Source organism: Gordonia sp. C13, assembly GCF_023218005.1.
GTDB classification, from domain to species: domain Bacteria; phylum Actinomycetota; class Actinomycetes; order Mycobacteriales; family Mycobacteriaceae; genus Gordonia; species Gordonia namibiensis.
Genome location: NZ_JALPSY010000026.1, coordinates 1 through 81,389 on the forward strand (window position 1 = coordinate 1; position 81,389 = coordinate 81,389).

Sequence of the window (81,389 nt, forward strand, 5' to 3'; positions counted from 1 at the left end):
ACCCGCCAGAATGTAGAAACACTGCGGCTATAGCGCGCATATCTTCTACGAAACCCCGAGCCCGTCGGCACACCACAGACAAAGAGAATGCCCCGCGACCTTCTGGTCACGGGGCATTCGTCGTCTGCACGTACTCAGCTGAGGTGATGGACCTCGGCCAGTCCGTAGACCGGGGTGTCGAGGCCCTCATAACGAGCCTTCAGCTGGAGAGCCAGGTACAGCGAATAGTGGCGGGACTGATGCAGATTGCCGCCGTGGAACCAGAGGCCCGGCTGCTGCGTCGGCTTCCACATGTTGCGCTGCTCGCCCTCCCACGGGCCGGGGTCCTTCGTGGTGTCGGAGCCCAGACCCCAGACCTTGCCGACGCGATCCGCGACGTCCTGTCCCATCAGGTCGGCAGCCCAGCCGTTCATCGATCCGAATCCCGTTGCGTAGACGACGACGTCGGCCTCGAGCTCGGTGCCGTCGGCCAGGACGACCGAGTTCTCGGTGAGGTGGTCGAGCTGCCCCTGGACGAGCTTGATGGTGCCGTTGGCGATGAGCTCGCTGGCGCCGACGTCGATGTAGTAGCCCGAGCCGCGTCGTAGGTACTTCATGAACAGGCCCGAGTCGTCGTCGCCGAAGTCGAGTTTGAAGCCGGCGGCCTCGAGGCGGTCGTAGAACTCCTTGTCCTGCTCGCGGATCTGGTTGTACACCGGCACCTGGAACTCGTGCATGATCCGGTAGGGCAGCGAGGCGAAGGTGAGATCGGCCTTCTTGGTCGTCATACCCGAGGCGACAGCCTCCTCGCTGTAGAGCCCACCCAGAGCGATCGACCGGAGCGAATCGGACTTCACGATGTGTGTAGACGAGCGCTGCACCATCGTGGCGTCGACGCCGTTGTCGACGAGCGCCTTGCAGATGTCGTGGGCGGAGTTGTTCGATCCGATCACGACGACCTTCTTGCCGGCGTAGGAGTCCGGGCCCGGGTGCTGACTGGAGTGGTGCTGCTCGCCGGCGAAGATGTCCTGCCCCGGAACCGTGGGGATCGAGGGCTTGCCGGACATACCCGTAGCGAGCACGAGCTGCGTCGGGTGGAGTGTCAGTCGTTCGCCGTCGCGGTCGAGCTCAACCGTCCAGCGTTCTTTCTCCTCGTCGTAGTTCGCCGAGAGACAGGTGGTCTTGCTCCAGTAGGGGACCTCCATGACCTTGGTATAGAACTCGAGCCAGTCACCGATCTTGTCCTTGGGAGCGAACACCGGCCAGTTCTCCGGGAAGGGGAGGTAAGGGAGGTGGTCGTACCAGACCGGATCGTGCAGGCACAGCGACTTGTATCGCTTGCGCCACTGGTCGCCGGGGCGCTCATGGCGGTCCACGACGATCGACGGCACCCCGAGCTGACGGAGGCGCGCTCCGAGCGCGATGCCACCCTGTCCGCCGCCGATGACGAGGACGTAGGGCTGTGCAGTCCGACCGAGTTCACGTTCTTCGTCGGCCTTCTTCTCGGCCCACGAGCGGGTGTCCGGATCGGAGCCGTGCACGGCCCCGAGCACGCGGGTGGGGCCGCGGTTCTCCTCGTATCCCTTCAGCTCCTGCATCGTGGTGAGGAGCGTCCAGGCGCGGTCGATGCCGTCGGCGTCCGGGCGGATGCGCACATGGCCCTCGCAGCGCCCGACTGCGGTCTCGAAGGAGAGGAAGGCCGACGCCACGCCGTCCCCGTCGTCGGTGGCGTCCTCGGTCGTCGCGAAGCCGGCGGGACGGGTGTCGGCCAGACGTGCGGTCAGCATGTCGCTGATCTGTTCGTGTCCCTCAACGGTCTTGATGTTCCAGGTGAAGGCCGTGAGATCCCGCCAGTAGCTGTCAGTGAGGAACGCACTTGTCGCACGCCCTACATCCAGTGCGGCCAGCGCGGCTTCGAACTCCTCCAGCCACGCGTCGACGCGCTGCTGCGGGGTGCGGCCGGTGCTGACAACCGGCTCCATCGTCTGGGTCATGGTCTCTCCTCGTGCAGTTCGGGGTGGCCGCCGATAGTGACGCGGGCCACAGTGTTGCTGAGGACAGCAGACGCCCCGGGTGCCCACCGCGGCAAGGGTTGCAGCCCGTTGCGACCTACCCCCTCGTTGCACCGGTACTGTGACGTGGCGCACAATCGTCGTGATGACGATTTCCGACCATGTCTCCGATCTGGAGCCTGCCGTCCAGGCCGGCGACGATCCGCGGGAGTTCGCCCACGTCCTGAGCGCCGTCCATGACGCGGCGATGTCGGGTGGGCGGATGCCGGCTCGTCCGCGGGCCGTCATCGACGACTCGTGGCAGCGGCTCCGCAGGGCAGGTCTGTCGCCGGACGCCGACACTGCGGTCGAGCGGGGCCTCGATGTCGAGGAACTCGAAGAGCGGCGGCGTCAATCGGGACTGCACGAGGTCGTCGACGAACTCGCTCGCAATCTGGACTCGCTCATCGCCGACGGGGACAACATTCTGGTCATCGCCGATGCGCGGGGTCACGTGCTGTGGCGAAGCGGGTCGTCGAGAGTGCTGCATCGTGCTGATCAGCTGGGGTTCATCGAGGGCGCCGACTGGGCTGAGGGCTCGGTGGGCACCAATGCGATCGGCACCGCCCTGATGTCCGGCAGGTCCATCCAGGTGTTCTCCGCCGAGCATTTCGTCCGAAGTCATCACTCGTGGACGTGCACCGGCGCGCCGATCAAGGACCCGCGTACCGGGGAGATGCTGGGCGTCGTCGACGTCAGCGGTCCGGCTGCGACGATCCACCCGACCACGCTGGCTCTCGTGCATGCAGTGGCCCGACTGGCGGAGTCGCAGTTGCGGGAACAGCATCACCGACGGCTCGACTGTCTCCGGGCGGTGGCTGCACCGATTCTCGCCCGCTCGCCGGGGCCGGCGCTGGCCGTCGACGTGGACGGGTGGGTGGCAGCCGTGGATGCGGTGTCCCCGCGTTCGCGGCTGGTGTTGCCGCGTGGCGTCGGACCGGGCCGGTCCTTCTTCGGTGCACTCGGCGAATGTGACGTCGAGGCGCTACCGGGCGGCTGGCTCGTGCGCGTGGCCGACGCCGCGGATAGGTCGACGACGCGGGTTTCCATGCGCACGGTGATGACCGCCGCCGGGGGAGAGTCCGTCGAGGTCTCGGTCGAGGGAGCCAGCGGCGGGTGGACCCACCGGTGTTCGCCCCGCCACGGCGACATCCTCACCTATCTCGCGCGACACCGCAGCGGGGTCACCGCGGCACAGATGTCGACCCACCTCTTCGGCGTCGACGACCGGACGGTGACCGTCCGCGCCGAGATGTCGAGGCTGCGCAAGCGTTTCGGTGGTCTGTTGATGGCGGGACCGTACCGTTTCGCCGACGGCGTCGAGGTCCGCCTGGTCGGCTGAAGACCACCTCCGCAAAGACCTTCTGTGACGGTACGGCGGACACATCGTCGTCGACGACCCTGCTGAGGGCGCAGCTCACGGGCCCAGCTCAGGCGCGGATCCCAGCGGCCCGCTCAGTCGTATTCGGCCAGGACGAGTCCCCGGTCGTAGGCGTAGACGATCGCCGCGGCGCGGTCCCGTAGGTCGAGCTTGGTGAAGATGTGGTTCACGTGGCTCTTCACCGTCACCTGCGAAATACCCAGTGCTGAAACGATTTCTCCGTTCGTCAGACCGCGAGCGATCAGGCGCAGGACGTCGGTCTCGCGTTCGGTCAGGTCCGGTGCGGTCGAGGTCTGTTCGCGTCCGGCCCGTCGGAAACCGTTCAGCACGCGTTCGGTGACGGCGGGATCGAGGAAAGCGCCGTCGCGAACGACGGCTCTTACTGCCCAGATCAGCGCCTCAGCAGGCGAGTCCTTGAGGATGAAACCCGCAGCACCCGCTCGCAGTGCACCGGACAGCAGATCGTCGTCGTCGAAGGTGGTCAGCACCAGCACCGGCGGCGGTTCGCGAAGTGTTCGTAGCATCGTCGTGGCGGTGATGCCATCGATGTTGCGCATGCGCAGGTCCATCACCACGATGTCGGGCCGGTGTTCGGTCACGGCCGCGAGAACCTCTGAGCCGTCGGCACATTCGCCGACGATGTCGAACCCGTCGCGGAGCCGGAGGATGCGTCGCAATCCGGTGCGGATCAGTTCCTGGTCGTCGACCAGCAGTACACGGATCGGATCGGCGTCGATGTCGGTGGGACCGATGGTGGTCATACGCCGAGCCCGTCGGTCATGACCCGGGTCGGCAGCGAGGCCCGTACTTCCCAGGTCCCGTCGTCGTGGCAGGTCTCGAGGGTACCGCCGAGCAGAGCGGCCCGTTGCGTCATGCCGTCGATCCCGGCGCCGTCGCGGTCTCTCGCCGGTCCACCGAGATGTGGATTCTCGACGGCGATCTCGACCGAGTCACCCACGGTGACACTCACCGTGGCCCGGTTGGCGGTCGAGTGTTTGACGACGTTGGCGAGGGATTCCTGGGTGATCCGGTACAGCGCCGCGGCGACCGGATCGGGGAGTGAGGCGAGGTCGCCGTCCACGCGGTAGGAGACGTGGATGCCCGCCTTCCGGTAGTCGTCGATCAGTGCGGCGAGATCGCGGTCGCCGGCCGGCGTCGTGGGCGGTTGCTCCTCGTTTGCGCCGAGCACGTGCACGATGTTCCGGATCTCGGACATGGCCTGGCGGCCCTGGCGTTCGGCGTCGGTCAGGGCGTCGATCGCCTCGTCGACGTCGCGATCCTGTTCCAGGGCTCGCCGCGCGCCGGTGACGTTGAGCATGGTGATCGACAACGAGTGCGCGATGACGTCGTGGATCTCCCGGGCGATGCGGCGCCGTTCATCGCTGGCGGCGCGATCGGCGCGCTCACGTAGAACGCGGGCGCGGTTGTCGGACAGGCGTTTCTGGATCGGGACCATATAGCCGATCAGCCACCCGCAGGCGACGCCCAGCGCGTACAACGCGGGGGACCCGAGGTCACCGAGGATGCCGAACGCGACGACCAACGCGACGCACAGCACCGCGACGCGGATTCCGGTGCGCAGCGAGTACATCGCGGCGCCGATTGCCGCCGTGAGGATCAGCTGAAGGGGCGCGGCATCGTTGGGTACCGGGACCATCAGGAAGCACAGAGTGCTCGCGAGGACCGTGAAGCAGACGTAGGTCGACGGCGGCACGCTGAGATCGAGTACGAGAGTGGCGCATGCGAGCACGAGTCCCGCGATCACCCAGCCGGGATGCTCGAACGGGTATCGCTGGGCCGCCGAGACCACCGTGACGGCCACGCTCGCCGACAGTATGACCGCCGGGTACAGCGGCGGGTAGTCCCCGCCGGCCCGTTCGACCCGGCGGCGTAACTCGGCGCCGAGAGCTGCTGTGAAGCTCGTCACCGTTCCAGGATAGGTCCGCAGCCGGTCCCCACCTCCGCCCGTCGATGGATTCTGTTCTCCACCCACGGGTGGAGAGCGGTTCATCCCGCGGCATGGCGATTCGGCGCCGACGTCTCCATAGCGTTGTGAGCAGCACGTTTCCACCATCAGAGAGAGGACGAGATGATGATGCTCCCAGGAGGCAACGGCTCGCGATGGGTCGCGTCGCCCGCTGTATCGGAACCACCCGGGCTGTCCACGCGACGGCCTGTGCTCGTCGGGGTGTCCGGTAGCGAGGCGTCGCGCCGGGCCCTGAAGGCCGCGGTGAAGGCAACCGGCGGAACAGCTGACCTCATCCTGGTCTGCGCCACACGACGTAGCCGGCGCGAGCAGGCCCCGACCGCACTCCACGATGCACTCAAGGATGAGTCGTACCTGCTCACCGGACAGGCCGCGGTCGCCGAGCAAATGCGGACCGCACGTGAACTGGCCATCTGGCTCGGTGCCCGGTCGGTGGTGACCCACACCGGCTACGGAGATCCGGTGACCGTGGTGGAACACGCCGCGGACCGCTTCGACGTCGGGACGGTAGTGCTCGGCACGGCGAGTGGCCGTCCGGGCTCGACCGCGCGTGCACTTGCGCGACGCCTCGGCGACGGGGTTGATCTCGTTGTCACTAACGGGGTCACCCATCATCGTCGCCAGACCACCACGCGCGCGGCGTCGTTGCGGACCGTCCGCCGAGTACCGGGCTGGGTTGTGCCGCAACGAGGCCTCGCCGTTCACTGATCGCGTGACAGGATGTGCTCATGCACATCACCGACGAGGCACGTCTTCGGGAGATCGTCGGGCATCCGGTCGATCTGGTCCGCAACAAGGTGAAGCCGACCCTGTCGGAGATCCACCGAGAGTGGCTCGCCGAATCTCCCATGGTCTTCCTGGCGACCTCGGACGAACACGGTCGGATCGATGTGTCCCCCAAGGGCGACCCGCGGGGAAAGGTCGTCCACGTCGTCGACGACTCCCGCATCGCCATCCCCGAGCGGCCGGGTAACAAGCGGGTCGACGGGTACCTCAACATCCTTCGAAATCCCCACGCGGGCACGGTCTTCCTGATCCCCGGGCGCGGAGACACGCTGCGGGTCAACGGCCGGGCCCGCATCGTCGACGATGGCGACTACTTCGACGACCTGGCGGTCAAGGGCGTGCGGCCGATCCTCGCGGTGGAGATCGACGTCGAAGAGGTCTTCTTCCACTGCGCCAAGGCGTTCCTGCGGTCGGATCTGTGGAAACCGGAGAGTTGGACCCCCGACGTGCTGCCGTCGCCCGCCGCGATCACGAAACAGGTGATGCCGGAGGTCGACGAGGCGGCGCTGGAGAGGCGGTACTCGGAGGAGAACTTCCGCAAGATCCTGTACTAGCCCTTCGACGACCGTTCGTCGCGCGTGGGCGACCGGTCGGCGCAGGTCACGCGACCCGATTTGGTGTCGGACGTCACACCGATACGCTCTAGGGGCGGCGCGACACGTGAGGGTGTCCCGCCATGAGCGCGCGGACGAAAGGATGGCCATGGGCCAGTACAGCGAAGCATTCACCCAGGCCGTCGACGATCGGGAAGGCTTCTGGCTCGAGGCCGCGAAGGCCGTCGACTGGACCACCGAGCCCACCCGCGCCCTCGACGACTCGGCCGCGCCGTTCTACCGCTGGTTCCCCGACGGCGAGCTGAACACCTCCTACAACGCCCTCGACCGCCACGTCGCGGCCGGACAGGGTGACCGTACGGCCCTCATCTGGGACTCGGCGATGGTCGGCGAGGTCCGCCGTTACACCTACGCCGAACTGCTGGACGAGGTGTCCCGGTTCGCGGGCGTCCTCGCCGCCCGCGGCATCACCTCCGGCGATCGCGTCGTCATCTACATGCCGATGATCCCGGAGGCCGCCATCGCGATGCTGGCCTGCGCGCGGATCGGTGCCGTGCACTCGGTGGTCTTCGGCGGCTTCGCCGCACCCGAGCTCGCCACCCGAATCGACGACGCCGAGCCGGTCGCGATCGTGACCGCCTCCGGTGGTCTCGAACCCGGACGCGCGGTCGAGTACCTGCCGATGGTGGCCAAGGCGATCGAACTGTCGGCCGACGCGCCGCAGACCGTCATCGTCAAGGACCGTCCCGAGATCGCCGGTTCCGCTGCCGATCACGACGGGTGGCTGGACTGGGACACGGCGATGGCCGACGCGCAGGCCGCCGATCCGGTACCGGTTGCCGCGACCGATCCGCTCTACATCCTCTACACCTCCGGCACCACCGGAAGGCCCAAGGGTGTGGTCCGCGACAACGGAGGCCACGCCGTCGCGCTGACCTGGTCGATGAAGAACATCTACGACATCTCCGCGGGCGACGTCTGGTGGACGGCCTCCGACGTCGGCTGGGTCGTCGGCCACTCCTACATCGTCTATGCGCCGCTGCTCGTCGGTGCGACGACCGTGATGTACGAGGGCAAGCCGGTCGGAACCCCGGACGCAGGCGCCTTCTGGCGGGTCATCTCCGACCACGGCGTCAAGGCGCTCTTCACCGCACCGACCGCGATCCGCGCCGTCCGCAAAGCCGACCCGAACGCCGAAGAGCTGGCGAAGTACGACGTGTCGTCCCTGCAGACGTTGTTCGCCGCAGGCGAGCGACTCGACCCCGACACCTTCACCTGGGCGTCGAACACCCTCGGCGTCCCGGTCGTCGACCACTGGTGGCAGACCGAGACCGGCTGGGCGATCGCGGCGAATCTCCGTGGCCTGGAACCGATGCCGATCAAGGCGGGTTCGCCCACCGTGCCGGTACCGGGTTATGCCGTGGGCGTCGTCGATGCCGAGGGCAAGCCGGTGTCGGCCGGGGAAGAGGGCAGCATCGTCATCGAGTTGCCGCTGCCGCCGGGGACGCTCGCCGGTCTGTGGCGCGACGAGGACCGCTACCGCAAGTCCTACCTGGCCGCCTTCGACGGTTACTACCTCACCGGCGACTCCGGTTACGTCGACGAAGACGGCTACGTGTTCGTCCTCGGCCGCTCCGACGACGTGATCAACGTTGCCGGGCACCGCCTTTCGACCGGAAGTATCGAAGCTGTGGTGGCGTCGCACCCGGCCGTCGCCGAGTGCGCGGTCATCGGCATCCACGACGACCTCAAGGGGCAGCGGCCGAGCGGGTATGTTGTGCTCAAGTCCGGCGTCGACATCGAGGCCGACACGCTGCGCAGTGAACTCGTGGCCAAGGTGCGCGAGGAGATCGGCGCGGTCGCAACCTTCCGCGACGTGACCGTGGTGCCCGCCTTGCCGAAGACGCGGTCGGGCAAGATCCTGCGCAAGACGATGCGCCAGATAGCCGATCACGAGGAGTACACGGTTCCGTCGACCATCGAGGACCCGGACGTGCTGACCGCGCTCGCCGAACAGCTGAAGGGCTGAGAAGGTCCGACGCCGTGCGCGACCGCATCCTCCGTATCGCGATAGCCGTCGTCCCCTTCGTCGGACTCGTCGGCACGGTCGTCATGACCGTGATCGATGCGCTGTCACCGGGAGGTGACCTCGGCCGGGATCTGCTCGAGAACTCGGTGCTGTGGATGATCGGCGTGCAGGGCTGGATGACCGGTTGTGGACACATGTTCTTCGGTGAGCCGATCGCGGACTCGATCGGCTGGCCGTCGAAGACGCCCTGGCAGTGGGAGGTCGGGCTCGCGAGTCTCGCCACCGGTGTCCTGGGTGTGATCGCGTCGGGGTTCGGCGACGAGTTCACCCTGGCCACGATCATCGCGTTCTCCGTGTTCTACCTGGGCGCCGCAGTCGGGCACGTGCGAGAGATGGTGACCAGGCGAAACTTCAAGCCGGGCAACGCCGGACCGATCTTCTTCTTCGACGTCCTGGTGCCGGTCTACCTGATCGTGTTGTACACCGTCGTCACCTAGCGCAGACTGGGTCGCGTGCAGGTGGACAAGCACGACGAACTCCCCGTCGACCCCGACGAACGTCCGCTGCACCTGCGCGTGCACGCTCTGGCGTGGGTGTTCGCGGGCGGGCTGATCGGTACGGGCGTGCGGTACTGGGCGGAGGAGACGTTTCCCTCCGCCGAGGGGCACTGGCCGTGGGCGACTTTCGCGGTCAACGTCATCGGTGCGTTGGTCCTCGGTGCGCTCCTCGAACTGCTGGCCCGCCTCGGGCACGACGAGGGGTGGCGTCAGCGGGTGAGGCTCTTCGGCGGTACCGGCATCTGCGGGGCGCTGACGACCTACAGCACCTTCGCACTGGAGATCTCGGAACTGACACGAGCCTCGGCGGTCGTGACCGCACTCGCGTATGCGGTGGTCAGCGTCGTCCTCGGTCTGCTGGCGGCAGCCAGTGGCATCGCGCTCGCCTCGGGGTTCGCGACTCGATGGGCACGACGTTGATCGCCCTGGCCGTGATGGTTGCGGGAGCGCTGGGCGCGGTGACGCGCTTCGTCGTCGACGGCGCGGTCAAGTGGAAGTGGCCGACCATCACCCCGTGGGGCACCTTCGTCATCAACGTGAGCGGTTCGGCGCTGCTCGGTGTACTCGCCGGTCTGGTGCTGTTCCACGGTGCACCGCATGAACTGCAGGCGATCATCGGGACCGGATTCTGCGGTGGCTACACGACTTTCAGCACCGCCAGCTTCGAGGTCGTCCGCCTGGCGGAGAACAAACAGCGACTGGTCGCCGGTGCGTACGCAGTCCTCACCCTGCTCGTGTCGGCGGCGGCGTGCGCAGCGGGTTTGGCTGTGGTCTGGGCGGTCTGAGGCGAGCCGTCTCTCGACAGCGAATCGGCCCCGCCACCTCGATGAGGTGGCGGGGCCGAATGCTGTTGCGTCAGGCGCTCACTTGAGCTCGGCGCTGCTCTTGTTGAGCACGCGGCGGGCGATGATGAGGTTCTGGATCTGCTGGGTGCCCTCGAAGATGTCCAGGATCTTCGAGTCACGCGCCCACTTCTCCACCAGCAGGCGCTCGGAGTAGCCGAGCGTGCCGGTCAGCTCGACCACCTTGTTGGTGATGTCGGTGACGGTGCGTCCGGCCTTGGCCTTCGACATCGACGCCTCGGTCGAGTTGGGCTGCTTGTTGTCGGCCATCCACGCAGCACGCATGGTGTGCAGGTAGGCGGCCTCGAAATCGGCTTCCATGCGCAGGAACTCGGCGGCCGCGGCGTGCTGGTCGGCGGCCGGGCGGTCGTAGTCGACCTCGATGCCGGCCTCGTCGAGGATGCGACGCAGCTCCTCGAGCGCCGCACGCGCGACACCCACGGCCATACCCGCGACGAGGGGACGCGTGTTGTCGAAGGTCTGCATGACCCCGCCGAAGCCCTTCTTGGTGTCGACCTCGGGGGAGCCGAGCAGGTTCTCCTTGGGGATGCGGCAGTTCTCGAAGCGGATGACCGCGGTGTCGGAGACGCGAATGCCCAGCTTGTGTTCCAGGCGAACGACTTCCACACCGGGATGCTCACGCGGAACCACGAAGCTCTTGATGGCGGCACGGCCGAGGCTCTTGTCGACGGTCGCCCACACGACGATGTGGGTGGCGCGCGAGCCGGCGGTCACGAAGATCTTCTCGCCGTTGATGACGTACTCGTCGCCGTCGAGGGTCGCGGTGGTGCTCACCGCGGCCGAGTCGGAGCCGAAGCTGGGTTCGGTGATCGCCATTGCGGCCCACACCTTGCCGAACTGTTCGAGCTGCTCGTCGGTGGCGACCGCGGCGATCGCCGAGTTGCCCAGGCCCTGATAGGGGATGGAGAGCATGAGGCCGACGTCGCCCCACGAGGTCTCCATGACGTTCACGACGGACTGCATGTTGCCGCCGTTGACGACCTGGCCCTCAGCCTTGGGTTTGGCCTTCTTCTGCTGGCTGCGACCGCCGTCGGCGCCCGCACCGGCCTGGCCGGTCTCCGAGAGGCCGTCGTAGAGGCTGGCCAGGGTGTCGAGCTCGACCGGGTAATCGTGTTCGCGCAAATCGTATTTGCGCGAGATGGGTCGGAAGATCTCCGCCGCCGCCTGATGTGCCTGATCGATGGTGACGTGCAGCTTCTTCGGGAGTTCGAGATTGATGCTCATGTCAGATTCCTTGGGTCAGGAGGCGGTCTAGAGGACGACGATGCCTTCGCCGATACCTGCGCCGCGCAGGTCGCGGTACCAGCGCTCGACCGGGTGCTCCTTGGTGAAGCCGTGACCGCCGAGGAGCTGGACCCCGTCGAGGCCGATCTGCAGGCCCTTGTCGCTCGTCAGCTTGCGGGCGAGGGCGGCTTCGCGGGCGAAGCTCAGGCCCTGCTCGGCGCGAGCGGCGCCGCGCAGCGTGACCAACCGGATCGAGTCGACCTCGGTCGCCATGTTGGCGACCATGAACGCCACCGCCTGGCGGTTGGAGATCGGCTCGCCGAAGGCCTCGCGCTCGTTGACGTAGGGGATGACGTAGTCGAGGACGGCCCGCGCGGTGCCGGCGGCCAACGCCGACCAGCCCAGACGCGAGAGGCGCACGACGTCGCGGTAGGCGGCGCCGGTGGCGTCGCCCTCGCCGGCGATCAGTGCCGATTCCGGAACGGCGACATCTTGCAGGAGCAGGCGGCCCATGCCGGCGGCGCGGACGCCCATGCCCGGGTCGGCCTCGACGATCAGTCCCTTGGAGTCGGATTCGACGATGAACAGTGCGGGCTTGCCGTCGAGCTGGGCGCCGACGATGAACAGCTCCGACGAGCCGGCGGCCGGGACGAACGACTTCACGCCGTTGAGGCGATAGCCGCTCGGCACACGGGTTGCCTTGGTGTTCAACGAGAATGCGTCGAACAGCGGCCTCGGCTCGGCGATGACGACGGCCGACTGCGGCACGTTCTCGCCGGCGAAGTCGGGCAGGTAGGTGCGCTGCTGGGAGTCGGTGCCGAAGTTGGTGAGGGTGGTGGCCACGCCACTGGGTGCGAGCAGCGGGAGCGCAAGTCCCATGTCGCCGTAGGCCATCGCCTCGGCGACGAGTGCGTTGGTGACCACGCCGCGCTCGGTGGCCGCGCCGTCGAAGTCCTCTGGCACGTTGATCATGGTGATGCCCAGCTCGGCCGAGCGCTTGACGATGTCCTCGGGCGCGGTGGCCGCGGCATCGGCGTCGTACGCGGCGGGGCGCAGGATCTCGGTGGCGAAGTCCTTCACCGTCTCCGCGATCATCTGCTGCTCGTCGTCAGGTGTGAGGTTGAAGTAGTCCTTGGGTGCGGTGGTCAGACGCTTGGCGTCGCCCGAACCGCCCTGGACAGCCTTGAACGCGCGGTTCGCCGCACCGAGGGTCTGGAACCCGGTCTTGGTGGCCTGGTAGGCGACGCGGTTGATGGGCTCGCGGATCTTGTACTTGTCGGCGAACTCCGAACCCGTCACCGTCGACAGCACACGCATCGCGGTGCCGATGAAGTTGCGGGGATGCGGGTTTCGGCCGACTGCGGAGGTGTCGCGCGGTTCGGTGTGAGTTGTCATGATCACCAGCCGTTTCTTCCAGTAGCCCCGATCAGGGTCCTCTGCACGAGTTTTTACGGACCGATCTTACTCGGTAGTAAGTCCAAACCTTACTCCGTAGTAAGAAGTTTGTCACCTACTTGTCCGACGCCGTCGTACGGCCTGCGCGCTAGGCTGGCCGGGTGTCCGTGGAAGCCCGCTCCGACCTGCGCTTATCGCCGACCGGTGCACTCGGCGCGGCGGTCGTGGGACTGTCCGGTGCCGCGGCGGTCGGAGCCGCCTGCGCGTTCACTCCCGCCGGCATCGCCGAGGGACCGGGAATCTGCCCGTTCGCGTTCATGACGGGCCTGCCCTGCCCGGGGTGTGGGCTCACCCGCAGCTGGGTGGCGTTCATGCACGGCGACATCGGGGCGTCGTTCCGGTTCAATGTCTTCGGTCCGATCCTGCTCATCCTGACGATCGTCACCGTCAGCCTCGCGGTCGCAACCCTGGTGCGGCGGAGGCGTTCTCCGCTCGAGGGCTGGCGCGACGTGGTGCTTGGTCGTGCCGGCGCCATCCTCCTGGGGGCGTGGCTGACCTACGGACTGGTGCGCATCGTCGATGCCGCGGCGGGTTGGGGGATCTTCCCGATCGTGGTGTGAAGAAGGCAGAGTGGATGCATGCAGATCACCCACTTCGGCCATTCCTGTCTGCTCGTCGAGATCGACGGGACCAAGGTGCTCTTCGATCCGGGCAACTTCTCGCACGGCTTCGAGGGCATCAGCGGTCTCGACGCCATCCTGATCACCCATCAGCACCCCGACCATTGCGACGTCGCCAAGCTGCCCGACCTCGTCGCGGCCAACCCCGACGCCGTCCTCTACGCCGACCCGCAGACCACGGCACAGCTCAACGGCGACGACGTGGCCGGCGCCTGGACCGCGGCACAGGGAGGTGACCAGATCGAGATCGGTTCGCTCACCGCACGATTCACCGGCGGGCGGCATGCGGTCATCCACCCGGAGATCCCGGTCATCGACAATGTCGCCTACATCCTGGGCACCGCCGAGAAGCCGGGACAGTTCATGCATCCGGGCGACTCGTTCTACATCCCCTTCGAGCACGTCGATGTCCTCGCGCTGCCCTCGGCGGCGCCGTGGATGAAACTGAGCGAATCCGTCGACTACCTCCGCGCGATGGCGCCGCGGGTCGCGGTCCCGATCCACCAGGCGGTCTTGTCCGACGCGGGTTCAGCCGTCCATTACGCCCGGCTGTCGGACATGAAGGACGACGCGACCGAGTTCAAGGTGCTCGACGAGGAGACCGGTACGGAGGTCTAGGGCCGCAGCGCGGCGAGCACCTCGTCGTGCAGGAGTCCGTTGGTGGCGACGGCACTGCCGCCGGCCGGGCCGGGGGTTCCGTCGAGTGCGGTGAACCGACCGCCGGCCTCGCGGACGAGGATGTCGAGGGGTGCGAGGTCCCAGAGGGAGACCTCGGGTTCGGCGGCGATGTCGACCGCGCCCTCGGCGACGAGGCAGTAGTTGAAGAAGTCGCCGTAGCCGCGGACGCGCCAGACCCGGTCGGTGAGGTCGACGAAGCGGTCGCGGATGCCGCGGTCGGCCCAGCCCGACAGGCTCGAGAAGGCCAGGCTCGACGAGGAGAGGTCGCCGACCCCGGACACCGAGAGTTCGCGGGCGTCCTCGCCGTCGAAGCAGGTGTGGGCTCCGCGCCCGGTGGCCGCCCACCAGCGACGACGCAGGGCCGGCGCGGACACCACGCCGACCGTCGGCACACCGTCGACGAGCAGGGCGATCAGGGTGGCCCAGACCGGGACGCCGCGCACGAAGTTCTTGGTGCCGTCGATGGGGTCGATGACCCACTGACGACCGGACAGGGTGGCGTCGCCGCCGAACTCCTCACCGAGAACCATGTCGGCGGGCCGGCGGGCGGCAAGCCGTTCGCGGATGAGCGTCTCGCAGGCGAGGTCGGCGTCGGAGACGGGCGTGAGGTCGGGTTTGTCGTCGACGCGGAGGTCGACCGCTCCGAACCGGTCCATGGTCAGCGCATCGGCGGAATCGGCGAGCGACAGTGCGAGTTCGAGGTCGTCGTCGTAGCTCTGTGAGGTGCTGGGGTTCTTCGGACCGGAGTCGGCGGACATGCCCGGTAGGGTAGCCCTCATGCTGCTCACCGTGACGTTCACCCTGTTGCTCGCCGCGCTGGTGGTGGTGCTGGTCATGCAGTGGCAGCGGGGACGCAACCCGCGGGCCATGTCCGCCGGGAAGGCCTCGCAATATGTGCAGGGCACGCTGACGATCGTCGGTGTCTCCGACGACCAGTCCGATCCGCAGAGCGCCACGGACAAGAACGGTCAGCGCTTCTACACCATCACCGGGACCATCGTCGGACCCGAGACCAACCCGTCCGAGGTGTACGGAACCCTCGTGCTCGGGCCGGATGATCCGTGGCCGCAGGTGGGCGACGACCTGCCGGTGATCTACAAGCCGCACAAGGCCGTCACGTCCTGGCAGTTCGGCGTCCTGCCCGATCCGCAGCCGCCCACGGGGCCTGACGCTGTCTGACCCGGCCCGCGGTCGGTACTCTGGATGATTGTGCATCCCGACGTAGCCGCAGACCTCGAATCCCTCGACGCCACCCTGACCACCGTGGAAAAGGTGCTCGACCTCGAGGAGCTCCGTCGTCGAATCGACGAGCTGGAGATGCAGGCCTCGGATCCCGACCTGTGGAACGACCAGGACCACGCGCAGAAGGTCACCAGCGAGCTGTCGCACGCGCAGTCCGAACTCCGCAAGGTCTCCGAGCTGCGTCAGCGCCTCGAGGACCTGCCCGTGCACTACGAGCTCGCCGACGCCGAGGAGGGCGAGGACAAGACCGCGGCCCTGGCCGACGCCGACGAGGAGCGGGCCAGCCTGCGTGCCAACATCGAGGCCATGGAGGTCAAGACGATGCTCGCGGGTGAGTACGACTCCCGCGAGGCCGTGGTCAACATCCGTTCCGGCGCCGGTGGCGTCGACGCCGCCGACTGGGCGCAGATGCTGATGCGCATGTACATCCGCTGGGCCGAGCGGAAGGGCTACGGCGTCGAGGTCTACGACACCTCCTATGCAGAAGAGGCCGGCCTCAAGTCCGCGACCTTCGCCGTCAAGGCGCCCTACATGTACGGCACCCTCTCGGTGGAGCAGGGCACCCACCGACTTGTGCGGATCAGCCCGTTCGACAACCAGAGCCGTCGTCAGACCTCGTTCGCCGAGGTCGAGGTGCTGCCGGTGGTCGAGACCACCGACCACATCGACGTCGACGAGAACGACATCAAGGTCGACGTCTACCGCTCGTCGGGCCCCGGCGGCCAGTCGGTCAACACCACCGACTCCGCCGTGCGCCTGACCCACATCCCGACCGGCATCGTCGTGACCTGTCAGAACGAGAAGAGCCAGCTGCAGAACAAGGCGTCGGCCATGCGCGTGCTGCAGGCCAAGCTCCTCGAGCGCAAGCGCCAGGAGGAGCGCGCCGAACTCGACGCGCTCAAGGGCGACGGCGGCTCGAGCTGGGGCAACCAGATGCGGTCCTACGTGCTGCACCCGTACCAGATGGTCAAGGACCTCCGGACCGGCGTGGAGGACAACAACCCCACCGCGGTGCTCGACGGCGAGCTCGACAAGTTCATCGAGGCCGGCATCCGCTGGCGGATGGCGTCTGCCGAAGCGTGACCGTGACCTCGGGAGCCGAGTTGCTGGCCGCTGCGCCGTCCCCGACCGAGATCCTCATCGGTCGGGTCTATGTCTGGCTGGCCACGAACGGCCTCGAGATCGTCATCTGGATCCTGGGTGCGGTGCTGCTGGCCCGCGTCATCCGGTGGTTCGCCGGCAAGTACGCCAATCGGGTCGAATCGCGGTTCTCCACCAGTGATCTGATCGTCCAGACCGAGGACGCCAAACATCGACGGGCGCTGGTCGACGTGGTGGCGTGGTCGCTGATCGTCGGCATCGCCATCGTCGTCATCGTCCACATCCTCGGGGTGTTCGGGATACCGCTCAGCGGGCTCACCGGACCGACCGCAGTGATCGGTGCCGCCCTCGGTTTCGGTGCGCAGCGCATCGTGCAGGACATCCTGGCCGGCTTCTTCGTCGTCGCCGAGAAGCAATACGGCTACGGCGACGTGGTGAACCTGACCGTGACGGGCAACGCGCCGGCGGAGGGCACCGTCGAGGACGTGACCCTGCGGGTGACCAAGCTCCGCACCACCGAGGGCGAGGTCATCACCGTTCCCAACGGCCAGATCATCAAGGCCACCAACCTGTCGAAGGACTGGGCGCGCGCCGTCGTCGACGTGCCGGTGCCCTCCGAGGCCGACATCGGTCTCGTCAACGACACGCTCGACCGGGTCGGCCGCCAGTTCTACGAGCTGCCGCGCTGGCACGACCTGCTGCTCGACGCGCCGTCGTCGCTGGGCGTGATCAGCCTCGAACTCGACTCGATCACCGTGCGCATGGTGACGCGGACCCTGCCGGGTAAGCAGTTCGAGGTGGGTCGAGCACTGCGCGTCCACATCATCCGGGCCCTCGCCCGCGAGGGGATCACGGTGCCCGCTGGGCGCGAGGTCCAGGCCGCGGGCGGACCGCCGGCGACCCTGGCCGATCAGACCGGTCGCGATCGGGACGAGGACGAGTGATGGCCGGATCCCAGGAACACCAGTCCGGCCAGTCGGGGTCGGACGGCCCGGACGACGGTCGTCGCCGGCGCAACTTCCGGTGGAATCAGCACATCGGGGGGACGTCGATCCGCATCAGCACGGCGATCCTCTTCGTCATCTTCATCCTCTTGTGCGTCCTCTACGGCTACACCTCGCAGCGCTACGGTGTCGTCTCGCCGGAACCCCCGCGCCCCGCACCGAGAACGTCGCAGGTCGTCGAGGAACCCGACTACACCGAGCCGCTGCCGTCGACGACCTTCGAGGAGACCACCTCGGAGACGCCGTCGGAGTCGTCGACCGACGAGCCGGGATCCGACGGCAGGACCGAGGGTGGGACCGACGCGCCACTGCCGCCGGGGGAGACCCGGTCGCCGTCGCAGCAGTCCGCGCCGCGCAACACCATTCCGGGGCTGCCGGGCATCGAGATCCCGAATTTCGGCGCCCCGACGCCGACCACCCCGGTTCCGACACGCTGACTTCCGCGCAACAGCAGGTCGGCGCCTTCTTCGACCCGGCGTGTTGCGCCTGAACGGACTCTCAGGCGTCGTCGTTACACTGGCTCATCGTGATCAAGCTGGAGAACGTCACGATGCAGTACAAGGCATCCTCTCGGCCGGCTCTGAAGGATTTGAGCTTCGAGGTCGACAAGGGGGAGTTCGCGTTCCTGATCGGTCCGTCCGGATCGGGCAAGTCGACGTTCTTCCGGTTGCTGCTCAAAGAGGACCGGCCGACGAGCGGCGACGTGTACCTCGGTGAGTTCCACGTCAACAAGATGCGAGCCCGCTCGGTTCCGAAGCTCCGCCAGTCGATCGGTTGTGTCTTCCAGGACTTCCGGTTGCTGCAGAAGAAGACCGTCGCCGAGAACGTCGCCTTCGCGCTCGAGGTGATCGGCCGACCGAAGTCGACGATCCAGCGCGTGGTGCCCGAGGTGCTCGAGTATGTCGGTCTCGAGGGCAAGCACGACCGCATGCCCAATGAGCTGTCCGGTGGTGAGATGCAACGCGTGGCCATCGCCCGCGCGATCGTCAACCGCCCGCTCGTGCTGCTGGCCGACGAGCCGACCGGAAACCTCGATCCGGAGACCAGCGAGGAGATCGTCGACGTCCTCGACCGCGTCAACCGTCGGGGCACCACGGTGGTCATGGCCACCCACGACCGGCACATCGTCGACGCGATGCGCCGTCGCGTCCTCGAATTCGACAACGGGCAGCTCGTGCGCAACGACCCGCAGGGTGTGTACGGAATCGGCTGACGCCTCAGCCCACTCCCGACATCCAACAACGACCCCCAAGGACGTCTGAGCAAGCATGCGAGCGAATTTCATCATCAGTGAGGTTCTCAACGGACTGCGCCGCAACGCGACCATGACCATCGCGATGATCATCACCACGGCGATCACGCTGGGAATGTTCGGCGGCGGTCTGTTGGTGATTCAGATGGCAGACAAGAGCCAGAAGATCTTCCTCGACCGGGTGGAGATGGAGTTCTACCTCAATCCCGAAGTCACCGAACGCGATCCGCAGTGTCAGGCCGATCCCTGCGCGCAGTTGCGACGAGGACTCGAGAACGAGCCCGGCGTCACCTCGGTGACCTACCTCGACAAGGACGAGGCCTACAAGCGCGCGAAGGAGATCTTCGCGAACAACCCCGACCTCGCCGAGAACATCGTCGAGGGCACGCTGCCGGCGTCGTTGCGGGTGCGGGTGTCCGACCCGGCCCAGTTCGACGCGGTGCTCACCGAGTACGCGGGCCGAAAAGACCTGGGTGTGGACGCATTCAAGGACGACCGCAAGCTGGTGCAACGCATCTTCAGCGTGCTCGACGGGGTGCGCAACGCGACGTTCGCGATCGCCTCGGTGCTGGCGGTCGCGGCGATCCTGTTGATCATCAACACCGTTCAGATCGCGGCCTTCACAAGACGTACCGAAGTGTCGATCATGCGCCTGGTGGGCGCGACGCGGTGGTACACACAGCTGCCGTTCCTCCTGGAGGCGGTGGTGTCCGCCCTTGTCGGTGCGTTGCTCGCGATCGGTGGTCTGCTGCTGGCGAAGAAGTTCTTCTTCGACACGGCGCTGAAGGAGCTCTACGGCGTGAGCTTCTTCGCCCGCATCGAACTGACGGATGTCTTGTTCGTGGCGCCCTGGCTGATCCTCGGCGGAATCGTGTTGGCGGGCGCGACGGCATATGTCACCCTTCGTGTGTACGTCCGGGAATGAGCGGACCCGCCGCCGGCGTTCCACACACGCTTGACTACGGTCTATTCGACCCTGCCAACCGTCGATCCACGAGGAGGTGAGTGCGCGATGCCCAAGGAAAAGGGACGCAACGTGATTGCCCAGAACCGCAAGGCGCGCCACAACTACGCCATCCTCGACGTCTATGAGGCAGGCATCGCCCTCGTCGGTACCGAGGTGAAGAGCCTGCGCGCCGGCAAGGCGTCACTCGTGGACGCGTTCGCCACGATCGACGATGGCGAGGTGTGGCTGCACGCCCTGCACATCGCCGAGTACGGCCACGGTTCCTGGACCAACCACGCGGTCCGACGCAAGCGCAAGCTGCTGATGCATCGTCGGGAGATCGACAATCTGATCGGCAAGATCCGCGACGGAAACCTCACGCTCGTGCCGCTGTCGCTGTACTTCAACGACGGTCGGGTGAAGGTCGAGCTGGCGCTGGCCCGCGGTAAGCAGGCCCACGACAAGCGTCACGACATCGCCAAGCGAACCGCGCAGCGTGAGGTCGAGCGTGAGGTCGGCCGTCGCGTGAAGGGGATGGGCTGACCGACCGGTTCGGTCGGGTCAGGCTGCCTTGTAGAGGCGCGTGCCCTCGGTTGCCGGTGTGATCTCGGTGGTCGTCGCGCGTGCGCGCCGGTAGGTCCGTTCGTACTGTTCGACGTCGGTACGCCGCAGCGGGGGAGTGAGCGGGTCCGACGACACGTACACATCGCTGTCGCGGGTGGCCTCGCTGAGTCGGATCTGCATGCGGAACGCGGTGAGGGCACCTGCGAACAGGGCGGCCATGGCGAGTCCGAACATCCACGACGGTGCATCGACGCCACCGGCGAGGGACATCACGAACAGTCCCAGGAACAGGAATCCGAGCAGCATCACCAGGTAACCGGCGAAGGCAAACGATCTTGGACGGGGTGCGGAGCGCACGACGAACAACCTCCTCAGGTAACAGTTTCGATACATAGTGTGTATCGATACAGCGACTGTAGCGAAACACTCTGTGTAGCGGCTGAGTGCGTCGTGATATTCCTGAAGCACCGGTACTCGACAGCGCCGGTTCCGACAGCGAAGGGTTCCGCGTGCCTGCTGACAGTGGTCCGAAGATCGTCACGGCTGCGCTGGAACTGTTGCGCACGAAGGGGCCGTCGGGCGTGACGATCGAGGCCGTCGCCGCCCACTCCGGCGTCGCCCGCACCACCATCTACCGTCGATACCGCAACCGCGACGAGATGCTCACCGCGGCGCTCGTCGCCGTGGGGACGCCCCCGGGTCTCGACGACGAACTGTCGGGGGAGCAACGCCTTCGATGGGTGGTCCGGCACGCGGCGTCGATGGTGTCCGACGGCATCGGCTTCGGTGGGATGGCGGCGCTGATCACCGACGCCGATCCCGCGTTCACCGAGATCTTTCGCACGGTGCTGTCGACGCACCGCGCCGACCTCGCGAGAGTCATCGACGACGGCAAGAGTCGCGGGGTCGTGGCTACGACCGTGGACCCGGACACGCTCGTAGACAGCATCGTCGGAACCCTCGTCGCGGAAAGGGCCAGGTCGGGGAGCGTCGGCGACGACTGGGAGGACCGCGTCGTCGCCATGTTCGCGCCGATCGTGCTTGCCGGTGGTTGAGCTCGGTTCTTCCCGCTGGTCGTGCGCCGTTCTTCCTGCTGGTTGAGCTGGCGTTCTTCCCGTTGGTTGAGCTGGCGTTCTTCCCGCTGGTTGAGCTGGCGTTCCTCCCGCTGGTTGAGCTGGCGTTCTTCCCGCTGGTTGAGCTCCGTCGAAACCGGGAATGAAGTCCGCTGTCGGACTTGTTAGACTGAATTACTCGCTGACTTCGGTCGGCGGGTACCTGTCTCGGGGCTGATCGGTTTCGACTACGTGCGTCGAGGTAGGGGAAGCGTGTCGGTGCAGGCTGGAGACCACCGTATAAGCGTCGCAGCAACCAATTAAGCGCCGATTCCAATCAGCGCGACTACGCCCTCGCTGCCTGATCAGCGACGGCTAGTCTGTCGGCCCGGATTGTGCTCCCGAATCCGGATGCCGGCATCATCTCAGGGAGCTCACCGTCCTCGCCGGTCGCGGGCGAGGTCGGAACATCAAACAGCGACTGGGATCGTCATCTCGGCTTGTTCGCGTGACCGAGAGATCCAAGTAGAGACATAGCGGACTGCACACGGAGAAGCCCTACCAACACGACGGAGGACCCGGGTTCAATTCCCGGCAGCTCCACGGCCAGAGCGCCCCACCTGTTCGCAGGTGGGGCGCTTTGCGTACAGCGGTTGTGCAGGTGCCGGTCAGGAGCCGAGCTGACCCCGAACTCAGAGCCCGGTGCTGATACTCCGAATGCCTGTCTCAGTAGTAGTGGGCTCGACCGCCCACCGCGCGCCCGGTGGCTCCGAGGATCGCGAGGATCACGCCGATCACGGCGACGATGATGCCCAGGGTCCACAGGATCGGGATGCCGAAGATGAATCCGAGAACTAGAAGAATGATTCCGAGGATGATCACCGCGCACACTCCGGAGTTCGCAGTTACAGGACGCTCGACGCTGCTGCAAGCGCTTCTAACGTTACCCCCGTCACATCCGGCGGTGCGCAAAACGGCGACCGGTGGCGGACGCCGCTCGCTGTCACCGGGACTCAGGCCGCAGACGCATCGGCGAGGGCGTGCTCGCGGTGACGACGTCGCTTGCTGATGACGCCGTGGGTCGGACTGAACAGGAAGACGAGCAGGAACAGGATTCCCTGCACCAGCACGACCATGCCGCCGGGTGAGGTGTCCTGGTAGTAGGACACGTACAGGCCGATGACGCCGCACAGTGCGGAGGTGGCGGGAGCGATGATCAGCATGCGGTTGAAGCGGTTGGTGAGCAGTTGCGCTGTCGCGCCGGGGATGATCAGCATCGCCACCACCAGCACGATGCCGACCACCTGCAGCGCGGTCACCGCGGTGAGAGCCAGCAGGGCGAGAAGTACCGCGCCCAACAGCCTCGGGCTGAGGCCGATGGCGAAGGCGTGGGTGGGGTCGAACGCGTAGAGCGTGAAGTCGCTGCGCTTGAGCAGCAGGATCACCGCGACGATGGCACCGAGGATCGCGATCTGGATCAGATCCGAGGTCGAGACACCGAGCAGGTTGCCGAAGATGATGTGGTTCAGGTCGGTCTGGCTCGGTGTCACCGAGATCAGGACCAGGCCGAGGGCGAACAACGACGTGAAGACGATGCCGATCGCGGCGTCCTCCTTCACCCGGCCGCCGTCGCGGACCGCGCCGATCATCGCCACCGCGAGGAACCCGAAGACCACCGCGCCGATGGCGAAGGGGAATCCGACGATGTAGGCGAGTACGACTCCCGGCAGTACGGCATGGGAAACGGCGTCGCCCATCAGCGACCATCCGATCAGCACCAGCCAGCACGACAACAGCGCGCAGACGACCGATGCGATCAGCGTCGCCCACAGCGCCCGGGTCATGAAGGCGTAGGCGAAGGGGTCGAGGAGGTAGTCGACGATGCTCATGACGTTTCCTCCTGGCGGTCGCCGGGAGTCTGTACGGTCCGGTCCAGCGGGTCGAGTCCGAAGGCCCGCACCAGATTGTCGGTGGTGATGACCTCGGCCGGCTCGCCCTGCGCGACGACCCGGCGCATCAGCAGGATCGCCTCGTCGGCGAGCGTCGGCAGGACCTGGAGGTCGTGGGTGGAGACCAAGATCGTCACGCCGGAATCGGCGAGTTCGCGGAGCAACGCGGTGATGGCGGCCTCGGTACGTTTGTCGACGCCGGCGAACGGCTCGTCGAGCAACAGGATCGAGGCCTCCTGCGCGATGCCGCGGGCCACGAAGGCGCGCTTGCGCTGGCCGCCGGACAGCTGACCGATCTGACGGTCGGCGTAGTCGGTGAGTTCGACGCGCGCGAGTGCTTCGTCGACGGCGTCGTGGTCGGCGCGCTTGGGTCGGCGGGTGAAGCCGAGATGGCCGTAGCGGCCGGTCATCACGACGTCGCGCACGGAGAGCGGGAACGACCAGTCGATGTCCTCGGACTGCGGGACGTACCCGACGAGGCCGGATTTGCGTGCGGCGGCAGGGGATCTGCCGGCGAGCGTGACCGAGCCGGTGGTCGGGGTGACCGACCCGACGATCGTCTTGAACAGCGTCGACTTTCCCGATCCGTTCATGCCGACGAGCGCGCAGATGCGGCCGGTCGGCACGCGCACCGAGGCGTGGTCGAGCGCGAGGATGCGGCCGTAGCGCACCGTCACGTCGTCGACCTCGATGGCATGCGAGGTGATCATCGGTTGTCTCCCGTCAGTCCCGACACGATGGTCCGGGCGTCGTGGCGGATCAGGTCGAGGTAGGTGGGCACCGGGCCGTCGGCCTCGGAGAGGGAGTCGACGTACAGCGTGCCGCCGAAGCGGGCGTCGGTCGCGCCGACGACCTGCTGCATCGCCGCGTCGGAGACCGTTGACTCACAGAAGACCGCCGGCACCCGGTTCGTGCGGACGAAGTCGATGGCCGCGGCGACCTGCTGCGGGGTGGCCTGTTGTTCGGCGTTGACCGGCCAGATGTAGCGCTCGGCGAGTCCGGCATCGCGCGCGAGGTAGGAGAAGGCGCCCTCGCAGGTGACCAGCGCCCGTTCGTTGGGCGGCAGGTCGTCGAGTGCCGAGACCAGTTCGGTTTGTACCTGCTGCAGCTGCTCCTTGTACGACGCCCCGTTGGCCGCGAAGATCTCGGCGCCCTCGGGGTCGAGGTCGGTGAACGCCTCGACCAGATTGTCGACATAGATGCCGACGTTGACCGGGGACATCCACGCATGCGGATTCGGTTTGCCCGCATAGGCATCCGAGGCGATGTCGATCGGGTCGATGCCGTTGCTGGCCACCACGTGCCGAACGTCGAGCCCGTCGACGAACTGGCCGAACCACGCCTCGAGATTGAGTCCGTTGTCGACGACGAGCGAGGCCGTCGCGGTGCGTCGTACGTCGCCAGGAGTGGGTTCGTAACCGTGGATCTCCGCGCCCGGCTTGGTGATCGACTCGACCCGCAGGCGATCTCCCGCGACATTAGACGCGATGTCGGCGAGCACGGTGAACGTCGTGAGCACGACCTTCTCGTCGGGGAGCCGGCTGGACAGGGTGCAGCCGGAGATGGCCGTGCACAGGGCAAGGATCAGCGCCCCGACGGACAGCAGTCGACGCGCGTGCACCTTGGGCATGCCGACACTATAGTTTCGGTTATCCGAACTTTCTACCTCGGGGAAGCCGCAAGCGGTATTCGTACGAAATCCGCCCCTGATAGACACCCATCTGAGCGCGTCCGACGACGTATCGTCGCCGCCTCGGCTGTGGAGGGCGCATCGCAGGGGCGGACTTCAACGGCGGCCGGTCAGATGACGCCCGACTCCCGGAGTTCGGTCAGGTCCTCGGCCGACAGTCCCAGCATCTCGCCGTAGACGGTCTCGTTGTCGTACCCCGGCGTGGGCGGGCCGGCGTTGCGGATGCCGCCGGGCGTCTCGCTGAACTGGGGGACGACGCCGGGTCCGAGGACGGTTCGCTGGGCGCCCTCGTCGTAGTGCTCGGCGATCATGCCGCGCGCCCGCAGGTGAGGGTCGGCGACCACCTCGGCGACCGTGTTGACCGGTCCCACAACGACTCCCGCGGCGCTCAGTGCCTCGGTGAGTTTCTCGGCGGAGTACTGCGCCGACCATTCGCCGATCATCGCGTCGAGCTCGTCCTGGTTGCGACCGCGCGCGGTGTGGTCGGCGAACCGCTCGTCGGTGGCGAGTTCGGGCCGGCCCATCGCCTGGCAGAGGCGGGCGAACACCGAGTCCTGGTTGGCAGCGATGATGACGTGCGTCCCGTCGCTGGTGGGGTAGAGGTTCGACGGCGCGATCCCTTCGAGTCGGGTGCCCGACGGTCCACGCACCACGCCGCCCGCGTCGTAGTCGGCGATCGCCGATTCCTGCACGGCGACGCAGGATTCGATAAGTGAGGTGTCGACGACCTGGCCCCTGCCGGTCACCGTCCGGCGATACAGCGCTGCCAGTGCGCCTTGCGCGGCGAACATGCCGGCGAGGGTGTCGCCGATCGAAAGTGCCAGTCGCGGAGGCAATTGCCCGGGGTAGCCGTTGAGATACCGTAGGCCGCTTGCCGCTTCGGCGACGGATGCATAACCGGCGCGCGTCGCATCCGGACCTGTCTGGCCGTAACCGGACACCCGCACGATGACGAGGCCGGGGTTGCGCTCCGACAGCACGTCCGGGCCGATGCCGAGACGTTCGAGCGTGCCGGGGCGGAAGTTCTCGACGACGACGTCGGCGCGATCGGCGAGCTGGAGGAAGATCTCTCGCCCGCGGTCGGAGCGCAGGTCGAGGGTGATCGCTTTTTTGTTGCGGGCGTGGACCGTCCAGTAGAAGCGGTGGCCGTCGACCTCGGCCTGACCCCAGGTGCGGATCGGATCGGGTTTGCCCGGCGGCTCGATCTTGATGATGTCGGCGCCCATGTCGCCGAGGAGTCGGGCGGCGTGCGGGCCCGCGATCAGGGTGCCCAGCTCGAGCACGGTGACGCCCTCGAGCGGTCCTGCCGGGAATTGTTCTCGGTTCGGCGCGGCAGCGGTGTCGTCGGTCATGGGTAGACAGTGTGGCCGGTCACAGGGGCAACGCCAAGACGAAGGGTCGACTCACAGTTGGAACGAAATGATTCTCGCGTTCCATTGTCGCGGATCTCCCGCTATGGTGTGTGTCGTCGAACACATACTGGGGAGGCTTTGAATGGTGGATCACGCATCGGGGACCGGGCTCCTGCCCGACATCCGTCTTGCCGACATGGCGGCGGGCGTCGCGTCGCTACGCAAGGACATCGGGACCGTTCTGCGTGTGCTGCCGGAGATGCTGCCCAAGCCGCCGACGACCAAGATGTCGATCGGAAAGCGCTTCCAGCAGTCCGTCGACAAGTACCCCGATCGCGACTTCCTGCGCTTCGAGGGCTCGTCGATCACCTACCGCGAGGCCAACGCCCGAGCCAACCGTCTCGCCGACTTCCTGACGCGTGAGGGTGTCGGCAAGGGCGATGTGGTGGCGGTGCTGTCGAAGAACCACCCCGACGTCGTGATCGCCATGCTCGGCATCGTCAAGATCGGCGCGATCTGCGGCATGATCAACTTCCACCAGCGCGGCGCGGTGCTCGAGCACAGCCTGGGGCTCCTCGACGCCAAGGTCGTTCTGTATCAGGAGGATCTGGTCGAGGCCCTGGATTCGGTGCCGCAGAGTGCGCGTCCGGCAAAGGAATTCACCTTCGAGAAGCTGCCGTCGCTGGTCGCGCCGTGCTCGCCGGTCAATCCGAAGGCCACCGAATCCGTCGAGGTCGGCTCGACGGCGATCCTGATCTTCACCTCCGGCACCACCGGATACCCCAAGGCCAGCAAGCTGAGTCACTACCGCTGGTTGGTCGCCATGAACGGCATCGGCGGCCTCGGGATCCGCCTGCGCAGCGACGACGTGATGTACACGGCGCTGCCCTTCTACCACAACAACGCGCTCACGATCTCGCTGTCGTCGGTGCTCAACTCCGGGGCCTGCCTCGCGATCGGCAAACAGTTCTCGTCGTCACGCTTCTTCGACGAGCTCATCGAGAACGACGCCACCGCGTTCAGCTACATCGGCGAGCTGTGCCGGTATCTCCTTGCCCAGCCGCCGAAGCCGACCGACCGCGCGCACCGCGTCCGGCTGGCCGTCGGCAACGGCTTGCGCCCCGACATCTGGGACGACTTCACCGGACGGTTCGGCATCGACCGCATCGTCGAGTTGTATGCGGCCAGCGAGGCGAACATCGGTTTCGTCAACGTCTTCGGGCTGTCGAAGACCGCGGGCTTCTCACCGTTGCCGTACATCGTCGTCGAGTACGACGAGGAGACCGGCGAACCGTTGCGCGGACCCGACGGCCGGGTGAAGAAGGTCGGCAAGGGCGGCACGGGACTGCTTCTCGCGCAGATCAACTCGCGGGTCCCCTTCGACGGTTACACCGATCCGAAGGCCACCGAGAAGAAGATCGTCCGCGACGCCCGCAAGAAGGGCGACCAGTGGTTCAACAGCGGCGACGTCGTCCGCGATCAGGGCTTCCACCACATCGGCTTCGTCGACCGCATCGGTGACACCTTCCGCTGGAAGGGCGAGAACGTCGCCACCACCGAGGTCGAGGCCGTCGTCGACGCACACGACTCCGTCGAGGAGGCCGTCGTCTTCGGTGTGCCGGTGCCCGGCGTCGACGGCAAGGCCGGCATGGCGGCGGTGAGTCTCCACGACGGTCAGGAGTTCGACGCCGCGGGCTTCGCCGCACATGTCCGCAAGGGACTTCCGAGTTACGCGGTGCCGCTGTTCGTCCGGATCGTCGACCAGCTCGAACACACGTCGACCTTCAAGAACATGCGCACCGAACTGCGCAAGCAGGCCTACTCCGAGACCGGCGACGATCCGATGTACGTGCTCTCGGGCGACACCTACGTCGAGTTCTACCCGGAGTACGTCGAGGAACTGTCCGGAGCCCGGCGACGGGGATAGGCGGTGGGCCGACGTGGTGGCGGTGTCAGCCGTTCACCACGTCGTAGACCGCCTCGGCCGGCGCGGCCAGGAGCCGATCCGCCATCTCCTGCTTGAGGTAGGTCAGGCGCGCCTCCTCTTCGGCGGTGCGCTCCGGTTGCCGGGCCAGCGCGATGAACTCGTCGGTCACGAACCCCTCGCGGATCTCCAGCCGGACCTTCCGATCGCGGTAGGACAGTTCGAAGACGTAGCGCTCGAGCGTCGCGCCACGATCGTTGCGCTCGAGTGCGGAGTCGACGGTGAAGCGGTTCTCGGTCACCGCGCGGGTGACCATCTCGAAGGTGTCCCGTACGCCGGGGCCGGTATGTGCCGTGGCCACGACGATGTCACGACGCTCGACCGAGCCGGGTTCGCCGAGTTGGGGCAGAGCTCGCTCGAGGACCTTGAACGCGTGCGCGACGTCGCCCGGGAAGCCGGGGCCGTGGTACCGGGTCACGTCATCGATGCTGTAGGAGATCTGGGTTCCCTGATCGGTGACGGTTATCGCGTGCATGCGATGGACTCCTTCATGGTGCGGGCCGTCGGGGGCCCGGTGATGTCAGCCTGCGGAGTCTACTTACGGTGCACAGCGGTCAAGCGCTCGTCCACGAAGTCGAGTGCGCTGCGCTGCCACAGGCCGATGTGGTCGAGCATCGCGTGGCCGCCGTCGGGGACGTTGACGAACTGGGCGTCGACGCCCTGCGCCGACAATTCGTCGATGCCCTTCCGCGTGCGCTTGGCGAAGGTGCGTTCGTCCGCGTCGCCGTGGACCGCCACCACGCGGGCGCCGGGGTGGATGTGTCGCCAATCGGCGTACTGCCACCAGGGGGCGAGGGCGAGAACACCGATGACCCGGCGGTCGGCGGCCAGCTGCGCGGCGACCCGGCCGCCCATCGAGTGGCCGATCGCGACGACGGGGACGCCGGGGTGGCGACGGCACAACTCGTCGAGCGCTGCGCGCGCCGGGAGCATGGGGCTGCTCTCGTCGCCGTTCCAGCCGTAGACGCGGTACCGCACCTGGTGCACGCGCACGGCCCGTCCGTAGCGCAGTCGAAGCGACCACGTGAACGGGTACATGCGCAATGCCGAACCCTGCCATGGACTGAACGGTTTGCGACTGTCGTCGGTGCCGCCGGGCAGCACCAGGACGAGAAGGCCCGCCGGGTCGCGCCGTGTCGAGAACAGGCCGGGGGAGAGCAGTCGCAGGGGACCGGGGTTCAACATGGTTCGGCAGGCCTCCAACGGCACGTCGACGATCGTCTCACCCTAGCGATTCGATTCCGGGACGAATTCGGACCGGTCTGCTGAGCCTCCCCAATTGGTGTCGTCGGACGGGCGAATTCCGATCTTGATGGCAGAATCGCGATATGGCACATTCCCGCGCTGGAACATTGGCCCTGCCCGAAGACCTCGTCGACGTGGAGGCACTCGAGCGTGCCTATTACGACAACGTCCCCGATCCGTCGGACCCGTTGCAGCAGGTCGTGTTCGGGACCTCCGGCCACCGGGGCTCGAGTTTCGACACCGCATTCAACGAGGCGCATATTCTTGCGACGACGCAGGCCATCGTCGAATACCGGAGCAGTGCGGGAATCACGGGTCCGCTGTTCATCGGTTTCGATACGCACGCTTTGTCCATTCCGGCGTGGCGGACCGCGCTCGAGGTTCTCGCGGCCAACGAGGTGTCGGTGTTGACCGCCGAGGACGACTCGTACACCCCGACCCCTGCGGTCAGTCGCGCGATCCTGACGTTCAACAAGAAGAACCCCGGTGTGCTCTCCGACGGCATCGTGGTGACGCCGTCGCACAACCCACCTCGCGACGGCGGGTTCAAGTACAACCCGCCGACCGGTGGTCCGGCCGACACCACCATCACCTCGGTCATCGCCGCCCGCGCCAACGAACTGCTCGCGGCGAAGCTCGACGGCGTGAAGCGGATTCCGTTCGAACGGGCCCGAGCCAGTGAGTTCGTCCGGGACTACTCGTTCCTGCTCGATTACATCGAGGGCCTCGGCGACGTCGTCGACATGACTGCCATCCGCGACGCCGGCATCCACATCGGCGCCGACCCGCTCGGCGGTGCGTCGGTCGGGTACTGGGCCCACCTCGGGCTGCGCTACAACCTCGAACACCTCACCGTCGTCAACCCGACCGTCGACCCGACGTTCTCGTTCATGACGCTCGACACCGACGGCAAGATCCGGATGGACTGCTCGTCGTCGAACGCGATGGCGTCGCTGATCTCCGCGCGCGACTCCTTCGACATCGCGACCGGAAACGACGCCGACTCCGACCGCCACGGGATCGTCACGCCCGACGCCGGCCTGATGAATCCGAACCACTACCTCGCGGTGGCCATCGACTACCTGTTCACCCATCGTCCGCAGTGGTCGGAGCAGGCGGCGGTCGGCAAGACGCTGGTGTCGTCGTCACTGATCGACCGGGTGGTCGCCGGGATCGGCCGGCCGCTGCTCGAGGTCCCCGTCGGTTTCAAATGGTTCGTCGACGGACTGCTCTCCGGACGTGTCGCCTTCGGCGGCGAGGAGAGCGCCGGCGCGTCGTTCCTGATGTTCGACGGCACGCCGTGGTCGACCGACAAGGACGGCATCATCATGGCGCTGCTCGCCTCGGAAATCCTGGCCGTCACCGGCAAGACGCCGTCGCAGCGGTACGCCGAACTCGCCGAGCAATACGGGGAAACCTCTTACGCCCGGATCGACGCGCCCGCGTCACGCGAGCAGAAGGCGGTGCTGTCGAAGCTGTCGCCGGAGCAGGTGAAGGCCACCGAACTCGCCGGTGAACCGATCTCCGCGATCATGACGACCGCCCCCGGCAACGGGGCGGCGATCGGCGGTCTGAAGGTCACCACCGAGAATGCGTGGTTCGCCGCGAGGCCGTCGGGAACCGAGGACGTCTACAAGATCTACGCCGAATCCTTCAAGGGCCCTGAGCATCTCGCGCAGGTTCAGAAGGAGGCGCAGCAGGTCGTCGACACCGCGCTCGGGAGCTGATCAGCCGCCCGCGGGGATGCCGATCGCCAGGCCCACCAGATAGGTGGCGCCGGCGGCGATCACGCCGAAGCACAGCTGACGTAGCGCGCCCCGGGCAATCGGATGACGGGTGACGTAGGCGGCGACGCCGCCGGCGATGAGGAGTCCGACGGCGCCCACCGACAGGCCGAGGAGCAGCGAAGAGAAGCCGAGCAGGTACGGGATCAGTGGGACGACGCCGCCGATGCCGAACATCACGAACGACGAGATCGCCGCCACCCACGGAGACGGCTTGTCCGACGGGGCGACTCCGAGTTCCTGGGTGATGTGGACGTCGACCGCACCTTCGGGGTCCTGGTGGATCTCGTGCGCCGCGGTGGTCGCGGTCTCCTCGGTCATGCCCATCTCGGTGAACATCTCGATGAGTTCGTGGATCTCCCCGCCGGGGTTCTTCTCGATCTCGGAGCGTTCGACCTCCACCTCGGCATCGAGCTGCTCGTTCTGCGTCGACACCGAGGTGAACTCGCCGAGCGCCATCGAGAACGCGCCGGCGATCAGTCCGGCGACGCCCGACAGGATGATCGTGTGTGCACTGGCACCTGCGCCACCGACGCCGGCGACGAGACTGATGTTGGTGACCAAGCCGTCCATCGCGCCGAAGGTCGCGGCGCGGACCTGGCCGCCCGAGACGTCCGGGTGCTCGTGGCTGATCGGGTTCATTTCCTCGTCGACCTCGCTGTTGGTCACCCGGTGAGCGTAACGACGTATGTGGCGGGTCGCCGGACGAGCCGTCCCTTCACCGATCGACCGTCCCTTCGCCGATCGACCGTCCCCTCGCCGATCGAGCCGGGTCGAGATCATTTACGAAAGCGGCACGTATTCGGTGCGCTTCGGGCGCATCTACTCAGCCGATTATCAGTGCGGCGCGGATAAAGTCGTTACGTGAGCGAAAAGCGTAAGTCGGGAGCCTCCGTGCCCCGCGCCACCACATCGAAGTATCAGCCGAGCGCACCGTCGAGCACGATGACCTACGTCCTCGGAGGTATCGCGATCCTGGTGATCGCGGGCCTGGTCATCGGCGGGATCTGGTGGAGCGGTCGCGACAAGGGGACCGCGGACCAGTCTGCGCTCGCGGCGAGTTCGACGATGATCGTCGGACCGGAGAACGCGCCGCTGATCGACGTCTTCGAGGACCCGCTGTGCCCGGTGTGCAAGATGTTCGAGCAGCAGTCGGGTCCCGCGATCACCGCCGCGGTCACCGAGGGCAAACTGCGGGTTCGCTATCACACGCTCAACTTCCTGAACTCGCGGTCGGCGACCGGTGACTACAGTTCCCGTGCCGCGGGCGCGCTGACCTGTGTGGCGCAGGAGCAGAACACCGACCTGTTCCTCCGGTTCCACAGCGCGCTGTTCGGCGCCCAGCCGGCGGAGGACGGCACCGGCAACATCACCAGCCCCGAATTGGCGCGCCTGGCGACCTCGCAGGGTGCGACACCCGCGACCGCCAAGTGCATCACCGACAACGAGAAGGTCGCGCAGGCGGAAGCGAACGCCGCCACGTCGAGCGACGAACTCAAGAAGGCCGCCGGCCAGGTGGGCACCCCGAGCGTGCTCCACGACGGCAAGCCCGTCGACGGACTGCTCGACGGCACCGGCTGGCTCGACGGGATTCTGGGCGCCGGCAAGTCGTGATCCGAGGGGGGCCGGGCCCGACAAAGGGCCCGGTTCCTGCGGATTTGGTCGCCGTCGAGGCAGTGGTGTAACTTTCACAGTGCCCTTGAACAGGGCGGAACAAAAAAACACGGGGCTATGGCGCAGCTGGTAGCGCACCACACTGGCAGTGTGGGGGTCAGGGGTTCGAGTCCCCTTAGCTCCACAACCACGAGACCCCCTCTCACCTGTGTCGGAGCAGGAGCGAGGGGGTCTCGTCGTATCGGCCTCAGGAGCCGGAGGGCGCAGCGAGGGCACGTCCGTCCAGCGCCTCGCGACGACTTTCAGGTCGTTCGGGAGATTGGCGAAAATATCCAGGGCCATCGCGGTCGCAGCCCATTTGTCCGGTGTCCTTGGACTCACTCTGCACACCCTTGGAGGTCCGGTAGGGCGCGACCGGCCGTTGAAGGGGCGACATGTGCCAGCGCCTCTACGACGCCTGGAAGACCTCACCGCAGGCTGTCGGCACGTGGCCAGTGTTCACCCGCGTTGTCACCAACCGAGCCGCTCCGTGACCTGTGCGATGACTACTACCGGCAGTGGCGACGCGCGAACGCATCACGTCCATTCAGATGCAGGCTGATCGTCTTTCCGGTACTTCCCAACTGCCGGTAGGGGACACCAGTCAGACTCACCAACGACCGCGACGCCCTTTGAGTCGACGGTTATGCCGCCCCATCCGGTTGTTCCGAATGCGCAGCGCTCAGCGTGCGCTCTTGCGCGGTTCCGGCGAAGAGTGCCGGGCATCGGGTTACCTCCGTACTGCTGTTGGAAGTCGGGTTTCGCCTGCTCCTCCGAGAGCCAGTGATCGAACTCCGATCGTTTCCGGTAGTACTCCTCGACTTCCAGTCGTACCGCTTCTTGGATCTGCTCCCAGAACCACTGGAAGAACTCGCGTGCGCGCTTCGAGTACTCCTCAAGTAGTGGAAGGAAGTCCACGTCGCCGTGCTGAGATTTCAAGAATCGCTTTGATGCGCTGGTCCATTTCGTGTACTTATCAAGCTCGCTTCGTTTGAGTGCCACGTTGTTGGCGTGGACGAATGGCTGGTTCTGCCCCCAACTCCAGTTGGTGCCGATTGACACCATCGGGACGGAGTGATGGACCGTGCAGTTCCTCAGATCGAAGAGGAACTGAATGTCGTCGTTCCCGAACATCTCCACGACTTTCGGCGAGTAGACCTCCATCTCCCAGTACGTTCGCGGATCGTCCGGTTTAGGGCGCTCGTCCTTTGGAGGCTTGTCCGGCCAGATCTTGCGGTGCGTAGCCCGCTGAATGTCTCTCAGGGTTGCAACGGACGCGATGTAATTGTGAAACAACCGAACGGTCTCATGTTCAAACTCGTCCGGGAGGTTGTTTGCGTGCTGCAGCGTGCCGACGAATTTCGCGATGTGGTTAGTCAGCTCCACACCGTTCGTTGAGAACAATCGGGAGGCACGGTTCAGTGCCTCGAACCGTTCGTGGTGAAGCTTCCCGGGGAGCCGGCCGAGATGTTCCAGGCGTTGTTCTCGCTCCACTGCCCAACTCATCTTTCGACTGTGGTCCGCCACCGGTTGCGCCTCCCATTCTTGTCGTCAATGTGCACGGTACGTCGTGGATCTCCGACCCTCCCGGTACTTTCGTCCGGCCGTAGAGACCTTCGTGCTTTCGACATTGTCAAGATGTCTGTGTAGGACGTGACTCCTGGCTTCATGTGGTTCTGTTGCGGACTACATGAGGTGGGGTTCGATGCGGTCGGGGGCGGCCAGGGCGATTTGCCCGGGGCCTGTTTCCAGTTCGTCACGACTCGCCCCTCGACGAGTCGTCAGGGGGGGCTTTGCGGGTGGCGGGGGGCGCCGCGCGCTCCCTCTCGCGTCGCCGGGCGCGTCTGTCCTAGATGTCTCAGATGGCCAGCCACAGCAGTATGGGGACTGCGACGTCGTCAGGGGCGCGGTGGCGGGTCTTCGGGACCTGATGTCCTATCCGGGTCTGGTCGTTCCGCTGCGACCAGATCTTCCTCGAACGCCGTCGCGACATGCTCACCGACTTCGTCACCGCGGGGGGCCGGGTCGCGATCATGGGGCATCCCCTGACCGATTTCCTGCCCGGTCTGGGCAAATGGCGAAAGCTGCAGTACTTCGGCCCCAAGGACCTCGCGATCGTCTCCGGTGAGGCCCATCCGGTGTGGGAGGGGGTCGATCCGGCCGACGTCAGCTTCCGGAGCGGGGTATCCGGTTTCTACGCCCGCGGTTACAGTGACAAGCTGCCGGAGGGCGCGGTCGTGGCAAATCGCATCGGCCGCAACGCGCTTCCGGTCGACTACGTGTATCCGCTCGGCGCCGGCCAGGTGCTTGTTCATGGCGGTCTCGATGTCGGTGTCTACCAGGAGGACCCGAACACCTCCGCCCGAATCTTCCCCCAGCTGCTCACGTGGCTCGCCCAGCAGGAGGCCCAGGTATGACCATGACCACGACCACCGATCCCGTCGCCGAACCCTTCGCGCGTACCGACCGCGCTCCGCGCTCGCGTCGGCGCCTCGCCTTCGTTCACGGCGGTTCGCACTTCCACCTGCAGACGCTTAAGGACCCGGCGGTGATCGCCCATCAGCCCGAGTTCGTCTACCTCGGTGACCTCGCCGACGGCGATCTCGACGCGTTCGACACCGTCGTGCTCGCCGACCGGCTCCATCCCGAACTGGTCCGCAAGCACACTGCGCAGCTCCTCGCGGTACCGCAACGTGGGGGGACGCTCGTCGTGCTCGGTGAGAACGCCGCGCACACCTGGCTTCCGGGCGTCTCCTGGAGTCCGCGTCCCACCAACTTCTGGTGGTGGCTCGAGGGTTCGGATCCGTTGATCCGTACGCGCAACCCCGAGCACGAGGCGTGGGAATACCTGTCCACCAAGTCCGTGATCTGGCATCACCACGGGTTGCTGCACACCGAGGCCGACGTCGTGCCGCTCGTGGTCGCGGAAGAACCCGACGAGACCGGTGCCCGCGCGGACGCCGGCGCAATCCTCTACGAGGACACCGTCAGCACGCCGGGCCGGATCATCGTCACCACCCTGGACCCCACCTACCACCACGGCAACAACTTCATGCCCGGCTCGACGCGGTTCCTGTACTCGCTCCTGCGGTGGCTGGACAACACCGGTAGCTGATCGGCCCCATGTGTCAGGAAGGCCGGCCAGGCCTTGTGACAGAGGTTGATTCGCGATGCGTGAGGCGACGGTCTGCGACCGACGCATGGTTCCACCGACAACATCCCCTCCTCGCAGGGGGTGTTGTCGTTGTGGGCTGCCACTACGCCGTAGCGCTGCGTCGGGTGCGAACCAACTGGCTACCGTCGATCCCGCCGAATGCCTCAGGCATCCGACGGTCGACCAGGTAGTGGTGGAGCACGGTTTGGTAGATGCCCTTGAGGGCGGATGCGATGACGGCGCCCGCGGCGATGAACAGAATCCCGATGAGCGCCACGACGACGATCATCGCGCCGTCGAGCTCGGTGAGGGCCAACCAGATCAGGACCGCGCCGGGCACAGCCGGTACAAGCGAGATCAGCCCGGTGCTCGCGACGCCGAGAATGTTGCGGCCCCAGACCTCCCGGAACGCTTCTCTGGCGCGCCGCACGGCGCCGGGCACGGACTCGTCCTCGAGGACCATCATCGGCAAGACCTGGAAGGAGGTCACGTTCCAGGCCATGTCGAGCACGATGTTGAGTTGCGGCAGACGACGTTCGGCGACGTCCAGCAGGTACGACACGGTTGCGACGATCGCCGTCCACGGGGCCAGACGCACCCCGGCTCGCGTGGCCCGAGCGATACCGCTTGCGACGCTCGGGTCGCCGCCGTCGAGAGTGACGTCCGCCTGTGAGATGAGCGCCGCCTGCCAGAAGGTGAGCACGTACGCCCCGAGGAAGTAGAAGACCGCGACCACGATGATCAACCCTGCGGTGGAGTCCCGCAGTGCCGGAATGCTGACGACCAAGACGCCCAACGCGATGGTGAGAATGCCCAGGGTGCAACCGGACAGCACCGGGAACATCGTCAGTTCCTTGCGGGATCGCAAGATACGCGCCGATGCCTTAAGGATCTCCCACGAGGATGCCACGCCGTTCCTTTCGGTAGCCGATGGCCGGTGTGACGGCCCAGAGCACAGTAACAATCGCTTCGGGCAAATCGGGCATGGCGAGTGGTGGGCGCGTCAGGCGATCGTCGGGCACCGGCGCCGCGATCGATCTCATGCGCCACGACGGACGGGTCCCGTGGTAGTCGCCCGATCTCTCGCACTCACAAAGCCACTGCGGCGATCGCGACGAGGGTGAAGGCCGCCACGATGACCGCGACCCGGATGTAGTGGAGGTTGTCCCAGCGCCGCGTCTGCTCTCGCCAGTCCTCCGGGTACGAGTCGGCGGTCCAGTTCTTGGACCGGTTGTTGATCGGAACGAGCAGTGTGATCGACATGACCACGCTGACCGCGAGCAGCGCCGCTGCCACGAGGGCCGCGGTCGACGTCGTCGTGCCCCACGTCGTCGCGGCGAGGACCCCGGCGAGGATCAGTGAGCCGAAGTACCAGAACGGCATCGCCCGACCCATCATGCGCGCTCCGTGCGATCTGGCGGCCATCGAGGCGGGCGCAGGCAGTGCCAGGGTGATCGGGTTGATCACAAAGGCGACCGAGAGTTCCACACCGACCATCAGTCCGACGACGACGGTGGTGATCACGGACAGAACAGGGGACATGACGGCTCCGTTTCTAGCAACACTAGAATTTATAGTAATGCTAGACTATGCCGGGTTGCGAGCGAGTGCAATGGAGGAGATCCGATGGCCGAACAGACCGCGCGGCAGAAGCGCTATGAGGAACGGCGTCGTGCGATTCTCGAGGCCGCGCGGCGTCGTGCTGACGACGAGGGTTGGTCGTCGGTCACCACGAGGCATCTCGCCGAGGCCATCGGATACTCGCAGCCGGTGCTCTACGGTCACTTCCCGGGAGGCAAGTCGGAGATCATGCTGGCCGTCGCGCTCGAGGGTTTCGTCGAGCTGACGCGGCAGTGTCGTGCGGCGGCGAGCGATGGTGGCGCAGGGGGTCGCGTCGAGTCGGTTGCCAACGCCTATCTCGACTTCGCGCGTTCCCACCCCGCCGTGTACGAAGCGATGTTCCAGCAGGCCATCGACGCCGAGTTCGCCAGCGACGAGACGCCCGCGGATCTACGGGCGGGGTTCGATGTTCTCGCCGAGACCATCGGGGACGACGACCGCGGCAGTGCGACGGAGACCTTCTGGGCTGCCCTGCACGGCATTCATCTGCTCGAACGTGCCGGGCGGATGCGTCCAGAGAACCGGGCAGCCCGTGTGGCAGAACTGAATTCGCGGTTCTCGAAACGGTAGTCCAGGCGGACGTGCGCGTCGGCTGTGTTCACATCGCGTCGCTGCCGCGGTTGATCTCCTTCACGGCACCGGACGGGTCCCACTGCAGGCGCCCGTTCTCGAAGTCCTGCGCGAGACCGCCGGTGCCGTTGTCGTACTCGTCGGAGATCGGCCAGCCGAGAGGGCCGGTCTCATAACCCTCCGCCGCCCAGCGTTTGCCGATGACACCCCGCACCGGGAAGCCGTCGTATCCATAGCGGCGGTAGAGGGTGCCGCCCTCGAACGCCTGGATGTCGCCGACGCCGGGAACGACGGTGTGGCGCAGGGTCGGGTAGCCGAGAAAGCCGGACTCGAATCCGTACTGCGCGTAGGTCTCCATCAGATGCGCCGGAACGGCCGTCGCTTCGCCGTTGCGCACATACGGGTGCCAGTAGATCGTGCCGTTGGCGAACCGGGCGAAGCGTCCGACGCCGTCCGCGGTCGGCAGTTCGCCGGGTGTGAGCCTGGCACCGATCCAGGCCCGGGCCACCAGGGCTTCGGCGTCGATCTCGTTCTCCACGGGTGCCGGCGGGCCACCGGCGATGAGGCGGGCGACCTCCGCACGGAACGACACCATGTCGAAATTCGGGTCGATCTTGCCCTCCGACGACCACTCCTTGTGACCGACGCAATCCGACGCGGGTCGGCCGAGTCGACGGAGGATCGCTGCACAGCCACGCCGGTAGGCATTCATCTGCGCCGCGGGCCAGACCTGACCCACGCCGTTGTTCACGCCCTCGATCCCGATCACGTGCCAGTTCGCGTTGTCGGTCGGCCATCCGGGATGGGAGCCGGCCCCGGCATGCCACGCCACCCCGGCCGCGATCACCCGGTAGGTCCCGTCGCGTTCGAGGACGAGCTGCGCGAGTGGCCCCGGCAGGCCGGGCCGACCGTCCTGCACGACCCGCCAGTCGTTGGGGCCACCACCGGCGGTGTGGTGGCACATCACCCCGCGCAGGTCGCGGAAATCCCCGTGGCCGCGGCCACGCCACCCGGCGTGTTCGATGACGGCCAGGCCCTCGGCGCGCAGTACGTCGGCCAGCCAGATCGGGTCGCCGGTCCATGCCACCGTGGTCGCCTCCCTCGTGTGCCTACTCTGCGTCACTGCTCCGAAAGTCCACCCTGTCAAAGAGTTTCGATGATTCGAGCCTACGCCCGACGTCGCCGGTAACTCGGCCCTCGAGCGTGACCGCCGATTCGCCCGGTAGGTGCGGACACTAAGGTGGGTTGCGTGGTCGATTCAGCTGTCATCCGGGTGAGTGCGGTGGTCCTGCGGGATTCCGCCGGCGCGGTCCTGACCGTGCGGAAGCGCGGCACCGCGCGATTCATGTTCCCCGGAGGCAAGCCCGAGCCCGGCGAGACCGCGCTGCAGACGGCGATCCGCGAATGCCGAGAGGAACTGCACCTCGAACTCGACCCGTCGGAGCTGCAGTCGCGTGGCGTCTACCGGGCGGTCGCCGCGAACGAAGACGGGTTCGACGTGGAGGCAGAGGTCTTCGTTTCCACGACGGTGCTCGACCGGGACGCGCGGACGCTGAGCCCCGCCGCCGAGATTGCCGAACTGCGCTGGCAACCACTCGACGGTTCGGCGTTCCCGCCGGACCTCGCGCCGCTTACCGAATGCGTACTGCCCGAGTTGGTCTGAGGCCTACGGACAGGATTGCCGGCTGTCGGAAGACGCGCTGCTCACGGCCAGCGGTTCTGCGGTTGAACCCGCGATTCTGCGGCGTCACGGGCCGTCGACCCAGAACTGGCCGCCGCACATGATCGCCTTGCCGGACGGGTCCTGGGCGACCTTGTCGACAGCAGGGTCGCAGGGTTCCCCGAGGTTGTGGACTGACCCGTCGTTGTCGGCGTGCTGCACCCACCTGAAGCCCCCGTCCGCGCCCATATAGTTGCACACGAGGCTCGTTCCGTCGGCTGCGGTACCAAACGAACGTGCCTCCGATTCGAAACACGGACCACCCTCGTAGGGCGTCGACCCGGTCGGCTCCGGCTGGGTGGTGACCGGGGGAGGCGTCACCGGCGCGGGTTGAGGCGCCGGTACTTCGGCCGGGCTGCTCGTGACGGTCACGGTGACCGGAGCGGCGTCGGCGCCTCTGTCGCGGTCACGGGTGAAGGTGTACGTGGCGAGCACGACGAACACGGCCACGAGGAGCGTCGCGATTCCGGCGAGAACCCAGATGATCTGCCGGCTGCGGTCTTGTTGCATGCCGCAGACGTTAGTCGCAGGACGGCGCCGAGTGTCCCGCGGAACGTTCGACGCCGCCTTCGACTGACGTCATCCGCGGCGCTTGCGGCCCCACAGCAGGTAGATCGCCGGTCCGATACCGGCGGTCGAACCGATCGACAGGCCGATCGCCCAGGCACGCTTGGGCCCGTTGATCTCCTCGGGGCGGCGTCCGGCGAGATCTCGCAGGGCCCACACCCGGGTGCCCGCGTCGACGGCCGCGACCGCCACGATGGCGGCTTTTGCGGTGGGGGATAGCTCTTTCCAGCTCTTCTTCGGCTTGCTCATGGACGAGGATATTAGCGGCGGCACCCTCTGGTCCCGCCGGATCTCACGTCAGACACGCCCTCGCAGAATCAGATTCCAGTACAGGCGGGGCAGGACGTAACGGTCGAACGCCCAGGCGCTGCGGCGCGGTTTGAGGGGGTCTAGGAAGGACGGGATCGACGACATCGATGTTCCGCCCCGGTCGAACTCGGCCGCGATGAGACGGTGAGACGCGGTCGCGATGGGTGCCACCGTATAGCCGTCGAAATCGCGTAAGGGGTCGCCGGTGCGTGCTGCGAGGATGTTGTCGACCAGGATCTCCACCTGCTTACGGAGTCCTCCGCCCGACGGGTCGGTGGCGATCGCGGCCCCGTCGCCGATCGCCCACACCTCGGGGTGCGAGCGATGTCGCAACGTGTGCGGATCGATGTCGACGAGTCCGTGTTCGTGGCCCCCGGCGAGTCCGGACTCCTCGACCATCGACGGGCCGCGGAAGGGTGGCACCACGTGCAGCAGGTCGAACTCCAGGTCCTCGGTGCGGGCGGCCGACGTTGCGGTGACCCGCCTGTCACCGGGATGCAACTGCACTCCGGAGTCGAGGAGGACACGGATGCCGAGCTCCTCGAGACGGGCGGACAGGCGGGCGTCGAGGTCGTCGACGCCGAGCAGGTGAGGACGGTCCACGACCAAAGTGATGTCGAGTGTCGGCAGGATTCCGGTGCGTTCCCAGTGCGCGGCGGCGAGGAACAGCGGCTTGAGGGTGGTGCCGGTGCAGCTGACCGGGGGTCGTGGCACCGTGAACACCGCTCGACCGCCGCGCGGCATCGAGGTCACCAGTTCCCAGGTCTTCGCCGCTCGGTCGAGGTAGTTGCTGGTCACCGACGGCTCGTCGATCGCCTCTTCGATGCCGGGCATTGCTTCCGAGTCGGGTACGAGACCGACCCCCAGGACAAGGTCCCGGTACTCCACAACGGTGCCCGACCGGCACCGGATCGTCCGCCGGCCGGCGTCGATGGATGTCACCGAATCCCGGAGCCAGGTCGCCGATTCCGGGGTCACCGACCGCTGGGTGCGTTCGGCTTCGCGGAGTGTCGCCTGTCCGCCGCCGACATAGGACAGCAACGGCCGGTAGGTGTGTACGGCTTGGGGCTCGATGATCGCGATGTCCGAGACGCCGCGTCGGGTCAGGCGTGCGGCGGCACTGATGCCGGCGTTGCCGCCACCTACGACGACGACGTCGAACCGGCGGGACTCGCTGGATGTGGTCATGGCGACGGGTACCCGGTGTTCCCGCCGGGAAACGGGGCGGGTCTGCCGCGGTCACCGCACGTAGCGAAGGAAGACGTCGTCGTGGTGCGGGACCGCGTGTGCGAGCCGAAAGCGACGCGGGGCATCGAGTGGGCTGAGAACCGCGGCGGCGGGGTCGGTGACCGGGCTGCCCTCGCCGGTCACCTGAGGTGCCATCGTCACGCAGAATTCGTCGACGAGGTCGGCCTCGACGAGTTTGTCGAGCAGGCTCGGACCGCCCTCGCAATGGATGCGGCGCAGCCCGCGGGCCCGCAGCTCGTCGATCGCCGCGGGAAGGTCGACGGTCTCGTCGCCCACGGCGATGACCTCGGCGTGGTCGCTCACCGCGGAGGTGTCGGCCAGCGCGGAGGTGATGACGATCGGGCGCTGCTCGGGTGGGACGTCGAGCGACCTCTCGGGCAGTGAGCAGGACTGCGAGACGATCGCCAGGCGCGGGATGTCCGACGCCCCCGGCCACCGAAGGCGAGACCGCAACGCGATCAGCTGGTCGGGCAGCGCCGGGGGACCGTACTTCTCGACGCGCGCGGTGGCGGCTCCGACCAGCACGACGTCGGACAGCGCACGCAAAGCATGGAAGAGGGCGCGGTCGGCGGGTGAGGAGAGCGGACCGACCCGACCGCGAAAACTCACCGAGCCGTCGATGCTCATCACCATGTTGGTGCGCACACCCTCAGGGAAGTCGGCGTAATGGCGTTCGGCGAAGGTCGGGGCGTCGAAATCCGGATGGTCCTGCAGCGTCTTGTCGCTCATGCGTCGTGCCCCGGGTCGATGTGGCGGACATCGGCGAAACTGACCCACGAATCGCGCGACGGATCGTCGACGACCACCGCGCCGTCGACCGGTTCGACGATGTGCGCCGTATGGTCGCCGACATCGATGCGATCGAGAATCCTTGCGGCGAACCACATCTCCGAGTCGTCGAGAATGAGCAGCCCGTACGGTCCTTCTGACCAGCGACACACCTCGCGAACTTGTCGACCTCGTCGCCGGTCTGCCCTCCGAACAGTTCGGCGAGCTCGCGGTGAGCGCTCGGGATGAGGTGAACGGCAAGGTGTTCGGCGGAGGTCGCGATGCCGTGCGTGTGGTTGGCCTGCGAGATGCCGATGAGGAAACGGCGGGGGTCGATGCTGGTCTGGGTGGCGAAACCCACGAGACATCCCGACCGGCGACCGTCGGCGACGGTGGTCACGACGAACACCGGGTAGTCGATGATCTCGACCATCTTGTCGAACGCGTCCGTTCCGGCCACACCCACCTCTTCCGCTTGCCGGCCATCTGACGTGCGAGCGATACCCGATCTGTGCCGTTCTCAATCCCCGGGAGGTGCCAGAACGCGAGGTCGCCGCCTCCGGTACCGGAACATCGGCCGAAGCCGATGAACCGGTCTCGGAGGCGGCGGGTTCGTAGCGCGTCGAAACTAGGCGGCGTCGGTGATCTGTTGACGCTGCGCGGTGTACATCTCGGCGAGGTTGCTCGTGACCTCCGAGCTGACCGACGGAGCGCTGTCGCTGAAGGTGTTGTGGGACACCGAGAACGACACGCCGCGCTCCTCGCCGACGACGAGGGTGCCCACCATGTGGACCTCGATGTCGGAGATGGAGAACTGACCGGTCATCCGGACGGCCTTGTAGTCGCCGCTGATGGGCAGGGTCTGCTTGTCGAGTTTCATTGCGACGGGGATGGTCTCGCCGTCCTCCTCGAGGTTCAGTGTGAAGGTCTCGCAGGCGGAGAGGATCTCGTCGAAGTCGTCGTAGCCGCCATCGGCGGGCTTGGTCACGTCGGCGCTGTACTGGTCGAGACCGAAGAAGACCTCGCCGCCGTCGACGGTCTCGGAGAGTTCGCGTTGCGCGAAGTCGGCGCTGGTGTCCGGGGTCTTCACCAGTCGAGCACACTTCTCGTTGTCGACGGTGGTGCCGTCGTCGTCGGACTGCTCGGTCTCCAGCGTGAATTCGCCGGTGATGTCCGGGAACTCGGACTCCGGTAGCAGGAGGGCGACGGCCGACGCCGTCGGGACCTTCGGCTCGTCGGAGCTGTCGCCGCCGCCCAGCGTGAACGCGAGGACGACCGCCACCACGACGATCAGCACAAGCAGGAGGCCACCGCCGCCGATGAACCACCACTTCTTGCCGCCACCCGACGACGCCGGAGGTGGGGGAGGCTGCTGACCATAAGGCTGCTGTCCATACGGCTGCTGACCACCGGGCTGTGGGCTGTACGGCTGCTGTCCGTAACCCGGGTGTGGGTAGGGCTGCTGACCGTACGGTTGCTGCCCGTACGGTTCCTGACCGTACGGCTGCTGCCCATCCTGCGGGCCGAGCCGAGTGGGCTGGTTGGGATCGTAGGGACTACCCACGATGGGCTCCTTCTCTGAGGCGATTACGCGAGATTCGACCGGAGGCGGTCATCGACTACGCGACAGTACCGCGCCCAAACGCGCCCAACAGGGCGTTCGAGAAAGGTCGACCGGTAGCATTCAAGCGAATGTTTTGGCAGCTCAGGACGGGTGCTCCAAGTCGCGAAGATTGCGTTCCCGGCCTATTTCGTGAACGCACGGAATGCCGTTTTTCATGCAGTCGAATGAGCATCGAAGGACACGCGAGCGTCAATTCTGAGCATGAGATTCGTAAACAGGCAGACATTTCTCGGGGACTGCGGTCCACTCGGGACACGGTGGCGGGGACATACCGGCTCGGCGTCGCCGTGCCGCGAGTCGACGAGCCGGGCGAAGGAGACACGGTCTCATGACAGCAAGTACTCCACGCCGGTTGCTGGCCGAGCTGTTCGGCACGTTCTGGCTGGTCTTCGGCGGCTGCGGCAGCGCCATCTTCGCGGCCAAGTACGTCGCGAACGCCAGCGAGGACAACGACACCCTGATCCAGCTGGGCATCGGTCTGCTCGGCGTCTCACTGGCGTTCGGCCTGACGGTCGTCACGATGGCCTACGCCGTCGGGCACGTCTCGGGCGCCCACTTCAACCCGGCGATCACCCTCGGGGCGGTTGTCAGCGGCCGACTGCCGGTGAAAGACCTGCCGGGGTATTGGATCGCCCAGGTCGTCGGCGGCCTGCTCGCCGGCACCCTCCTGTACGCGATCGCCAGCGGCCGACCGGGCTTCGAGGCGACCGGCAACATGGCCGCCAACGGCTACGGAGACCATTCGCCGAACAACTACACCCTCGTGGCGGTCCTGATCGCCGAGGTGGTCCTGACGGCGTTCTTCCTGCTGGTCGTGCTCGGCGCCACCGACGGCCGGGCACCCGCCGGATTCGGGCCGCTGGCAATCGGTCTGACCCTGACGCTGATCCATCTGATCTCCATCCCGATCAGCAACACCTCGGTCAATCCGGCGCGTTCGACGGCGGTCGCGTTCTTCAACGGCAACGGAGCCCCCGGACAGTTGTGGTTGTTCTGGCTCGCGCCGCTGCTGGGCGGCCTCATCGGTGGCATCCTCTACCCGCTGATGTTCCAGGACGGAAAGTTCGCGCTGGGCAAGGCGCCCGACGAACCGGCCACCGCGCCGACGCAGGGGAAGACCAGGGCCTGACCGGGCACGGCCGGCGTCGCCGGTGGTGCGACCATTGACCGATGACCGCAACTCTCGTCGCCAAGGATGTCGCGGGCGGATACGCCCACCGCGTCCTGTTCGATCACCTCGACCTCACCGTCGCTCCCGGCGACGTGGTCGGGGTGGTCGGCGCGAACGGGGCGGGTAAGACGACGCTGCTACGCGTCCTGGCCGGTGATCTCGCGCCGCTGGCGGGGTCGGTGTCGCGGGCACCGTCGGACGCCTTCGTCGGCTGGCTACCTCAGGAACACGAGCGGATTCCGGGTGAGACGGTCCGTGAATACGTGGGGCGTCGCACCGGTTGCACGGCTGCCACGCAGGCGATGGACGCTGCGGCCGAGGCGCTTGCGGACGAGTCCGCCGCGGCCGGTGCCGACGACCCCGCCGACGTCTATGCGGCGGCACTCGATCACTGGCTCACCACCGGCGCTGCCGATCTCGACGAACGCCTCCCGGCGGTCCTCGCCGACCTCGGTCTCGCCACCGATGTCATCGACCCCGACACCACGCCGATGACCGCCCTGTCCGGTGGACAGGCCGCGCGGGTCGGCCTCGCTGCACTCCTGTGCTCCCGATTCGACATCGTGCTGCTCGACGAGCCGACCAACGATCTCGATCTCGACGGCATCGCCCGACTGGAGGAGGTCGTCGCAGGCCTCCGCGGCGGGGTCGTGCTCGTGAGTCATGATCGAGAGTTCCTCGCACGCAGCGTCACCCGGGTTCTCGAACTCGACCTGGCCCAGCACACCAACACTGTCTTCGGCGGCGGTTACGAGAGCTACCTCGAAGAACGCGAGGTGGCGCGCCGGCACAAGCGCGAGGAGTACGAGGAGTTCGCCGCGAAGAAAGCCGATCTCGTGGCACGGGCGCGTACCCAACGGGAGTGGTCGAGTCAGGGAGTGCGCAACGCGATGCGCAAGGCGCCCGACAACGACAAGATCCGACGCCGCGCCGCCACCGAATCGAGTGAGAAACAGGCGCAGAAGGTGCGGCAGATGGAGAGTCGGATCGCGCGCCTGGACGAGGTCGCCGAACCGCGCAAGGAATGGGTCCTCGAATTCACCATCGGCTCCGCACCACGATCGAGCTCGGTCGTCTCGACGTTGAACAACGCCGTTGTGCGACAGGGGGACTTCGTGATGGGGCCGGTCTCGATCCAGGTGAACGCGGAAGAGCGTATCGGCATCACCGGGCCGAACGGTGCCGGCAAATCGACATTGCTGCGACTCCTCCTCGGTCACCTCGAACCCGATTCGGGGACAGCGCAACTCGGCGCCAACGTCGCGATCGGTGAGATCGACCAGGCGCGTGGGCAGTTCACCGGTACGACGCCGTTGGCCGATCGCTTTGCCGAACTGGTACCCGACCACACCATGGCCGACGTGAGGACGCTGCTGGCCAAGTTCGGTCTACGCGCCGACCATGTCGACCGGGCGGTCGGCGAGCTGTCGCCGGGGGAGCGCACCCGCGCCGGACTGGCGTTGCTGCAGGCCCGCGGAGTGAACGTCCTGGTGCTCGACGAGCCCACCAACCATCTGGACCTCCCCGCGATCGAGCAGTTGGAATCGGCACTCGACTCCTACGACGGGGCGCTGCTCCTGGTCACCCACGATCGGCGGATGCTCGCCAACGTTCGCGTCGACCGGCACTGGCATGTCGAGGGTGGTCACGTCACCGAGCAGTGAGACGTAACCCTCGTACGTCGACCGGTGGCCGGTTGGGAGAGTGGGTCACCAGGCCGTCGTGAGGGTCGAAAGGGTCCGCTCCCTGAGAAGCGCCCGGATCCCGACTGCCGAACCTCAACTCGACCGGCAGACGTCGATCGAAGTCTGTCGGTCGGGTTGACGTCGACCGGTAGTTGGGTGGACGAGGGTGTCTCGCCAGGCCTTCGTGGCTCGTCGCTGGCGCTCCTCGCACCTCAGGCAGCGAGGGGGCCGTGCTTGCGCTCCTCGCATCTCAGGCAGCGAGTGGGCCGTGCTTGCGCTTCTCGCACCTCAGGCAGCAAGGGGGCGTGCGGTCCTGAGTGCGGTGAATGTCGCCGCAGGGGTTGACATACAACCGATCGGTTGTATGTTTGAGATGTGGCCGGAACCACTGGCACATCGCCAGACGAGGAGGACAGGGCCGATGCCCTGTTCCACGCGCTGTCCGATCGCACTCGCCGTGACATCCTGCGGCGCGTGCTCGCCGGTGAACACTCGGTCTCGGTGCTCGCCGCGAAATACGACATGAGCTTCGCGGCAGTGCAGAAGCATGTCGCCGTGCTGGAGAAGGCGGGCCTACTGACGAAACGACGTCAGGGGCGCGAGCAACTTGCCAGCGGCGATGTCGCCGCGGTGCGTTCGGTGGCCTCGATGCTCTCCGAACTCGAACAGGTGTGGCGTGGCCGTATCGCGCGCATCGACGACCTGCTCTCGCTCGAAACCCCACCAACTGCAACATCATCGGAGGAATGAACCATGCCTGTCATCGACATCACCCCGGACCTCGACGCCCGCACGATCACCATCAACGCGGAGTTCGCCGCCCCCGTCGACCGTGTTTGGCAGATCTACGCCGACCCGCGCCAGCTGGAGAAGATCTGGGGCCCGCCGACCTACCCGGCGACCGTCGTCGACCACGAGTTCAAGCCGGGCGGCAAGGTCACCTACTACATGACCAGTCCCGAAGGAGAGAGGTTCGGCGGCTACTGGAAGGTCGAATCCGTGGACGAGCCACACGGTTTCACGTTTCTCGACGGGTTCGCCGATGCGGACCTGAACCCGATCACCGACATGCCCGAGTCGCGTAATTCGTACTCGTTCGTGGAAAAGGACGGCAAGACCGTCGCCACCTACATCAGCACCTTCGAATCCGCCGAAGCACTTCAGAAGGTGCTCGACATGGGTGTCGTCGAGGGTTCCACCGCGGCCATCAACCAGATCGACGAGTTCCTGAAGTCCTGAGACCTCGATACGGCCTTCGGCTGGCGCCTCGGGCCTACTCGGCCGGCGGGGGCGGCTCGGCTGGCGCCTCGGGCCTACTCGGCCGGCGGGGGCGGCTCGGGTCTACTCGGGCGGCGGGAGCGGCTCGGCTGACGCCTCGGGCCTAGTCGGCCGCGGGATTCAGATGTTGGAGTCCAGGGGCGGGAAACCGTCGGGAAGTTCGGCGGCCGGCGCGTCGCCGAACGTTCCCGTCTTCACGTCCAGGCCGTGCGTGTAGGCGGCCATCGAGATCGAACCGGCCGCATGCCCGTCGACGAGCAGATCGAGCGGCGACTCCTGTGCGAGCCCGGCGATGTAGAGCATCGGCAGGTAGTGATCCGGCGTCGGCACCGAGTTGTCGAAGTCGGGGTGCCCGGCGAGACTCAGGACGTCAGAGGGGTTGTCCTGCAGCACTTCACGGGCGGCGTCGTCGAACCGGTGGGCCCAGTCGTAGCCGGAGTCGGCCTTGGCGAAATCGATCGCGTGCAGGTTGTGGACGATGTTGCCGCTGCCGATGATGAGCACACCCCGCTCACGTAGCGGCGCCAGCTTGCGGCCCAACTCGTAGTGGTGCTCGAAGTCCTTGAAGGCGTTGAGCGATAGCTGCAGAACCGGGATCGAGGCGTCGGGGAACGTGTGCACTAGCACCGACCAGGTGCCGTGATCGATGCCCCAACTGTCCAGGTCGTGGCCGCACCACGTGGGTTTGACGACGTCGGAGACCATCTCGGCGACCTCGGGGTCACCGGGCGCGGGGTACTGGACGTCGAAGAGATCCTGCGGGAACCCGTAGAAGTCGTGGATGGTGCGCGGGCGCGGCATCGCCGTCACCGCCGTCGCGTTGGTGTACCAGTGCGCCGAGATCACCAGGATCGCCCGCGGCTTCGGGACCGCCTGCCCCAGTGCTCGCCATGCCTCGGTGTACTTGTTGCGCTCGAGTGCGTTCATCGGGTTGCCGTGTCCGATGAACGCGGCCGGCATGATCGGCTGGGTGGTGGTCATGGTGGCCGCCTCGGGTCGTGCTGGTCGGGTCAGAAGAAGACGGTACGCCGCGTTTGCGTGCCGAATCCGCCGGTTCCGACTCGCGACCACGACCCATGTCGGACGCTGACCGTATGGCAAAGCGCTGGTCGACGATCGTGGTGATGTTGATGGTCGCGGTACTCGCGGCGTGTGGCTCCGGCGGGTCGGGGCCTGCCGAATCCTCCGGCGCCTCGTCGGCCCCGGAGAAAGCTGCGGCGATCGAGCGGATCGTCGAGGAGTTGAAGGCGTCGAAACACCTGAAAGCGGTGATCGTCCGGGTGACCGATGACGGCGACGAGGTGATCACGAAGGCGTACGGCGAATCACAGACCGGTGTCGCGGCCGCCCCCGACATGCACTTCCGCAATGGGGCCGTCGCCATCGCGTACGTGGCCGCGGTCCTGCTACAGCTCGTCGACGAGGACAAGGTGTCCCTCGACGACACCATCGGCAGATGGGTTCCGCAGATTCCGCACGCCGACGAGGTCACGCTGGGTCAGCTCGCGACGATGACCTCCGGGTACCAGGACTATGTCCTCGGCAACGACGCCTTCGAAACGACCGAGCTCACCAACCCGTTCAAGGCGTGGACCACCGACGAGATGCTGTCCTACGCGGTGGACAAGCCCCTGCTGTACAAGCCCGGCACGAACTGGAACTACGCTCACACCAACTACGTCATCCTCGGCCTCGCGCTGGAGAAGATCACCGGCAAGCCTGTCGAAGAGCTGCTCCGCGAACGGATCTCGGAGCCACTGGGACTCGAGAACACCGTGTCGAGTCTGACCGCGGCCATCCCCGAGCCCGCCCTGCACGCATACTCCTCCGAACGCCGCGGATTCCTGAATCTGCCGCCGGACACACCGTTCTACGAGGAGACCACCGGATGGAATCCGTCGTGGAGCATCACCCACGGGGCCATCCAGACCTCGAACATCTACGACGTCGAGGCAACCGGACGCAAGCTCTTCGCCGGTGAGACGCTGTCGAAGGAGTCCTACGAGACGATGACCTCGACCCGGCTCCGAGGTGTCGCCCGCCCGCTGTACGGCTGCGCGACGTGCCTGGAGATGAGCGAGCGCTACACCTACGGCATGGGCGTGGTCCTGACCGGCGACTGGATCGTCCAGAACCCGCTGTTCAACGGGTATGCCGCCGTGGTCGGTTACCTGCCCGAGGAGAAGGTGTCCATCGCGGTCGCGGTGACCTACGAAGCAGAGGCGTTCGGTCCCGACGGTTCCTACGACAACGGAGGCAACCCGATCTTCTCGCGGATCGCGGCGCTCATGGCGCCCGATCACGCGCCGCCGATCCCGCGGGACTAGGTGCGGTCCCCGACACATCGCCGGAAGGTGGACTTGCACTCAAGCTGAATCGAAGGGTGTCGCCGACCCTGCCCCGGTTTTTAGCGTCGGCCTCGTGGCCGACCAGACCCTGAGCATCAGCGCGCCCGGAGCACGAGTTCCCGACGAGTCCGATTCGGCGAATTCGGCATCCGCCCAGACGAAGACGAAGAACCGTCGACTGCACACGGTCATCCGGGCCCTCTCGCCGATCGCCGTCCTCGTGTTGTGGCAGCTGGGCAGTGCGCTCGGCGTCATCCCGCAAGATCGCCTGCCCGCGCCGTCGCTGATCGCCGAGGCGGGCTGGGAGGTACTGTCCAACGGTCATCTCCTCGACGCCGTCGCCGCATCCGCGCAGCGTGTGGCCATCGGTCTCGCGATCGGTGTCTTGGTCGGCGTCGGACTCGGTCTCCTCGTCGGGTTGAGCCGGTACGCCGACTCCATCGTCGACCCCAACATGCAGGCCATCCGGGCGTTGCCGCTGTTCGGCCTGATCCCGCTGTTCATCCTCTGGTTCGGGATCGGGGAGACGCCCAAGGTCCTGCTCGTCGCCCTCGGGGCACTCTTCCCGCTCTACCTCAACACCTCCGCCGCCATCCGGCAGATCGACCCACGGCTCGTGGAAACGGCGCGCGTGCTGGGATTCTCACGGATCACCACCATCCGCGACCTCATCATCCCGGGAGCGATGCCGCAGATCCTGGTCGGCCTCCGTCAGGCGCTCGCAATCGCCTGGCTCAGTCTCATCGTCGCCGAACAGATCGCCGCGACCTCCGGGCTCGGTTACCTGATCAACAACGCCCGCGACTTCCTGCGCACCGACATCATCTTCTTCGGCCTGATCGTCTACGCCGCACTGGGTCTGATCACCGACGCCATCGTTCGCGCCCTCGAGCGCTACACCACCCAGTACCAGAACCGTTGACGTGCAACGCGCTGCCCCCGACAAGAGTCACCCCGAGCAGGAGAGAGTCCCCCATGACCGCCATCGCCACCCGCGACCTCGAGGTCACCGTGCCCACCGCGCGCAACGACGCCCGTGCGTACGCCGCCGAGGTCGAGAACGCCAGTCTCGGCTATGGCGACAATCTGGTCCTCCGTGATGTGACGCTGCGCGTCGGGGCGCACGAGATCGTCGCGCTCATCGGACGCAGCGGCAGCGGCAAATCGACGCTCTTGCGCTTGCTCGCAGGGTTGTCGCAAACCGAATCCGGAACGGTGAGCACTGCGGGATTTCCGGCGGTCTCGTTCCAGGAACCGCGTCTGTTCCCGTGGCGCACGGTGCTGCAGAACGTCGTGTTCGGACTCGTCCGCGAGAAGGTCGGCAAGGCCGAGGCCAGGGAACGCGCCCGCCGAACCCTCGACGAGGTCGGCCTGACCGACAAGACCGGTGCCTGGCCGGCGCAACTGTCCGGTGGCCAGGCGCAGCGTGTGTCGCTCGCCCGCGCCTTGGTCGCACGTCCACAGCTCCTGCTGCTCGACGAACCGTTCGGTGCGCTCGACGCCCTGACCCGCCGCACCATGCACGAACTGCTGATCTCGCTGTGGCGCCACAACCGATTCGGCGCTCTGCTCGTCACCCATGACGTCGACGAGGCGCTCCGACTCGCCGACCGGGTCGTCGTGCTGGCCGACGGCCGGATCGTCGAGGACATCGCGGTCCCCGATCCCCGCGGCGGCGCCACCGGAGACGACTCCGACGACTCCGTCGACCCGCAGATCCCGCGGCTGCGTGCCGAACTCCTCACCGCCCTCGGTGTCGCCGACGCCGCCCGCTGACCACCGCTTGATTCCGGTTCGTCCACGTTCACCCACACCGAAAGCGCCGCAACACCTATGAGAATCATCGACGTTCCCGCTCGCCCGTCCCGCACCCCGTCGTCTCGACGGAGGGTGCTCGCGGCCGTACTGGCCACGGCTGCACTGACACTGGGGCTCGCCGGCTGCGTGCAGCGTGACGACACCGCGGACTCGATCGCCGATGAGACCGTCGAGGTCTCCTCGCTGCAAGACCTGACACTGCACGTCGGTGACCAGAAGGGCGGCACCGCAGCGCTTCTGCGGGCGTCCGGTGAACTCGAGAAGCTGCCGTTCGACGTCGAGTTCTCCACCTTCACCTCGGGTCCGCCGCAGATCGAGGCGGCCACGGCGGGCAAGATCGACTTCGCCGTCACCGGCAACACCCCGCCCATCTTCGGTGCGGCGTCGAACGCGAAGGTCAAGGTGGTGGCCGGCTTCGCGAACAACGCGAGCGGTGACGCCATCCTGATCCCTGGCAGCTCGACCCTCACCTCGGTCGCCGACCTCGCCGGCAAGAAGGTGGCCGTCGCCAAGGGCAGCTCGGCTCACGGGCACCTGTTGCTCCAGCTCAACAAGGCGAATCTGACCCTCGGCCCCGGCAAGGACGTGCAGCCGGTGTTCCTGCAACCAGCAGATGCGTTGTCCGCGTTCACCTCCGGCAACGTCGACGCCTGGGCCATCTGGGATCCCTACACCGCGATCGTGCAGCTCGAGAACAACCCGAAGACGCTGGTGACCGCCGAAGGTGTCTCCAACGGTTACGGATTCGGCATCGCCGGTGACCAGGCGCTCACCGATCCGCGCCGCAACACCGCCGTTCGTGAACTGGTGGCAGGCATCGCGCGTGCCAGCAACTGGGCCAAGGCCAACCCCGATGCGTGGGCCGAGAAGTACTCCGCCGAGATCGGTATCGACCCGCGCGCCGGAAAGATCGCCCAGGGTCGAAGCCTGCGTCCGGCGATCGCGCTGACCGATAACGTCGTCGAGTCGCAGCAGACGCTCGCCGACGCCTTCGCCGCATCGGGTCAGCTACAGGGTGAGGTCACCTTCGCCGACTTCGTCGACAACCGCTACGACGATGCGCTGACGGAGTACTTCTCCACGCCGGCCTCCTGACCGATCCGCCTTGATTCATCCGGCACGACCCACCCGTCTGGAAGGGAAGTCTGATCGATGAGCCATTTCCACTGGTTCCTGCCCACCGCCGGTGACAGCCGCGGGATAGTCGGAGCATCACATGCCTCGGCCACCAAGCGACATCCACCCGGCTACCGTGCCCCGGAGCTGCCGTACCTGATCGACGTCGCGCGTACGGCCGACCGGCTCGGGTACGAGAGCGTGCTGACCCCGACCGGCACCTGGTGCGAGGACGCCTGGCTCACCACCGCGGCGGCGATCACCCACACCGAGAAGTTGTCGTTCCTCGTCGCGTTCCGGCCGGGACTGATCTCGCCGACGCTCGCGGCCCAGCAGACCGCGACCCTGCAGCGCTTCTCCGGTGGTCGAGTGGCGGTGAACATCGTGACCGGTGGCGACGAGGTGGAACAGCGCCGGTTCGGCGACTGGGTCGACCACGACCGCCGTTACTCGCGCACCGACGAGTTCCTGCAGATCGTCGAGCGCCTGTGGGCCGGTGAGACCGTCGATTTCGACGGCGAGTTCTACAAGATCGCGGGGGCGTTCCTGCCCGACCCGCCCGAGACGAAGCCTCAGATCTTCTTCGGCGGGTCGTCGGACCCGGCGCTGAGTGTCGCGGCCGCCCGCGCCGAGGTGTACCTGACGTGGGGTGAACCGCCGGTGGTGGCGGGGGACAAGATCGCCGAGGTCGCACGACGCACCGCCGCCCAGGGCCGGACGCTGGAATACGGTGTGCGCCTGCATGTCATCGCACGAGAGACGTCCGAAGAGGCGTGGCGGGTCGCCGACTCCCTACTGGCAGGCATCAGCGACGAGGAGGTCGCGACCGCGTTCGCACTGCACTCGGGCTCGGATTCGACAGGTCAGCGCCGGATGGCGGAACTCCACGGCGGCCGGCGCGATGCCCTCGAGATCCATCCGGGACTGTGGGCCGGGGTCGGACTGATCCGCGGGGGAGCGGGCACCGCGCTCGTCGGCAGTTACGACGAGGTCGCCGCGCTGATCGGTGAATACGAGGCGCAGGGCTTCGAGCACTTCATCCTGTCGGGTTACCCGCACATCGAGGAGGCCCACTGGTTCGCCGAGGGAGTCCTCCCCGTCCTCCGGGAAAGGGTGAACGCTCTGGCGTGAACTCCGACGTCGTGGCGACGGGATGAATCCGGAGGCGTCGTGCCACGATATTCGTCATGATCCTTGCCGAGTCCGCGACGACCGACACCTCGGTGATCGTGTCGCTGTTCTGGATCGTCCTCATCGCCGCGGTGTGCCCGCTGCTGTCGAGGCTGTCCCGCGGGTACGTTCCCGACGCCGTTCTGCTGCTGGTGTTCGGCATCGTGATCGGTCCGCACGCGCTCGACTGGGCCGACCGCACGGGTATCGACATGCTCAGCCAGCTCGGCCTGGGAATGCTGTTCCTCCTCGCCGGCTACGAACTCGACCCGAAGCTGTTGAGCGGCAGGTCCGGTCGCGTCGCCCAGGCGTCCTGGATGGTGAGCCTGCTCATCGCCTGGGGGTCGGTGGCCCTGGTTGCGACGACCCTCTCGCTGGGGTTGAGCGAGGCCGGCTTCACCGCGCACATCGCGATCGCGATCACCCTCACCTCCACCGCCCTCGGTACGCTGCTGCCCATCATGAAACAGGCGGGTCTGGCCGACACCCGGCTCGGGCGTGCGGTGATGGCGCATGGCGCGGTCGGCGAACTCGGTCCGGTGCTCGCGATGTCGCTGTTGCTGACCAGCCGTAGTTTCGGCGGCGCGGTGATCGTGCTGGTGCTCTTCGTCCTGGCCGCGCTGCTGATAGCCGCTGCCCCACAACGCATCCTCGCGCGTATCCCCGCCATCGGACGGGCCATCGCCGAGATGGCCGGGGGCACTGTGCAACTGCCGGTGCGCGTCGTCGTCCTGTTGCTCGTCTCGCTCATGACGGTGGCCGCCGTCTTCGACCTCGACGTGGTGCTCGGCGCCTTCGCCGCAGGACTGATCCTCCGCCGGCTCATCGGGCCGGAGCACCCGCATGTCGGCAAGTCGCTGGAGGTGATCGGGTTCGGCGTACTCATCCCGATCTTCTTCGTCACCTCCGGCATGAACATCGACGTGTCGGCGGTCGCGTCCAAACCCGGGACGTGGGTGGTCCTGGTGCTGGCCATCGCGATCGCCCGCGGCGTCCCGGTCTGGTTCAGCGCGCGCTACCTCGACGACGGTCATTTCCTGAGTCACCCGCGTGAGCGGACTCAGCTGGCGCTGTTCGCCGCGACCGGTCTGCCGATCATCGTGGCGGTCACCGAGGTCGCGGTGTCCTCCGAGCTCATCTCCGACGCCCTCGCCTCCACCCTGGTGGCCGCCGGCGCGACGACGGTCCTGTTGTTCCCGCTCGCCGCACGGCTCATCGGGAAGTCCACTCCAGCAATCGTTCCGACGACCACGTCGTGACGATCCGGTCCGGGTCGATGTCATGCTCCACGGCACGACGCGCACCCAGGACCTTGAACTCGAGCTGCCCGGGTGCATGCGCATCGGAGTCGATCGCGAACAGGCAGCCGGCCTCGATCGCGATCTCGATCAGCTCGTCGGGCGGGTCCACCCGCTCGGGGCGCGAATTGATTTCTACGATCGTGTCGTTCGCCGCGCACGCCTCGAAGACGGCACGGGCGTCGAAGGTCGACGGAGGCCGGTGGCCGCGCCCGCTCAGCACCCGACGGCCGGTGCAGTGCCCGAGGACGTGGACGCGCGGGTCGGAGACCGCGTTGACCAGACGGGTCGTCATCGCGTCGTGGTCCATCCGCAGCCGTGAGTGCACCGAGGCCGTCACGATGTCGAGGCGCTCGATCATCTCGTCCGACTGATCGAGTGCACCGTCGTCGAGGATGTCGATCTCGATACCACGAAGCAATCGAAAATCGTTCTCGTGCAGACTGTTCCATTCGTCGATCGCCTCGATCTGCGACGCGAGTCGTTCGGCGCTCAATCCGTTGGCGACGGTCAGCCGAGGGGAGTGGTCGGTGATGGCCAGCCACTCATGGCCCATGGCCTGTGCGGCCGCGGCCATCTCGTCGATGGGTGCCCCGCCGTCGCTCCATTCGGTGTGTGCGTGGAGATCGCCGACGACGGCGGTGACCAATTCGTCGGCACCGTTCGGCGGGTAGGCCAGGTCTTCGTCCTGCAACCGGGCGAGATAGTCCGGAACCTGGCCGTCGACGGCCTGTCCGATGACGGCCGCCGTCGTCTTCCCGATCCCTTTCACCGTGGTGAGGGTCCGACCAGACGCCCGGTCCCGCAGGTCGTCGGGAGAGAGTCGTGCGGCGGCCTGGGCGGCGCGTCGGAACGCCTCCACCCGGTAGCTGCTCTCCCGCCGCTGTTCGAGGAGCCAGGAGATGCGGGCGAGCGCCTCCACCGGGTCGACCGGTGCGGCGAGCGGTTCGAGCGGCTTCACGGCTGCACCCCACAGACGACTACCGCCCGGCGCACGAGTGCAGCCGGGCGGTGGTTCGGTACGGGCGAGGAGATCCTCACGCGTGACCGGTCAGTGTGCGGCCTCGAAGGCCTCGATGATGCTCTGCGGGATACGGCCGCGGTCGCTGAGTTCGTAACCCTCACGAATCGCCCATTCGCGGATGGCCTTGGTGGTCTCCTTGTTGCGCCCGCCGCCGGTGGCTGCGGTGGTGGCCGTCGCACGCTTGGCCACCCGGCCGGTCTGGCGCGAGATGTCGAGGTACTTCGAGAGCGAATCACGGAATTGCTGAGCGTGCTTCGACGAAGTGTCGAACTCGTAATTCTTGCCGTCGAGTGACCATCGGACAGTTTCGTACTGATCCAAAACCTTGCCGTCGAGATCGTCGATGACCTGAACGATTTCCTTCTTCGCCATGAAACGCTTTCCCCTCGATTTGTGTCATGCGACCAACTCGGCCGTGGGAGGTCTATTAAACCTTATCCACCCCGTTTTGATCTATTCTTTCGGTGCACAGCTTAGACCCGAACTATGAGTAGCCGCTGAGAACCCCCGCCTAGACCCTAAAGTATCGAAATGGCTCAGGGAAGTCGGGGCGCGAGAATTCTTAGGGAGTGGGCACTGTGCTGCTGTTGGTTGGCCGCGGTCGGGGTGTCCCGGTCCGGGTGGTGGCCCGGGATGTCCGAGTTGGTGAAGTGACCGTCGTCGCGTCTCGGGCTGATTCGTCGGATTCTTCCGGGGAGAGTGCCACCAAAGACTCAGGCGCGCGATCGGCGGCGTAGATGGTCCGGTATCCGCTTTCGGTCACCGAGAATCCCGCTTTCGAGCGCGATTCGAGACAGAACAGGCCGACTGTCTCCACGAGGCAGGAGAATCGGGAAATCGAAATCGTGCGCCCATAGTCGACTATTGATGACCGATAGAGGACCGGATAGCGATTGGAGCAGGCGCCGCGCTGCGGACCGTCCGAACTGAGGATTGCGTAATCGGGCGCCCAGTCGCAGGAGGCCGGCTCCGACGACGGACGGGTGGGTCGCGTCGAGGGCCCGGCGTCGCCGCCCCCGTTGATACGGCAGGCCAGCGACGACCTCCCGTTGGTGCCCGTCGAACAATTGACCGATCGATCGGGAGTGGAGAAATGGAAGCCCGACGAGTCCTGTATCGGTGAATCAGGAGTGACCGAACCCTGATGAAAGCGTGAATTGTCGACGCGGGGAGCCATCGCGACGACTCGGCCAATTGTCCAATCGGGCAGATTCTGTGCGGTGTCCTCACCCGTGGTGGTTGTTGTCGATGCCGACTCGACCTCGGTGAGGGTCGACAGTTCGTCGGTCGGCGGAATGACGATTCGGGAAGGCGCGGTGTCGGTGGGTAACGAACATCCCGCAACGGTGACGATTGTCGCCGTGATCACGATCGCGAACGACCCGCAGATCTTGCGGCCGAAATGAGCCGGGCGACGGCGGGGGACGGGTACGGGCCGCCGTGATCGATTTCCGTACCCTTGCATTGTGTCGACCCCCAAGATCGTTCTGTTCTACGTCTTCGTCCCGCTGCCCGATCCGGAAGCCATTCGGTTGTGGCAGCTGTCGGTCTGCGAGTCGCTCGGGTTGCGGGGCAGGATCATCGTGTCACGACACGGAATCAACAGCACCGTCGGTGGCGACATCGCCGCAGTCAAACGCTACGTCAGGGCGACCCGTTCGTACCCCGGGTTCGCCGACGCGGACATCAAATGGGCGGACGGCACCGGCGACGATTTCCCGCGCCTGAGTGTGAAGGTGCGGCCGGAGATCGTGACGTTCGGAGTTCCGGACGAGATCGTCGTCGACGAGAACGGCGTGGTCGGCGGGGGTGCCCGGTTGACGCCCGAACAGGTGCACCAACTCGTCGACGAGCGCGGAGACGAGGTCGTCTTCTTCGACGGCCGCAACGAGATCGAGGCGCAGGTCGGTCGGTTCGACGGTGCCGTCGTGACCAAGGCGCAGACCACCCGCGACTTCATCCCGCTGATCGAGAGCGGTGCCTACGACCACCTCAAAGACCGTCCGGTGGTCACCTACTGCACCGGTGGCGTCCGGTGCGAGGTTCTCAGCACGGTGATGCGCAACCGCGGATTCAACGAGGTCTACCAGCTCGACGGCGGCATCGTCCGCTACGGCGAGCGCTACCGCGACGACGGACTCTGGCGAGGATCGCTCTACGTCTTCGACAACCGGATGAGCACCGAGTTCTCCGATCACGCCGAAGTGCTCGGGAAGTGCGTCGAATGTGGCGCGTCGACGAACAACGTGGCGAACCATCCCGATCGAGAGGGTCGGGACCTCGCGGTGATCTGCCCGGCATGCCTGGGGTGAGTGCGTCCCGATCGGCTCGGCCGCCGGTTCCGGTGATCGTCGTCGCCGGCTTCCTCGGTTCGGGCAAGACCACGCTGCTCAATCACCTGCTGCGCACCGCGGGTGCCACCGGCACGCGCCTGGGTGTGCTGGTCAACGACTTCGGCTCGGTCAACATCGACGCCCTGCTGGTGTCCGCACAGGTCGACGGCGCGGTGAGCCTCAGCAACGGGTGCATGTGCTGCACGGTCGACGCCGACGGCCTCGCCGACGCGCTGACCTCCCTCGTCCGCCCGGGTGCGAAGATCGACGCGATCGTCATCGAGGCCAGCGGTATCGCCGAACCCAAGTCGCTCATCCGGATGGTCACCGCGGTGGCGGATCCCAGGGTCCGCTACGGCGGTCTGGTCTACGTCGTCGACGCCGCCCACATCCACACGCTGCGCGAGGAACACCCAGAGGTCGACGCGCACATGGCGATTGCCGATCTCATTCTGGTCAACAAGGCCGACCTGATCTCCGATTCGGACCTGAGGGCCGTCGAAGAGGTTGTGGCGCAGATGAATCCCACCGTGGCCGCGCTCGTGACGCGCGAGGCCCGCGTCGACCCCGCCCTGCTGTTCGACATCGACGAGGCGACCGCCGACGACGAACCCCGAAGCGGCCAACTGACTCTCGACGAACTGCTCCTCGAGGAGCACGACCACTGCGACCACCAGCATCTGCACGCCGGGTACGAGGCGGTCACCTTCCGAAGCGACGAACCCCTTGACCCGCGTCGGCTCGCGCGGTTCCTGGAGAGGCCGCCGAGCGGCTGCTTCCGGATCAAGGGCATCGTGCATTTCGACCTGCCGCGGTACCGGCAGAAATTCGTCGTCCACGGGGTGGGCGGTTTCGTCCGGGTCGAGCGCGAATCATGGGAGTCCGAGACGCCGTCGACGGAGCTCGTCGCCATCGGTCGAGGCCTCGACCCCGACGCCGTGCGCGCCGAGTTGCAGGCGGCGATCGCGCGACCGGAGGACGCAGCGGACGAGCACGGCATCCTCAGCGTCCTGCGACACGTGCACGCCTGAGGGCGTCGCCGCGACACGTGTGTCGTGGATCACGCGACACGCCGGTTGCGATGTCACATCTGGCTAACGAAATCCAGAACGTCCAGGTCTCCCATTTCGCAAACTCCGCGAACCCTGTTTCACTGTTAAGTCTGTTACCAGTGTGACCGATGGTGTCTAACGGGAGGAGTGAGGCGAATGATCGGTGCTGAAAAGCGTGGTCGACGCCTCGAAACGCCGATGTTCCAGAAGATGATGAAGAAGCGCATGATGACGACCGCCTTCGCCGTGACTGCGGTGGCGTCGACCGTGATGGCGACCAACCTGGTGGTGGCACCGGCGCAGGCCGCGCCCGCCCGCGGAGCCGCACTCGCGGGGAAGACGATCTTCCTGGACCCGGGCCATCAGGCGAGCGCCGGCGGCCGCAGCCTCAACGCGCAGGTGCCCGACGGACGCGGCGGCAAGAAGGACTGCCAGACGACCGGCGCCACCGGGGTGAACGGTGCACGGGAGCACACCGTCAACTGGCAGATCAGTCAGCTGGTGAAGGCCGGGTTGGAAAGCCAGGGGGCACGCGTCGTGCTCAGTCGGCCCGACGACCGCGGCTGGGGCGGTTGCGTGGATGAGCGCGCCGCCGCGGCGAGCCGCTCCGGGGCGGCGGTGGCGGTGAGCCTGCACGCCGATTCGACGAGCCGCGGAGCCGACAGCGCCAAGAAGGGCTTCCACATGATCGTGCCCTCGCTGCCGATCCCGGACCCCACCGTCAACCGCGTGCAGTCGGGTGAGGGGCGCAAGGCGTCGAACGTCATGCGCGATTCGTTCCTCGCCGCGGGCTTCCCGTCGGCCAATTACGCCGGCGTCAGCAACGGCATCCAGACCCGGCCCGACATCGCCGCGGTCAACCTGACCAAGGTGCCCGCGGTTTTCATCGAGATGGGCAACCTGTCCAACCCGGCCGAGGCGGCCGCCCTGGCCGGACGCGACGGCCAGCTGAAGTACGCGATGGCCATCACCGACGGCATCCTGAAGTACGTCAACGGCAGTGCGGCCACCGGCGCCGCACCCGCACCGTCGGTGCCGCCGGCCGACGACGCCAGTGGGCTGTCCGTGGTGATGCCGTTCGTCCAACAGCTGCTCGCCACCGAGGAGCCCGAAGCCGTCGTGCAGCTACTGGCGACCCAGGGCCAGGACGTGTCGGCGCAGGTCCTCAAGGCGATGCTGACGATTCTGTACGGCCTGTTCGACGGGAAGCTGCCGATCGGCTGAGTCTGTCCGTCTCCGGCGACTAACCTCGGCCCATGGGCATTCGAGACCTCCTGGTGATGGACACTCCGGTGCCGTCGTTACGTGGACGCAAGGTACTGATCACCGGCGCGGCGAGTGGGATCGGGCGCGCGACCGCCGAAGCGGCCGCGGCGCAGGGCGCCGAACTCGTGCTGACCGATCTACACGCCGACCAGCTCGACGAGGTGGTCGCCGAGATCCTCCGCGCCGACGGCACCGTCCTGTACCACGTAGCCGGAGACGTCTCCGACTACGACTGGGTGGCCAACTTCGCGCGGCAGGTCGACGCCGAGGTCGGCGTGATGGACGTCGTGATGAACATCGCCGGGATCTCGGCGTGGGGCACGGTCGAGAATCTCGAACACCGGCACTGGCGGTCGCTGGTCGACGTCAACCTGATGGGCCCGATCCACATCATCGAATGCTTTGTGCCACAAATGGTCCGACGCGGCGCCGGCGGTCACCTCGTCAACGTCTCGTCGGCCGCCGGACTGCTCGCCCTGCCGTGGCACGCCGCCTACAGCGCGAGCAAGTTCGGGATCCGCGGCGTCTCTGAGGTTCTCCGTTTCGATCTACGGCGCCACAACATCGGGGTGTCGCTGGTGTGTCCGGGCGGGGTGGACACGCCGCTGGTCGACACCGTCGAGATCGTCGGCGTCGACCGCAACGATCCGCGAGTCAAGGCCGCCATCAACAACTTCCACAAGGTCGCGGTGTCGCCGGAGACGGCGGCCGCGGCGATCCTCAAGGGCATCCGCAAGAACCGCTTCATGGTCTACACCTCCTTCGACATCCGATTCGGCTACTGGTGGGCGCGGAAGTTCGCGCTGCCCTACGAGATCGTGATGCGGGTGGCCAACGACCGGTTCGACAAACTCGCACGGATCAGCGGCACCAAGCTCGAGGAACGGGCGCGCGATCACCATTCCGCACAGTGAGTCGCGTCTTCCGTAAGACGCTGCGGGGCAGCGGTCCGCCGGGAGGTCATCCCGACTTCTTCGCCGCCGAGGCGGCCGGTCTGCGCTGGCTCGCCGACGCCGGCGCCCCGGTGGCGAAGGTGCTGGCCGTGAGTGAGGACGCCATCGAACTCGAGAAGCTCGACACGGCCCGTCCCGACCGCGCAGCGGCCCGAGCGTTCGGTGCGGTGTTGGCGAGCATGCACGACGCGGGCGCCCCGCGGTTCGGTTCGCCGCCGACCGGCTTCGACGGCCAGTTGTTCATCGGACGACGCCCGCTGAGCTCCGTCGAGTACGACTCCTGGGGCGAGTTCTACGCCCGCGAACGCGTCGAGCCCTACCTGCGTCCGGCACTAGAGGCAGGCAACCTGACCGCTTCGGACGCCGACGCCGTCCACGCCGCCTGCGAACTCGTCGCGAATGGTGCCCTCGACGACGCCGAACCCGCCGCACGCATCCACGGCGACCTCTGGAACGGGAACGTGATGTGGACCCCGGCTGGCGTCGTCCTGATCGACCCCGCGGCGCACGGCGGTCACCGCGAGACCGACCTCGCGATGCTCGCGCTCTTCGGCTGCCCGCTGCTCGACGAAATCCTCATCGGATATCAGGAGACGCATCCGTTGGTCCCCGGCTGGGAGGGCAGGGTCGAGGCCCATCAGCTGCACCCGCTCGCGGTGCACGCAGCCGGACACGGCCCCGGGTACGGCACCGCGCTCGGTCGGGCGGCTAGGAGTGTCCTCGACGCTTACGCGTGATGGGGGCACGCGATAATCACCTGGTGTCTGATGACGATGTGCGGAGCGGCGTGTCCGGAAGTGTCCTGATCGTGTCGGCGACCCGAGCCGAGGCGCGGCACCTGCCCGCGGGGTCGCGGTTGCTCGTCACCGGTATCGGCAAGGTTCGGGCGACGATGGCGTTGAGTCGAGAACTGGCCGTCGGTGCACCTGTCCGACAGATCATCAACATCGGCACGGCGGGTGCGCTGCGGGACGGCGTCGTCGCTCCCGGGCGCGATCTGTTCATCCCGTCGGCGGTGCTGGAGCACGACATCAGCAGCGCCGAACTCCGGGCCATGGGCTACGACATGACCGACCGCTGGGAACTTCCGGACGGCGACGGCACGGTGCTCGCCTCGGGGGACACCTTCGTCGCCGACCCGGTACGACGCGCCGAACTCGCCCGTCACGCGGACCTCGTGGACATGGAGGGATGCGCGGTCGCCCATGTCAGCGCCCAGTTCGGCATCCCGTGCCGGCTCGTCAAGGCCGTCACCGACAACGCCGACGAGGGCGCGATGGAGTGGCCCGATCTGGTCGATGCCGCGGCCCGCAAACTGGCGCAGTGGATCGAACTCAACGTCTGACGGTCGACGCCAACCGCAGCAGAATCGACGGTTGAGCGCAGCGGCGCAGGCTGTAGCGGCGCGCGTCAGGGGAGGTGGCGATCCTGCTCTACGTCAGGAGCGGGTGTCGGCGACGTCGGCCGGACCGGCGTCGGTGGCCGACTCGTACGCCTTGAACCCCGACGGTGCGGCATCGGGACGAGCCGTGTCCGCCGGACCCGAGAGCGGGGCATCCGAGGGGGTGAGATCGGGTGCGGCGAGATCCGCGACCGTCGGACGGCCGGGGGTCGGGGTCCGCTGGGCGGTCCGTTCGGCAGTCGCCGTGCGTGCCGAGGTGGCGGGCCGCTCGGATGAGGCCGGTCGTTCCGATGCCGAACCGGGGCGGGACCGTTGCGGCCGCGACCGGTTCGACGGCGACTTGGTGGTCGGTGCGGCGCCGGTCTGTGCGGAGCTGGTCTGTGCGGAGCCGGACTTGGGCCGACGGTGCTTCGTCGGACGCTCGGTCGGCTCGCCGGTCTTCGGACGGTCGGCCTTGTCCTTGCCCGCGTTTCTCGATGCGCTGCGGGACCCGGTCGGCCTTCCGCGGCCACCGGAGTTCTTGTCGTCGTCGCCGCGGGTGAGGAACCACCGGACCAACACCAGCGCGAGGGTCACGAGGAACACCGTCAGCATCCAGGGAAAATCCGCGGCGATCGGCAGCAACACCTTGAAGATCAGACTCTTGAGGCCGGACGACGCCTGCTCGGAGTTGAGTCCGTACAGCGTGACGATGCTGACGAAGAACGCGATCAGCGGTGGCTGGGCGGCAGCGGTGAACAGGGCGCGGCGACGCACGGCGAGGGCGGCGAGAACGCAGCCGACGAGGTAGCAGAACTTGTAGATCCCGCCGAGCGAGTCGTTGCTGCCGGCGTCGATTGCCGCTCCGAGGGCCGTGATCCCGGTTGCCAGGACGACGGCACCCCACCACGGCACACCGCGGACCGCGGGCAACACGGACTGCTGGTCCAGTGGTACCGCGGTCTGTAGACGTTGCGGGGAAGGCACATGGTCACGGTACCGGTTCATCGGCGGAAAACGCTCCACCGCCGGGACGTGGCGTGGACGCGGCCGCCGATGTCGTCGCAGGTGTTGCCGCGGATCCGGCAGACCGGCAGGTGTCGTGGATCACCCGGGGCTGCGGCGGTTCGGCGGCGTCGCCGAGGGCATCGAGTTCGGCCAGGCGGCGCGCGGTGACGCCGAGCCGGCTCTCCACCGATCCGATGGTCGAGTTGTACGCGTCGACCGTGCGCTGCAGCGACGTGCCCAGCGAACCGAGATGACCGAGTACCCCCGCGAGACGCTGGTGCAGTTCCATGCCGAGCCCATGGATGACCGCGGCGTCGCGGGCCATCGCGTCGTGGCGCCAGCCGAGGGCGACGGTCCGCAGCAGGGCGATGAGGGTCGTCGGAGTGGCGATGACCACATTGCGGCCGAAGCCGTATTCGAGGACGTCCGGATCGGTGCGCACCGCGGCCTCGAGAACCGCGTCGGCCGGCAGGAACAGGACGACCATCTCCGGGGTGTTCTCGAAGGCCGTCCAGTAGGCCTTGGCCGAGAGCCGGGCGATGTGGGCGCGCAGCGCCCGGGCGTGCTCGCCGATGAGACGGTCTCGTGCCTTGGCGTCGGTGGCCTCCGCTGCCCGCAGGTAGGCGTCGAGAGGCACCTTCGCGTCGACGACGATGTCGCGTCCGCCCGCGAGGTGGACGACGAGGTCGGGCCGGACCGTGGTTCCTTCCTTCGTCTTGTCCGGCAGCGACACCTGGGTGCTGAAGTCGCAGTGCTTGGCCATACCGGCCAGCTCGACGACCCGTTCGAGCTGCACCTCGCCCCAACGACCACGCGAATGGGAACTGTGCAGAGCATTGGCGAGCTGCCGGGTCTGGTCGTTGAGGGCGACCGACGCCGCGTGGATGCCGCGGACCTGCTCGGTCAGTCCCGCGTAGGCGCCGATCCGGTTGGACTCGACCCGCCGTAGCTCGTCGGAGAGCTGCGACAGCGTGGCGTGCAGCGGTTCGACGATGTGCTGCACCTGGCTGCCGATGGCGGTGGACTGCCGACGGGCCGCATCCTCGGTGGCCCAGGACAAGGACGACGCCACGCCGGAACGGCCCTCGCGCAGCATCTCTACCTCGGCCCGAGCTGCGGCCACCACGCCGGCACTCCGCGCGGCGTGCGCCCACCAACCGAGCGCGATACCGAGCAGGACGCCGAACACCAGTGACAGGGCTGCTGCGATCATGCCCCGATGGTGTCGGATGCCCCCGACAAAACCTTCCGACCTGCGTCGGGGCCGGTTCAGTCCGTGGCGGGAGCCTCGAAGTCGAGCAGCCACTTCTTGGTCTCCAGCCCGTAGCGGAAGCCGCCCAGTGATCCGTCGCTGCGCTTCACCCGATGGCACGGCACGAACAGCGCGGCGGCGTTGCGGGCGCACGCGGTCGCCGCAGCCCGGACCGCCGCAGGCTCGCCCGCTCGCTCGGCGAACTCGGTGTAGGTGACGGGCCGGCCCGGTTCGACGAGGCGCAGGGCATCCCACGCCTTGTTGAGGAAGGTGCCGCCGGAGAGCTGGACCACCTCGACCCGCGACGGTGCGTCGACCTCCCCCGCGTAATACGCCGTGACGGCGTCGGTGAGGCTCCCGAGGGCCGCGGAGCGCTGCAGTGTTTCCGGCCGCAGCGAGCGGTGGATGAGCGCCGCGAGATAGGCCGGGTCGTCGGTCCACCCGGACGCGAGGACGCGGTCGGCGTCGTCGGCGATCACGGTGAAGGGGCCGTTGGGGGTGTCGACGGCGGCATATCCGCCGGTGGTGCCGGCGGTGATCGCGTCGTCGGAGACGGTGGCAGCGGTGGCGGCGTCGGCGAGGGTGGGGGACGGTGCGGACATGTCGCTCCTGTCGGGTCGGGGTTCGGATCGAGTCGGTGTCAGGTGAGGCGTCATCGGAGGTCCGCTCGTCATACGGCCTCGCCGGAGCCGGCGAGGCGGTGTCGCCACAGGTGCATCGTCGCGTAGGAGCGCCACGGTGCCCAATGGTGTGTGTCGCGCAGATCGACGCCGAGGTCTGCGGCCGCCCGGGCGACGATGAGGTCGTTCGCGAGGAGGACGTCGGGATCACCGGTCACCCGCATGGTGACGATGTCGGCGGTCCAGGGGCCGATGCCGGGCAGTTCGATCAGTTGCGCACGTAGATCAGACGCATCGACCCCCACATGCGGTTCCACCCGACCTTCGGCCAGGGCCTCGGCCACTCCGATGACGGCGTCGATCCGACGGCGCGGTCCCCGTAGGACGTCCCGTCCGTCGGCGGCGATCGCGGTCGCGGTGGGGAAGGCCTTCGGAACGTCGCCGTCGGTGGGGCCCGGGTCGTACAGCGGTCGGCCCAGAGCGTCGACGAGTCGGTCGATCTGGTGCCGCGCCGCCGCGAGACTGACCTGTTGGCCGAGCATCGTGCGGATGATCGTCTCGTCGGGGTCGAGGCTGCCCGGCACACGAACGCCGGGTGCGCCCTCGATCAGGGGGCGCAGCGTCAGGTCGCCGGCGAGGGCCTCTTCGGCGGCGGTGATGTCGGCGTCGAGGTCGAGGAGTCGGCGCACACGGTTGACCGCGGCTCCGAGGTCGCGCATGTCGAGATGGGAGAGGACCACGCCGACGTGGTCGTCGTGGGGTTCGATGTCGGCGATCGCGGATCCGTGGGGAAGAGCGAGGACGCGCCGGAACCGCCAGCCGAGCGATGCGTTGGCGGCGTCGTCGTCGAGAGTCTCGACCCCCGTCGCGGCGTGTGCGGACAGGAACCAGCGCATCCAGGTCCAGCGGTAGGGCGCGCGGAACGGCAGGCGCAGGGTCACACTGCCCGGGGCCGATGCCGCGCCGGATTGGAACCGGCCGCGGCGGTGGCGGAGGCGGCGGAGTTCGGTCGGGGTGAGCCCGAAGACGGCGCGGATGGTGTCGTTGAACTGCCGGATGCTGGCGAAGCCGGCGGCGAACGCGACGTCGGACATCGGCAGCGCCGTGCACTGGATCAGTACCCGGGCGTTGGTCGCGCGGTGTGCGCGGGCGAGCGCGAGCGGTCCGGCGCCGAGATGATCGGTGAGGACCCTGTTGAGGTGCCGCGGCGAATACTTCAGCCGCGCAGCGAGACCGGCGACGCCCTCACGTTCGACGACGCCGTCGGCGATCAGCCGCATCGCCCGGGCGGACATGTCGGCGTTGACGTTCCACAGCGGCGAACCGGGGACGGCGTCGGGGGCGCAGCGTCGGCAGGCGCGGTATCCCTGCTGCTGCGCTGCGGCCGCGGTCAGTACGAACGCGACATTGTGCGGTCGCGGTGTCTGCGCGGGGCAGGAGGGGCGGCAGTAGATCCCGGTGGTGCGGACGGTGACGAAGAACTGGCCGTCGAACCGGGTGTCCCGGGCCTGGACGGCGCGGTAGCAGCGGTCGAAGTCCGGAGCCGAACCCGGGACTGCCTGGTCGACGGATGCTGTGGTCACCTGTCCACTCTGACATCCGGAGCGAACGAGTTCTGGCGGAAATCGGACGCGACATCTGAACGCGATTTCTGTGATCTGAGTAACAGTCCTATGGCACGATGGCGCCATGTCCACACGGTTCGATGGTCGCCGCGGAAGCCGGCACGACGACCTCCCCCTCGCCGGCCTTCCCGGATGGGGCCTGGAGATGATGATGGGCCTGTACGGCCCGGAGACGATCAAGCGCGCCCTGGAAGAAGAGGCCGAGCAGGGCGTCACGCCCGTGTCGTGGGACCACGGGCGAGCCGACGGTTCGTCGAGCGGGCCGGTCGACCCGCCGGACGTCGAGATGTGCGGCCGGGACGACGTGCCGCCGGTCTTCAACCAGGTCGACGCCGAACTCGAGGCGGTCAACTCGCTGATCCGCTTCCTCGGGCGCAAACTGCGCCGACGCTGACCGGTCCGGAAGGTTCGCGCAACCGACGGGTGTCATCCGTCGCGTTGACGCCGCAATGTCATCGCGGTGTGTGAGGATCCACGGGTGACTGACAGCTCGAAGGATCAGCGTGCAGACGGCGAGGCTGAAACCGACAACCAGGACTCCGTTCCGGTAGGTGCCGACACCGTCCTCGGAGGCGACGCCGTTCTCGGCGGGGTCGAGGAGAAGACGTACCCGACGCGCGCCCAGGTGATGATGGCCGGCCTGCGCTCCTGCGCAACCGTCGGCCTGCAGATCGTGCTCGTCGCAGCCGCTCTGTGGGTGCTGTTCTGGCTGCTCGGCAAGTTCTGGGTGATCCTGCTGCCGGTCCTGCTGGGCATCATCGTGTGCACGATCCTGTGGCCGCCGGTGCGTTGGATGCGTAATCACGGGGTCCCGGCCGCTGCGGCGTCCTTGGTCATGATGCTGGTCGGGCTCGGCGTGCTCGGCGGGGTCATCGGCCTGATCGTGCCGTCGATCGTCTCCCAGGCTCCCGAGCTCGCCAACCGTGCGACCGACGGTGTGAAGCATCTGCAGGACTGGGTCCAGGGGCCGCCGCTGAACATCGAGGACGAACAGCTCGACAACATCGTCAATGCCATCACCAACAAGCTCCAGTCGAGTGCGTCGACCATTGCCTCGGGTGTCTTCAGTGGTGTGGGTACGGCGACGTCACTGCTGGTCACCGTCTTCACGTCGTTCGTGCTGGTGTTCTTCTTCCTCAAGGACGGTCCGAAGTTCGTGCCGTGGCTCGACCGCTCGGTCGGCAAGCCCTCCGGCACCCACGTCGGCGAGGTCCTGACCCGGATGTGGAACAGTCTCGGCGGCTTCATCCGCACGCAGGCGATCGTCAGCTTCGTCGACGCCGCGCTCATCGGTCTCGGTCTGTTCATTCTCGGTGTCCCGCTGGCCGGGGTGCTGGTGGTCGTCACGTTCCTCGGCGGGTTCATCCCCATCGTCGGTGCGTTCGTCGCCGGTGCGCTCGCCGTGCTCATCGCGCTCGTCTCCAACGGCCTGACCACCGCGCTGATCCTGCTCGGCGTCATCTTGCTGGTGCAGCAGCTCGAGGGCAACGTGCTGCAGCCGTGGCTGCAGGCCAAGTCGATGGATCTGCACGCGGTGATCGTGCTCCTCTCGGTCACCCTGGGAGGCACCCTGTTCGGCATCACCGGCGCCTTCCTCGCGGTGCCCGCGGTCGCGTCGCTGGCGGTGGTGCTGCGCTACCTGAACGAACAGATCGCCGAACGGGCCGGAGAGACCCTGGCCCCCGAAGGCGCGCCGGTCACCAAACAGAAGGGCGTCCCCGACAAGGAGCCGCCCACGGACCCGCCGAACCCGGTCAAGGGTCTGCTGGACCGCGACTGACGGCGGGGCCGGCGATCGGAGCCGACGCAGCCTAGGCCCGACGCAGCGTCGGACCGCCCGGCCGGTGCCGATAGACTGGGCGCCCGTGAGTCTCACCCTGGGAATCGTCGGTCTGCCCAACGTCGGTAAGTCGACCCTGTTCAACGCCCTGACCCGTAACGATGTGCTGGCGGCCAACTACCCGTTCGCCACCATCGAGCCCAACGTGGGCGTGGTCGAATTGCCCGACGCCCGACTGAAGCGTCTCGCCGAGATCTTCGGCAGCGAGCGCATCCTGCCCGCCACGGTGTCGTTCGTCGACATCGCCGGCATCGTCAAGGGCGCCTCCGAGGGTGAGGGCATGGGCAACCAGTTCCTCGCCAACATCCGCGAGGCCGACGCCATCTGCCAGGTCGTCCGCGTCTTCGACGACGGCGACGTCGTGCACGTCGACGGCCGCGTCGACCCGTTCGCCGATATCGAGGTCATCGAGACCGAGCTGATCCTCGCCGACATGCAGACCCTCGAGAAGGCGATCCCGCGTCTCGAGAAGGACTCGCGCAAGAACAAGGACCTCGTCGAGACCCTCGAGGCGGCCAAGGAGGCGCAGGAGATCCTCGACAGCGGCAAAACGCTGTTCTCGCAGAAGGATTCGTTCGACCTGTCGTCGGTGCGCGAGCTGCACCTGATGACCGCCAAGCCGTTCCTCTACGTCTTCAACTCCGACGAGGGCGTGCTGACCGACGATGCGAAGAAGGCCGAACTGCGCGCCGCCATCGCACCCGCCGACGCCGTCTTCCTTGACGCGAAGGTCGAGAGCGAACTCCTCGAACTCGACGAAGAGGACGCCCAGGAACTCCTCGACTCGATCGGCCAGACCGAGCCCGGCCTGACGTCGCTCGCCCGCGCCGGTTTCCACACCCTCGGCCTGCAGACCTACCTCACCGCAGGTCCCAAGGAATCGCGCGCCTGGACGATCCGCCAGGGCGACACCGCCCCCAAGGCCGCCGGAGTCATCCACACCGACTTCGAGAAGGGCTTCATCAAGGCCGAGATCGTGTCCTTCGCCGACCTTGACGAGGCCGGCTCGATGGCCGCCGCCAAGGCCGCCGGCAAGGTCCGGATGGAGGGCAAGGACTACATCATGCAAGACGGTGATGTGGTCGAGTTCCGCTTCAACGTCTGATTACCGCCTCCGGGCCAGGCCGCTGCGAGATCTCGTTGCGTTGTGTCGCGGAAACCGCGACGCAACGCAACGGCTGCTAGCCGTCAGGGTCCGACGGGGTAGTGACTCCGAATCGCAACGCGGTTCCACGCGTTCATCACGACCGTGAGCCAGCTGACCGCGGAGATCTGCTCGTCGTTCAGCGAGCCGTTGTTCCAGTCCTCGCGCGCCGGGACGGACAGCCGGGTGACTTCCTCGGCCAATCCGAGGGCGGCCTGTTCCTGGTCGGTGAAGTACTGCGACTCCCACCATGCGGCGACGACGGCCAGCCGGTCGGAGGTCTCGCCCTTCGAGATCGCGTCACGGGTGTGCATGCGGAGGCAGAATGCACACCCGTTCAGTTGTGACACACGGATTTTCACCAGTTCACCGAGTAGGGGATCGAGTCCGGCCTGTTTGACCGCTTCGTCGGCTTCGCCGTTCAGCGCGATCAAGCTCTTGTAGGCGGATGGGTGCTGTTTGCTGAGATTGACCATGTTCCCCGACGCTACGCCCGACGGAATCCCCGATCCATAGCTCGAATTCGCGGTCACCGCGATGTGAAGCTATGAAACGGCGGTCAGGGTTACCGTGACGCCATGGCCATCAAGCTCGAGAACGTCGGAATCGCCGTCCGCGACATCGAGGCGGCGATCGCCTTCTTCACCGACCTCGGTCTCAGCGTCGTCGGCCGTGACGAGGTCAGCGGTGAATGGGCTTCCACCGCAGTCGGTCTCGACGGCAACCACGCGAAGATCGCGAGGCTGCAGACACCCGACGGGCAGGGGCGACTCGAGCTGTTCGAGTACATCCACCCCGACGCCATCGAGCCGACGCCGACGCTGCCGAACGAGATCGGCATGCACCGCGTGGCCTTCTCCGTCGACGACATCGATGCGGCACTCGAGATCGCCGCGAAACACGGGTGCCACCCGCTGCGCGGCGTCGCGAACTACGAGAACATCTACAAGCTCACCTACCTCCGCGGCCCCAGCGACATCATCGTGATGCTCGCGCAGGATCTGACGAGGAATTGATGCCTCACGGCACGGAGGCGGTCGCGAAGCCGGGAGTCACGTTGCCCTGAATTCCCTGGAGCATCGTGATAACCACCTGCCCGCTCCCGGTTCGTAGTTCCGCCTCGGGAGGGAAGCCGTTCAGGCCGTTCGACATCCGGGCCGCCCCGGTCGCGCCCGTCGACAGATTGAGCCAGCGCACGTCGGCGTAGATCAGGCAACCCCAGCGGGCGCGTTCGGTTCCGGTGATGGTCACGACGCCGCGTTGTTTCCCGACCTCGGCGCCGCACCGGATCGCCGGTGCGTCGAAGCTGCCGTTCGGGTTGCCGAGCGGCGCCGGGTTGATCTGGAACCGACCCGCTTCATGGCTGGGAATCGCGCCGTACGCGGGTTGGAGCGAAGAAACAGCCAGCCAGGTTTCGGCGGTACACCGGCTGGGCACATCCGGGAACGGCGCCCGTCGTGGCGTGGAACACACGGATGGAAAGCGATGCCGCGATGAGCGAAACACCGGCGCGAGTGAGCGCCTCCGACCCGCCGGCCGACCGGCTCGGATCGAGCCTCAAGCCCCGCCACATCACGATGATCTCGATTGCCGGGGTCATCGGCGCTGGTCTGTTCGTCGGCTCGGCGAACGCGATCGAGAAAGCCGGCCCGGCCGTGCTGATCTCGTATGCGCTCGCGGGGACGCTCGTCGTGCTGGTCATGCGGATGCTCGGCGAGATGGCGACCGCCGACCCCGACACCGGCTCGTTCTCCGTCTACGCCGACCGTGCCCTCGGCAGGTGGGCGGGCTTCTCCGTCGGCTGGCTCTACTGGTGGTTCTGGGTGCTGGTGATCCCGGTCGAGGCCACCGCGGCTGCTGCGATCCTCACGGATCTGATCGGCGGCGCCCAATGGATCTGGGCGCTCGCGGTGACGATCGCCCTGACCGTCACCAATCTGGTCAGCGTCGGCAACTACGGCGAGTTCGAGTTCTGGTTCGCGCTCATCAAGGTCGTCGCCATCGTTGCCTTCATCGTGGTCGGCATCCTGGCGATCCTGGGTCTCATCCCGCACTCGGGCGTGAGCGGTCTGCATCATCTGTGGGAGCCGGATGGCTTCATGCCCAACGGCTTCGGTGCGGTCCTCGCGGGGCTGCTGGTGACGATGTTCTCGTTCATGGGCACCGAGATCGTCACCATCGCGGCCGCGGAATCGCCTGACCCGAAGCGTGGCATCACCAAGGCCGTGAACTCGGTGATCTGGCGGATCTCGCTCTTCTACATCGGCTCGATCTTCGTCGTCGTGGCTCTGATGCCGTACGACCAGCTCTCTGACGGCTCGTACCAGTCGGTGCTCGAGGCGATCGGGCTGCCCGGTTCGGCGCTGATCATGGACCTCGTGATCCTCACGGCCGTGGCGTCGTGCCTGAACTCCGCGCTGTACACGGCCTCGCGGATGCTGTACTCGCTCGGCAGTCGGCGCGACGCCCCGCACGCAGTTCGGTCGCTGACGGGCAACGGCGTGCCGTGGGTCGCGGTGCTGGCGTCGATGATCGTCGGCTTCGTCGCCGTCATCGGCAACTATGTGTTGCCCGACAAGATCTTCGGCTACCTGCTCGCGACCAGCGGTGCGGTCGCGCTGTTCGTCTACCTGAGCGTCTCCGCCAGTCAGCTCGTGCTCGGCCGGTCGCTGCGGGCCAGGGGAGAACAGCCGCCCGTGCGGATGTGGCTGTTCCCGTACCTGACCATCGTGGTGATGGTGTTCATCGTCGGCGTGCTGGTCCTCATGGCCTTCGACGACGAGCAGCGGGAGGCCATCGGGTTGTCGGCGTTGTCGGCGGTGGTGATCGTGACGGTCGGCGTCGTGCCGCATCGACGACGCCCCGCTGAAGAACGGGCGTCGACCTCCGGGCACGTCTGAACCGCGTGGATATCGCTCCCGAGTCGATCTGTCCGTCGGCAACGTGCGCTCACCGGACAGACTGTCGGTTGCCGACCGCTCCGCTGACCAGGAGAGTTGCGCCATGGCAATCGGCGCACCCTTGAACAGTCCCGACGCGACGGACGCCCCGCAGGGCGGTTACGGCGACAAGGTGCTCGCTGTCGAACCCGGCGGCAACGAGGCGATCCCGGTCGATGCTCGGCACGGGACGCCGCGCGGGCTGTTCTGGACCTGGACCGCGCCCAACCTCGAGTTCGCGACGATCTTCGTCGGTGTCATCTCGATCCTGTACTTCGGATTGTCGTTCTGGCAGGCCGTCGCGGCGATGGCCATCGGCAACCTGCTCGGGGCCGCAGCGCACTTCCTGCTGTCGGCGGAAGGACCGCTGCACGGGGTTCCCCAGATGGTGCTCGGGCGTCTCGCATTCGGGTACCGAGGTAACATCCTGCCGGCCACCTTCATGGCCGTCATGTGTGGCGTCGGATGGTTCGCCACCAACAGCGTCAGCGGCGCCTTCGCGTTGTCGACGCTGTTCGGGATCACCCCGTTGCTCGGGTTGGTCGTCATCGTCGTCGCGCAGACCGCCTTCGCGTTCTTCGGCCACAACCTGGTCCAGCGGTTCGAACGGATCGCCGCTCCCGTGCTCGCCGTCATCTTCGTGGTCGGCGCGGTGATCATCTTCGGCAAGTCCCACGTGTCCACGCCGTCTGCCGACGGCGGCTTCTCCATCGGTGGTTTCCTGCTGACCATGGGCGCCGCGTTCGGCTACACCGCCGGGTGGACCCCGTACGCCGCCGACTACACGCGCTACCTGCCGCCGACCGTGTCCAAGGTCAAGACGGGGCTGTTCGCCTCCTCCGGTCTTTTCCTCTCGTGCACGTTCCTGATGGTGGTGGGTGCCGCGTCGGTGACCATCGGGGACCCGGTGTCGGACAACCCGACCGAGGCGTTCACCGCCAACCTGCCGAGCCTCGTCGCCGATCTCACGCTACTCGCGATCGCCGTCGGCGCCGTCGCCGCGAACGCGATCAACGTCTACTCCGGCTCGATGGCGTTCCTCGCCATGGGATTCCGGCTGCCCGTGGGCCTACAGCGCGCGCTGGTGACGGTGTTCTTCGGCGTCGTCGGCTTCCTCGTCGCCTGGTGGGCATTGGCCGACGCAGCGGCGTCGTATGAGGCGTTCCTGCTCCTCGTCGCGTACTGGATCGGGCCGTGGCTGGGCGTGGTCTTCGCAGATCGCTTGCTGCGCAAGGAACCGCCGACGCTCGCGCTCCTGTACGACACCCGCTACGCGAACTGGGGTGGGGTCGCCGCGTTCGTGCTCGGCCTGGTTGCCTCGGTCCTGTTGTTCTGCAACCAGGAGCGGTTCGTCGGGTATGTCGTCAGGGCGGTGCCGCAGCTGGGTGACATCGGCGCCTTCGTCGGCTTCGCGCTCGCGTTCGGGCTCTATCTGATCCTCGCCCGGGGACGAGTGGCGCAGTCCCAGCGGACCCCGTCCTGAGCGGGTCTCCCAGAGTCAGGCGCCGACGTCGCCCGACACCCGGGAAGCGTTGACTGCCAGCAACATCGATGTGTAGACCGACGCGGCGGTGGGGTCGAACCCCAACAGACTCCTGATTCGGTCGAGACGCTGATAGAGACTCTGCCGACCGATGTGCAGCGCCGCCGCCGAGCGCGTCGCGCTACACCCATGGCGCAGATGGACATCGAGCGTCGCGACCAGCTGGGTGGACTGTTTCGCATCGTGTTCCACCAGCGGGGCCACCAGGGACTGCAGGTCCGACCGCGTCCGCGGGTCGAGTGCGTGCACGACGTCGTCGGCAACCAGTTCGCGACCGGTGAAGACGCAGCGGGTCCGGTCTTCGCGGAAGTGCAGGGCGGCGCGGTCGAGACGACCGGCGTTGTTCCGCAACGAATCTGCGATCGCCGCGACGATCTCGATTCCGGGTGAGGAGTCGCCCAGCCGGAACGCCTCACCGACGACGACGGTGATCCGTCCGGCGCCTCCGGCAGCCTTGTCAACCGCGTCTGCGACGTGGTCGACGGGGTCCTCGGCGTCCGCGGGTACCGCCACCAGACCGTAGACCGTCGCGTCGATCGTCCCCTGGACCAGCCCCGCCGTCGACGACGCGGCGCGCGCCAGAACCGATTCGGCCATCCTCGGATCGGGCGCATCGGCTGCCACCGTCACGAGGCGGGTGCTGGCCATGGCGGGCACGCCGGCGCCCGCAAGCCGCGCGATCAGGTCCGCGCGACGCAGCGCGCGGCCACCGACCATCTCCTCGACGAGGCGCGCCCCGACAGCCGAATGCCTTGTGCCCGAACGTGTCAGCGTCGAGGCGATCGGTCCGGCGGCCGCCCTCAGCAAGGCGGTCAACTGGGGAAGAGGCATCTCGGGTCCGTCGGCGGCAGCCACGAGTCGTGCGATCTCACGGTCGCGGGCGATCACCGGAACCGAGACCGGGGACGCATCGACGAGGCGCCACGCCGACCGATCGTCGTCGACGCCGTGCACGGCGAGGAGTGCACCTCCGGCCCCGACCAGAACCAGTGACCGACCGGTTGTCTCGGACACATGAGCCAGCATCCGGGCGACCCCGCCCGGTGACACGAGGTCGTCGTGCAGGGCGTCGTCGAGCGCTGTGCGGCGTCGCAGTTCGTCGATCTCGTAGGAGACGATCGCGGTGTTCGCGTCGCGGCACACGTCGATGAACGGCAGGACACGGTTCAGTTCGATGATCGGCAGACGTGCGGCCGACCCCTCGCGGACCATCTCCTCGGGAACGGCGTCGAAGGTCCGGCCGATCTCGAAAGCGAGTCCGGCGACTCCGCGTTCGGCGAGATCACGCACGTAGTGACGCCTCGTGCCGGCGTCGAGGCCGCCGAGTCCCAATCCGGTGGTGAGCAGAAGTTCTCCACCGGAGAGCAGTGGCCCGATCTCGTAGATCTCGCTGGAGTGGACCCATCGAACCGGGACGTCGAGGTGGTCGTGGGCGGTGAGCACCCGCGGGTCGGCGGGATCGAGGTGCCGATGGATGACGTCACGCAGCGACGTGGTGGAGGAGCCGGGCATGAGAGGACGATATGCACGTTCGGCGTCCTGTGCAGCACGACGAAGTGTCAGTTGCCGCTCGACGGCCGGGTGGGCACGCTGTCGGTATGAGTTCCCGCACCGACGCCGACTCGGGTATCGACCTCTCGCACCTGCTCGACACCGCCTACCGACAGGCCCGGCTGGGTCTGGAAGAGGGCGGCATCCCGATCGGTGCCGCCTTGTTCTCCGCCGATGGAAAGCTCCTCGGCGAGGGTCGGAATCGTCGTGTCCAGCACGACGACCCGTCGGTGCACGGTGAGACCGACGCATTCCGCGCGGCCGGCCGGCAGCTGGATTACTCGTCGACGATCATGGTCACGACCCTCGCACCGTGCTGGTACTGCAGCGGACTGATCAGGCAGTTCGGCATCGGCGCGGTGGTCATCGGGGAGAACCGTTCGTTCCAAGGCGGTGAGGACTGGCTCGCCGAACTCGGAATCCCGGTCACGATCCTCGACGACGAGCGCTGCGTGACGATGATGTCGGAGTTCATCGAATCCAAGCCCTCGCTGTGGAACGAGGACATCGGCGTCGTCGGGGACGAGGCATGACCGACAGTCCGATCCTCACCGTCGACCTGTCCCGCTGGCGCGCGGGCGGAGCCGATGCCGCGGCGATGTGCGCCGCGGTGGACGAGTCCCTGCAGAAGGCCGGGTTCCTGCTGGTCACCGGACACGGCATCGACCCGGCGCTGCCCGCCGAGCTACGTGCGGCGGCGCGAGCGTTCTTCGCGTTGCCGACCGAGGTGAAGCAGAAGTACGCGGTCGGCGTCGGCGGACGCGGCTGGATCGGGCCGGGGATGGAAGCCAACGGATATGCCGAAGGAACCGAGACGCCGCCGGACCTGAAGGAGACCTATAACTCCGGTGCCCAGACGCCGGTGGGTGTCCCGGAGATCGATGATTACTGGTTCGCGCCCGATGTCTGGCCGACCGAGGCTCCCCGGTTGAAGGAACTGTTCACCGCGTGGACCGCGGAGTGCAAGGCGCTCTCCGACGACCTGCTCGCCCTGATGGCCGCGTCGCTCGGGTTCGCCGCCGCCGACAATCCGTTCCGCGATCTCGCCGGCAACGCGACCTGGACGTCGAACATCAACCACTACCCGGCGATGACGGTGCTGGGGCAACCCGAACCGGGGCAGTACCGCATCGGGCCGCACACCGACTTCGGGACCGTGACCGTGCTCGACCGGGAACCAGGCTCCGGAGGGCTGCAGGTCTACAGCGAGGACGGCGGCTGGGCGGACGCTCCCTACGATCCGTCGGCGCTGACGGTCAACATCGGAGACCTGCTCGAATACTGGTCGGGCGGACGATGGCCGGCGGGACGCCATCGCGTGCTGCCGCCGCAACCCGACGCTCCCGAAGAGGACCTGGTGTCACTGATCTTCTTCTACGAACTCGACCACGACGCGGTGGTGACCCCGATCGGCAAACCCCTGGCACGTCGAGAAGGCCTCGAACCCGTGGTGACGGGAGACTTCATCCGGGAGCGTCTCGACGCGATCACCGTCGGCTGAACCGGGCTCCGATCAAGGAATCTGACCGAACGGGTTGCCGCCGAACGGCAGTCGTGAACCGCCGGACTGTCCGTCGGATTCGGGGACCGTCGTCTGCTGCTTGTCGACGCTGCTGCCCAGCTTCACCTGGACGGTCCGGGCATCAGGTCCCGAGCCGATGGTCACGGGTACCGTCGCACCCGGGTCGTGCGTCAGGACCTGTGCCATCAGATCGGCGTAGTCGGCGACCGGGGTGTCGCCGACCTTCGTGATCACGTCGCCGGTCGAGATACCCGCCGACGCGGCCGGTCCGCCCTGTTGCACCGTGACCTTCGCTCCGTCCTCCCGGCTCGAGGACGACAGCGAACCCGACACTCCCAGAACCGGTTTGGTTGCCTCACCGTTCTTCAGCAGTTGGTTGGCGATGCGTTCGGCAGTGTTGATCGGGATGGCGAAGCCGAGACCGAAGGACTGCGGGCCGCCCGCGGAAGCCTGTCCGGTGTCCACGGCCGAGTTCACCGCGACGACCTGCCCTTGCAGATTCACCAGCGGCCCACCGGAATTGCCGGGGTTGATGGGAGTGTCGGTCTGCAGTCCGTTGTAGACCGTGACCCCGGAACCGGTTTCGTCGCCGGCGGTCACGGTTCGGGACAGCGCGCTGACGATGCCGGAGGTCACCGTGTTCGAAAGACTGTCGGGGCTACCGACGGCCACCACCTGTTCGCCGACCTGCAGGGCGTCCGAGTCGCCGAGCGTCGCCGCGGTGAGACCCGACGCGCCGTCGAGTTTGATCACCGCGAGGTCGTACGTCGGCGACGTCCCGGTGACGGAGGCCGGGTACTGCTTGCCGTCGCTGGTCGTCACGACGATCCTGCTGCCCGATCCCGCACCCGCGACGACGTGGTTGTTGGTGAGGACATAACCGTCAGACGACAACACGATGCCGCTGCCGACCGCGCTGCCCTGGGCCATCTGCACCTTGATGTCCGCGGTCGACGCCGACGCCACCTTCGCCGCGTAGGTCACCGACCCGGGCTTGACGTCGCCGGCGTCGACCGCGTTCGCGGGCTGGGAACTGAGTGTCGGCACGGCCGGTGCGGCCTGATGGTCGAGCAGCGCGCTGCCGCCGACGCCGATGGCGCCGCCGAGGAGCCCGGCGAGCAGGGCGGTCACGACGATCGGCTTGGTCACGGTTCGTGGCCGTGGCGATCCGGATGACGGGACGGGCGCGGGTGGATGAGCGAAGGACGGGCCTTCCCACCCGGCGTACGGGGGCGACGGATGGCCGGGTTGACCCAGCGGTTCGGTGGGGGTGTGGTCGGGGGACTGAGGTGCGTTCACGGCACCACGATGCCGGGCATCCTTGAGAGCAGGCCGCTGGTTTCCTGCGAACTTCCTGACAACTCGGACGGCGGATTTCAGGTGTTGCTCGGAATGGCCGACTGGTACAACAGTGCGATGACTTCACGGGTGAGCCTGCGCGCGTGCCACGGTCCGGATGAGTACCCGCACCTCGTCGCGATCTGGCGTAGCGCGGTCGACGCGACCCACGACTTCCTCGCCGAGCCCGATCGGGACGAGATCGAACGTCAGCTGGCGCCGAGCTACTTCCCGCAGGTCGGGCTGACCGTCGCCGATGTCGACGGCAGCCCGGTCGGGTTCTCCGGAACAGCCGGGTCGGGTCTGGAGATGCTTTTCGTCCACGCCGACACCCGCGGCAGCGGCGTCGGCACCGCTTTGCTGGAACATGCTCTCGACGCCGGGGTGACGACGGTCGACGTCAACGAACAGAACGATCAGGCCGTGCAGTTCTATCTCCGACGCGGGTTCGAGGTGACGGGACGGAGCGAGAACGATGAAGCGGGCCGGCCGTATCCGTTGCTGCACATGACTTTGCGCGCCACCGTTTCATAGCTCCAACCCGCGCTCACA

At 67.0% G+C, this 81,389-nt stretch carries 86 protein-coding genes, 1 tRNA gene, 1 other RNA gene and 2 pseudogenes; 53 read left to right on the forward strand and 37 right to left on the reverse strand.

The features are described from left to right. Positions 1-134: 134 nt before the first annotated feature. A complete protein-coding gene (locus tag M1L58_RS18030; RefSeq protein WP_248659933.1) occupies positions 135-1,973 on the reverse strand; it encodes a flavin-containing monooxygenase in 1,839 nt (612 codons plus the stop codon). A gap of 163 nt (positions 1,974-2,136) precedes the next feature. On the opposite strand from M1L58_RS18030, the gene M1L58_RS18035 reads away from it, so the two are divergent. Then, on the forward strand, positions 2,137-3,372 hold the full coding sequence (locus M1L58_RS18035) for a helix-turn-helix domain-containing protein (RefSeq protein WP_248659934.1): 1,236 nt from the start codon (positions 2,137-2,139) through the stop codon (positions 3,370-3,372). A 113-nt stretch (positions 3,373-3,485) separates the two neighbouring features. On the opposite strand, the gene M1L58_RS18040 is transcribed toward M1L58_RS18035, so the two are convergent. Continuing rightward, a complete protein-coding gene (locus tag M1L58_RS18040; protein ID WP_248659935.1) occupies positions 3,486-4,172 on the reverse strand; it encodes a response regulator in 687 nt (228 codons plus the stop codon). Then, positions 4,169-5,338 carry a sensor histidine kinase gene (locus M1L58_RS18045; protein ID WP_248659936.1) on the reverse strand — a complete coding sequence of 390 codons (1,170 nt, stop codon included), beginning with the start codon at positions 5,336-5,338 and terminating at the stop codon, positions 4,169-4,171. Before M1L58_RS18045 ends, M1L58_RS18040 begins: the two co-directional genes overlap by 4 nt. 168 nt (positions 5,339-5,506) lie before the next feature. Here M1L58_RS18045 and M1L58_RS18050 point away from each other — a divergent pair, with 168 nt between their 5' ends. The 6 genes from M1L58_RS18050 (at position 5,507) to M1L58_RS18075 (ending at position 10,109) form a co-directional block, all read left to right on the forward strand. Continuing rightward, positions 5,507-6,106: a universal stress protein gene (locus tag M1L58_RS18050; RefSeq protein WP_282578857.1), complete on the forward strand. Its 600-nt coding sequence runs from the start codon at positions 5,507-5,509 to the stop codon at positions 6,104-6,106. A 20-nt stretch (positions 6,107-6,126) separates the two neighbouring features. Further along, positions 6,127-6,738 (forward strand): MSMEG_1061 family FMN-dependent PPOX-type flavoprotein, encoded by a 612-nt coding sequence (locus M1L58_RS18055; protein WP_248659938.1) that lies wholly within the window; start codon positions 6,127-6,129, stop codon positions 6,736-6,738. Positions 6,739-6,886: 148 nt separating this feature from the next. Next, positions 6,887-8,767, forward strand: a complete 1,881-nt coding sequence (locus tag M1L58_RS18060) for a propionyl-CoA synthetase (RefSeq protein ID WP_248659939.1) — start codon at positions 6,887-6,889, stop codon at positions 8,765-8,767. Positions 8,768-8,781: 14 nt separating this feature from the next. Next, complete coding sequence (locus M1L58_RS18065) at positions 8,782-9,264, forward strand: DUF6790 family protein (RefSeq protein ID WP_248659940.1); 483 nt, start codon at positions 8,782-8,784, stop codon at positions 9,262-9,264. A gap of 15 nt (positions 9,265-9,279) precedes the next feature. Then, a complete protein-coding gene (crcB, locus tag M1L58_RS18070; RefSeq protein ID WP_248659941.1) occupies positions 9,280-9,744 on the forward strand; it encodes a fluoride efflux transporter CrcB in 465 nt (154 codons plus the stop codon). Further along, positions 9,729-10,109: a fluoride efflux transporter FluC gene (locus M1L58_RS18075; RefSeq protein ID WP_006865487.1), complete on the forward strand. Its 381-nt coding sequence runs from the start codon at positions 9,729-9,731 to the stop codon at positions 10,107-10,109. Before crcB ends, M1L58_RS18075 begins: the two co-directional genes overlap by 16 nt. 78 nt (positions 10,110-10,187) lie before the next feature. On the opposite strand, the gene M1L58_RS18080 is transcribed toward M1L58_RS18075, so the two are convergent. Both M1L58_RS18080 and M1L58_RS18085 read right to left on the reverse strand, forming a co-directional pair. Beyond that, the gene (locus M1L58_RS18080; protein WP_006865488.1) at positions 10,188-11,411 is read right to left on the reverse strand and encodes an acyl-CoA dehydrogenase family protein; all 1,224 of its coding nucleotides are present in this window, start codon (positions 11,409-11,411) and stop codon (positions 10,188-10,190) included. A gap of 27 nt (positions 11,412-11,438) precedes the next feature. Further along, positions 11,439-12,806 carry an acyl-CoA dehydrogenase family protein gene (locus tag M1L58_RS18085; RefSeq protein ID WP_248659942.1) on the reverse strand — a complete coding sequence of 456 codons (1,368 nt, stop codon included), beginning with the start codon at positions 12,804-12,806 and terminating at the stop codon, positions 11,439-11,441. A gap of 161 nt (positions 12,807-12,967) precedes the next feature. Here M1L58_RS18085 and M1L58_RS18090 point away from each other — a divergent pair, with 161 nt between their 5' ends. Together M1L58_RS18090 and M1L58_RS18095 are read left to right on the forward strand one after the other, a co-directional pair. Next, positions 12,968-13,426, forward strand: a complete 459-nt coding sequence (locus M1L58_RS18090; protein WP_248659943.1) for a DUF2752 domain-containing protein — start codon at positions 12,968-12,970, stop codon at positions 13,424-13,426. Positions 13,427-13,444: 18 nt separating this feature from the next. After that, positions 13,445-14,104, forward strand: a complete 660-nt coding sequence (locus M1L58_RS18095; protein ID WP_248659944.1) for an MBL fold metallo-hydrolase — start codon at positions 13,445-13,447, stop codon at positions 14,102-14,104. On the opposite strand, the gene hisN is transcribed toward M1L58_RS18095, so the two are convergent. After that, on the reverse strand, positions 14,101-14,922 hold the full coding sequence (gene hisN / locus M1L58_RS18100) for a histidinol-phosphatase (protein WP_248659945.1): 822 nt from the start codon (positions 14,920-14,922) through the stop codon (positions 14,101-14,103). The two genes, M1L58_RS18095 and hisN, sit on opposite strands and share 4 nt — an antisense overlap. A gap of 19 nt (positions 14,923-14,941) precedes the next feature. On the opposite strand from hisN, the gene M1L58_RS18105 reads away from it, so the two are divergent. The 7 genes from M1L58_RS18105 (at position 14,942) to smpB (ending at position 20,252) form a co-directional block, all read left to right on the forward strand. Continuing rightward, entirely contained in the window at positions 14,942-15,343 is a 402-nt protein-coding gene (locus tag M1L58_RS18105) for a hypothetical protein (RefSeq protein ID WP_248659946.1), read from the forward strand. 30 nt (positions 15,344-15,373) lie between these two features. Further along, positions 15,374-16,489: a peptide chain release factor 2 gene (prfB, locus tag M1L58_RS18110; RefSeq protein ID WP_248659947.1), complete on the forward strand. Its 1,116-nt coding sequence runs from the start codon at positions 15,374-15,376 to the stop codon at positions 16,487-16,489. Further along, the gene (locus M1L58_RS18115; protein WP_006865495.1) at positions 16,486-17,451 is read left to right on the forward strand and encodes a mechanosensitive ion channel family protein; all 966 of its coding nucleotides are present in this window, start codon (positions 16,486-16,488) and stop codon (positions 17,449-17,451) included. Before prfB ends, M1L58_RS18115 begins: the two co-directional genes overlap by 4 nt. Continuing rightward, positions 17,451-17,948 carry a hypothetical protein gene (locus tag M1L58_RS18120; RefSeq protein WP_248659948.1) on the forward strand — a complete coding sequence of 166 codons (498 nt, stop codon included), beginning with the start codon at positions 17,451-17,453 and terminating at the stop codon, positions 17,946-17,948. The genes M1L58_RS18115 and M1L58_RS18120 overlap by 1 nt, the downstream gene beginning before the upstream one ends. Before the next feature lie 89 nt (positions 17,949-18,037). Next, positions 18,038-18,724, forward strand: a complete 687-nt coding sequence (gene ftsE, locus M1L58_RS18125; protein ID WP_005198440.1) for a cell division ATP-binding protein FtsE — start codon at positions 18,038-18,040, stop codon at positions 18,722-18,724. A 55-nt stretch (positions 18,725-18,779) separates the two neighbouring features. Beyond that, a complete protein-coding gene (gene ftsX, locus M1L58_RS18130; protein WP_154884861.1) occupies positions 18,780-19,688 on the forward strand; it encodes a permease-like cell division protein FtsX in 909 nt (302 codons plus the stop codon). 87 nt (positions 19,689-19,775) lie between these two features. Continuing rightward, a complete protein-coding gene (smpB, locus tag M1L58_RS18135; protein ID WP_006865498.1) occupies positions 19,776-20,252 on the forward strand; it encodes an SsrA-binding protein SmpB in 477 nt (158 codons plus the stop codon). Positions 20,253-20,270: 18 nt separating this feature from the next. Here the strand turns inward: smpB and M1L58_RS18140 are convergent, their stop codons facing one another. Then, entirely contained in the window at positions 20,271-20,630 is a 360-nt protein-coding gene (locus M1L58_RS18140; RefSeq protein WP_248659949.1) for a hypothetical protein, read from the reverse strand. A gap of 152 nt (positions 20,631-20,782) precedes the next feature. On the opposite strand from M1L58_RS18140, the gene M1L58_RS18145 reads away from it, so the two are divergent. The 3 genes from M1L58_RS18145 (at position 20,783) to ssrA (ending at position 21,931) form a co-directional block, all read left to right on the forward strand. Next, a complete protein-coding gene (locus tag M1L58_RS18145; protein ID WP_248659950.1) occupies positions 20,783-21,328 on the forward strand; it encodes a TetR/AcrR family transcriptional regulator in 546 nt (181 codons plus the stop codon). Beyond that, positions 21,325-21,492: a hypothetical protein gene (locus M1L58_RS18150; protein WP_248659951.1), complete on the forward strand. Its 168-nt coding sequence runs from the start codon at positions 21,325-21,327 to the stop codon at positions 21,490-21,492. The genes M1L58_RS18145 and M1L58_RS18150 overlap by 4 nt, the downstream gene beginning before the upstream one ends. 63 nt (positions 21,493-21,555) lie before the next feature. Next, positions 21,556-21,931, forward strand: a transfer-messenger RNA (tmRNA) gene (gene ssrA, locus M1L58_RS18155). A 120-nt stretch (positions 21,932-22,051) separates the two neighbouring features. Here the strand turns inward: ssrA and M1L58_RS18160 are convergent. From M1L58_RS18160 to M1L58_RS18180, 5 genes are all read right to left on the reverse strand, one after another. Then, positions 22,052-22,207 carry a DUF6131 family protein gene (locus M1L58_RS18160; RefSeq protein ID WP_248659952.1) on the reverse strand — a complete coding sequence of 52 codons (156 nt, stop codon included), beginning with the start codon at positions 22,205-22,207 and terminating at the stop codon, positions 22,052-22,054. 131 nt (positions 22,208-22,338) lie between these two features. Next, positions 22,339-23,214 carry a metal ABC transporter permease gene (locus M1L58_RS18165; RefSeq protein WP_248659953.1) on the reverse strand — a complete coding sequence of 292 codons (876 nt, stop codon included), beginning with the start codon at positions 23,212-23,214 and terminating at the stop codon, positions 22,339-22,341. Next, positions 23,211-23,984, reverse strand: coding sequence for a metal ABC transporter ATP-binding protein (locus tag M1L58_RS18170; protein WP_248659954.1), 774 nt, complete (start codon positions 23,982-23,984; stop codon positions 23,211-23,213). The genes M1L58_RS18165 and M1L58_RS18170 overlap by 4 nt, the downstream gene beginning before the upstream one ends. Next, complete coding sequence (locus M1L58_RS18175; RefSeq protein ID WP_248659955.1) at positions 23,981-24,904, reverse strand: metal ABC transporter substrate-binding protein; 924 nt, start codon at positions 24,902-24,904, stop codon at positions 23,981-23,983. The genes M1L58_RS18170 and M1L58_RS18175 overlap by 4 nt, the downstream gene beginning before the upstream one ends. A 170-nt stretch (positions 24,905-25,074) precedes the next feature. Next, complete coding sequence (locus M1L58_RS18180) at positions 25,075-26,316, reverse strand: CaiB/BaiF CoA transferase family protein (protein WP_248659956.1); 1,242 nt, start codon at positions 26,314-26,316, stop codon at positions 25,075-25,077. Positions 26,317-26,458: 142 nt separating this feature from the next. On the opposite strand from M1L58_RS18180, the gene M1L58_RS18185 reads away from it, so the two are divergent. Further along, positions 26,459-28,243, forward strand: coding sequence for a long-chain-acyl-CoA synthetase (locus M1L58_RS18185; protein ID WP_248659957.1), 1,785 nt, complete (start codon positions 26,459-26,461; stop codon positions 28,241-28,243). A gap of 25 nt (positions 28,244-28,268) precedes the next feature. Here the strand turns inward: M1L58_RS18185 and M1L58_RS18190 are convergent, their stop codons facing one another. Both M1L58_RS18190 and M1L58_RS18195 read right to left on the reverse strand, forming a co-directional pair. Then, positions 28,269-28,775: a hypothetical protein gene (locus M1L58_RS18190; protein ID WP_248659958.1), complete on the reverse strand. Its 507-nt coding sequence runs from the start codon at positions 28,773-28,775 to the stop codon at positions 28,269-28,271. Positions 28,776-28,834: 59 nt separating this feature from the next. Then, the gene (locus M1L58_RS18195; RefSeq protein ID WP_248659959.1) at positions 28,835-29,485 is read right to left on the reverse strand and encodes an alpha/beta fold hydrolase; all 651 of its coding nucleotides are present in this window, start codon (positions 29,483-29,485) and stop codon (positions 28,835-28,837) included. Between the two features lie 143 nt (positions 29,486-29,628). On the opposite strand from M1L58_RS18195, the gene pgm reads away from it, so the two are divergent. Beyond that, positions 29,629-31,272, forward strand: coding sequence for a phosphoglucomutase (alpha-D-glucose-1,6-bisphosphate-dependent) (gene pgm / locus M1L58_RS18200; protein ID WP_248659960.1), 1,644 nt, complete (start codon positions 29,629-29,631; stop codon positions 31,270-31,272). Here pgm and M1L58_RS18205 read toward each other — a convergent pair whose 3' ends face one another. Continuing rightward, positions 31,273-31,971 (reverse strand): VIT1/CCC1 transporter family protein, encoded by a 699-nt coding sequence (locus M1L58_RS18205; RefSeq protein ID WP_051992472.1) that lies wholly within the window; start codon positions 31,969-31,971, stop codon positions 31,273-31,275. Between the two features lie 222 nt (positions 31,972-32,193). On the opposite strand from M1L58_RS18205, the gene M1L58_RS18210 reads away from it, so the two are divergent. Both M1L58_RS18210 and M1L58_RS18215 read left to right on the forward strand, forming a co-directional pair. Then, on the forward strand, positions 32,194-32,943 hold the full coding sequence (locus M1L58_RS18210) for a DsbA family protein (RefSeq protein WP_006865511.1): 750 nt from the start codon (positions 32,194-32,196) through the stop codon (positions 32,941-32,943). A gap of 111 nt (positions 32,944-33,054) precedes the next feature. After that, positions 33,055-33,127 (forward strand) — tRNA-Ala (locus M1L58_RS18215). Positions 33,128-33,519: 392 nt separating this feature from the next. Here M1L58_RS18215 and M1L58_RS18220 read toward each other — a convergent pair. Both M1L58_RS18220 and M1L58_RS23525 read right to left on the reverse strand, forming a co-directional pair. Next, on the reverse strand, positions 33,520-34,488 hold the full coding sequence (locus tag M1L58_RS18220; protein WP_248659961.1) for a hypothetical protein: 969 nt from the start codon (positions 34,486-34,488) through the stop codon (positions 33,520-33,522). Between the two features lie 180 nt (positions 34,489-34,668). Continuing rightward, a pseudogene (locus tag M1L58_RS23525) lies at positions 34,669-34,957 on the reverse strand (IS256 family transposase); the annotation flags it as partial. 16 nt (positions 34,958-34,973) lie between these two features. On the opposite strand from M1L58_RS23525, the gene M1L58_RS18225 reads away from it, so the two are divergent. Continuing rightward, entirely contained in the window at positions 34,974-35,399 is a 426-nt protein-coding gene (locus tag M1L58_RS18225; RefSeq protein ID WP_248659962.1) for a hypothetical protein, read from the forward strand. Between the two features lie 2 nt (positions 35,400-35,401). Further along, positions 35,402-36,097 carry a hypothetical protein gene (locus M1L58_RS18230; RefSeq protein WP_248660001.1) on the forward strand — a complete coding sequence of 232 codons (696 nt, stop codon included), beginning with the start codon at positions 35,402-35,404 and terminating at the stop codon, positions 36,095-36,097. A 142-nt stretch (positions 36,098-36,239) separates the two neighbouring features. On the opposite strand, the gene M1L58_RS18235 is transcribed toward M1L58_RS18230, so the two are convergent. Beyond that, positions 36,240-37,046 carry a DUF6159 family protein gene (locus tag M1L58_RS18235; protein ID WP_248659963.1) on the reverse strand — a complete coding sequence of 269 codons (807 nt, stop codon included), beginning with the start codon at positions 37,044-37,046 and terminating at the stop codon, positions 36,240-36,242. A 179-nt stretch (positions 37,047-37,225) separates the two neighbouring features. Further along, positions 37,226-37,678, reverse strand: coding sequence for an anthrone oxygenase family protein (locus M1L58_RS18240; RefSeq protein WP_248659964.1), 453 nt, complete (start codon positions 37,676-37,678; stop codon positions 37,226-37,228). 84 nt (positions 37,679-37,762) lie between these two features. Here M1L58_RS18240 and M1L58_RS18245 point away from each other — a divergent pair, with 84 nt between their 5' ends. After that, positions 37,763-38,326 (forward strand): TetR/AcrR family transcriptional regulator, encoded by a 564-nt coding sequence (locus tag M1L58_RS18245; RefSeq protein WP_248659965.1) that lies wholly within the window; start codon positions 37,763-37,765, stop codon positions 38,324-38,326. 28 nt (positions 38,327-38,354) lie between these two features. Here M1L58_RS18245 and M1L58_RS18250 read toward each other — a convergent pair whose 3' ends face one another. Next, the gene (locus tag M1L58_RS18250; protein ID WP_248659966.1) at positions 38,355-39,413 is read right to left on the reverse strand and encodes an N-acetylmuramoyl-L-alanine amidase; all 1,059 of its coding nucleotides are present in this window, start codon (positions 39,411-39,413) and stop codon (positions 38,355-38,357) included. Positions 39,414-39,566: 153 nt separating this feature from the next. Between M1L58_RS18250 and M1L58_RS18255 the strand changes: the two genes are divergently transcribed. Then, positions 39,567-39,989 (forward strand): NUDIX hydrolase, encoded by a 423-nt coding sequence (locus M1L58_RS18255; protein ID WP_248659967.1) that lies wholly within the window; start codon positions 39,567-39,569, stop codon positions 39,987-39,989. Between the two features lie 84 nt (positions 39,990-40,073). Here M1L58_RS18255 and M1L58_RS18260 read toward each other — a convergent pair whose 3' ends face one another. The 6 genes and pseudogenes from M1L58_RS18260 to M1L58_RS18285 form a co-directional block, all read right to left on the reverse strand. After that, positions 40,074-40,556: a hypothetical protein gene (locus M1L58_RS18260; RefSeq protein WP_248659968.1), complete on the reverse strand. Its 483-nt coding sequence runs from the start codon at positions 40,554-40,556 to the stop codon at positions 40,074-40,076. Positions 40,557-40,625: 69 nt separating this feature from the next. Further along, positions 40,626-40,862 (reverse strand): hypothetical protein, encoded by a 237-nt coding sequence (locus M1L58_RS18265; RefSeq protein WP_248659969.1) that lies wholly within the window; start codon positions 40,860-40,862, stop codon positions 40,626-40,628. 48 nt (positions 40,863-40,910) lie between these two features. Then, entirely contained in the window at positions 40,911-42,110 is a 1,200-nt protein-coding gene (locus M1L58_RS18270) for an NAD(P)/FAD-dependent oxidoreductase (protein ID WP_248659970.1), read from the reverse strand. A gap of 51 nt (positions 42,111-42,161) precedes the next feature. Beyond that, complete coding sequence (locus M1L58_RS18275) at positions 42,162-42,899, reverse strand: pyrimidine reductase family protein (protein WP_248659971.1); 738 nt, start codon at positions 42,897-42,899, stop codon at positions 42,162-42,164. Further along, positions 42,896-43,371: pseudogene (locus M1L58_RS18280) on the reverse strand (flavin reductase family protein). Before M1L58_RS18280 ends, M1L58_RS18275 begins: the two are co-directional and overlap by 4 nt. 195 nt (positions 43,372-43,566) lie before the next feature. Beyond that, positions 43,567-44,502 carry a hypothetical protein gene (locus tag M1L58_RS18285; protein WP_248659972.1) on the reverse strand — a complete coding sequence of 312 codons (936 nt, stop codon included), beginning with the start codon at positions 44,500-44,502 and terminating at the stop codon, positions 43,567-43,569. Positions 44,503-44,890: 388 nt separating this feature from the next. Here M1L58_RS18285 and aqpZ point away from each other — a divergent pair, with 388 nt between their 5' ends. The 4 genes from aqpZ (at position 44,891) to M1L58_RS18305 (ending at position 48,657) form a co-directional block, all read left to right on the forward strand. Further along, positions 44,891-45,691: an aquaporin Z gene (aqpZ, locus tag M1L58_RS18290; protein ID WP_006865528.1), complete on the forward strand. Its 801-nt coding sequence runs from the start codon at positions 44,891-44,893 to the stop codon at positions 45,689-45,691. 41 nt (positions 45,692-45,732) lie between these two features. Further along, positions 45,733-47,397, forward strand: a complete 1,665-nt coding sequence (locus M1L58_RS18295) for an ABC-F family ATP-binding cassette domain-containing protein (RefSeq protein WP_248659973.1) — start codon at positions 45,733-45,735, stop codon at positions 47,395-47,397. A 396-nt stretch (positions 47,398-47,793) separates the two neighbouring features. Continuing rightward, positions 47,794-48,168 (forward strand): ArsR/SmtB family transcription factor, encoded by a 375-nt coding sequence (locus M1L58_RS18300; RefSeq protein WP_006865530.1) that lies wholly within the window; start codon positions 47,794-47,796, stop codon positions 48,166-48,168. 3 nt (positions 48,169-48,171) lie between these two features. Further along, positions 48,172-48,657 (forward strand): SRPBCC family protein, encoded by a 486-nt coding sequence (locus tag M1L58_RS18305; RefSeq protein WP_248659974.1) that lies wholly within the window; start codon positions 48,172-48,174, stop codon positions 48,655-48,657. Positions 48,658-48,816: 159 nt separating this feature from the next. On the opposite strand, the gene ygiD is transcribed toward M1L58_RS18305, so the two are convergent. Further along, positions 48,817-49,677 carry a 4,5-DOPA dioxygenase extradiol gene (gene ygiD / locus M1L58_RS18310; protein ID WP_248659975.1) on the reverse strand — a complete coding sequence of 287 codons (861 nt, stop codon included), beginning with the start codon at positions 49,675-49,677 and terminating at the stop codon, positions 48,817-48,819. A gap of 113 nt (positions 49,678-49,790) precedes the next feature. Between ygiD and M1L58_RS18315 the strand changes: the two genes are divergently transcribed. The 6 genes from M1L58_RS18315 to M1L58_RS18340 all read left to right on the forward strand — a co-directional run bounded on the left by M1L58_RS18315 (position 49,791) and on the right by M1L58_RS18340 (position 56,407). Then, positions 49,791-51,023, forward strand: a complete 1,233-nt coding sequence (locus M1L58_RS18315; protein WP_248659976.1) for a serine hydrolase domain-containing protein — start codon at positions 49,791-49,793, stop codon at positions 51,021-51,023. A 199-nt stretch (positions 51,024-51,222) separates the two neighbouring features. After that, positions 51,223-51,966, forward strand: a complete 744-nt coding sequence (locus tag M1L58_RS18320; protein ID WP_248660002.1) for an ABC transporter permease — start codon at positions 51,223-51,225, stop codon at positions 51,964-51,966. A 53-nt stretch (positions 51,967-52,019) separates the two neighbouring features. Next, a complete protein-coding gene (locus tag M1L58_RS18325; RefSeq protein ID WP_248659977.1) occupies positions 52,020-52,820 on the forward strand; it encodes an ABC transporter ATP-binding protein in 801 nt (266 codons plus the stop codon). A 57-nt stretch (positions 52,821-52,877) separates the two neighbouring features. Further along, the gene (locus M1L58_RS18330) at positions 52,878-53,957 is read left to right on the forward strand and encodes an ABC transporter substrate-binding protein (protein ID WP_248659978.1); all 1,080 of its coding nucleotides are present in this window, start codon (positions 52,878-52,880) and stop codon (positions 53,955-53,957) included. A gap of 57 nt (positions 53,958-54,014) precedes the next feature. Beyond that, a complete protein-coding gene (locus M1L58_RS18335; protein ID WP_248659979.1) occupies positions 54,015-55,109 on the forward strand; it encodes an LLM class flavin-dependent oxidoreductase in 1,095 nt (364 codons plus the stop codon). Positions 55,110-55,165: 56 nt separating this feature from the next. Further along, on the forward strand, positions 55,166-56,407 hold the full coding sequence (locus tag M1L58_RS18340) for a cation:proton antiporter (RefSeq protein ID WP_006865538.1): 1,242 nt from the start codon (positions 55,166-55,168) through the stop codon (positions 56,405-56,407). Here the strand turns inward: M1L58_RS18340 and M1L58_RS18345 are convergent. After that, entirely contained in the window at positions 56,361-57,407 is a 1,047-nt protein-coding gene (locus M1L58_RS18345; RefSeq protein WP_248659980.1) for a PHP domain-containing protein, read from the reverse strand. The genes M1L58_RS18340 and M1L58_RS18345 overlap by 47 nt on opposite strands. A gap of 90 nt (positions 57,408-57,497) precedes the next feature. Further along, positions 57,498-57,842, reverse strand: coding sequence for a histone-like nucleoid-structuring protein Lsr2 (locus tag M1L58_RS18350; protein WP_006865540.1), 345 nt, complete (start codon positions 57,840-57,842; stop codon positions 57,498-57,500). Positions 57,843-58,690: 848 nt separating this feature from the next. On the opposite strand from M1L58_RS18350, the gene M1L58_RS18355 reads away from it, so the two are divergent. The 7 genes from M1L58_RS18355 (at position 58,691) to M1L58_RS18385 (ending at position 64,419) form a co-directional block, all read left to right on the forward strand. Continuing rightward, positions 58,691-58,876, forward strand: a complete 186-nt coding sequence (locus M1L58_RS18355) for a hypothetical protein (RefSeq protein WP_248659981.1) — start codon at positions 58,691-58,693, stop codon at positions 58,874-58,876. Positions 58,877-58,936: 60 nt separating this feature from the next. After that, positions 58,937-59,782 carry an oxygen-dependent tRNA uridine(34) hydroxylase TrhO gene (trhO, locus tag M1L58_RS18360; protein WP_248659982.1) on the forward strand — a complete coding sequence of 282 codons (846 nt, stop codon included), beginning with the start codon at positions 58,937-58,939 and terminating at the stop codon, positions 59,780-59,782. After that, positions 59,770-60,834: a CobW family GTP-binding protein gene (locus M1L58_RS18365; RefSeq protein ID WP_248659983.1), complete on the forward strand. Its 1,065-nt coding sequence runs from the start codon at positions 59,770-59,772 to the stop codon at positions 60,832-60,834. Before trhO ends, M1L58_RS18365 begins: the two co-directional genes overlap by 13 nt. Before the next feature lie 234 nt (positions 60,835-61,068). Then, entirely contained in the window at positions 61,069-62,079 is a 1,011-nt protein-coding gene (locus M1L58_RS18370; RefSeq protein WP_374112749.1) for an N-acetylmuramoyl-L-alanine amidase, read from the forward strand. 32 nt (positions 62,080-62,111) lie between these two features. Beyond that, positions 62,112-63,035, forward strand: coding sequence for an SDR family oxidoreductase (locus tag M1L58_RS18375; RefSeq protein ID WP_248659984.1), 924 nt, complete (start codon positions 62,112-62,114; stop codon positions 63,033-63,035). Beyond that, entirely contained in the window at positions 63,032-63,811 is a 780-nt protein-coding gene (locus M1L58_RS18380) for a fructosamine kinase family protein (protein ID WP_248659985.1), read from the forward strand. Before M1L58_RS18375 ends, M1L58_RS18380 begins: the two co-directional genes overlap by 4 nt. A 50-nt stretch (positions 63,812-63,861) precedes the next feature. Continuing rightward, complete coding sequence (locus tag M1L58_RS18385) at positions 63,862-64,419, forward strand: nucleosidase (protein WP_154884885.1); 558 nt, start codon at positions 63,862-63,864, stop codon at positions 64,417-64,419. A 93-nt stretch (positions 64,420-64,512) separates the two neighbouring features. Here M1L58_RS18385 and M1L58_RS18390 read toward each other — a convergent pair whose 3' ends face one another. From M1L58_RS18390 to M1L58_RS18405, 4 genes are all read right to left on the reverse strand, one after another. Next, positions 64,513-65,442, reverse strand: a complete 930-nt coding sequence (locus M1L58_RS18390) for a DUF6542 domain-containing protein (RefSeq protein WP_248659986.1) — start codon at positions 65,440-65,442, stop codon at positions 64,513-64,515. Positions 65,443-65,446: 4 nt separating this feature from the next. Then, positions 65,447-66,676: a DNA recombination protein RmuC gene (locus M1L58_RS18395; RefSeq protein ID WP_248659987.1), complete on the reverse strand. Its 1,230-nt coding sequence runs from the start codon at positions 66,674-66,676 to the stop codon at positions 65,447-65,449. Positions 66,677-66,732: 56 nt separating this feature from the next. Further along, entirely contained in the window at positions 66,733-67,317 is a 585-nt protein-coding gene (locus tag M1L58_RS18400; RefSeq protein ID WP_248659988.1) for a methylated-DNA--[protein]-cysteine S-methyltransferase, read from the reverse strand. A gap of 68 nt (positions 67,318-67,385) precedes the next feature. Beyond that, entirely contained in the window at positions 67,386-68,918 is a 1,533-nt protein-coding gene (locus tag M1L58_RS18405; protein WP_248659989.1) for a DNA-3-methyladenine glycosylase 2 family protein, read from the reverse strand. Between the two features lie 106 nt (positions 68,919-69,024). Here M1L58_RS18405 and M1L58_RS18410 point away from each other — a divergent pair, with 106 nt between their 5' ends. The 3 genes from M1L58_RS18410 to ychF all read left to right on the forward strand — a co-directional run bounded on the left by M1L58_RS18410 (position 69,025) and on the right by ychF (position 71,905). Beyond that, complete coding sequence (locus M1L58_RS18410; protein WP_248659990.1) at positions 69,025-69,354, forward strand: hypothetical protein; 330 nt, start codon at positions 69,025-69,027, stop codon at positions 69,352-69,354. 84 nt (positions 69,355-69,438) lie between these two features. Next, entirely contained in the window at positions 69,439-70,740 is a 1,302-nt protein-coding gene (locus M1L58_RS18415; protein ID WP_248659991.1) for an AI-2E family transporter, read from the forward strand. Positions 70,741-70,825: 85 nt separating this feature from the next. Beyond that, positions 70,826-71,905, forward strand: coding sequence for a redox-regulated ATPase YchF (gene ychF / locus M1L58_RS18420; protein WP_248659992.1), 1,080 nt, complete (start codon positions 70,826-70,828; stop codon positions 71,903-71,905). Positions 71,906-71,988: 83 nt separating this feature from the next. On the opposite strand, the gene M1L58_RS18425 is transcribed toward ychF, so the two are convergent. After that, a complete protein-coding gene (locus M1L58_RS18425; RefSeq protein ID WP_248659993.1) occupies positions 71,989-72,420 on the reverse strand; it encodes a carboxymuconolactone decarboxylase family protein in 432 nt (143 codons plus the stop codon). A 102-nt stretch (positions 72,421-72,522) separates the two neighbouring features. On the opposite strand from M1L58_RS18425, the gene M1L58_RS18430 reads away from it, so the two are divergent. Continuing rightward, positions 72,523-72,960, forward strand: a complete 438-nt coding sequence (locus M1L58_RS18430; RefSeq protein WP_248659994.1) for a VOC family protein — start codon at positions 72,523-72,525, stop codon at positions 72,958-72,960. A gap of 4 nt (positions 72,961-72,964) precedes the next feature. Here the strand turns inward: M1L58_RS18430 and M1L58_RS18435 are convergent, their stop codons facing one another. Further along, on the reverse strand, positions 72,965-73,351 hold the full coding sequence (locus tag M1L58_RS18435; protein WP_248660004.1) for a hypothetical protein: 387 nt from the start codon (positions 73,349-73,351) through the stop codon (positions 72,965-72,967). An 86-nt stretch (positions 73,352-73,437) separates the two neighbouring features. Between M1L58_RS18435 and M1L58_RS18440 the strand changes: the two genes are divergently transcribed. After that, on the forward strand, positions 73,438-74,844 hold the full coding sequence (locus M1L58_RS18440) for an amino acid permease (RefSeq protein ID WP_248659995.1): 1,407 nt from the start codon (positions 73,438-73,440) through the stop codon (positions 74,842-74,844). A 103-nt stretch (positions 74,845-74,947) separates the two neighbouring features. Further along, on the forward strand, positions 74,948-76,366 hold the full coding sequence (locus M1L58_RS18445; RefSeq protein ID WP_248659996.1) for a purine-cytosine permease family protein: 1,419 nt from the start codon (positions 74,948-74,950) through the stop codon (positions 76,364-76,366). 15 nt (positions 76,367-76,381) lie between these two features. Here M1L58_RS18445 and M1L58_RS18450 read toward each other — a convergent pair whose 3' ends face one another. Beyond that, on the reverse strand, positions 76,382-77,938 hold the full coding sequence (locus M1L58_RS18450; protein ID WP_248659997.1) for a PucR family transcriptional regulator: 1,557 nt from the start codon (positions 77,936-77,938) through the stop codon (positions 76,382-76,384). A gap of 86 nt (positions 77,939-78,024) precedes the next feature. Between M1L58_RS18450 and M1L58_RS18455 the strand changes: the two genes are divergently transcribed. Then, on the forward strand, positions 78,025-78,510 hold the full coding sequence (locus M1L58_RS18455) for a nucleoside deaminase (protein WP_006865561.1): 486 nt from the start codon (positions 78,025-78,027) through the stop codon (positions 78,508-78,510). After that, positions 78,507-79,478 (forward strand): isopenicillin N synthase family dioxygenase, encoded by a 972-nt coding sequence (locus M1L58_RS18460; RefSeq protein ID WP_248659998.1) that lies wholly within the window; start codon positions 78,507-78,509, stop codon positions 79,476-79,478. Before M1L58_RS18455 ends, M1L58_RS18460 begins: the two co-directional genes overlap by 4 nt. Positions 79,479-79,490: 12 nt before the next feature. Here the strand turns inward: M1L58_RS18460 and M1L58_RS18465 are convergent, their stop codons facing one another. After that, on the reverse strand, positions 79,491-80,798 hold the full coding sequence (locus M1L58_RS18465) for a S1C family serine protease (protein ID WP_248659999.1): 1,308 nt from the start codon (positions 80,796-80,798) through the stop codon (positions 79,491-79,493). A gap of 117 nt (positions 80,799-80,915) precedes the next feature. On the opposite strand from M1L58_RS18465, the gene M1L58_RS18470 reads away from it, so the two are divergent. Further along, positions 80,916-81,371 (forward strand): acetyltransferase, encoded by a 456-nt coding sequence (locus M1L58_RS18470; protein WP_248660000.1) that lies wholly within the window; start codon positions 80,916-80,918, stop codon positions 81,369-81,371. Positions 81,372-81,389: the final 18 nt, after the last annotated feature.

Coding starts and splice junctions, on each gene's coding strand:
- M1L58_RS18425 (WP_248659993.1), bottom strand. CDS start 72,420: ATGGTCAATCTCAGCAAACAGCACCCATCCGCCTACAAGAGCTTGATC.
- M1L58_RS18040 (WP_248659935.1), bottom strand. CDS start 4,172: ATGACCACCATCGGTCCCACCGACATCGACGCCGATCCGATCCGTGTA.
- M1L58_RS18445 (WP_248659996.1), top strand. CDS start 74,948: ATGGCAATCGGCGCACCCTTGAACAGTCCCGACGCGACGGACGCCCCG.
- M1L58_RS18260 (WP_248659968.1), bottom strand. CDS start 40,556: ATGCAACAAGACCGCAGCCGGCAGATCATCTGGGTTCTCGCCGGAATC.
- M1L58_RS18190 (WP_248659958.1), bottom strand. CDS start 28,775: ATGCACGCGATAACCGTCACCGATCAGGGAACCCAGATCTCCTACAGC.
- M1L58_RS18410 (WP_248659990.1), top strand. CDS start 69,025: ATGTCCACACGGTTCGATGGTCGCCGCGGAAGCCGGCACGACGACCTC.
- M1L58_RS18220 (WP_248659961.1), bottom strand. CDS start 34,488: ATGAGTTGGGCAGTGGAGCGAGAACAACGCCTGGAACATCTCGGCCGG.
- M1L58_RS18275 (WP_248659971.1), bottom strand. CDS start 42,899: ATGAGCGACAAGACGCTGCAGGACCATCCGGATTTCGACGCCCCGACC.
- M1L58_RS18460 (WP_248659998.1), top strand. CDS start 78,507: ATGACCGACAGTCCGATCCTCACCGTCGACCTGTCCCGCTGGCGCGCG.
- M1L58_RS18330 (WP_248659978.1), top strand. CDS start 52,878: ATGAGAATCATCGACGTTCCCGCTCGCCCGTCCCGCACCCCGTCGTCT.
- M1L58_RS18225 (WP_248659962.1), top strand. CDS start 34,974: ATGCTCACCGACTTCGTCACCGCGGGGGGCCGGGTCGCGATCATGGGG.
- M1L58_RS18305 (WP_248659974.1), top strand. CDS start 48,172: ATGCCTGTCATCGACATCACCCCGGACCTCGACGCCCGCACGATCACC.
- M1L58_RS18105 (WP_248659946.1), top strand. CDS start 14,942: ATGCTGCTCACCGTGACGTTCACCCTGTTGCTCGCCGCGCTGGTGGTG.
- M1L58_RS18085 (WP_248659942.1), bottom strand. CDS start 12,806: ATGACAACTCACACCGAACCGCGCGACACCTCCGCAGTCGGCCGAAAC.
- pgm (WP_248659960.1), top strand. CDS start 29,629: ATGGCACATTCCCGCGCTGGAACATTGGCCCTGCCCGAAGACCTCGTC.
- M1L58_RS18075 (WP_006865487.1), top strand. CDS start 9,729: ATGGGCACGACGTTGATCGCCCTGGCCGTGATGGTTGCGGGAGCGCTG.
- M1L58_RS18455 (WP_006865561.1), top strand. CDS start 78,025: ATGAGTTCCCGCACCGACGCCGACTCGGGTATCGACCTCTCGCACCTG.
- M1L58_RS18120 (WP_248659948.1), top strand. CDS start 17,451: ATGGCCGGATCCCAGGAACACCAGTCCGGCCAGTCGGGGTCGGACGGC.
- M1L58_RS18350 (WP_006865540.1), bottom strand. CDS start 57,842: ATGGCGAAGAAGGAAATCGTTCAGGTCATCGACGATCTCGACGGCAAG.
- M1L58_RS18095 (WP_248659944.1), top strand. CDS start 13,445: ATGCAGATCACCCACTTCGGCCATTCCTGTCTGCTCGTCGAGATCGAC.
- M1L58_RS18245 (WP_248659965.1), top strand. CDS start 37,763: ATGGCCGAACAGACCGCGCGGCAGAAGCGCTATGAGGAACGGCGTCGT.
- M1L58_RS18450 (WP_248659997.1), bottom strand. CDS start 77,938: ATGCCCGGCTCCTCCACCACGTCGCTGCGTGACGTCATCCATCGGCAC.
- M1L58_RS18470 (WP_248660000.1), top strand. CDS start 80,916: ATGACTTCACGGGTGAGCCTGCGCGCGTGCCACGGTCCGGATGAGTAC.
- M1L58_RS18180 (WP_248659956.1), bottom strand. CDS start 26,316: ATGACCGACGACACCGCTGCCGCGCCGAACCGAGAACAATTCCCGGCA.
- M1L58_RS18440 (WP_248659995.1), top strand. CDS start 73,438: ATGAGCGAAACACCGGCGCGAGTGAGCGCCTCCGACCCGCCGGCCGAC.
- M1L58_RS18315 (WP_248659976.1), top strand. CDS start 49,791: ATGGCAAAGCGCTGGTCGACGATCGTGGTGATGTTGATGGTCGCGGTA.
- M1L58_RS18240 (WP_248659964.1), bottom strand. CDS start 37,678: ATGTCCCCTGTTCTGTCCGTGATCACCACCGTCGTCGTCGGACTGATG.
- M1L58_RS18370 (WP_374112749.1), top strand. CDS start 61,069: ATGAAGAAGCGCATGATGACGACCGCCTTCGCCGTGACTGCGGTGGCG.
- M1L58_RS18365 (WP_248659983.1), top strand. CDS start 59,770: ATGCCTGGGGTGAGTGCGTCCCGATCGGCTCGGCCGCCGGTTCCGGTG.
- M1L58_RS18270 (WP_248659970.1), bottom strand. CDS start 42,110: ATGACCACATCCAGCGAGTCCCGCCGGTTCGACGTCGTCGTCGTAGGT.
- M1L58_RS18205 (WP_051992472.1), bottom strand. CDS start 31,971: ATGAACCCGATCAGCCACGAGCACCCGGACGTCTCGGGCGGCCAGGTC.
- M1L58_RS18335 (WP_248659979.1), top strand. CDS start 54,015: ATGAGCCATTTCCACTGGTTCCTGCCCACCGCCGGTGACAGCCGCGGG.
- M1L58_RS18175 (WP_248659955.1), bottom strand. CDS start 24,904: ATGCCCAAGGTGCACGCGCGTCGACTGCTGTCCGTCGGGGCGCTGATC.
- ygiD (WP_248659975.1), bottom strand. CDS start 49,677: ATGACCACCACCCAGCCGATCATGCCGGCCGCGTTCATCGGACACGGC.
- M1L58_RS18170 (WP_248659954.1), bottom strand. CDS start 23,984: ATGATCACCTCGCATGCCATCGAGGTCGACGACGTGACGGTGCGCTAC.
- M1L58_RS18055 (WP_248659938.1), top strand. CDS start 6,127: ATGCACATCACCGACGAGGCACGTCTTCGGGAGATCGTCGGGCATCCG.
- M1L58_RS18185 (WP_248659957.1), top strand. CDS start 26,459: ATGGTGGATCACGCATCGGGGACCGGGCTCCTGCCCGACATCCGTCTT.
- M1L58_RS18265 (WP_248659969.1), bottom strand. CDS start 40,862: ATGAGCAAGCCGAAGAAGAGCTGGAAAGAGCTATCCCCCACCGCAAAA.
- M1L58_RS18060 (WP_248659939.1), top strand. CDS start 6,887: ATGGGCCAGTACAGCGAAGCATTCACCCAGGCCGTCGACGATCGGGAA.
- M1L58_RS18035 (WP_248659934.1), top strand. CDS start 2,137: ATGACGATTTCCGACCATGTCTCCGATCTGGAGCCTGCCGTCCAGGCC.
- ftsX (WP_154884861.1), top strand. CDS start 18,780: ATGCGAGCGAATTTCATCATCAGTGAGGTTCTCAACGGACTGCGCCGC.
- hisN (WP_248659945.1), bottom strand. CDS start 14,922: ATGTCCGCCGACTCCGGTCCGAAGAACCCCAGCACCTCACAGAGCTAC.
- aqpZ (WP_006865528.1), top strand. CDS start 44,891: ATGACAGCAAGTACTCCACGCCGGTTGCTGGCCGAGCTGTTCGGCACG.
- M1L58_RS18340 (WP_006865538.1), top strand. CDS start 55,166: ATGATCCTTGCCGAGTCCGCGACGACCGACACCTCGGTGATCGTGTCG.
- M1L58_RS18295 (WP_248659973.1), top strand. CDS start 45,733: ATGACCGCAACTCTCGTCGCCAAGGATGTCGCGGGCGGATACGCCCAC.
- M1L58_RS18230 (WP_248660001.1), top strand. CDS start 35,402: ATGACCACGACCACCGATCCCGTCGCCGAACCCTTCGCGCGTACCGAC.
- M1L58_RS18325 (WP_248659977.1), top strand. CDS start 52,020: ATGACCGCCATCGCCACCCGCGACCTCGAGGTCACCGTGCCCACCGCG.
- smpB (WP_006865498.1), top strand. CDS start 19,776: ATGCCCAAGGAAAAGGGACGCAACGTGATTGCCCAGAACCGCAAGGCG.
- M1L58_RS18395 (WP_248659987.1), bottom strand. CDS start 66,676: ATGATCGCAGCAGCCCTGTCACTGGTGTTCGGCGTCCTGCTCGGTATC.
- M1L58_RS18080 (WP_006865488.1), bottom strand. CDS start 11,411: ATGAGCATCAATCTCGAACTCCCGAAGAAGCTGCACGTCACCATCGAT.
- M1L58_RS18375 (WP_248659984.1), top strand. CDS start 62,112: ATGGGCATTCGAGACCTCCTGGTGATGGACACTCCGGTGCCGTCGTTA.
- M1L58_RS18165 (WP_248659953.1), bottom strand. CDS start 23,214: ATGAGCATCGTCGACTACCTCCTCGACCCCTTCGCCTACGCCTTCATG.
- M1L58_RS18030 (WP_248659933.1), bottom strand. CDS start 1,973: ATGACCCAGACGATGGAGCCGGTTGTCAGCACCGGCCGCACCCCGCAG.
- M1L58_RS18050 (WP_282578857.1), top strand. CDS start 5,507: ATGCTCCCAGGAGGCAACGGCTCGCGATGGGTCGCGTCGCCCGCTGTA.
- M1L58_RS18195 (WP_248659959.1), bottom strand. CDS start 29,485: ATGTTGAACCCCGGTCCCCTGCGACTGCTCTCCCCCGGCCTGTTCTCG.
- M1L58_RS18430 (WP_248659994.1), top strand. CDS start 72,523: ATGGCCATCAAGCTCGAGAACGTCGGAATCGCCGTCCGCGACATCGAG.
- M1L58_RS18400 (WP_248659988.1), bottom strand. CDS start 67,317: ATGTCCGCACCGTCCCCCACCCTCGCCGACGCCGCCACCGCTGCCACC.